General features: G+C 48.6%; 107 protein-coding genes and 5 tRNA genes (2 of these 112 cut by a window edge). 54 read left to right on the forward strand and 58 right to left on the reverse strand.

Going from position 1 to position 115,343, the window contains the following annotated elements; genetic code table 11:
- The 4 genes from IM638_02515 to nhaD all read right to left on the reverse strand — a co-directional run.
- Positions 1 to 166, reverse strand: the start of a protein-coding gene (locus IM638_02515; protein ID MCA6361884.1) for a HAMP domain-containing histidine kinase. The gene continues 1,232 nt to the left of window position 1, outside the view; 166 of the gene's 1,398 nt are visible here — the first part of the coding sequence; it begins with the start codon at positions 164 to 166; the stop codon falls past the left edge of the window.
- A complete protein-coding gene (locus tag IM638_02520) occupies positions 163 to 855 on the reverse strand; it encodes a response regulator transcription factor (protein ID MCA6361885.1) in 693 nt (230 codons plus the stop codon). Before IM638_02520 ends, IM638_02515 begins: the two co-directional genes overlap by 4 nt.
- Positions 856 to 947: 92 nt before the next feature.
- Positions 948 to 1,613, reverse strand: a complete 666-nt coding sequence (locus tag IM638_02525) for a DNA alkylation repair protein (GenBank protein MCA6361886.1) — start codon at positions 1,611 to 1,613, stop codon at positions 948 to 950.
- 11 nt (positions 1,614 to 1,624) lie between these two features.
- Positions 1,625 to 2,902 carry a sodium:proton antiporter NhaD gene (gene nhaD, locus IM638_02530; GenBank protein ID MCA6361887.1) on the reverse strand — a complete coding sequence of 426 codons (1,278 nt, stop codon included), beginning with the start codon at positions 2,900 to 2,902 and terminating at the stop codon, positions 1,625 to 1,627.
- A 93-nt stretch (positions 2,903 to 2,995) separates the two neighbouring features.
- Between nhaD and IM638_02535 the strand changes: the two genes are divergently transcribed.
- The 7 genes from IM638_02535 (at position 2,996) to IM638_02565 (ending at position 11,248) form a co-directional block, all read left to right on the forward strand.
- Entirely contained in the window at positions 2,996 to 4,480 is a 1,485-nt protein-coding gene (locus tag IM638_02535; GenBank protein ID MCA6361888.1) for an amino acid permease, read from the forward strand.
- Positions 4,481 to 4,544: 64 nt separating this feature from the next.
- A complete protein-coding gene (locus IM638_02540) occupies positions 4,545 to 6,014 on the forward strand; it encodes an amino acid permease (GenBank protein ID MCA6361889.1) in 1,470 nt (489 codons plus the stop codon).
- Between the two features lie 75 nt (positions 6,015 to 6,089).
- Entirely contained in the window at positions 6,090 to 7,016 is a 927-nt protein-coding gene (locus IM638_02545) for a ComEA family DNA-binding protein (GenBank protein ID MCA6361890.1), read from the forward strand.
- Positions 7,017 to 7,019: 3 nt separating this feature from the next.
- On the forward strand, positions 7,020 to 7,541 hold the full coding sequence (locus IM638_02550) for an adenine phosphoribosyltransferase (protein ID MCA6361891.1): 522 nt from the start codon (positions 7,020 to 7,022) through the stop codon (positions 7,539 to 7,541).
- 110 nt (positions 7,542 to 7,651) lie between these two features.
- Positions 7,652 to 8,791 (forward strand): acyl-CoA dehydrogenase family protein, encoded by a 1,140-nt coding sequence (locus tag IM638_02555; protein MCA6361892.1) that lies wholly within the window; start codon positions 7,652 to 7,654, stop codon positions 8,789 to 8,791.
- An 18-nt stretch (positions 8,792 to 8,809) separates the two neighbouring features.
- Entirely contained in the window at positions 8,810 to 10,405 is a 1,596-nt protein-coding gene (locus IM638_02560) for a S8 family peptidase (GenBank protein ID MCA6361893.1), read from the forward strand.
- A gap of 78 nt (positions 10,406 to 10,483) precedes the next feature.
- Positions 10,484 to 11,248, forward strand: a complete 765-nt coding sequence (locus tag IM638_02565; protein ID MCA6361894.1) for a class I SAM-dependent methyltransferase — start codon at positions 10,484 to 10,486, stop codon at positions 11,246 to 11,248.
- A 4-nt stretch (positions 11,249 to 11,252) separates the two neighbouring features.
- On the opposite strand, the gene IM638_02570 is transcribed toward IM638_02565, so the two are convergent.
- The 4 genes from IM638_02570 to IM638_02585 are packed head-to-tail and all read right to left on the reverse strand — an operon-like array spanning position 11,253 to position 14,702.
- Complete coding sequence (locus IM638_02570) at positions 11,253 to 11,960, reverse strand: nucleotidyltransferase family protein (GenBank protein MCA6361895.1); 708 nt, start codon at positions 11,958 to 11,960, stop codon at positions 11,253 to 11,255.
- Positions 11,957 to 12,544: a D-sedoheptulose 7-phosphate isomerase gene (locus IM638_02575; GenBank protein ID MCA6361896.1), complete on the reverse strand. Its 588-nt coding sequence runs from the start codon at positions 12,542 to 12,544 to the stop codon at positions 11,957 to 11,959. Before IM638_02575 ends, IM638_02570 begins: the two co-directional genes overlap by 4 nt.
- Complete coding sequence (locus tag IM638_02580) at positions 12,532 to 13,560, reverse strand: dehydrogenase (GenBank protein MCA6361897.1); 1,029 nt, start codon at positions 13,558 to 13,560, stop codon at positions 12,532 to 12,534. Before IM638_02580 ends, IM638_02575 begins: the two co-directional genes overlap by 13 nt.
- Positions 13,557 to 14,702, reverse strand: coding sequence for a glycosyltransferase (locus tag IM638_02585; protein MCA6361898.1), 1,146 nt, complete (start codon positions 14,700 to 14,702; stop codon positions 13,557 to 13,559). The genes IM638_02580 and IM638_02585 overlap by 4 nt, the downstream gene beginning before the upstream one ends.
- Before the next feature lie 158 nt (positions 14,703 to 14,860).
- Between IM638_02585 and IM638_02590 the strand changes: the two genes are divergently transcribed.
- The 21 genes from IM638_02590 to IM638_02690 all read left to right on the forward strand — a co-directional run bounded on the left by IM638_02590 (position 14,861) and on the right by IM638_02690 (position 33,408).
- Entirely contained in the window at positions 14,861 to 15,055 is a 195-nt protein-coding gene (locus IM638_02590) for a 30S ribosomal protein S21 (GenBank protein MCA6361899.1), read from the forward strand.
- A 125-nt stretch (positions 15,056 to 15,180) separates the two neighbouring features.
- Positions 15,181 to 16,086 (forward strand): tyrosine-type recombinase/integrase, encoded by a 906-nt coding sequence (locus IM638_02595; GenBank protein MCA6361900.1) that lies wholly within the window; start codon positions 15,181 to 15,183, stop codon positions 16,084 to 16,086.
- A gap of 28 nt (positions 16,087 to 16,114) precedes the next feature.
- Positions 16,115 to 16,414, forward strand: a complete 300-nt coding sequence (gene raiA / locus IM638_02600) for a ribosome-associated translation inhibitor RaiA (protein ID MCA6361901.1) — start codon at positions 16,115 to 16,117, stop codon at positions 16,412 to 16,414.
- Positions 16,415 to 16,693: 279 nt separating this feature from the next.
- Positions 16,694 to 16,766 (forward strand) — tRNA-Thr (locus tag IM638_02605).
- 36 nt (positions 16,767 to 16,802) lie between these two features.
- Positions 16,803 to 16,884, forward strand: a tRNA-Tyr gene (locus IM638_02610).
- 50 nt (positions 16,885 to 16,934) lie between these two features.
- A tRNA-Gly gene (locus IM638_02615) sits at positions 16,935 to 17,010 on the forward strand.
- 24 nt (positions 17,011 to 17,034) lie between these two features.
- Positions 17,035 to 17,106 (forward strand) — tRNA-Thr (locus tag IM638_02620).
- A 137-nt stretch (positions 17,107 to 17,243) separates the two neighbouring features.
- Positions 17,244 to 18,431 carry an elongation factor Tu gene (gene tuf / locus IM638_02625; protein ID MCA6361902.1) on the forward strand — a complete coding sequence of 396 codons (1,188 nt, stop codon included), beginning with the start codon at positions 17,244 to 17,246 and terminating at the stop codon, positions 18,429 to 18,431.
- 100 nt (positions 18,432 to 18,531) lie between these two features.
- Positions 18,532 to 18,602: transfer RNA gene (locus IM638_02630), tRNA-Trp, on the forward strand.
- Positions 18,603 to 18,615: 13 nt separating this feature from the next.
- Positions 18,616 to 18,807: a preprotein translocase subunit SecE gene (gene secE, locus IM638_02635; GenBank protein MCA6361903.1), complete on the forward strand. Its 192-nt coding sequence runs from the start codon at positions 18,616 to 18,618 to the stop codon at positions 18,805 to 18,807.
- Positions 18,808 to 18,854: 47 nt separating this feature from the next.
- Entirely contained in the window at positions 18,855 to 19,421 is a 567-nt protein-coding gene (gene nusG / locus IM638_02640) for a transcription termination/antitermination factor NusG (protein ID MCA6361904.1), read from the forward strand.
- A 65-nt stretch (positions 19,422 to 19,486) separates the two neighbouring features.
- Positions 19,487 to 19,930 (forward strand): 50S ribosomal protein L11, encoded by a 444-nt coding sequence (rplK, locus tag IM638_02645; GenBank protein ID MCA6361905.1) that lies wholly within the window; start codon positions 19,487 to 19,489, stop codon positions 19,928 to 19,930.
- Positions 19,931 to 19,992: 62 nt separating this feature from the next.
- A complete protein-coding gene (locus IM638_02650; protein MCA6361906.1) occupies positions 19,993 to 20,685 on the forward strand; it encodes a 50S ribosomal protein L1 in 693 nt (230 codons plus the stop codon).
- A 34-nt stretch (positions 20,686 to 20,719) separates the two neighbouring features.
- A complete protein-coding gene (locus IM638_02655; GenBank protein ID MCA6361907.1) occupies positions 20,720 to 21,244 on the forward strand; it encodes a 50S ribosomal protein L10 in 525 nt (174 codons plus the stop codon).
- Positions 21,245 to 21,328: 84 nt separating this feature from the next.
- Entirely contained in the window at positions 21,329 to 21,703 is a 375-nt protein-coding gene (gene rplL / locus IM638_02660; protein MCA6361908.1) for a 50S ribosomal protein L7/L12, read from the forward strand.
- 122 nt (positions 21,704 to 21,825) lie between these two features.
- Positions 21,826 to 25,641 carry a DNA-directed RNA polymerase subunit beta gene (gene rpoB, locus IM638_02665; GenBank protein ID MCA6361909.1) on the forward strand — a complete coding sequence of 1,272 codons (3,816 nt, stop codon included), beginning with the start codon at positions 21,826 to 21,828 and terminating at the stop codon, positions 25,639 to 25,641.
- A 35-nt stretch (positions 25,642 to 25,676) separates the two neighbouring features.
- Complete coding sequence (rpoC, locus tag IM638_02670; protein MCA6361910.1) at positions 25,677 to 29,981, forward strand: DNA-directed RNA polymerase subunit beta'; 4,305 nt, start codon at positions 25,677 to 25,679, stop codon at positions 29,979 to 29,981.
- 124 nt (positions 29,982 to 30,105) lie between these two features.
- Positions 30,106 to 30,426: a DUF3467 domain-containing protein gene (locus IM638_02675; GenBank protein ID MCA6361911.1), complete on the forward strand. Its 321-nt coding sequence runs from the start codon at positions 30,106 to 30,108 to the stop codon at positions 30,424 to 30,426.
- Positions 30,427 to 30,669: 243 nt separating this feature from the next.
- Complete coding sequence (locus IM638_02680; protein MCA6361912.1) at positions 30,670 to 31,221, forward strand: hypothetical protein; 552 nt, start codon at positions 30,670 to 30,672, stop codon at positions 31,219 to 31,221.
- Positions 31,222 to 31,370: 149 nt separating this feature from the next.
- The gene (locus IM638_02685; protein MCA6361913.1) at positions 31,371 to 31,757 is read left to right on the forward strand and encodes a hypothetical protein; all 387 of its coding nucleotides are present in this window, start codon (positions 31,371 to 31,373) and stop codon (positions 31,755 to 31,757) included.
- Between the two features lie 544 nt (positions 31,758 to 32,301).
- Positions 32,302 to 33,408, forward strand: coding sequence for a DNA alkylation repair protein (locus tag IM638_02690; GenBank protein MCA6361914.1), 1,107 nt, complete (start codon positions 32,302 to 32,304; stop codon positions 33,406 to 33,408).
- 78 nt (positions 33,409 to 33,486) lie between these two features.
- Here IM638_02690 and IM638_02695 read toward each other — a convergent pair whose 3' ends face one another.
- The 16 genes from IM638_02695 to IM638_02770 all read right to left on the reverse strand — a co-directional run bounded on the left by IM638_02695 (position 33,487) and on the right by IM638_02770 (position 52,059).
- Positions 33,487 to 35,811 carry an alkaline phosphatase D family protein gene (locus IM638_02695; protein MCA6361915.1) on the reverse strand — a complete coding sequence of 775 codons (2,325 nt, stop codon included), beginning with the start codon at positions 35,809 to 35,811 and terminating at the stop codon, positions 33,487 to 33,489.
- A 126-nt stretch (positions 35,812 to 35,937) separates the two neighbouring features.
- Positions 35,938 to 37,257 (reverse strand): argininosuccinate lyase, encoded by a 1,320-nt coding sequence (gene argH, locus IM638_02700; GenBank protein ID MCA6361916.1) that lies wholly within the window; start codon positions 37,255 to 37,257, stop codon positions 35,938 to 35,940.
- Positions 37,211 to 38,320, reverse strand: coding sequence for a M20 family metallo-hydrolase (locus tag IM638_02705; GenBank protein MCA6361917.1), 1,110 nt, complete (start codon positions 38,318 to 38,320; stop codon positions 37,211 to 37,213). The genes argH and IM638_02705 overlap by 47 nt, the downstream gene beginning before the upstream one ends.
- On the reverse strand, positions 38,317 to 39,108 hold the full coding sequence (locus IM638_02710) for an acetylglutamate kinase (GenBank protein ID MCA6361918.1): 792 nt from the start codon (positions 39,106 to 39,108) through the stop codon (positions 38,317 to 38,319). Before IM638_02710 ends, IM638_02705 begins: the two co-directional genes overlap by 4 nt.
- On the reverse strand, positions 39,105 to 40,100 hold the full coding sequence (locus tag IM638_02715; GenBank protein MCA6361919.1) for an acetylornithine carbamoyltransferase: 996 nt from the start codon (positions 40,098 to 40,100) through the stop codon (positions 39,105 to 39,107). The genes IM638_02710 and IM638_02715 overlap by 4 nt, the downstream gene beginning before the upstream one ends.
- Positions 40,100 to 41,254, reverse strand: coding sequence for an aminotransferase class III-fold pyridoxal phosphate-dependent enzyme (locus IM638_02720; protein MCA6361920.1), 1,155 nt, complete (start codon positions 41,252 to 41,254; stop codon positions 40,100 to 40,102). The genes IM638_02715 and IM638_02720 overlap by 1 nt, the downstream gene beginning before the upstream one ends.
- Before the next feature lies 1 nt (position 41,255).
- Positions 41,256 to 42,224 (reverse strand): N-acetyl-gamma-glutamyl-phosphate reductase, encoded by a 969-nt coding sequence (locus tag IM638_02725; protein MCA6361921.1) that lies wholly within the window; start codon positions 42,222 to 42,224, stop codon positions 41,256 to 41,258.
- Positions 42,221 to 43,429 (reverse strand): argininosuccinate synthase, encoded by a 1,209-nt coding sequence (locus tag IM638_02730; protein ID MCA6361922.1) that lies wholly within the window; start codon positions 43,427 to 43,429, stop codon positions 42,221 to 42,223. The genes IM638_02725 and IM638_02730 overlap by 4 nt, the downstream gene beginning before the upstream one ends.
- On the reverse strand, positions 43,413 to 44,111 hold the full coding sequence (locus IM638_02735) for a GNAT family N-acetyltransferase (GenBank protein MCA6361923.1): 699 nt from the start codon (positions 44,109 to 44,111) through the stop codon (positions 43,413 to 43,415). Before IM638_02735 ends, IM638_02730 begins: the two co-directional genes overlap by 17 nt.
- Before the next feature lie 390 nt (positions 44,112 to 44,501).
- Entirely contained in the window at positions 44,502 to 46,769 is a 2,268-nt protein-coding gene (locus IM638_02740; GenBank protein MCA6361924.1) for a patatin-like phospholipase family protein, read from the reverse strand.
- 87 nt (positions 46,770 to 46,856) lie between these two features.
- Positions 46,857 to 47,651, reverse strand: a complete 795-nt coding sequence (locus tag IM638_02745) for an ABC transporter substrate-binding protein (protein MCA6361925.1) — start codon at positions 47,649 to 47,651, stop codon at positions 46,857 to 46,859.
- 3 nt (positions 47,652 to 47,654) lie between these two features.
- The gene (locus IM638_02750) at positions 47,655 to 49,034 is read right to left on the reverse strand and encodes a pyridoxal-phosphate dependent enzyme (GenBank protein ID MCA6361926.1); all 1,380 of its coding nucleotides are present in this window, start codon (positions 49,032 to 49,034) and stop codon (positions 47,655 to 47,657) included.
- Positions 49,035 to 49,106: 72 nt separating this feature from the next.
- A complete protein-coding gene (locus tag IM638_02755; GenBank protein ID MCA6361927.1) occupies positions 49,107 to 50,045 on the reverse strand; it encodes a HipA domain-containing protein in 939 nt (312 codons plus the stop codon).
- A complete protein-coding gene (locus IM638_02760) occupies positions 50,038 to 50,370 on the reverse strand; it encodes a HipA N-terminal domain-containing protein (protein MCA6361928.1) in 333 nt (110 codons plus the stop codon). Before IM638_02760 ends, IM638_02755 begins: the two co-directional genes overlap by 8 nt.
- Before the next feature lies 1 nt (position 50,371).
- Positions 50,372 to 50,584 (reverse strand): helix-turn-helix transcriptional regulator, encoded by a 213-nt coding sequence (locus IM638_02765; protein ID MCA6361929.1) that lies wholly within the window; start codon positions 50,582 to 50,584, stop codon positions 50,372 to 50,374.
- A 227-nt stretch (positions 50,585 to 50,811) separates the two neighbouring features.
- Entirely contained in the window at positions 50,812 to 52,059 is a 1,248-nt protein-coding gene (locus IM638_02770; protein MCA6361930.1) for an ABC transporter permease, read from the reverse strand.
- Positions 52,060 to 52,137: 78 nt separating this feature from the next.
- On the opposite strand from IM638_02770, the gene IM638_02775 reads away from it, so the two are divergent.
- The 3 genes from IM638_02775 to IM638_02785 all read left to right on the forward strand — a co-directional run bounded on the left by IM638_02775 (position 52,138) and on the right by IM638_02785 (position 57,092).
- Positions 52,138 to 53,349, forward strand: a complete 1,212-nt coding sequence (locus tag IM638_02775; GenBank protein ID MCA6361931.1) for a DUF1343 domain-containing protein — start codon at positions 52,138 to 52,140, stop codon at positions 53,347 to 53,349.
- 85 nt (positions 53,350 to 53,434) lie between these two features.
- Positions 53,435 to 55,405, forward strand: a complete 1,971-nt coding sequence (locus IM638_02780) for a choice-of-anchor J domain-containing protein (protein ID MCA6361932.1) — start codon at positions 53,435 to 53,437, stop codon at positions 55,403 to 55,405.
- Positions 55,406 to 55,526: 121 nt separating this feature from the next.
- Complete coding sequence (locus IM638_02785) at positions 55,527 to 57,092, forward strand: T9SS type A sorting domain-containing protein (GenBank protein ID MCA6361933.1); 1,566 nt, start codon at positions 55,527 to 55,529, stop codon at positions 57,090 to 57,092.
- Between the two features lie 72 nt (positions 57,093 to 57,164).
- On the opposite strand, the gene IM638_02790 is transcribed toward IM638_02785, so the two are convergent.
- The 7 genes from IM638_02790 to IM638_02820 all read right to left on the reverse strand — a co-directional run bounded on the left by IM638_02790 (position 57,165) and on the right by IM638_02820 (position 61,935).
- Positions 57,165 to 57,551: a hypothetical protein gene (locus tag IM638_02790; GenBank protein ID MCA6361934.1), complete on the reverse strand. Its 387-nt coding sequence runs from the start codon at positions 57,549 to 57,551 to the stop codon at positions 57,165 to 57,167.
- 82 nt (positions 57,552 to 57,633) lie between these two features.
- A complete protein-coding gene (locus tag IM638_02795; GenBank protein MCA6361935.1) occupies positions 57,634 to 58,833 on the reverse strand; it encodes a pyridoxal phosphate-dependent aminotransferase in 1,200 nt (399 codons plus the stop codon).
- An 84-nt stretch (positions 58,834 to 58,917) separates the two neighbouring features.
- Complete coding sequence (locus IM638_02800) at positions 58,918 to 59,313, reverse strand: DUF1573 domain-containing protein (protein ID MCA6361936.1); 396 nt, start codon at positions 59,311 to 59,313, stop codon at positions 58,918 to 58,920.
- A 280-nt stretch (positions 59,314 to 59,593) separates the two neighbouring features.
- Entirely contained in the window at positions 59,594 to 60,235 is a 642-nt protein-coding gene (locus IM638_02805; protein MCA6361937.1) for a DUF1573 domain-containing protein, read from the reverse strand.
- A gap of 135 nt (positions 60,236 to 60,370) precedes the next feature.
- Positions 60,371 to 60,766, reverse strand: a complete 396-nt coding sequence (locus IM638_02810; GenBank protein ID MCA6361938.1) for a DUF1573 domain-containing protein — start codon at positions 60,764 to 60,766, stop codon at positions 60,371 to 60,373.
- Between the two features lie 31 nt (positions 60,767 to 60,797).
- Entirely contained in the window at positions 60,798 to 61,400 is a 603-nt protein-coding gene (locus IM638_02815) for a DUF1573 domain-containing protein (protein ID MCA6361939.1), read from the reverse strand.
- Positions 61,401 to 61,434: 34 nt separating this feature from the next.
- A complete protein-coding gene (locus tag IM638_02820) occupies positions 61,435 to 61,935 on the reverse strand; it encodes a DUF1573 domain-containing protein (protein MCA6361940.1) in 501 nt (166 codons plus the stop codon).
- A 143-nt stretch (positions 61,936 to 62,078) separates the two neighbouring features.
- Here IM638_02820 and IM638_02825 point away from each other — a divergent pair, with 143 nt between their 5' ends.
- Together IM638_02825 and IM638_02830 are read left to right on the forward strand one after the other, a co-directional pair.
- Complete coding sequence (locus tag IM638_02825) at positions 62,079 to 64,700, forward strand: valine--tRNA ligase (protein MCA6361941.1); 2,622 nt, start codon at positions 62,079 to 62,081, stop codon at positions 64,698 to 64,700.
- 52 nt (positions 64,701 to 64,752) lie between these two features.
- On the forward strand, positions 64,753 to 66,474 hold the full coding sequence (locus tag IM638_02830) for a M1 family metallopeptidase (GenBank protein ID MCA6361942.1): 1,722 nt from the start codon (positions 64,753 to 64,755) through the stop codon (positions 66,472 to 66,474).
- A 4-nt stretch (positions 66,475 to 66,478) separates the two neighbouring features.
- On the opposite strand, the gene IM638_02835 is transcribed toward IM638_02830, so the two are convergent.
- A complete protein-coding gene (locus IM638_02835) occupies positions 66,479 to 67,237 on the reverse strand; it encodes a YdcF family protein (protein ID MCA6361943.1) in 759 nt (252 codons plus the stop codon).
- Between the two features lie 3 nt (positions 67,238 to 67,240).
- The gene (locus IM638_02840; GenBank protein ID MCA6361944.1) at positions 67,241 to 68,338 is read right to left on the reverse strand and encodes a T9SS type A sorting domain-containing protein; all 1,098 of its coding nucleotides are present in this window, start codon (positions 68,336 to 68,338) and stop codon (positions 67,241 to 67,243) included.
- Positions 68,339 to 68,386: 48 nt separating this feature from the next.
- On the opposite strand from IM638_02840, the gene IM638_02845 reads away from it, so the two are divergent.
- A complete protein-coding gene (locus tag IM638_02845) occupies positions 68,387 to 69,418 on the forward strand; it encodes an aminopeptidase (protein MCA6361945.1) in 1,032 nt (343 codons plus the stop codon).
- Between the two features lies 1 nt (position 69,419).
- On the opposite strand, the gene IM638_02850 is transcribed toward IM638_02845, so the two are convergent.
- Positions 69,420 to 70,025: a hypothetical protein gene (locus IM638_02850; protein MCA6361946.1), complete on the reverse strand. Its 606-nt coding sequence runs from the start codon at positions 70,023 to 70,025 to the stop codon at positions 69,420 to 69,422.
- A gap of 21 nt (positions 70,026 to 70,046) precedes the next feature.
- Here IM638_02850 and IM638_02855 point away from each other — a divergent pair, with 21 nt between their 5' ends.
- From IM638_02855 to IM638_02870, 4 genes are all read left to right on the forward strand, one after another.
- Positions 70,047 to 70,385 carry a hypothetical protein gene (locus IM638_02855; protein ID MCA6361947.1) on the forward strand — a complete coding sequence of 113 codons (339 nt, stop codon included), beginning with the start codon at positions 70,047 to 70,049 and terminating at the stop codon, positions 70,383 to 70,385.
- Positions 70,386 to 70,424: 39 nt separating this feature from the next.
- A complete protein-coding gene (locus IM638_02860) occupies positions 70,425 to 70,637 on the forward strand; it encodes a DUF2798 domain-containing protein (GenBank protein MCA6361948.1) in 213 nt (70 codons plus the stop codon).
- Positions 70,638 to 70,641: 4 nt separating this feature from the next.
- Complete coding sequence (locus IM638_02865; GenBank protein MCA6361949.1) at positions 70,642 to 71,091, forward strand: hypothetical protein; 450 nt, start codon at positions 70,642 to 70,644, stop codon at positions 71,089 to 71,091.
- Positions 71,092 to 71,207: 116 nt separating this feature from the next.
- Complete coding sequence (locus IM638_02870) at positions 71,208 to 71,834, forward strand: hypothetical protein (protein MCA6361950.1); 627 nt, start codon at positions 71,208 to 71,210, stop codon at positions 71,832 to 71,834.
- 80 nt (positions 71,835 to 71,914) lie between these two features.
- On the opposite strand, the gene IM638_02875 is transcribed toward IM638_02870, so the two are convergent.
- The 3 genes from IM638_02875 to IM638_02885 form a co-directional block, all read right to left on the reverse strand.
- Positions 71,915 to 72,550 (reverse strand): hypothetical protein, encoded by a 636-nt coding sequence (locus IM638_02875; protein MCA6361951.1) that lies wholly within the window; start codon positions 72,548 to 72,550, stop codon positions 71,915 to 71,917.
- A gap of 357 nt (positions 72,551 to 72,907) precedes the next feature.
- Positions 72,908 to 73,984 carry a hypothetical protein gene (locus IM638_02880; GenBank protein ID MCA6361952.1) on the reverse strand — a complete coding sequence of 359 codons (1,077 nt, stop codon included), beginning with the start codon at positions 73,982 to 73,984 and terminating at the stop codon, positions 72,908 to 72,910.
- A gap of 76 nt (positions 73,985 to 74,060) precedes the next feature.
- Positions 74,061 to 75,302, reverse strand: a complete 1,242-nt coding sequence (locus tag IM638_02885; protein MCA6361953.1) for a tetratricopeptide repeat protein — start codon at positions 75,300 to 75,302, stop codon at positions 74,061 to 74,063.
- A gap of 79 nt (positions 75,303 to 75,381) precedes the next feature.
- On the opposite strand from IM638_02885, the gene IM638_02890 reads away from it, so the two are divergent.
- The gene (locus tag IM638_02890; GenBank protein MCA6361954.1) at positions 75,382 to 76,392 is read left to right on the forward strand and encodes an SRPBCC family protein; all 1,011 of its coding nucleotides are present in this window, start codon (positions 75,382 to 75,384) and stop codon (positions 76,390 to 76,392) included.
- Positions 76,393 to 76,458: 66 nt separating this feature from the next.
- Positions 76,459 to 76,836 carry a hypothetical protein gene (locus tag IM638_02895; protein ID MCA6361955.1) on the forward strand — a complete coding sequence of 126 codons (378 nt, stop codon included), beginning with the start codon at positions 76,459 to 76,461 and terminating at the stop codon, positions 76,834 to 76,836.
- Positions 76,837 to 77,287: 451 nt separating this feature from the next.
- Here IM638_02895 and IM638_02900 read toward each other — a convergent pair whose 3' ends face one another.
- On the reverse strand, positions 77,288 to 78,055 hold the full coding sequence (locus tag IM638_02900) for a 1-acyl-sn-glycerol-3-phosphate acyltransferase (protein MCA6361956.1): 768 nt from the start codon (positions 78,053 to 78,055) through the stop codon (positions 77,288 to 77,290).
- An 81-nt stretch (positions 78,056 to 78,136) separates the two neighbouring features.
- Between IM638_02900 and IM638_02905 the strand changes: the two genes are divergently transcribed.
- Genes IM638_02905 through IM638_02920 form a run of 4 tightly spaced genes read left to right on the forward strand, consistent with a single transcriptional unit; the run spans position 78,137 to position 85,334 of the window.
- Positions 78,137 to 78,829: a hypothetical protein gene (locus IM638_02905; GenBank protein MCA6361957.1), complete on the forward strand. Its 693-nt coding sequence runs from the start codon at positions 78,137 to 78,139 to the stop codon at positions 78,827 to 78,829.
- A complete protein-coding gene (locus IM638_02910; protein MCA6361958.1) occupies positions 78,826 to 81,360 on the forward strand; it encodes a hypothetical protein in 2,535 nt (844 codons plus the stop codon). Before IM638_02905 ends, IM638_02910 begins: the two co-directional genes overlap by 4 nt.
- A gap of 32 nt (positions 81,361 to 81,392) precedes the next feature.
- Positions 81,393 to 83,816, forward strand: a complete 2,424-nt coding sequence (locus IM638_02915) for a hypothetical protein (GenBank protein ID MCA6361959.1) — start codon at positions 81,393 to 81,395, stop codon at positions 83,814 to 83,816.
- A 3-nt stretch (positions 83,817 to 83,819) separates the two neighbouring features.
- Complete coding sequence (locus IM638_02920) at positions 83,820 to 85,334, forward strand: DUF4836 family protein (protein ID MCA6361960.1); 1,515 nt, start codon at positions 83,820 to 83,822, stop codon at positions 85,332 to 85,334.
- Between the two features lie 16 nt (positions 85,335 to 85,350).
- Here IM638_02920 and IM638_02925 read toward each other — a convergent pair whose 3' ends face one another.
- On the reverse strand, positions 85,351 to 85,788 hold the full coding sequence (locus IM638_02925; protein MCA6361961.1) for a MarR family transcriptional regulator: 438 nt from the start codon (positions 85,786 to 85,788) through the stop codon (positions 85,351 to 85,353).
- A 95-nt stretch (positions 85,789 to 85,883) separates the two neighbouring features.
- On the opposite strand from IM638_02925, the gene IM638_02930 reads away from it, so the two are divergent.
- The gene (locus IM638_02930; protein ID MCA6361962.1) at positions 85,884 to 86,075 is read left to right on the forward strand and encodes a hypothetical protein; all 192 of its coding nucleotides are present in this window, start codon (positions 85,884 to 85,886) and stop codon (positions 86,073 to 86,075) included.
- Between the two features lie 181 nt (positions 86,076 to 86,256).
- On the opposite strand, the gene IM638_02935 is transcribed toward IM638_02930, so the two are convergent.
- The 9 genes from IM638_02935 to IM638_02975 form a co-directional block, all read right to left on the reverse strand.
- A complete protein-coding gene (locus IM638_02935) occupies positions 86,257 to 86,859 on the reverse strand; it encodes a hypothetical protein (GenBank protein MCA6361963.1) in 603 nt (200 codons plus the stop codon).
- A 98-nt stretch (positions 86,860 to 86,957) separates the two neighbouring features.
- Positions 86,958 to 87,473 (reverse strand): nuclear transport factor 2 family protein, encoded by a 516-nt coding sequence (locus IM638_02940; GenBank protein MCA6361964.1) that lies wholly within the window; start codon positions 87,471 to 87,473, stop codon positions 86,958 to 86,960.
- Between the two features lie 68 nt (positions 87,474 to 87,541).
- Positions 87,542 to 88,180 (reverse strand): phospholipase, encoded by a 639-nt coding sequence (locus IM638_02945; GenBank protein ID MCA6361965.1) that lies wholly within the window; start codon positions 88,178 to 88,180, stop codon positions 87,542 to 87,544.
- Complete coding sequence (locus tag IM638_02950; GenBank protein MCA6361966.1) at positions 88,177 to 89,379, reverse strand: beta-lactamase family protein; 1,203 nt, start codon at positions 89,377 to 89,379, stop codon at positions 88,177 to 88,179. The genes IM638_02945 and IM638_02950 overlap by 4 nt, the downstream gene beginning before the upstream one ends.
- Positions 89,380 to 89,517: 138 nt before the next feature.
- Entirely contained in the window at positions 89,518 to 90,381 is an 864-nt protein-coding gene (locus tag IM638_02955) for a hypothetical protein (GenBank protein ID MCA6361967.1), read from the reverse strand.
- A gap of 77 nt (positions 90,382 to 90,458) precedes the next feature.
- On the reverse strand, positions 90,459 to 91,517 hold the full coding sequence (dinB, locus tag IM638_02960) for a DNA polymerase IV (GenBank protein MCA6361968.1): 1,059 nt from the start codon (positions 91,515 to 91,517) through the stop codon (positions 90,459 to 90,461).
- Between the two features lie 130 nt (positions 91,518 to 91,647).
- Positions 91,648 to 92,133, reverse strand: a complete 486-nt coding sequence (locus tag IM638_02965; GenBank protein ID MCA6361969.1) for a hypothetical protein — start codon at positions 92,131 to 92,133, stop codon at positions 91,648 to 91,650.
- Complete coding sequence (locus IM638_02970; GenBank protein MCA6361970.1) at positions 92,133 to 93,356, reverse strand: M56 family metallopeptidase; 1,224 nt, start codon at positions 93,354 to 93,356, stop codon at positions 92,133 to 92,135. The genes IM638_02965 and IM638_02970 overlap by 1 nt, the downstream gene beginning before the upstream one ends.
- Positions 93,357 to 93,359: 3 nt before the next feature.
- Entirely contained in the window at positions 93,360 to 93,725 is a 366-nt protein-coding gene (locus IM638_02975) for a BlaI/MecI/CopY family transcriptional regulator (GenBank protein ID MCA6361971.1), read from the reverse strand.
- Positions 93,726 to 93,927: 202 nt separating this feature from the next.
- Between IM638_02975 and IM638_02980 the strand changes: the two genes are divergently transcribed.
- On the forward strand, positions 93,928 to 95,112 hold the full coding sequence (locus IM638_02980; GenBank protein ID MCA6361972.1) for a hypothetical protein: 1,185 nt from the start codon (positions 93,928 to 93,930) through the stop codon (positions 95,110 to 95,112).
- An 83-nt stretch (positions 95,113 to 95,195) separates the two neighbouring features.
- Here the strand turns inward: IM638_02980 and IM638_02985 are convergent, their stop codons facing one another.
- Entirely contained in the window at positions 95,196 to 96,185 is a 990-nt protein-coding gene (locus IM638_02985) for a hypothetical protein (GenBank protein MCA6361973.1), read from the reverse strand.
- Between the two features lie 115 nt (positions 96,186 to 96,300).
- Between IM638_02985 and IM638_02990 the strand changes: the two genes are divergently transcribed.
- Both IM638_02990 and IM638_02995 read left to right on the forward strand, forming a co-directional pair.
- On the forward strand, positions 96,301 to 96,870 hold the full coding sequence (locus IM638_02990) for a sigma-70 family RNA polymerase sigma factor (GenBank protein MCA6361974.1): 570 nt from the start codon (positions 96,301 to 96,303) through the stop codon (positions 96,868 to 96,870).
- Positions 96,871 to 96,882: 12 nt separating this feature from the next.
- Positions 96,883 to 97,275 carry a hypothetical protein gene (locus IM638_02995; protein MCA6361975.1) on the forward strand — a complete coding sequence of 131 codons (393 nt, stop codon included), beginning with the start codon at positions 96,883 to 96,885 and terminating at the stop codon, positions 97,273 to 97,275.
- Between the two features lie 371 nt (positions 97,276 to 97,646).
- On the opposite strand, the gene IM638_03000 is transcribed toward IM638_02995, so the two are convergent.
- The 4 genes from IM638_03000 to IM638_03015 form a co-directional block, all read right to left on the reverse strand.
- Positions 97,647 to 99,146, reverse strand: a complete 1,500-nt coding sequence (locus IM638_03000; protein ID MCA6361976.1) for a DUF2330 domain-containing protein — start codon at positions 99,144 to 99,146, stop codon at positions 97,647 to 97,649.
- A 221-nt stretch (positions 99,147 to 99,367) separates the two neighbouring features.
- Positions 99,368 to 100,867, reverse strand: a complete 1,500-nt coding sequence (locus tag IM638_03005; protein MCA6361977.1) for a DUF2330 domain-containing protein — start codon at positions 100,865 to 100,867, stop codon at positions 99,368 to 99,370.
- Between the two features lie 24 nt (positions 100,868 to 100,891).
- Positions 100,892 to 102,379 carry a DUF2330 domain-containing protein gene (locus IM638_03010; protein ID MCA6361978.1) on the reverse strand — a complete coding sequence of 496 codons (1,488 nt, stop codon included), beginning with the start codon at positions 102,377 to 102,379 and terminating at the stop codon, positions 100,892 to 100,894.
- 38 nt (positions 102,380 to 102,417) lie between these two features.
- Entirely contained in the window at positions 102,418 to 103,278 is an 861-nt protein-coding gene (locus IM638_03015; protein MCA6361979.1) for an RnfABCDGE type electron transport complex subunit D, read from the reverse strand.
- A 350-nt stretch (positions 103,279 to 103,628) separates the two neighbouring features.
- On the opposite strand from IM638_03015, the gene IM638_03020 reads away from it, so the two are divergent.
- From IM638_03020 to IM638_03030, 3 genes are read left to right on the forward strand one after another with little or no spacing between them, the layout of a single operon-like run.
- A complete protein-coding gene (locus tag IM638_03020) occupies positions 103,629 to 105,308 on the forward strand; it encodes an aryl-sulfate sulfotransferase (protein ID MCA6361980.1) in 1,680 nt (559 codons plus the stop codon).
- A 9-nt stretch (positions 105,309 to 105,317) separates the two neighbouring features.
- A complete protein-coding gene (locus IM638_03025) occupies positions 105,318 to 106,331 on the forward strand; it encodes a T9SS type A sorting domain-containing protein (GenBank protein MCA6361981.1) in 1,014 nt (337 codons plus the stop codon).
- 13 nt (positions 106,332 to 106,344) lie between these two features.
- Positions 106,345 to 108,618, forward strand: coding sequence for a CotH kinase family protein (locus IM638_03030; GenBank protein ID MCA6361982.1), 2,274 nt, complete (start codon positions 106,345 to 106,347; stop codon positions 108,616 to 108,618).
- A 225-nt stretch (positions 108,619 to 108,843) separates the two neighbouring features.
- Here IM638_03030 and IM638_03035 read toward each other — a convergent pair whose 3' ends face one another.
- Entirely contained in the window at positions 108,844 to 109,311 is a 468-nt protein-coding gene (locus tag IM638_03035) for a T9SS type A sorting domain-containing protein (protein ID MCA6361983.1), read from the reverse strand.
- 111 nt (positions 109,312 to 109,422) lie between these two features.
- On the opposite strand from IM638_03035, the gene IM638_03040 reads away from it, so the two are divergent.
- Together IM638_03040 and IM638_03045 are read left to right on the forward strand one after the other, a co-directional pair.
- Entirely contained in the window at positions 109,423 to 111,318 is a 1,896-nt protein-coding gene (locus IM638_03040) for a T9SS type A sorting domain-containing protein (GenBank protein MCA6361984.1), read from the forward strand.
- Between the two features lie 3 nt (positions 111,319 to 111,321).
- A complete protein-coding gene (locus IM638_03045; protein MCA6361985.1) occupies positions 111,322 to 112,503 on the forward strand; it encodes a YcaQ family DNA glycosylase in 1,182 nt (393 codons plus the stop codon).
- 81 nt (positions 112,504 to 112,584) lie between these two features.
- Here IM638_03045 and IM638_03050 read toward each other — a convergent pair whose 3' ends face one another.
- The gene (locus IM638_03050; GenBank protein ID MCA6361986.1) at positions 112,585 to 113,298 is read right to left on the reverse strand and encodes a hypothetical protein; all 714 of its coding nucleotides are present in this window, start codon (positions 113,296 to 113,298) and stop codon (positions 112,585 to 112,587) included.
- Between the two features lie 34 nt (positions 113,299 to 113,332).
- Positions 113,333 to 113,887, reverse strand: a complete 555-nt coding sequence (locus IM638_03055; GenBank protein ID MCA6361987.1) for a hypothetical protein — start codon at positions 113,885 to 113,887, stop codon at positions 113,333 to 113,335.
- Between the two features lie 113 nt (positions 113,888 to 114,000).
- Between IM638_03055 and IM638_03060 the strand changes: the two genes are divergently transcribed.
- On the forward strand, positions 114,001 to 114,420 hold the full coding sequence (locus IM638_03060) for an energy transducer TonB (protein MCA6361988.1): 420 nt from the start codon (positions 114,001 to 114,003) through the stop codon (positions 114,418 to 114,420).
- 7 nt (positions 114,421 to 114,427) lie between these two features.
- On the opposite strand, the gene IM638_03065 is transcribed toward IM638_03060, so the two are convergent.
- Both IM638_03065 and IM638_03070 read right to left on the reverse strand, forming a co-directional pair.
- Positions 114,428 to 114,904 carry a transposase gene (locus IM638_03065; GenBank protein MCA6361989.1) on the reverse strand — a complete coding sequence of 159 codons (477 nt, stop codon included), beginning with the start codon at positions 114,902 to 114,904 and terminating at the stop codon, positions 114,428 to 114,430.
- 273 nt (positions 114,905 to 115,177) lie between these two features.
- Positions 115,178 to 115,343: the end of a methylmalonyl-CoA mutase family protein gene (locus tag IM638_03070; GenBank protein MCA6361990.1), read on the reverse strand. Its footprint extends 3,209 nt past the window's final position; only the last 166 of its 3,375 coding nucleotides appear in the window; its start codon lies off the right edge, out of view; the stop codon is at positions 115,178 to 115,180.

A 115,343-nucleotide genomic window follows, 5' to 3' on the forward strand; every position in this document is an offset into this window, starting at 1 on the left:
CCGTAAAAAATAAACTAATTGTGTGCTGTGCTTCATTATACAGCCGCTCATCAAACTCCTGCTGGCGGTGGTAGGATGAAAAGCCATAAACAATAAGCGAAATGGCAATGGTAATTGCCGAAACAATGGTGGTAAACCGTAAGGTAAGCCTGGCCCTTATGGTCATGCCGCTTCGGCTACTTTAATCACATACCCCATACCAATAATGGTATGAATCAGTTTTGTGTCGAAATTTTTGTCGATTTTTTTGCGCAGGAAATTGATATATACATCAATTACATTCGTACCGGTATCGAATCGGATATCCCATACTTTCTCGGCAATTTCAGCGCGGCTAAGTACACGGCCGGCATTGCGGATAAGTAATTCGAGCAAGGCAAACTCACGCGCAGTAAGCTGTATGTGGCGACCGCTGCGGGTAACTGTTTTTGCGTGCAAATCCATTACCAGATCGCCAATGGCAAGCTGATTTTCTTCGTTTGCGCTGATGTTGCGTTTCATCAGCACTTTGGTGCGCGCCAGTAATTCTCTGAACTCAAAAGGTTTGGGCAAATAATCATCGGCACCTGCTTCAAATCCGGTAAGTTTATCATCAAGCGTGCCCAGTGCGGTAAGCATAAGCACAGGAACACTTGAGTTTTGCTGGCGCAAAATTTTACACAATTCCAAACCATTCAGGCGCGGCAGTTGCAGATCGAGAATAATTAGGTCGTAGTTATTAGCGAGCGCAAGCGATTTTCCAACCATACCATCGGCAGCATGATCCACCTGAAAACTTTCTTCGCGTAAGCCACGGGTAATAAAATCAGCCACTTTTGGCTCATCTTCTACAACAAGAACTCGGGAGTTGGGCATGGACAAATGATTTTAAGCGGTTTGTTTATGTTAGTTGCTGATTTATGCTTTTAATCCTTAAACATACCAGTATAAGGTTTGTTCAGTCCGCATTAAAAATGTTTGAGTGCTTCGCGCAAGCTGAGTGCCGGCAGAGGGGTGTTTTTTACAAATTTCTGGACGTTTCCAGGCTTAATTCGGGCGTATTGTCTTAGCGACCAGCCAATTGCCTTTTTAATAAAAAATTCATCAACCCCTGCCATTTCCCGGCAAAGTGAAAAAAGCAATTCTTCATCAGTTTGCTGCTTATAGGTCATCTGAAACAACAGTGCCGAGCGCATAAGCCAGATATTGCTGCTGTTACGCCATTTTTTTATTGTATGGTTGCGCAGATCGGGGTAGCGGATAAAGTGGGGGCCGCAAAGGTGCGGGCTGATATAATCCACACTATCCCACCAGGAGTTGTTGAGAATGAGTTCTTCATACAGGGTGAGCCGTTCGGGCGGCGCTTTTTTGGCCAGTTTTCCGCAAAGCTCCATGGCAAAGTAATGCAGTTCGCGTTCGGGCAACTGCCATATTGCACGCACGGTATCTTCGGGGCGTTCGGGCAGGCCATGCTGTTTAATGAACGTGTTGCCCAGTACCCGTCGTGGTGTGGCTTTAATGCCAAAAAATACAAAGTTGTTTTTCATGTAGGCAGCCATGGCCACTGCCTCGGCCGGGTTGCCTTGTGCGGCAAAAAAGCGGCGCAGCGCCTGTGCGTATGCTGCAGGTGTCATATCGGTCAAATTTATGCGTGTATCAGCGCAGCCATGCTCATATACACCAGCGCCCCGGCAAAATAGCCCATAAGCGCCGGAAACGAAATGCGGCGCACGTACCAGAAAAACTCAATGCGTTCGATACCCATAATAGCCACCCCGGCTGCCGAACCAATCACCAGAATGCTTCCGCCCGTGCCGGCGCAGTAGGCGAGGAATTCCCAAAAATAATGATCAGTCGGAAAGCTGTTCAGGCTGTACATGCCCTGAGCCGCAGCCACCAGTGGCACATTGTCCACCACGGCCGAACTCAGGCCAATGGCCAGCGTAATTAAATCTATATTTCCAATGGCCTGATCCATGCCCTGTGCCAGTGCCGTAAGCAGCCCCGCACTTTGCAACGCACCAATAGCCAGCAGTATGCCCAGAAAGAACAGCACACTCGGCGTATCCACCCGCTGTAACGCGCGCGCCACTGAAAGCGAAGCCTTTTCCTCATCATTTTTCCGCTTATGAATAATTTCCGTCACTACCCATAACATGCCTACACCCAACAAAATACCCATAAACGGCGGCAGATGAGTGACCGATTTAAACACCGGCACAAACAGCAAAACGCCTACGCCCGTGGCAAACACCGTAAGCTGCTCGCCACGTGTAGAGGGCGCGCACCGCACCTGCTCCTGCGGCAATTCGGGCCGGGCAATGCTGCCTTTTACCTTGCGCAGCATGAGCAGCATGGGCACCAGCAGGCATACCAGCGAGGGCACAATCAGCTTAAGAATAATATTCACGCTGGTAATCTGCCCGCCCACCCAAAGCATGGTGGTGGTTACATCGCCAATTGGCGACCACACCCCGCCCGCATTGGCCGCAATAATTACCAGCCCGGCAAAATAGCGCCGGTCCTCGGCATCGGCCACCAGCTTACGCAGCAGCGAAATCATTACAATAGCCGTAGTCAGGTTGTCGAGCACTGCAGAAAGGAAAAAGGCCGTAATCCCCACAACCATAAACAGCTTTTTTTTGCTGGTGGTGGTAATTCGGCTGGTAATTACTTCAAACCCGTCGTGCGCATCAATCAGCTCCACAATGGTCATGGCGCCAAGCAGGAAAAATAAAATTCCCGAGAGTTCGCCCATCTGATGCAGCAGTTCTTCATTAATCAGGTGCGCCTCACCCATAAGCACCAGCACAGTCCAGCAAACCACCCCCGTAATCAGCGCCGAGGCCGATTTGTTGAGCTTAAGCGGATGCTCAAGTACAATGGCGGCATAGCCCAGCATAAAAAGAATTGTTAGCAACATAGCCTGTAAAATTACATTGTTAGCCGAATTTCGGGCAGTTCTTCTATATTTGGCAATTCAACTGTTTTACAAAAAGCACTACATACTACTATTATGAGTCTATTTCGTAAGAAATCCCTTGATTCGCTGCTGGCTCAGGCCGCCGATTCGGAAAAGGGGCTGAAACGCACACTGGGTGCCGGAAGCCTTGTTGCACTGGGTATCGGAGCCATTATTGGAGCCGGCCTTTTTGTGCGTACTGCTGCTGCCGCCGGCGAAGCCTCCGGTTCAGCCGTTACCATTTCGTTTATCATTGCGGCCATTGGTTGTGCATTTGCCGGCCTCTGTTATGCCGAGTTTGCTTCCATGATTCCCATTGCAGGAAGCGCATACACCTATGCTTACGCCACCATGGGCGAGCTTGTGGCATGGATTATTGGCTGGGCGCTTGTACTTGAATATGCACTTGGCGCAGCTACAGTTTCTATCGCATGGAGTGAATACTTAAATAATTTGCTTGGAGGGGCAATACCATATGAATGGTGCCATAGTCCATTTGAAGTAGCTGCCGATGGTACCCGTGGCTTTATCAACCTGCCCGCTCTTGGCATTCTGCTTGCCCTCACCATGCTTCTTATCCGCGGCACACAGGCTTCGGCCTGGGTAAATGCAGTTATTGTATTCATTAAGGTTGCCATTGTACTTGTATTCATTGCCATTGGCTGGCAGTTTATCAATCCCGCTAACCATACTCCGTACATGATTCCCGAAGGCACACCCGATGTGCTTAACGGAGCGGGTAAAGTTGTAGTTAGTTACAAAGGTGTGTTTGAGCATGGCTGGGGCGGTGTGCTTGGCGGTGCGGCTATTGTGTTCTTTGCCTTTATTGGTTTTGATGCGGTTTCAACCGCTGCACAGGAAGCCAAAAACCCCAAGCGCGATATGCCCATTGGTATTCTCGGCTCACTGCTGGTGTGCACCATTCTTTATATCCTTTTCGGACACGTATTAACCGGTGTGGCACCGTGGAGCGATTTTGCAAATCCCGAACTTGGTAAAGAAGCATCAGTAGCCTATACCATCAAAACCTATATGAAAGGTTACGAGTGGCTCGAAACTTCGGTAACCATTGCTATTCTGGCTGGTTTCTCTTCTGTAATTCTCGTAATGCTTATGGGGCAGAGCCGAGTGTTTTTCTCAATGGCTAACGATGGCCTGTTGCCCAAAGTATTCTCTGCGCTTCACCCCAAACACAAAACGCCGTACAAATCAAACTGGATTCTGTTTGTATTTGTTGGCCTTTTTGCCGCATTTATTCCCGGCAGCGTAGCGGGCGATTTAACAAGTATAGGTACGCTGTTTGCGTTTGTGCTGGTGTGCGTAGGGGTTATTCTCATGCGCCGCAGCGAGCCCAATGCCGTGCGTCCGTTTAAAACACCGCTTGTGCCGCTTGTGCCAATTCTGGGCATTCTGGTGTGCAGTGCCATGATTTTCTCGCTCGATCATGTAACCCAGTTCAGCGCGCTTGGCTGGATGGCTATTGGATTGGTGATTTACTTCAGCTACGGCAGTGTAAACAGCAAACTCAAGTCGAAGTAAAACGTATATCTCCGCAAAAGCCGTTTCTGAATTCAGAAACGGCTTTTGTGTTAAACTCCCGTTGATGAGCGAAAACTCCAAACTCCACCGCGTACTTGGCCTTACCGATGCCACCCTGCTGGTTGCCGGTTCCATGATTGGTTCGGGCATTTTTCTGGTAAGTGCCGATATGGCCCGCGATCTGGGTGCTTCGGGCTGGCTGCTGCTGGCCTGGCTGGTAACCGGCGTTATTACAATGGCCGCCGCCCTCAGCTATGGCGAGCTGGCCGGCATGATGCCCGAAGCCGGCGGCCAGTATGTATATATTCGCCGCGCTTTCGGGCGGCTTACGGCGTTTTTATACGGGTGGACGGTTTTCTCGGTAATCCAGACCGGCGTAATTGCCGCCGTGGCCATGGCTTTTGCCAACTATGCTTCGGAGCTGGTGCCGGTGTTCAGTCAGAAAAATGTGCTGTTCAGTGCGGGCAGTTTCAGCATTACGGCACGGCATGTGGTGGCTGTGCTGCTTATTGTGTTTCTCACCTTCGTTAATTCGCGCGGGGTCGAAGGCGGTTCGCTGGTGCAGCGGGTGTTTACCTCGGCCAAATTGCTGGCGTTGTTTGCGCTTATTGTGCTGGGCATAGGTATCGGCATTGGCAGCGGCACGCTCGAAGCCAATTTCACCGATATGTGGAGCGCCGCACAAACCACGCAGGATGTAGATTCAAAAGTGTGGAACACCACGGTGCTTGGCGGCCTCTCGCTGCTGGCGGTGTTTGGTACTACCATGATCAATTCACTCTTTTCGAGTGATGCGTGGAACAACGTCACCTTCATTGCCGGCGAAATAAAAGAGCCGCAGCGCAATATTCCGCGCAGCCTCATGCTGGGCACCGCCATTGTTACCGTGCTTTATATTCTGGCCAATGTGGCCTACCTCTGTCTGCTTCCGCTTAAAGGCAGCCCCGAAGGGGCCGATGCCGTGGCGCGGGGCATGCAGTTTGCCACCGAAGGCCGCGTAGGCACAGCTGCCGCCACCGTCATTTTTGGCAATGTGGCCACCACAATAATGGCTGTGCTTATTATGATTTCTACTTTCGGCTGCAACAACGGCATCATTCTGGCCGGGGCACGCCTGTTTTATGCCATGGGGCAAGACAAACTTTTCTTTGCCCGCGCCGCCACGCTCAACAGCAAAGGTGTACCGGCCTTTGCGCTGTGGATTCAGTGCATCTGGGCTTCGGGGCTTTGCTTCTCGGGCAGCTACAGCGATTTGCTCACTTACGCCACCTTTGCCTCGCTGCTTTTTTACATGGTAACCATTGCCGGCATTTTCGTATTGCGCCGCCGCGAACCCGATGCACCGCGCCCATACCGCGCCCTCGGGTATCCGTGGCTGCCTGCGTTTTACATCATTGCTGCAGCCGCCATTTGTATTGATCTGCTCATTTTTCAGCCGCGCAATACGGTGGGCGGACTTATTATTGTAGCCATTGGCGTGCCGTTGTATTTTATTGCCAGCCGGGGTGGAAAAAATACCGGGCACCATCAATAAAAATTACCATTCGTATCAACGAATTTCGATACGCAATTTGCAGGTGAAACAGCACAAACCGGCATCTTTACCCCGATGCCGCGCCAGCCTCATCCGCTTTTCCGTTTTACACGCAACGAACAGCGTGCCCTTGTGGTGCTGGGTGTGGCAGTTATTGTGCTGTGCGGCGTTCATTTCTGGATGGGTGCCACGCAAACACTGCCAGAGCGCAATTACGATACGTTCAACAAACTGCTGGCGGCTGTTCACACTGAGGCTGCAACCGATTCGCAGTCTGTGTTGCCCGAAATTCAGCTCGAACAGGTGCATGAACTGGCCAGCGAACATTCCATCTATTCGCGCCGTGAGAAGTTTTACTTCAATCCCAACCAGTTGCCCGAATACAAATGGATTGAGCTTGGTCTTAGTCCGGCTCAGGCCCGTTCGGTAAAAAAATTCGAGGCTTCGGGCGGGAAGTTCGTGTACCGGCAGGATGTGAAAAAACTGTTTGTCGTTTCGGCCGAATTATACACCGAACTCGAGCCGTTTATTGTATTGCCCGATGAGCCTGCCGGGGACAAGCAATTCCACCTTCCGGTGGCCGCGCATCAAACAAAGCCATTGCCGCCGGTAGTCGAGCTTAATGCTGCAGATACCTCGGCACTGATGAAGCTCGAAGGAATAGGCCCGGTGTTTGCCCGGCGCATTGTGGCCTACCGGCAACGGCTGGGAGGCTTTCACTCGCCCGATCAGTTGCTCGAAGTGTTTGGCTTTGATCAGGAACGGCTGGAACTGCTCGATGGCAAAGTGAAAACAGACAGTTCCTATATCCGCAAAGTAAACATAAACACGGCCTCTGCGGCCGAGCTGCGGCGGCATCCTTATTTCACGCCCGCGCTGGCGGTTGCACTGGTTAATTACCGCAATACACACGGCCCGTTTCGCACCCTGCCCGATGTGATGCGCTGCCAGTTGTTCGGCCCCGATTTATACCGTAAACTTGCGCCGTATCTTACTCTTTAACTCGTGGATCAGATCAGAAACGCCATACGCGACATTCCCGATTTCCCCAAGCCGGGCATCCTTTTCAAAGACATTACCCCGCTGCTCCATAAACCCGAACTGGGGCCCGTAATCGTAAACGGCTTCATCGAACGCCTTGGCAACCACCGCCCCGATGCCGTGCTGGGTATCGAAAGCCGTGGATTTTTGTTTGGCTATGCCTTGGCGCAGGCCCTTAAAGTGCCCTTTGTGCCGGTGCGTAAATCGGGCAAGCTGCCCGCCAAAACCATTGGCATTGAGTATGCCCTCGAATACGGCACCGCCCGCATCGAAATGCACGCCGACGCGCTGCAGCCGGGTATGAATGTGCTCGTACACGACGATTTGCTGGCTACCGGGGGCACCGCTGCTGCTGCCGCTGCGCTTGCCACACAGCTTGGAGCGCACATCAGCGGTTTTGCGTTTGTGGTTGAACTGGAGTTTTTAAATGGCCGCGCCCCGCTTTTGCCCTTCAGCAACTCCATTCACAGTCTGGTTACGTATTAAAATCAGCCTAAATTACAGGCAGACTGATTTTTGATGATAAACGGTAGCTGCACATCGCTTCCGCTGTTGTATTTTTGCGCTCCCGTTTAATTCAGCCATTTAAACCCGCTATGGAATATACGCAGAATGAAAATCAGGCAATGATTGCCGATGTCATCCGCAAGTTTGGTGAAGAACACATCCGCCCGCACTTTATGGAGTGGGACGAATCGCAGGAGTTCCCCATTCACATTATGAAACAACTGGGCGAACTCGGTTTGCTTGGTGTGCTTGTGCCTGAAGAATATGGCGGAGCCGGTTTCGGCTATTTTGAATATGTAACTGCCATTACCGAACTCGGCAAAATCTGCGGTTCCATCGGTCTTTCCATGGCGGCACACAATTCACTTTGTACAGGCCACATTCTGCAATTCGGTAACGAAGCGCAGAAGAAAAAATGGCTGCCCAAATTAGCCACAGGTGAGTGGATTGGCTCCTGGGGCCTTACCGAACCCAACACCGGCTCTGATGCCATGCGCATGAAATGCACCGCCGTGCAGGATGGCGACTACTGGGTAATTAACGGTACCAAGTGCTGGATCACACACGGCATTTCGTCGGATGTAATTGTAGTGCTCGTGCGCACCGGCGAACTGCTCGACTCCAAAGGCATTACAGCTTTTGTGGTAGAACGCGGCACACCCGGTTTCAGTGCAGGCAAAAAAGAAAACAAACTCGGTATGCGCGCCAGCGAAACAGCCGAAGTGATTTTCGATAATTGCCGTGTACACAAAGACAATATTCTGGGCGAAGTAGGGCAGGGCTTTGTGCAGGCCATGAAAGTGCTCGACGGTGGCCGTATTTCCATTGCCGCGCTTTCGCTGGGCATTGCCAAAGGTGCCTACGAAGCCTCGCTCAAATACGCACAGGAACGCCAGCAGTTTGGTCAGCCAATTGCCCACTTTCAGGCCATCGGCTTCAAACTGGCCGATATGGCTACCGAAATTGAAGCCGCCGAACTGCTCACCTTCCAGGCCGCCGACCTCAAAAACCGTGGCGAGAAGATGACCAAAGAAAGCGCCTTTGCAAAATATTACGCCTCCGAAGTATGCGTAAAAGTGTCGAACGAAGCCGTACAGGTTTTTGGCGGATATGGCTACACAAAGGATTTTCCGGTAGAAAAATATTACCGCGATTCTAAACTCTGTACCATTGGCGAAGGCACCTCCGAAATTCAGAAGCTGGTAATTGCCCGCGAAATTTTAAAATAACTGCTTATCTGATCCTCAATGAACAAACTCTTTTTAGGCATTGCCGTTTTTACAGCGTCGCTCCTCGGCGCACAAAACGCCAAAGCTCCCGAAAACTGGTTTAACCTTTCTTTTGCACAGGATGGTGTGCGTGGTGTAAAAACCGAACAAACCTATGCCGACCTTGTAAAAGGCCGCAAAGGCGATACGGTAATTGTGGCCGTACTCGATGGCGGTGTGGATTATAAACACGAAGACCTTGCCCCCGTAATGTGGGTAAACCGCAAGGAAATTGCCGGAAATGGCATTGATGACGATAAAAACGGCTACGTGGATGATATCCACGGCTGGAATTTTCTGGGCAATAAAGACGGCCGTAACGTACAGTACGATCAACTCGAGCGTACGCGCCAGCTTAAACCGCTCATGAAGCGGTTTAAAAACAAAACAGCCGCCGATATTTCAGCTACAGAACAGGCCGATTATCAGCGTTACATCAAGATGAAGGCCGATCATGACAAGGAACTTGCGGAGATGAGCAAATATCTTGAGCAACTTCGTCCGGTAAAAAAACTCATGGATGGCATGGTAGCCGACATTAAAGTGCAGCGTGGTGTAGATACAGTAATGTATGAAGACTTTGCCGCCTATAAGCCGTCAGAGAAATATGAAAAATTCCATAGCCGCATCAAACTCCTCATTATTAAAGATCAGGAGTCATGGGGAAATTTTCAAACTGAAATTGCCGAAGGATATGCACAGCTTTATGCCCGTGTAAATTATCACCTTGATCTGGATTATGATTCACGTTCAATTGTGGGTGATAATTACGAGGATCCTTCCGAACAGTTTTACGGAAACAACGATGTGAAAGGCCCCGATGCTTCGCACGGCACACACGTAGCCGGTATTATTGCCGGTGTGCGCGATAACAACATAGGCATTAAAGGTGTGGCGCAGTTTGTGAAAATTATGGGTGTGCGTTGCGTGCCCGATGGTGATGAGCGCGATAAGGATGTGGCCAACGCCATCCGCTATGCAGTTGATAACGGTGCGCAAATCATAAATATGAGCTTCGGTAAATCCTATGGCAGCAATAAGAGTGTGGTTGATGATGCGGTGCGATATGCACAGAGCAAAGGCGTGCTGCTCATTCATGCTGCCGGCAACGACAGCAAAGACAACGATGCTACCGATAATTTTCCCAACAACGATTTCCTTGGCGGCGGCAGTGCTGATAACTGGATTGAAGTAGGCGCCCTTTCGTGGAAAAGCGGAAAAGCCTCGGTTGCTCCTTTCAGCAACTATGGCAAAATGCAGGTTGATGTGTTTGCCCCCGGTGTGGATATCAACTCCTGCAAAGTAAACGGTGGCTATATTCCCCAAAGCGGAACCAGCATGGCCGCTCCCGTTTGTGCCGGTGTGGCCGCCGTACTCAAGTCGTATTTCCCCAAACTCACCGCAGCTCAGTTAAAACAAATTATCGAAAACTCAACCGATAAGTCGCTTGCCAAAAAGAAAGTGGTAAAGCCGGGCAGCAAGAAGAAGAAGATTAAATTCAGCAAACTCAGCCTTACCGGCGGAGTGGTTGACTTGTATGCCGCGTTTCAAATGGCCGAGCAGATGAGCAAGTAACCGCTTGATTTTTAATCGTAAATTTGCAGCCCGGACAATTTTGTCCGGGCTGTTTACCTTTAAGAAAGGCATTGCCCGATGTTTCATTTTCTGCTTCGCGTTATTCCGCGTCCCATTCTCATACAGTTCAGTCTGCTGTTTAGTAAAATAGCGCCTTATCTCTATAAAGGCACCCGCTATACCGATCCGATCAGCGGCAAATCATACCGCAAGTTTTTGCCCTACGGCTATTCGGGCCATGCCAAACGCAAAAATGTACTTTGCCCCGGCAGCCTTTCGCTCGAACGCCACCGCCTGCTCTGGCTCTGGCTTAAAAACCGTACCGACTTTTTTACCCGCAACACATCCATGCTGCACGTTGCACCCGAACAGTGTTTCTACAAACTGTTCCGCAAAATGGATAACCTGAAATACACCACCGCTGATCTCAACTCGCCCATTGCCGATGTACACATGGATTTGCACAATCCGCCCTTCGGCGATAATGAGTTTGATGTGATTTTCTGCAACCATGTACTTGAGCATGTGGACGATGCTAATGTGTGCATGCGCCAGCTCTACCGCATCATGAAACCGGGCGGCTGGGGCGTGTTTCAGGTGCCGCTTGATACCAACCGCGAAAAAACCTACGAAGACAAATCAATCACCGACCCGCGTGAACGCGAAAAGCATTTCTGGCAAAAAGACCATGTACGCCTTTTCGGACTCGATTACAAAGACCGCTTAGCCGCAGCCGGTTTCCGCGTGGTAGTTGATGATTACGTAAATCAACTCACGCCTGAAGAGGTCGATCGCTATCGCTTACCGGCCGGCGAAATGATTTACGTGTGCTACAAAGACTAAGCAACTAATCGCTTACGCCCAGTTCAAGCTGCGCGCGGGCATAGTCTTCGGGAATCCCGATATCAATAAAATAACCATCGCTAACGAAGCCATGCAAATGCGCTTCAGGTGCCTGTCTGGCAAAAAAATCGTATTCAATGCTGAATGCTGAATCGGCCGGTGTGGCGGCAAGATAGTACGCGCGGTTTAGTACATACACGCCGCCGTTTATCAAAGCAGGGCCGGTTATTTCTGCCGATTTTTCGCGGAAAGCCGTCACGCGGCGGCCCTCAAGCGAAATGGTTCCGTAACGCGAACCATCTTCAACCGGCCGCAAAGCCAGCGAGGCCATCGCTCCCGATTCATTGTGCGCTTTAAAGTATTCCTCAAGCGGCACGGCAAAAAAAGAATCGCCGTTAAGCACCAGCACATTTTCAGTGTGGCAATGCTCCAGTGCCAGACGTATTCCGCCGCCGGTGCCCAGTGGCGTTTTTTCTTCACAGTAGGCTATTTCCATGCCGCAATATTCGTGGCCAAAATGTGTGCGCACTTTCTCGGCCATGTAGCCGGTAGAAAGTACCACACGCTTAATTCCGGCGGCGGCAATATATTCCAGAAGATAATGCAGAAACGGGCTGCCGTTTACCGGGGCCATGGGCTTGGGCACATCGCTTACCACTGCTTTGAGCCGGGTACCAAAGCCGCCGGCAAGTATTACAGCTTCGGTAATCATGCTTTGGGGAAAAGCTGCTGTTCCACAATTTCGCATAGCGTGTGGCCAAGCAGCATGTGGCATTCCTGAATACGCGGCGTATCAGTAGAAGGAATATTAATGAGGTAATCGCTAAGCGGTTTCATTTTACCGCCGGTTTCGCCGGTGAAGCCTACGGTGGTTACGCCCATTTCGCGGGCCTTTTCAAAGGCTTTCACCACATTACCCGAATTGCCGCTGGTAGAAAGGCCGATCAGTATATCGCCCTTGCGGCACATGGCCTGCACAAGACGGCTGTACACCTGATCGTAGCTGTAATCATTAGCCACGGCTGTCATGTACGATGTATTTACATGCAGCGCATCCGAGTTAAGGGGGGCACGATCATAATAAAAACGACCCGAAAGTTCGGCGGCAAGATGCTGTGCATCGGCTGCGCTGCCGCCATTGCCGCACCACATCACTTTATTGCCGTTGCGGTAGGCTTCGGCAGCCAGTTCGGCTACGCGGGTTACTGTTTGCAAAATGGCTTCATTGGTAAGAAGCGATTGTTTGAGTTGCACCGAAGCCGTGATACGGCTTTGCAAAAGATTCAGCAGGTCCATGTGGTTAATCCGTGTTCTGTAAATGTAAACGATTTGGCTTGCCCGCCGAATTTTTCAAGCGTTTGCTGCACATTCAGCTTGCTGGTGCCCGGGCAGTAAAAAAACATAAAGCCTCCGCCTCCGGCACCCGAAATTTTTCCTCCGCTGGCGCCTGCATGCAACGCAGCTTCATAAATATCATCCAGCATGGAATTGGAAATGGATGCGGCCATTTTTTTCTTGTTCAGCCAGCCCATATTAAGCACATCGCCAATTTTGTCCACTTCTCCCCGCAGCAAACATTCTTTCATTTGTACCGCCTGCTCTTTCAGCCGGTGCATGGCCTCTACAGCTTCGGTATTATTCTTCTTCACATTCTCCACCTGATGGGTAATGATCTGTGCCGAGTCGCGGTTGGTGGCGGTGAAGTAGAGAAGAAGATTCATTTCCAGCTCCGCCAGCACATCCTGTTTTACAGTAAGCGGGTTTACAATTACTTTGTCGTTTGCAAGGAATTCCAGAAAGTTTACTCCGCCAAAGGTTGCCGCATATTGGTCTTGCTTGCCTCCGGCCATCTTCATCTCTATACGCTCAATTTCAAAGGCCATGTGCGCAATGTCGTATTGCCCGAGAGGAAGATTGAGCCATTCTTTAAACGCACCGATAATCGCTACCACCAGTGTTGACGAAGTGCCAAGTCCGGAGCCTTGCGGCGCTTCAATCCAGGTGGTGAGTTTAAACGAGAGCGGCTTGCCTCCATTGAATTGGCGTACAATGCGGTTGTACACGCCTACCTGTAATTCGTAACTGCGGTCGTCGAAAGGAAGTTCGGCAGTGGCTTCGTACCTGCGCGTACGTTCAGGCGAACCCGATACAAGTTCGATCTGGCCGTTGTCGAGCGGCTCAAGCACAGCAAAGGCGTAACTGCTTATTGTGGCATTCAGAATGGCTCCGCCATGCAAATCAGAATAAGGCGAAACGTCGGTGCCGCCACCGGCTAACCCGAGTCTGAGCGGAGCTTTACTTTTAATCATCATACGCGTGGCGCAATTTTTTTATAAAGATCAGCAACAACATCGCACATAACTTCCCAGCTGTACTTTTTCTTTTCGGCTATAGTAGCTGCTGTAAATGCCGCTTCACGTGAATTCTGGTAATAATCCACAATGCTGTCGGCTACAGCCTTTACCTCAGGAGCCACCACATAGCCCGACTGGCCGTGGGTAATAATTTCACCAAGTCCGCCCACATTGGTTACCAGCGAGGGCTTGTCGAACTGCAGCGCTATTTTGGTTACGCCGCTTTGTGTGGCTGTGTGGTAGGTTTGAGCAACCATGTCGCAGGCGCTGAAATACCAGCGCACATCATCGTCGGCAATAAAATGCGTGTGCATTACCAGCCTGTCGGCCAGCCCGTGCCTGTCAATGATGGCCTGATAAGGCGCCTGATCTTCGTAGTATTCGCCAGCCACAATAAGTTTTACACCCAATGCCTTCACGCGCTCATCGGCCATGGCTTCAAGCAACAGGTCAAGGCCCTTGTATTTGCGGATCAGCCCGAAAAACAGCAGGTAGCGCCCGTTTGCATCAAGTTTCAGTTTTTCACGGGCCGCAGGTTTAGGTTCGGGTTCGCCGAATGATGTGTAAAGCGGATGCTCAGTAAATACTTTATTCGGCGAGTCGGTAAACTGCCGCAAATCGTTCAGCACCGATTTCGACATGGTCAGGTAGCCGTGGCAGGCACGGAGAAAATAGCGGGCAAAAGCCGTATCTCCCGGCCGTTTTTCGTGTGGAATGGCATTGTCAACCAATGCAATTACACGCGTATGCCCGTTTTTGCGGGCAATACGTGCAATACTGCCAAGTGCCGGGCCCATAAACGGCAGCCAGAAACGGATAATCAGCAAATCAGGCTTTTCGCGTTTGATGCGGCGGCCCACACGGAGCCAGTTAAACGGGTTAACCGAATTAATCCATGTGTCAATGCGCACACCGGCAGGTGCAATACCCGTTTCATTGTATTGGGTGGTGCCGGGAAATAAAAACGAAGGATATTGCAGCGAAAATGAAACAATCCGCGAATCATGCCCGGCTTGTTGCAAAGCCCGGCAAAGTAGTTCGTTAAAGGTGGCCAGCCCCCCGCGCAGCGGAAATGCAGGACCAATGATGAATATTTTCAAAGGCTTTTGCTGATCTGAAGCCGTAAAGATAAGCCGCAGCAACAAGTTGCGGCAAAGATTTTTAAGGTTTTCACAGCCTAAATGTGAAAAATACTTGCTCAAATAAAAATCACTCCATACATTTGCACCCCTAATAAAACAAAACCAATCAGTTCAAAATGATTATCGTTGCTGTAAAAGAAGGCGAATCGCTCGAAAAAGCACTCAAAAAGTTCAAGAAGAAATTCGAGAAAACCGGCGTAGTTCGTGCCCTGCGCGATCGCCAGAAATTCACCAAGCCTTCTGTTCGCAAACGCGAAACCAAACTCAAAGCGATTTATCGCCAGCAAATGCACCAGAACCTCGAAGCGTAAGCTTCAGGCTGGCCGCATCGCTTTTTTGAGGCCTTACATATTGGAAATACACACTCTCCGGGCAACTTTTTTAAGTTGATCTCGTTCAAGAGTGTGTATTTCTTTTTCTCGTGAGCGAAGACAGCATCTCCCGTTTTATCGACTATCTCGCATTTGAAAAGCGATTCTCCCCGCATACGCAAACCGCTTATCGGGCTGATCTTATTCAATTACGTGATTATCTGGTTGTTACTTACGATAACATCCTTCCCGAAGAAGCCAATTACCAGCTCATCCGTTCATGGATTGTTGAGCTGATGAATCAGGGCATATCTGCCCGCTCCGTAAACCGGAAAATTACCACCCTGCGCACATTTTACCGCTTTCTCATGCGCGAAGGCCGGGTAAAAGTAAATCCCATGCTCAAAATTCAGGGCCCAAAAACAGCCCGCCGCCTGCCCGAGTATGTGGAAGAAAAACAAATGCAGCAACTGCTCGACGGACGCGCATTTAATCCCGGCGAAGGAGAAGATACCTACGATGCCGAACTGGCCCGGCTTATAGTGGAACTTTTGTACGGCACCGGCATCCGCCTGGCCGAACTCATCGGTTTGCGGCAGGATGATTTTAATTTCTCCCGCAATACCATTAAAGTACTCGGCAAACGAAACAAGGAACGCATTGTGCCTGTGCCCGTTGCCCTTGCCGAACTTGCGAAAGGCTTCGTTGCCCTCAAAACCACACGCCATATTCAACCCGACCCCGACGATGGTATAGTGTATCTGCTCCAGCAAAATACCGGAAAAAAACTTCCCCGGAAGTTTGTGTACACGCTTGTGAGACGTTACCTTAGCTTAGTCACTACTATTGATAAAAGAAGTCCACACGTGCTGCGTCACACTTTTGCCACCCACATGCTCAATAATGGCGCTGATCTCAACGCCATCAAAGAGCTTCTGGGCCACGCAAACCTCTCTGCCACCCAGGTGTACACGCACAACACGGTTGAAAAGTTGAAAAACATCTATCAGCAGGCACATCCCCGTGCCTGATTAACACACTAAAAAGGAGGAACTTGTTATGGACATTCAAATTCAATCCATACACTTCGACGCCGATCGAAAACTCATCAGCTTTATTGAAGAAAAAGTAGGAAAACTCACCCATTTCTACGACGGCATCATCCGCAGCGAAATCTTCCTGCGCCTCGATAAATCCGACAGCTCAACGAATAAAGTAGCCGAAATTAAACTCAACGTACCCGGTACTGATCTCTACGTAAAGCGCCAGTGCCGCACCTTCGAAGAAGCTATCGATACCGGAATCGAAGCAATAAGCCGTCAGGTGAAAAAACATAAGGAAAAATTGAGGGGAAAGTAAATTTCCCCGGCAGAGAGGTTGCCCGGCTCACAGTTTATCTGTAGCCGGGTTTTTTTATTGATAATCAAGGAGGTGCGAAAACCGGTTGGTTTAAGGGCTTCAAATGCAGCGAGAGATAAATGATGTAAAGTGCGGCGATACAGAAAAAAAACATGCGTGAATTTGTTGCGTGATAAAAGTTTTATACATTTGCAGTCCTTTTTGGGGGGCAAAGCATAAAAACTCCCTGCGTTCTTTGAGTAAAACAGTGCATAATTGTCCGTTACACGAAGCATTCCAGCCGGTGTAGCTCAGCTGGTAGAGCAGCTGATTTGTAATCAGCAGGTCGGGGGTTCGAGTCCCTTCGCCGGCTCATTTTTGTTTTTGTGCCGGACAAGGCAAAAATATTGGGGAGATACTCAAGCGGCCAACGAGGGCAGACTGTAAATCTGCTGACCTAGTCTTCACAGGTTCGAATCCTGTTCTCCCCACAGGCAAAACAACTGGGTTTTGCAGCCGGTTAAGCAGCAAACCAGTATAAGCGGAAGTAGCTCATTTGGTAGAGCATCAGCCTTCCAAGCTGAGGGTGGCCGGTTCGAGCCCGGTCTTCCGCTCCAAAAGTGCCGGAGCACTGTTTATTAGCCTATGTAGCTCAGTGGTAGAGCACTTCCTTGGTAAGGAAGAGGTCGGGGGTTCAATTCCCCCCATCGGCTCAGCTTTTAAAAGGCTGTTCGCATTGCGGGCAGCCTTCAAATGCAATCGGTCCGCTTCGTGGTCAACACCCTGCGGTTTTGATAAAATTTTTTGACAACAACACAAACAGTAAATCACCTAACACAAACCAATAGCAATGGCAAAAGAGAAATTTGACCGTTCCAAGCCGCACGTAAACGTAGGCACCATCGGTCACGTTGACCACGGCAAAACCACCCTCACCGCTGCAATCACTTCAGTGCTTGCTTCAAAAGGTCTGGCTGAGGTGCGTGACTTCTCGTCAATTGACAACGCTCCTGAGGAAAAAGAACGTGGTATCACCATCAACACCTCGCACGTAGAGTATCAGACAGCTAACCGTCACTACGCTCACGTTGACTGCCCGGGTCACGCTGACTATGTGAAGAACATGGTTACCGGTGCTGCCCAGATGGACGGTGCTATTCTCGTTGTTGCTGCTACAGACGGCCCCATGCCCCAGACCCGTGAGCACATCCTGCTCGCCCGTCAGGTTGGTGTTCCCCAGCTTGTGGTGTTCATGAACAAAGTAGATATGGTTGACGACCTCGAACTTCTCGACCTCGTTGAGATGGAGATCCGTGAACTCCTTTCTTTCTACAAGTTCGATGGCGACAACACCCCCATCATCCGTGGTTCTGCCCTCGGCGGCCTGAACAACGAGCCGAAATGGGTTGAGAAGATCATGGAACTCATGGACGCAGTTGATTCTTACATCCCGACACCTGCTCGCGATAAAGATAAGCCGTTCCTGATGCCCGTGGAAGACGTATTCACCATCACCGGTCGTGGTACTGTTGCCACAGGCCGTATCGAAACCGGCGTTGTAAACGTAGGTGACGAACTCGTGATCCTCGGCATGGGTACTGAGAGCTTCAAAACCACCTGTACCGGTGTGGAAATGTTCCGCAAGCTGCTCGATCGCGGCGAAGCTGGTGACAACGTAGGTATCCTCCTCCGTGGTATCGACAAGAAAGATATCCGTCGTGGTATGGTTATCGCGAAGCCCGGTTCTATCACCCCGCACACCGAGTTCAAAGCTGAGGTGTACGTACTGAAGAAAGAAGAAGGCGGCCGTCATACCCCCTTCCACAACAAATACCGTCCCCAGTTCTACTTCCGTACCACAGACGTTACCGGCGAAATCACCCTGCCGGAAGGTCGTGAGATGGTAATGCCTGGCGATAACGTAACCATCAGCGTTAACCTGATCGTTCCCATCGCTATGGACAAAGGTCTCCGTTTCGCTATCCGCGAAGGTGGCCGTACCGTAGGTGCTGGTCAGGTAATCGAAATCGTGAAGTAATCTTCACGGTCCAGAACCGATCAAAAACAGCGAAAGGTGCCCCGTTTTTTCGTGGCACCTTTCGCTGCCAAATAAAACCCGTCTGCTACGGCAGACAAACACGGGCATAGTTCAATGGTAGAATAGCGGTCTCCAAAACCGTTGATGGGAGTTCGAATCTCTCTGCCCGTGCAACAATAGCGCTATGAACAAACTCAGAGCATACTTCGACGAAGTGTACCAGGAAATGGTTCACAAAGTGAGCTGGCCTACTTGGAGCGAACTGCAGGAAAGCGCAATTATTGTAATGATTGCTTCGGTAATCTTTTCAATAGTTGTGGCTCTCATGGATTTAGCATTCCGTGGTGGCATGTCGTTCCTCTACAAATTCATCTGATCAGAATCTGATAAGCCTGATCATCTCAATTTTTTATCAGCCGAACGATGACTGAAGTAAGCAATACCAACGATACGCAAGCCAAGAAATGGTACGTACTGCGCGTGGTAAACGGGCAGGAAAAGAAAATCAAGCAGTATGTGGAGTCGGAAGTAACCCGCCTCGGCCTGCAGGATTTCGTGTCGCAGGTACTTATTCCGATGGAAAAGGTAATCCAGATCCGCAATGGCAAAAAAGTAGCCAAAGAGCGGAATATTTTCCCCGGGTATGTAATGCTTGAAGGTATCCTGGTGGGCGAAATCCCCCACGTACTTAAAAATATTACCGGTGTCATCGGTTTTCTGGGTTCAAAAACAGGCGACCCTGTCCCCCTGCGCGATCACGAAGTGAAGCGCATGCTGGGCAAGGTTGATGAACTCACCGGAGCCGAGGAAACCATGCTCAATACGTATGTAGTGGGCGAAACCGTGAAAGTGATCGATGGTCCTTTCAACACGTTCAGCGGTGTTATCGAAGAAATCAACGAAGAGAAGAAAAAACTCAAGGTGATGGTAAAAATCTTCGGTCGCAAAACCCCGCTCGAACTCAGTTACATGCAGGTGGAAAAAGAATAACCTGCTTTAGATCCGCTGTTACGCGCTTCCAACATAACAGAAAAACAACGCATTAAAACTGCAAAATGGCGAAAGAAGTAAGTGCTCTGATTAAGCTTCAGATTAAGGGTGGCGCAGCCAACCCTTCACCGCCCATTGGTCCCGCTCTCGGTGCCAAAGGTGTGAACATCATGGAGTTTTGCAAGCAGTTCAACGCCCGGACGCAGGATCGCCCCGGCAAAGTGCTGCCGGTTATCATTACGGTTTACTCAGACAAATCGTTTGAGTTCATTATCAAACAACCGCCGGTAGCCGTTCAGCTTAAAGATGCCGCAAAGATCCAGTCTGGTTCAGCAGAATCGAACCGTAAAAAAGTAGGTTCGGTTTCATGGGATCAGGTGCGTCAGATTGCTGAGTCTAAAATGCCCGACCTGAATTGTTTCACCATTGAGTCAGCAATGAGCATGGTGGCCGGTACAGCTCGAAGCATGGGTCTCACAGTCGCCGGCGAGAGCCCGCTGAAGAAGTAATTTTAACCTGACGGAGTTTCGGGAAAGGCCTGAAACGTTTGCACGTCAAAATTTCAATCCGAATGGCCCGTATAGCTAAAAAACGGAAGGCAGCCCTGGCCAAGTATGATATGACTAAAGCATATTATATGACAGAAGCTGTTAAAGTGGTGAAAGACATCACTACTACCAAATTCGACGCATCAGTTGATATCAGCGTTCGTCTTGGCGTAGATCCGCGCAAAGCCAATCAAATGGTGCGTGGCATGGTTACACTGCCGCACGGTACCGGTAAAACGGTTCGTGTGCTTGTACTTTGCACACCCGATAAAGAAGCAGAGGCACAAGCTGCCGGTGCTGATTTTGTTGGTGCTGACGACTACATTGCCAAGATCAAAGAAGGTTGGACTGATGTGGACGTAATCATCACCACACCCAGCATGATGGGTAAAGTGGGTGCTTTGGGTAAAATCCTCGGTCCCCGCGGACTGATGCCGAACCCGAAAACCGGAACGGTGACAATGGAAGTAGGAAAAGCGGTAAAAGACGCAAAAGGTGGTAAAATTGATTTCAAAGTTGACAAAGCAGGTATTGTACATGCTTCAGTTGGCAAAGTATCATTTACTGCCGAAATGCTTGCTGAAAACGCGAATGAGCTTCTCTCTACAATCCTGAAGTTGAAGCCGTCATCTGCAAAAGGTGCTTATGTGCGCAGCATATACCTTTCGAGCACGATGAGCCCCAGCGTTCAGGTAGAAACCAAAACGCTTGCTTAATGCTCGGTTTGATCCGGCTTAATACTCAACAAGTATGACAAAACAAGAAAAAACACAGATTATCGAAAACCTGGCAGCGAAACTTGCCGACAGCAAGCATTTCTACCTGGCCGATACTTCTGAGCTCCCGTCTGAAAAGACGAGTGCTTTGCGGAGAATGTGTTTTAACCAGAACATTGAACTCATCGTTGTAAAGAATACCCTCCTGCGCAAGGCGCTTGAGCGTACCAACGATGGTGAGTACAGCCCGATGTACGATGCCCTCAAAGGCCCCGTATCCATCATGTTCTCGGAGTCGAATTCAGCTCCTGCGAAACTCATTAAAGAGTTCCGTAAAGACGGCAAAAAGCCTCTGCTGAAAGCGGCTTACGTAGAACAGAGCGTGTACCTCGGCGACGAGTCGCTTGATGCACTGGCCTCTATCAAATCGCGCGATGAACTTATCGCCGACGTGGTGGCTATGCTTCAGTCTCCTGCCCAAAACGTTATCTCTGCACTGCAGAGTGCGGGCGGCACACTCTCGGGTCTGGTAAAAACCCTTTCGGAACGTCCGGAGTAATTCCCGGCCGACTACAATTGAGAATCCGTTCTCGCAAACAAACAACACAATTCAACAAAGTCTAATTATCCAAAAACAATAAAAATGGCAGACGTAAAAGCCCTTGCTGATCAGCTCGTAAACCTCACCGTGAAAGAAGTGAAAGAACTTGCTGACATTCTTGAAAACGAATACGGTATTAAGCCCGCTGCTGCTGCAGTTGTTGCAGCTCCGGCCGGTGGTGCAGGTGCTCCTGCTGCCGCTGAGAAAACCGCTTTCGACGTAGTTCTCAAGAACGGTGGTGCTAACAAACTTCAGGTAGTGAAAGTAGTGAAAGACGCTACCGGTCTCGGCCTGAAAGAAGCTAAAGATCTCGTTGACGGTGCTCCCAAAGCAGTAAAAGAGGGCATCAGCAAAGAGGACGCAGAAGCGCTCAAGAAAGCACTTGTTGACGCAGGTGCTGAAGTGGAGGTGAAGTAATTCATCCCGGGCTTCAGCCTGCAATACGGGTTTAAGACCTGCGGCGTTTTCGCTTAGAAAACGCCCAGGTCTTTCCTCGTTTCAAGTTGCTTTAGCGTTTTTGTTCACTTAAAATATTATACATGGCCTTGGAAACCAGCAAAAAACAGCAACGCATCAACTTTGCCAAAAGCAAAGCACAGGTGGATTACCCGGATTTCCTTGAAATCCAGCTCAAGTCGTTTCAAGACTTCTTCCAGCTTGAAACAACCAGCGAAAACCGTCAGGACGAAGGACTCTTTAAAGTGTTCAGCGAGAACTTTCCGATTTCGGATGCCCGCAACAACTTCGTGCTTGAATTTCTTGATTATTTCGTAGATCCTCCGCGCTACTCCATCGACGAGTGTATTGAGCGCGGACTTACCTACAGTGTTCCGCTCAAAGCGAAACTCAAACTCTATTGCACCGATCCCGAACACGAAGATTTCGAAACCATCGTGCAGGACGTGTACCTGGGAACCATCCCGTACATGACCCCGCGCGCTACTTTCGTGATCAACGGTGCCGAACGTGTTATCGTTTCGCAGCTGCACCGCTCACCGGGCGTGTTTTTCGGCCAGAGCCGTCACGCAAACGGTACCAAGCTGTACAGCGCACGCGTAATTCCGTTCAAAGGTTCGTGGATTGAATTTGCCACGGACATCAACAACGTGATGTATGCGTACATCGACCGTAAGAAAAAGCTTCCGGTTACTACGCTGCTCCGTGCTATCGGTTACGAAACCGATAAACACATTCTCGAACTCTTCGACCTTGCCGACGAGGTGAAGGTGAGCAAAGCCGCCCTCAAAGCGGTGCTCGGCCGTAAACTGGCTGCGCGTGTGCTCAAAACCTGGGTTGAAGACTTTGTAGATGAAGATACCGGCGAAGTTGTGTCTATCGAGCGTAACGAGGTGATCATTGACCGCGAAACCGTTCTCGAAGCACAGCACATCGACCAGATTGTGGAAGCCAACGTGAAGTCGGTAATTCTGCACAAAGAAGACGGTGCAAATCTCGATTACACCATCATCTACAACACCCTTCAGAAAGATACATCCAACTCGGAGAAAGAAGCTGTGGAGCATATCTACCGCCAGCTTCGTAATGCCGAGCCGCCCGATGAAGAAACCGCCCGTGGTATCATCGACAAGCTCTTCTTCTCCGACAAACGTTACGACCTCGGCGAAGTGGGCCGCTACCGCCTCAACAAGAAGCTCAAGCAAACCACCTCGAACGAGACCCGCGTTCTCACCAAAGACGATATCATCCAGATCATCAAGTATTTGATTGAACTGATCAATTCCAAGGCCGATATTGATGATATCGATCACCTGTCGAACCGCCGCGTTCGTACGGTTGGTGAACAGCTTTACGCACAATTCGGTGTTGGTCTGGCCCGTATGGCCCGCACCATCCGTGAGCGCATGAACGTGCGCGACAACGAGGTGTTTACACCTACCGACCTGATTAACGCGAAAACACTTTCGTCGGTAATCAACTCGTTCTTCGGAACTAACCAGCTTTCGCAGTTCATGGACCAGACCAATCCGCTGGCCGAGATTACGCACAAGCGTCGTCTCTCGGCACTCGGGCCGGGTGGTCTCAGCCGCGAACGTGCCGGTTTCGAGGTGCGCGACGTACACTATACACACTACGGCCGCCTCTGCACCATCGAAACACCGGAAGGTCCGAACATTGGTCTTATTTCTTCGCTTTGCGTGTACGCTAAGATTAATAAGCTCGGCTTCATCGAAACACCTTACCACACAGTAACAGAAGGTAAGGCGGATATCGACAAGCCGGTTATTTATCTCTCGGCCGAAGAAGAAGACGCCAAAATGATCGCTCAGGCCAACATGACCCTCGACGAGAAAGGCAACTTCAAAGAAACACGCGTGCGTGCCCGCCTTGAAGGTGACTTCCCGGTGATCGAGCCTGAGAAGCTTTCGCTCATGGACGTAGCGCCGAACCAGATTGCTTCAATCGCGGCTTCGCTCATTCCGTTCCTTGAGCACGACGACGCCAACCGTGCGCTCATGGGTTCAAACATGCAGCGCCAGGCTGTTCCGCTGCTTCGTCCCGAAGCACCCATTGTGGGCACCGGTCTCGAAGGCCTCATTGCCCGCGATTCGCGTGTGCTTGCGGCTGCCGAAGGCGAAGGCGTGGTAGAGTTTGTGGATGCCAACGAAATCCACATCCGTTACAACCGCACCGACAACCAGCGTCTGGTTAGCTTCGACGACGATCTGAAAGTTTACAAACTCACCAAGTTCCGCAAAACCAACCAGAGCACCTGCATCAACATCAAACCGATGGTGCGTAAAGGTGATAAGGTGAAGCCCGGCCAGATTCTCTGCGAAGGCTACGCCACCAAGGATGCTGAACTTGCCCTCGGCCGTAACCTGAAAGTTGCTTTCATGCCCTGGAAAGGTTACAACTTCGAGGATGCTATCGTAATTAACGAACGCGTAGTACGCGACGACATCTTTACCTCGATTCACATCGACGAGTATGTGATGGAAGTGCGCGATACCAAACGCGGCCTTGAAGAACTTACGGCTGATATTCCGAACGTATCGGAAGAAGCGACCAAAGACCTCGACGAAACCGGCCTTATCCGCATTGGTGCCGAGGTAAAAGAAGGCGATATCCTTATCGGTAAAATCACCCCCAAAGGTGAAACCGATCCTTCGCCGGAAGAAAAGCTTCTCCGTGCCATCTTCGGTGATAAAGCAGGCGACGTGAAAGACGCTTCACTGAAAGTTCCGCCGTCAATCCGCGGTGTGGTAATCGACAAGAAGCTCTTCTCGCGTGCGATTAAAGACAAGAAGGCCAAAGCCGATGAGAAAACCCTGGTTGAGAAAATCGACAAGGAGCAGCTCATGGAAGAGGCCGGTCTGAAAGCCGTTCTCGTAGAGAAACTGAGTGCAATTCTGAATGGAAAAACTTCTGCCGGTGTGTTCAACAACCTCAAGGAAGAAGTGATTTCGAAAGGCACCAAGTTTACCCAGAAAGTGCTTGAGAAAGTTGATTTCCTGAATGTGGAGCCCACCAAGTGGACCGCAGAGAAGGAAACCAACGATCTGGTGCGTGCCGTACTGCACAACTACGGAATTCGTTTCAACGAAATCAGTGGTGAGTACAAGCGCCGCAAGTTTGCACTGCAGGTGGGCGACGAACTCCCGGCAGGCATTGTTCAGCTGGCCAAAGTATATATTGCCAAGAAGCGTAAGCTGAAAGTAGGTGATAAGATGGCCGGCCGTCACGGTAACAAGGGTATTGTAGCCCGTATTGTTCGTGACGAAGACATGCCGTTCCTCGAAGACGGAACACCGGTTGACATTGTACTCAACCCGCTGGGCGTACCTTCGCGTATGAACCTGGGTCAGATTTATGAAACCGTTCTTGGCTGGGCCGGACAGAAGCTGGGTCTGAAATTCTCGACTCCGATCTTCGACGGTGCAAGCATTGACGAGATCAATAAGTACACCGACGAGGCAGGCGTACCGCGCTACGGCCGTACCTTCCTGCACGATGGTGGAACCGGCGAGCGTTTTGACCAGCCGGCCACAGTGGGCATTATTTACATGCTCAAACTTGGTCACATGGTTGACGACAAGATGCACGCCCGTTCAATCGGACCGTACTCGCTCATTACCCAGCAGCCGTTGGGTGGTAAAGCGCAGTTTGGCGGACAGCGTTTCGGTGAGATGGAGGTGTGGGCACTCGAAGCATTCGGTGCAGCCAACATTCTGCAGGAAATCCTGACCATCAAATCAGACGACGTGGCCGGCCGTGCCAAAGCCTACGAAGCAATCGTGAAAGGCGAAAACATGCCGCCGGCAGGCATCCCCGAATCGTTCAACGTACTGTTGCACGAACTTCGCGGCCTTGCACTCAACGTTAGCCTCGATTAAAGGAACTTCTGATTCACGAACGAAAAACAAGCGATATGTCATTTCGCAAAGAAGTCAAAGTAAAGAGCAACTTCTCGCACATCACCATCAGTCTCGCCTCTCCCGAGTCGATTCTGGAGCGTTCGAGCGGAGAAGTGCTCAAGCCCGAAACCATCAACTACCGCACCTACAAGCCCGAACGCGACGGCCTGTTCTGCGAGCGTATTTTCGGGCCGGTGAAAGACTGGGAATGCCACTGCGGTAAATACAAACGTATCCGCTATAAAGGCATTACCTGCGACCGTTGCGGTGTGGAAGTGACCGAGAAAAAAGTGCGCCGCGAGCGCATGGGTCACATCAACCTTACCGTGCCGGTAGCGCATATCTGGTACTTCCGCTCACTGCCGAACAAAATCGGCTACCTGCTCGGACTGCCCACCAAGAAGCTCGATATGATTATCTATTACGAGCGTTATGTGGTGATTCAGCCCGGGGTAAAAGGGAAAGACGGAATCCAGTACATGGACTTCCTCACCGAAGAACAGTACCTCGAAATTCTCGAAACCCTGCCCAAAGAGAATCAGTATCTCGACGATACCGATCCCAACAAATTTGTGGCTAAAATGGGTGCCGAAGCCCTCTACGATCTGCTCCGCGGTATCAACCTCGATGAGCTTTCGTATGAACTCCGTCACAAAGCAAACACCGAAACCTCGCAGCAGCGTAAGAACGAAGCGCTCAAGCGCCTGCAGGTGGTAGAAGCTTTCCGTCAGGCCAACAAAGTGGTTGAAAACAACCCCGGCTGGATGATCATTAAAGTAGTTCCGGTGATTCCGCCCGAACTCCGTCCGCTCGTTCCGCTGGATGGTGGCCGTTTTGCTACGTCTGACCTTAACGACCTCTACCGTCGTGTAATCATTCGTAACAACCGTCTCAAGCGACTGATTGAGATCAAGGCTCCTGATGTAATTCTCCGTAACGAGAAACGTATGCTTCAGGAAGCGGTTGACTCACTCTTCGACAACAGCCGTAAATCGAACGCGGTGAAAACCGAATCGAACCGCGCACTGAAGTCACTGTCCGACTCACTGAAAGGTAAGCAGGGCCGTTTCCGTCAGAACCTGCTCGGTAAGCGTGTTGACTATTCAGCACGTTCGGTAATTGTGGTTGGTCCTGAGTTGAAACTTCACGAGTGCGGTTTGCCGAAAGAAATGGCGGCCGAGCTCTTCAAGCCGTTTATCATCCGCAAACTCATTGAGCGCGGAATCGTGAAAACGGTGAAGTCGGCCAAGAAAATTGTGGACCGCAAAGACGCCGTGGTTTGGGATATTCTCGAAAACGTACTGAAAGGCCACCCGGTGCTGCTTAACCGCGCCCCGACGCTGCACCGTCTCGGTATTCAGTCGTTCCAGCCCAAACTTATTGAAGGAAAAGCTATCCAGCTGCACCCGCTCGTATGTACGGCTTTCAACGCCGACTTCGACGGTGACCAGATGGCTGTGCACGTGCCCCTGGGCAATGCCGCCATCCTCGAAGCGCAGGTGCTTATGCTTGCTTCGCACAACATCCTGAACCCTGCAAACGGTGCGCCTATCGCGGTTCCCTCGCAGGACATGGTACTTGGTCTGTACTACATGACCAAGGGCATGAAGACGGATGATAAGATCACGGTTAAAGGTCAGGGTCTGCGTTTCTACAATGCCGAAGAAGCAATTATCGCATACAACGAAGGCCGCGTTCACCTGAACGCCCACGTATATGTGAAGATTGACAACTACCGCGAAAAAGACGGAGACGGTACACTTTCAACCAAAGTGATCGAAACCACGCTTGGCCGTATCCTGTTCAACCAGGTGGTGCCGCGCGAAGTTGGTTATATCAACGAACTGCTCACCAAGAAATCGCTTCGCGACATTATCGGTTACGTATTGAAAGAAACCGGTATGGCTGCCACCTCGAAGTTCCTCGATGATATCAAGGAACTCGGATTTAAAGCAGCTTTCCGTGGTGGCCTTTCGTTCAACCTCGGCGATATTATTATCCCCGAAGAAAAGGAAACGCTTATTGCCAAAGCCCACGAAGAAGTGGAAGAAGTGATGAACAACTACAACATGGGTTTCATCACCAACAACGAGCGTTACAACCAGATCATCGACATCTGGACACACACCAACTCGAAAGTAACCAAGCGCGTACTCGATCAGCTTTCATCAGACCGTCAGGGATTCAACCCGGTTTACATGATGCTCGATTCAGGTGCCCGTGGTTCGAAAGAGCAGATCAAACAGCTCGGCGGTATGCGTGGTCTTATGGCCAAGCCGTCGAAAGCAGGTTCTGCCGGCGGCGAGATTATCGAAAACCCGGTACTCTCGAACTTTAAAGAAGGTCTGTCCATTCTTGAGTACTTCATCTCTACCCACGGTGCGCGTAAAGGTCTTGCCGATACCGCGCTGAAAACGGCTGACGCTGGTTACCTTACCCGTCGTCTGGTTGACGTAGCTCAGGACGTAATCATTACCGAAACCGACTGCGGCACACTTCGCGGGCTGGTGGCTACACCGCTCAAGAAGAACGAGGAAATCGTGGAATCACTCTACGACCGTATCCTTGGCCGTACCGCTGTACATGATGTATATGATCCGCAAAGCGGCGAACTCATCATTGCTGCCGGCGAACAGATTACCGAAGAGTTTGCCACACGTATCGACAACTCGGCCATTGAGTCGGTGGAGATCCGTTCGGTACTTACCTGCGAATCGAAGCTGGGTGTGTGTGCGAAGTGTTACGGACGTAACCTTGCCACCGGCCGCATGGTTCAGATGGGTGAAGCTGTAGGTGTAATCGCCGCGCAGTCTATCGGTGAGCCTGGTACACAGCTTACACTCCGTACCTTCCACGTAGGTGGTGTGGCCGGAGGTGCTGCTACCGCATCGAAACTCGAAGCCAAGTACGACGGTGTAATCGAAATCGACGAACTCCGCACCGTACGCCGCAAAACGGCCGAAGGCGACAGCGTTGACGTAGTAATCGGCCGTTCGGCTGAGATGCGTATCGTGGACGTGAATACCAACATTGTGCTTACCACCGGCAACATTCCGTACGGCGCCCAGCTGTATGTGAAAAACGGTGAAACGCTCAAGAAAGGTCAGCTCATTTGCGACTGGGATCCGTACAACGCCGTAATTGTATCTGACTTTGCGGGTACACTTCAGTTCGAGCACATTGAAGAAGGTGTAACCTTCCGCGAAGAGTCTGACGAACAGACAGGCTTCCGCGAGAAAGTAATCATCGAATCCAAAGACAAGACCAAGAACCCGTCTATCCGCATCATGAGCGGCGACGATATTCTGAAGACTTACAACATCCCGGTATCATCGCACATTGTGGTTGACGATGAGGCCAAAGTGGAAGCCGGCCAGATTCTGGTTAAGATTCCGCGCGCTGTAGGTAAATCAGGCGATATCACGGGTGGTCTGCCCCGCGTTACCGAATTGTTCGAAGCCCGTAACCCGTCGAACCCGGCGGTTGTATCGGAAATCGACGGTGTGGTATCGTTTGGCAAGATCAAGCGCGGTAACCGCGAGGTGCTTGTAGAATCGCGCACCGGCGAGCGTAAAACCTACCTCGTTCCGCTGTCGAAACACATCCTTGTACAGGAAAACGACTTTATCCGTGCAGGTGAAGCCCTTTCCGATGGTGCGATCAGCCCTGGCGATATCCTCGCCATCAAAGGCCCCACATCGGTACAGGAATATCTTGTAAACGAAGTACAGGAAGTATATCGCTTGCAGGGTGTAAAAATCAACGATAAGCACTTTGAGGTGATTGTTCGCCAGATGATGCGTAAAGTAGATATCGACGAGCCGGGTGATACCATGTTCCTCGAAACCCAGATTGTAAACAAAGCCGACTTCATGGAAGAGAACGATCGTCTCTACGGCAAGAAGGTAGTTGTTGATCCGGGCGATTCGCAGACCATGAAAGCCGGTCAGATCATCTCTGCACGCAAACTCCGCGACGAGAACTCCATGCTGAAGCGTAAAGACCTGAAACTGGTGGAAGCCCGCGATGCCGTGGCCGCTACCTCCAGCCAGATCCTGCAGGGTATTACCCGCGCCTCACTGCAAACCAACAGCTGGGTATCAGCCGCATCGTTCCAGGAAACAACCAAAGTACTGAACGAAGCCGCCGTAAACGGCAAGCAGGACACCCTGCTCGGTCTGAAGGAAAACGTGATCGTAGGTCACCTCATTCCTGCCGGTACCGGTTTGCGCAGCTACGAGAAACTCGTGGTTGGATCGAAAGACGAGTACGAAAAGCTTATGGCTGCCAAGAAAGAAGCCATCGGTTCAGAAATGTAACCGCAGAGCTTTCTCAAATTATCCGAAGCCCGTACAGCAGATGTACGGGCTTCGGTTTTAAATTACTGTGTTATTGCAGGTGCAGTCAATGCCGCGTACCTTTATCACAGCAAAAACAAAACACATGAACGAGCCCGAAAACAACCAGCAACTCAATATCGAACTCACCGAAGACGTAGCCGAAGGCATTTACTCCAACCTCGCCGTAATTACACACTCCAATTCCGAGTTTGTAATCGACTTCATTACCGTAATGCCCGGTGTGCCCAAAGCCCGCGTAAAATCGCGCATCATCCTCACACCGCAGCACGCCAAGCGACTGATGAAAGCGTTGAAGGAAAATGTAACGCGTTTTGAGGCGCTCAACGGCGCTATTGTGGATGCTGATTTTCCCGGCGCCAATGCATTCCCGATGAATTTCGGCGGGCCCAAGGGGCAGGCGTAAGGTGTGCCGGATGTGGTGTAAACTGAAATAGTAATATGCGTTTTTCCGCACTTCAGATTTTGCCGGTTGATTTGCTGGAGCCGTATAAGGATGGTTTCGATGGATCGGTGCAAAATTCGTGTGTTGGGGTTGGAATATGATTTGTTAAATTATTCATCGGCTTTGCTTTTTTGCGGATGATTGGGGATTCTGTTGCCGGATAAGTTTAAGTAATGGTAAGCTATAGAATAACCGAATTATACTATGATCACACGAATACAAATTAGGGAGTCGATCATTAAGAAAGAACTAGTACTTGATTGGTGGGGTAAATTAAATCATTTTTCTCCGGCGATATTTATATTAATAATTGGATTGATTTTTCTGTTTTTTGTATTAAAAGAATTAATAATAAATGGTTCTGTTAAGGAGATTGTTTTCAGAATTGTGATTGGTTGCTTTTGGATTGCTGTTAGTGTTTATATCTATTGTCTTCAAAAAAGACGATTGAAGTTAATAGAAGTGGATGTTGATTTGAGTATGGAAGAAAAGGATATGATAATTCAAAATGTAGCACAAGAGTTAGAGTGGTTGCCGGTTTTGATCGACAATAATGTAATTATTTGCAAAACATATCCCGGAGTATTATCCGGAAGTTGGGGAGAACAAATCACAATTTTATTCGAAGGGAACAAGATTTTCATAAATAGTATTTGCGATCCTGACAAACAAATGTCTTTGACTTCAAGAGGTCGAAACAGAAAGAATGTAAATCGACTGCTCGAAGAGTTACAAAAGGTATCGGACAATAAGTAGGAAGGTGGGATTAATAATTCAAACTGTGAACGCTACTCTTCCCTCCAACACATTTGTAATTAAATCAAGCTGCAAATTATCTTTACTGCTGGAAGTGCTATTCAAACGTGAACACAAGAAATAATCGACCCACAAAACAAGTAAATCATATGGACATCCTTGATAATGAAGAGCTACCAAGTATGAAAGGGGTTTTGGTTACCATTGGTACTATTATCATTGTGTTTGCAATTTTGAATTATTTTGATCAAAATAAGAAAGGCTATAAATTCACATCAGCCTACGTATATGATATTAGGTCTGGGCCTAGAATGAATAAAACAGTTTACTATACATTTATTGTTAACGGTTCTAGAATTGAAGCAGACATGATAGTTACAGGATCATACTCTAAAAATATCATCAATAATTCTGCCCCCATCTTAGTAGCGTATAGTCCTAATAACTTAAATGACAATTACCTATTAGTTGATCAGAATATGTATCATAAATTTGATTTGTCTCCACCTGATTCTGTAAAATGGATTTTTAAATAAGTTTATTTGAGGTAATGTTGGTTACGCTGTTGTGTTTAATCTGTGTGCCTTTCAGGCAGCCCAATCCACAAGACCTGCGGTAAAATCTGGTCATATTCAAAAAAGTACTTGGCTTAAACAAAATGCTAAAATTAGATTCAATCTATTGATTTTCAACAAATAATCCGGATGTTTAATTCACTCAAAACGGGATTATCCAGCCAGTCATGGTCGAAAGAAATTCCGACCAATTTCTTTTTATGTTTTAATCAGTAAGCGAAAATTTCTACACATTGTTCAACTATCATATCAACAGATAAGTTTCTTACTTCCATGTAAAATCTTCTTTAAATCAATCAACCACTTTACCAACTTTGCGAGGATGGTGTGCCCCAAACAGTATTAAATGAAACTGTTGTCAAAGCAAAATCAGATAATCAGTTTATTGTGTTTTATTGTAAATGAGCGAAAGATGCGATAAACGGACATGTGTACAAATGTGTCCCGAAAATGGTATTTTTTTACATATTTATGACGGGAAGATTTCAATACCTAACATTACATTATGAGCACATTACTCAAAGACCTTTATTCGCCCGCATTCTACCAGAGTTTCTCGAATATAGCCGGGCAATTCCTACCCGATTTTGACCGCAAGAAATTTACCAAAGCCATTTTTACCAAAGACTGGGAGCAGAAAGAACTGAAAAATCGTATGAAGCACAGCTCGGGTGTGCTGCATGAGTTTATGCCATCGGATTTTACAAAGGCCGCATCTGTACTTACGAAAATCGCCAAAGCAATAATTCAGGACAAAAGTATTGAACGCAGTTTTGCGTACATGTTTCTGCCCGATTACATTGAGCAATACGGCATAAACCATATTGACGCATCCATAAAAACAATGGAAGCAGTGACCGCACTTGCCAGTTGTGAATTTGCAGTGCGGCCTTTTCTCGCTGAATATGGCGATGAAATGTTTGCGCAGATGCTGGCGTGGAGCACACACAAAAATCATCATGTACGGCGATTGGCCAGCGAAGGCGCACGTCCGCGTTTGCCCTGGGGAATGGCTGTGCCCGGGCTCAAAGCCAATCCGCATCCGGTATTACCTATTCTCGAAAATCTGAAGACTGATTCATCTGAGTACGTGCGACGGAGTGTGGCCAATAATTTAAATGATATTGCCAAAGACCATCCGCAAATTGTGCTCTCCATTGCGAAAAAATGGAAAGGACTTGGAGCTGATACCGATGCCATTATTAAACACGGATGCCGCACCCTGCTTAAACAGGGCAATGCAGAGATACTAAAGCATTTTAAACTTGCGGATGATCCTGCACTCACCATATCAGACTTCAAAATACTAACGCCTGAAGTGAAAACCGGCGAATACCTTGATTTTACTTTTACCGTAAGCAATTCAAGCCGTAAAACGCAAACCATCCGATTGGAATACACGCTTTACTATTTAATGAAGAACGGACAATTTTCGAAAAAGGTTTTTAAGATTAGTGAGAAGTTGTATGCGGCCGGCAACTCAACCCATGTGCTGAAGAAGCATAGTTTCAGGGTAATTACTACACGGCAGTATTACACAGGATTGCATAAATTGGGTGTGATATTGAACGGGAAGGAGAAGGTGACGGGCGAGTTTATGTTGAGTGAATAGTCCCCGGATTGTTATTGCGTAAATAAAAAACGATGCGCGAAACTACATTCGCACATCGTTTGATTTATCTATTGATAATTACTGAGTGATAATGAGTTTTTCCTTCAATTCATTTCCATTTACCACGAGGTGTAATACATACTCGCCTGCTGGTAATGTTGAAATATCAAGAGTGAAAGTGCTGCTGCCTTGCGCCAGTTCCTTTTCGCCCTGAAGCACGGTGCGCATGCGCATGTCGTAAACCAAGTAGCGCGAAGTGGTGGCCTGTGCAAGTTCGTTTAGCGTAACATTTATTTCCTGTTTTGCCGGATTGGGGAAGATGTTGAGCTTCATGTTTCCGGTGAAATAAATTTTCTCTTCGCTGATTATTTCGTTTTGCTGATTGCGCACACGGTAAGTATTCCAGCCTGTGGCCGGGGCATTGTCTTTCCAGCCGCCTTTGTCGGAGCTTACTTCGGCAACAGTTACATAGGGCTGATCATTGGTGCTGCGCTCGATGAGAAGCATATCAGTGCCGGTGGCATTCCACGACATAAGCACGGCGTTTTCGGGCTGCAGGGTGCGTACCGAGAAATCGGAAGGCATACGCGGTGCCGGGGGCAGAACGAGTGTGCGGTTAAATGTATAGGTGGCAAGTACGGTTTCGCCGGAGTTGTTGGATGGTACACGGTAACCGGTAAATGTAATTGTGATGGAAGAGCCGCCGTTGTCGGTTACTTCCACAAGGCCGTATTGTCCGGTGGTTGAGCTGGGGTTGGGGAATGTGCCGCCTTCGCTGTATGTGCCGCCTTTGGTTGAACCGCTGTTGTTTATTGCGGCTGCCTGAAATACAGGATAATCATTAGGGTTGTTGTTCCCGGTCGAGAAATCGTGATTGGTGCCATTGTCGATAGCCAGCATGTGTGCATCGCCGCTGAGAATAAACATGTTTCTGATGTTGTTGTCGCGGAAGAAATTTGAAAGTTCTGCGCGTTCGGCTGTGAAACCGCCCCAGTTGTCGGTTTGATTACCGCCAAATGACACTCCGGTTACCCAGGCAATAATGAGGTTGTTGTTGCGCGCATAGAGACATTCGTTTTTGAACCAATTTTTTTGTGTAGTGCCCATCATGCTGGTTGAACCACGTTCTGAGCGAAGATCGCTGAGAATAAAATGTACACGGCCAATCGTAAACGACTGATAGATGGGTACGTCGCCAGATCCGGCAGCCAGCGAATAATGCGGCACATATTCCTGATAGGATAAACGCGCATTGGTGCGTCCAACTGATCCTGATCCGCTGTTATTTCCGCAGTAATCATGGTCGTCCCATACGTGAGCTAAAGGTGTTGATTTGAAAAAACTTGCAGAAGGAGCTTGCGAAAGCATATTCTGCTCGTAAGGCAGTCGATGTATATTGATATTTGTTGCAGAATTTGGATTGGCATAATGAATATCACCCGTTGAAACGTGAAACAACGGTGTTTTACTTTGCATACGTGTATAAGCCGGATGATTAGAATTTACGGCGCACGAACCAACAGTGAATTTGTACGAAAAAGCTCCTGAGGCCGGTGTGGTGAACTGACCTATATCGTCTGAAGAATTATCGGTAATGTTGTTCGACTGAACTGCATAGTAGTATGTTGTATTAGGTGTAAGCCCGGTTACAGTCATCTTTGCCATGAGGTTGTTTGTACTTGAAGCTGTGGCGGCGGGTGAGAGGACTGGATTCGACAAAGTTGAAGATGTGCTGACTACTAAGCGGCAAGTAGTTGAAGCACTAGTCATCTTAGCGACTACTACAGCTGATGAAGGCTGAACAGCACCGCTCCAGAGATACACCACCTCATTTGCAGAAGAACTGCTGTTACCTATGAGTCCGAGATCGAAACTGATGTCGGAACTGGTTGCATTGCGCTGATGAATTTCAACAGCTATTGTATTTGTACCTGTAACAAACTGGGTTGATGATAAATTGACAGTGGTGAAATTTGCACCGTCATCGCTGGCAGTTGTTGATGCCCAGGTGTTGAATGCAATTGTGCCTGTTGGCATATTGTTTCGATATACTTCAGTTCCGTTTACATAAACCACTACACCATCATCGCGTTTTACTTGCATGGTGTATCCGGTAAAAAGTGCCGCATTGGTAATGGAGAATGTTTTGCGGAAATAAGTAGTAGGAAAACGATTATTTGTAGGGCCGCCGTTAACTACGGTTGTTTCACCTCCATCGCCATACCCGAGTTCGGCATTGCCGCTTAACCAAGCTGCATCGCTAAAAGAGGTTGTGCGCCAGATTGTGCCTTGGTTGCTGCCATCGTCTTTGTACTTCCATGAAGAACCTGTTGAAATGAGTGTGGTTTGTGCAAAAGCAAACGAACTGATCAACAGTGCACCGAAAATAGTTTTTACTCGCATCTTTTTTTGATGCAAGAATATATGTTGTGTGTTAATTGTTTATGATTGAAGATTTGTCATTATGTTTAGTTTTACATAGAAAAGTAAACCCGGTTATTTTTTCAAATACTTATTTTTATTCGATGGTTAAATTTCGTTAAACCATTTCATCCGTTTCTCCAATATATTTTCTATTAGTTCTAAGCTTAAGTTGTCTTTGCTGCCGGTAAGCGTATGAGCCGGCAATTCGGGCAATTCGAATGTGCCGTTTTGCACCGCCATGCCGATTTCCTTATATGCATCGCGGAAAGGTACACCTTGTTGCGTAAGTGCATACAACGCATCCACTGTATAAACCGCTTTATACTTTTCATCGTTGAGTAAATGCTGTTTTACTTCGATGTGCGTAAACATGAGCGAGAGCATGCTGATGCATTGATTGATGGTGTCGAAAGCCGGGAATAGCAGTTGCTTTGTGAGCTGAAAATCGCGGTGATAGCCGGAGGGCATGCCGCAGGTGAGCAGTGCAAGTTGTTGCGGCACGGCCTGTAGTGCATTGCAGCGTGCGCGCACGAGTTCGAAGACATCCGGATTTTTCTTGTGCGGCATGAGGCTGCTGCCGGTAGTAAGTTCATCGGGAAAGCGGATGAAGCCGTAGTTGGTGCTCATAAACAGGCAGCAGTCGGCACTGAGGCGGCTGAGCGTGATGCCAACGGCGGCCAGTGCATCGGCGGCGGCGCGTTCGGTTTTACCGCGTGTGAGCTGTGCATTGATTACGTTTACATGCAAACCATCAAAGCCCAGCAGCTCTGCCGTGCGTTCGCGGTTTATCGGGAATGCCGAGCCATAGCCTGCACCTGCACCCAGCGGCGAAAGGCTGGCAAGTTCAAACGCGGCATTCAACGCAATAAGATCCTCGCTCAATGCTTCGGCCCAAGCGGCAAACCACAAGCCAAACGACGAAGGCATGGCCGCCTGAAAATGGGTATAGCCGGGCATACCCGCCTGTGCATGCGTGTGTGCAAGCTGCAAAAGCTGTGTGGCAAATGCGGCAATCTGCTCCGCCGTTTCGCCGAGCGCATGCCGCGTATAAAGGCAAATGCCGGTCATTACCTGATCGTTGCGCGAGCGTGCTGTGTGCAGTTTCTTGCCGGCTTCGCCATATTTCTCTGTAAGCCACATTTCCACAAACGAGTGGATGTCTTCGGCCCAATGCGGTAACGCAAAATCTGTTTGCTGAACAAGCGTGGCAAGTTCATGCAATCCTTTTTGTAAGGTATCAAACTCAACGCTATCAATCAGCCCGCATTCGTGCAGCATGGTGCAATGGGCCAGGGAGCCTTGTATATCAAACGGAGCCAGCCGTGCATCAATTGCGCGGTCGTCGCCTGCGGTGAAAGCTACAACAGCAGGATGCGCATCAGTAGTTTTCTGCCAGAGGCGTTGTGCGGTTTGGTTGGTGTGCATGTGCAAAAAGATTTTCGAGTAGTTGAATGTAGAAACGGATGCCGTTGTGCAATTCATCCACGCCAATGTATTCATTGGCCGTGTGCGAACGCGCCGAGTCGCCGGGGCCGCATTTGAGCGCAGGAAAAGGCATGAGTGCCTTGTCTGAAAGTGTGGGCGAGCCATAGCATTTACTGCCCAGTGTTATTCCGGCTTTCACCAGCGGATGCTCTGGTGAAATGAACGAGGAGCGAAGCCGCATTGAACGCGGATTGATTGTACTGCGTAACTCGCGCGAAAGGATGGCGATAATTTCTTCGTGTGTGTAATTTTCGGTTACACGTACATCAAGTGTAAATGTGCAGCTGCCGGGAACCACATTGTGCTGCGTACCTGCATGAATAATGGATGGTGTAATTTTTAAACTGCCCAGCCAGGGCGATTCTTTTTCAAATTGCAGATTGCGCAGGCGCAGCAAATCGTCAACGGCAATATCAATTGCATTTATCCCTTCGTTACGTGCGGCATGTCCGCTCACCCCTTTTGCCACACAGTCGAGTACAAGAAGCCCTTTTTCAGCTATAGCCAGTTGAAGTTGCGTGGGTTCGCCCACAATGGCACAATCAATTTCACCAAGTTGCGGAAGAATTGCAGTAAGTCCGTTCTCGCCCGAAATTTCTTCTTCGGCTGTTGCGGCAAGAATAAGATTGTAGGGTAAATTTTCGTGGGTATAATAATGGCAAAACGCTGCAGTTAGCGCACACAAGGAAGCCCCTGCATCGTTGCTGCCAAGACCATAAATTTTTCCGTTTTCTGTGGTAGCTTCAAATGGGTTAAACTGCCATCCGGCTGCAGGTTGTACAGTATCGAGGTGTGAGTTAAGCAGTAAAGCAGGGAGCGATGAATCAAATTCTTTCGGGTATGCAATTACATTGTTGTTTATACGAAAGGATGAAATTTTTGCGCGTAAGAGAAACGCTTGAAAAAAGTCGGCAGCGTCCTTTTCGCCTCTGCTGAATGAAGGAATGCTGATTAATCCGCAGAGCAATTCTTCCGCATCGCAATTTAATTTTTCAAGATTCATTTTTCTGAAACAATTTCAGTTGCCATTCTTTTTCCCGAAAGAATTTCACCCGATGAAACCGCATAACCTATATATACTTTTGATACACCTTCGGAAGCAGCATAAAATGCGGCTTTTAGCTTAGGCAGAATTCCAGAATGCAATTTCTTTTCTGCCTGCATTTCCTTTGCCAGCGAAGGCGAAAGTACAGGAACCAGAGTTGCATCATTTTCAGAATCTACGAGCACACCGGGTTTGGTAAATCCAAACAACAGTGTAGTTTCATGGTGTTTGCTTAACGCAGCTGCAATACATGCAGCCACTGTATCGGCATTGGTGTTGAGCAGTTGTGCATTCCCGTTGTGCGTAATAGCTGATACTACAGGTACAAGTTGCTGTTGTAATAAATTCATCAGTAATTTTACATTCACACCTTCCCATACCGCATCGCCCACAAAACCAAAATCAAGCGGATTCGGGTTCCGTTTTTCGGTGAGCAGCAAATTTCCGTCGGCTCCGCAAAGGCTTATTGCATTACAGTTTTTCGACTGAAGTTTTGTTGCAAGTGATTTGCCAATCCAGCCTGCATACATCATTACGGCTACACGCAGCGAGCCTTCGTCCGTAACACGCCGCCCGTCGATCATTGTAGTTTCGATGCCTATTTTTCCGGCAAGTGTGGTAGCGGCTTTTCCTCCGCCATGCACAAGAATTTTCATGCCATCAAGTGCCGCAAACTGATCGAGAAATGATTCGCAGCGTGTTTCATCTTCGGCAATTTCGCCGCCAATTTTTATTACATAAATCATACTTCAGATTCAGCTACAATTGCGTGTGATAAATTATTGACTGACGGTGTTTGCTGCAATAGTGAATAAAGCACAGCCTGCGCAGCAGGTACACGGTTTGCCGCTTGTGAGGTAATAAGCGATTGCGGACTTTCGATGAGCGAAGCAGGCAATTCTACATCACGCCGAACGGGAAGGCAGTGCATGAGATACGCATTGTTTGTGCGTTTTAGCTTGGCATCATTCAGCATCCAGTGTGCTTGCCCGGTGAGTGGCTGGCCGTAGTTTTTCCACGACGACCAGTTTTTTACATACACAAACTCTGCGCCTTCCAGTGCTTCTTCCTGCGAGTGTGTAAGCGTAGCCCCCGAAGTAAATTCAGGATTCAGTTCCATACCTTCGGGGCAGGCAATGTGTAAATCATATTCAGCCGCCAGCATCCATTCGGCAAACGAATTGGCCACAGCCTGAGGCAGTGCACGTATGTGCGGTGCCCAGGTGAGCACCACTTTGGGCTTTGCTGTTTTTTTATGCGTGTGTATCGTAAGCCAGTCAGAAAGGCTCTGCAGCGGATGCCGTGTAGCCGATTCGAGACTGATTACCGGAATACCGGCATGCCGCATAAACTGAAGCAGAATATGCTCACTGTCGTCAAGTTTTTTGTCACTGAGTGAAGGGAAGCAACGCACAGCCAGTATGTCGCAATACTGTCCGAGCACGGGTGCCGCATCGCGTATGTGCTCCACAGTGGAGCCGTTCATGATCACATCGTCGTTAAACTCCAGTGCCCAGCCTTCGCTGTTTGCATTTATTATCAGTGTATGCATGCCCAGCAGCTGGGCGGCTTTTTGTGTGCTTAACCTTGTGCGCAGACTTGGATTCATAAATACAAGTCCAACCGTTTTGCCTGCTCCCGCAGTAGCGTGAAGCAGCGGATGTGTGGCAAACTGCACGGCAAGATCAAGCAGCGCATCGTGGTTGTGTACATCCTGCACACAGGTAAAGTTTCTCATTAGCTGATTACTGGTGTTGATTGTTTAACTGAAGAAAGAGTGGCGCTGAGTGCTTTTACAAAATACGCAAGCTGTTTGCGGCTTACATTGAGCGGCGGCAGTAAACGGATTGTGTTTTTACATGCCGCCGAGCCGGTGAAAATCTGATACTCTTCAAGCAACACTGTGCGTGCCTTTGCACAAGGAAAATCAAGTTCAATGCCCAGCATCAGTCCGCGTCCGCGAATGCTTTTTATGCCTTGAATATCCTGCAACTGTTCAATCAGCCATTCTCCTTCTGAATTTGCATGTGCAATAAGGTTTTCATTTTGTAATACATCAAGCACAGCCATAGCAGCTACACAGGCCAGATAATTTCCGCCGAATGTAGTGCCCAACATACCGTGTTTGGCTTCAATTTCGGGCGCAATCAATACCGCACCAACCGGGAAACCATTGCCTAGTCCCTTTGCCATTGTCACCAGATCAGGACGAATGCCGCTTTGCTGAAAGGCAAAGAATGTTCCGCTGCGTCCTGCACCCGATTGAACTTCATCAAGAATAAGAAGTGCACCGTGTTTGCTGCAACAATCCCGCAGGTGTTGTAAAAAATCATCTGCCGGCACATGAATGCCGCTTACCCCCTGAATGCCTTCAATAATTACTGCACACACGGTATCATCAATTGCAGCTGTTGCCGCATCAAAATCATTCAGCGGCAGAAAGTTCACTTCATGATTGCTGTTTAACGGCGCTACAATTTTTGCATCATGTGTAGCTGCCACTGCGGCTGATGTTCGTCCGTGGAAAGCGCCCTGAAAGGCAATTATTTTTTTACGTCCGTTTACAAACGATGCAAGCTTCAGTGCGTTTTCATTGGCCTCGGCTCCTGAGTTGCAGAGAAAGAGGTTGAATTCATTCAGGCCGCTTACTTCTCCGAGACGTGCAGCCAGCTTTTCCTGCAAGGGGTTTTGCACGGCATTGGAGTAAAATCCAATTTTTTGCAACTGTGCACTAAGCTCCGCTACATAGTGCGGATGCGAATGCCCAATTGAAATTACGGCATGACCACCGTAAAGATCGAGATACTTCTTTCCGTTTGAAGCTGTGATTTCTGCACCCAGTGCATGCGCTGGCGTTACGGGCAAAAGCGGATATACGTCGAAAAGTTTCATGTTAGTATGCACTTGGTTTTAATTGAAGTCCGCTGTATTCGGGTAATCCGAAAAGCAGATTCATGTTTTGAACGGCTTGTCCTGATGCGCCTTTCAATAAATTGTCGATGACTGATGTAATGAGTATGCGGTTGTTTTTTACGCTTACATGGACTGCGCAGTAATTCGTATTTACAACCAGTTTCACGTCGGCCGGGAGGGCGATGTGTTTTGTGAAGTAATGTGTACGGTAGTAATTGCTGAACAACTCTTCTGCTTCAGTGATGCTGAGCGAAGTTTGTGTGTGTATTGAAGCCCATATGCCGCGTGTGAAATTTCCACGCTGCGGGATGAAATGAATTTCGCTGTTGAAGCCGGGCTGTACTTGTGCAAGTGAGCGGATAATTTCGGCTTCGTGCTGGTGCTCGAGCTCTTTGTAAGCGGAATGATTGGCGCTTCGCCAGGTGAAATGCACACCTGCCGCAAGCTGTTGTCCGGCTCCGGTTGATCCGGTTACTGCACTTATTTCTATCGGTGCATGCAACTGATCTGCGCCAGCCAGCGGCAGCAGTGCAAGCTGAATGGCTGTGGCAAAGCAGCCGGGGTTTGCAATGCGCATGGCGGCAGCAATCAGGTTGCGGTTTAGTTCCGGGAGTCCGTACACAAAACCGTTGCTGCCGTTGCGGAAATCGGCACTGAGGTCGATTATTCGTGTGTGTGATGCAATGTGTACACTGTTCATCCATTGCTGCGCTTTGCCATGTGGCAGGCAAAGAAACAGTACATCGCTTTCTACCTTTTCGGTTTGTGAAAAGTGCAGCGTGGATGCCCAGAATAAATCGTTGTGTACTTCGCTCACGGCTTTGCCGGCATGTGTGCTGCTGAGTGCAGTAATTTCACTCACTTCCGGATGCAGCAGCAGCAGGCGTATGAGTTCGCCACCAGTATAGCCGGAGGCTCCTGCAATAGTTACTGAAATTTTTCTGTTCATTGCACGGCCTCCTTATCGGTATGCAGTTTCATCCATGTTTTTACTGCATTGCCGTAAATGCGAGTGAATCCTTTTACATCATCGCCTGTCCAGCCATTGTTCATTTCGCCGTAACTGCTGCCTTGGGCCTGCATCAGATCTGCATTTGACTTTATCCCGTCTATCGTAAACCGATAGGGATGAAGTGTAATGAATACTTCGCCCGATACATGCTGCTGCGTACTCTCGAAAAATGCTTCGATGTTGCGCATGGCGGGCTCGAAATATTGCCCTTCGTGCAGCCATGTGCCATACCAGTGCGCCTGTTGCTCTTTAAGCATCAGCTGCCATTTTGTGAGCACATGTTTTTCGAGTGCGTGATGCGCTTTGATAATGAGCAGTGGTGCAGCTGCTTCAAATCCTACACGCCCTTTTATGCCAATAATGGTGTCGCCCGTGTGTATATCGCGGCCAATACCAAACGGAGCAGCAAGCGTGTGCAGTGTGGCTATTGCCTCAGCCGGCGGAAGCGATTGACCATTAATACTGCACAGTTCACCGGCACAAAAGCCAAGTGTAATTTTTTCAGGCAGTGTTTTGCTGCACGGCACAGGCCAGGCTTCTTCGGGTAAACTTTCGTGTGAAGTAAGCGTTTCGCGTCCGCCAACCGATGTACCCCAAAGCCCTTTGTTGATGGAGTATGCAGCTTTGGTAAAATCGAAATGAATACCCTTTTCGCTGAGCCAGTTTATTTCCTCCTCGCGCGAAAGTTTGAGGTCGCGTATGGGTGTAATGATTTTTGCATCAGGCAACAGCAGGTCGAAGATCAGATCAAAACGCACCTGATCGTTTCCTGCGCCGGTGCTTCCGTGCGCAATGGTGCTGAAGTTGTTTTGCTGCGCATATTCTGCCAGCAAAAAAGCCTGAGTCATACGCTCGGCGCTAACGGAAAGCGGATAGGTTCCGTTCTTCAGCACATTTCCATATACAAGGTGGCGAATTACTTTGTGGTAATAGGCCTGTATGCCGTTTATCCATGCAAAGCTGTTTACGCCAAGCAGGTGTGCGCGTTCTTCAATTTTCGCTTTTTCTTCAGCCGTAAATCCGCCGGTATCAATTGTTACGGCATGTACGTTCAGCCCTTTTTCATGTTTAAGCCAGGCTGCGCAAAAACTGGTGTCGAGTCCGCCGCTGAAAGCGAGCAGAACATTATCGTGCATATTCATGAAAATTGTTTTTCTGCGATGAAGCTTCGGTTTTACTTTGGCCGCGAAGCAGGATGTGTTGTTTAAACCGCATCCAGCGTTCGTAGAGTTTGCGTTGTTTTTTGAAGCGTGTAGCCGGACTTTCGGGAGGCGGTTGTTTTGCTTGCGATGGATCAAACAGCATGGCGGTGCATAAGCAGTTTTTTCTGTTTTTGCTTTGCAGTATTTCGTGGTTTACGCAGCTTCGGCAGCCTTTCCAGAACTCTTCATCGTCGGTAAGCTCGCTGTAGGTTACCGGTTCGTAGCCGAGTTCTGAATTTATTTTCATCACAGCGAGGCCCGTAGTGAGACCGAAAATTTTGGCGTCGGGATACTTTTTGCGCGATAGCTCAAATACCGCCTGCTTGATGCGTGTGGCTAGTCCGCCACGGCGGTGTGCGGGTACAACAATGAGTCCTGAATTGGCCACAAATTTTCCGTGGCTCCAGGTTTCAATGTAGCAAAAGCCGGCCCAGTTGCCATGTTGGTCGATGGCAATAATGGCTTTGCCTTCGAGCATTTTTCCCGCTATGTAATCGGGCGAGCGGCGTGCAATGCCTGTGCCTCTGGCTTTTGCCGAAGCTTCCATTTCGTCGCAGATGGCGGCAGCAAAATGTATATGGCTGCCGTCGGCTACGAGCACGGTGCAGTGATTCGTTTCCATCGGTTGCGGATAAAAGAATACGCAGTCCTGCTGTTGCCACAGGACAAAAAGTTGAATGCTGCCCGGTTTCAGGCAGTCAGCAACAGCGAGTAAAGTAAAAGGGGACTAAGCCGCGTGTATCGACTCAGATACGGTGGAAGTAGCATCGCCTGATGGCTGCGCTAACAACTGGTGCCAGATAAACAAAACTCACGCTACCCGCGGCGGGCGAGCGATGCAGCAACGACTGCAGAATTGTTTTGAAGGAAATTTTCATCGCAGCCTTTAAGGTGTGATGTGGGACAAGTTGTGAATTAGAAGGCGCAAATATTGAATTGTTTTCAGGATATATCCAAATGATTTCTCAAAAAAATAGAGAATAATTTTAGGAATCCAGCAATGGCGGCACTTTTAGTCGAGTGCTTTCCGGTTGAAAATAATGTAGCCGAAGTGGAAGAGGAGGCTGAATGGCTGCGGCTGGTTGTTGCTGTAATGATTAATACTGAAACTAACCGGTCCGAGCGGCGAATGCCAGACAAGAGCAGCCATTGCAATGTAATTAAAGTCATCTATGCTTATCGGAGCAGCATACGCGGCTGTATTGTCGGCTTGCTGAATGATGGCCTGATAAGGCATAAAGGCATAACCTTCGAGACGAATGTCGAGCGTTTTGCGCAACAGGAAAATACTTTTCAGACCAACAGCTGCGAACTGGTGTGCTCTGAACTGCGGAAGAAAATACGTGCGGCTTTCAGGTGTTGGCTGAAATTCAGGCGCACTAAGCATGGTTGCCGTATAATTGCTGAAGAACGGCTGTGAGGAGTACACCGCCTCGCCCATGAAGCCCAGTCGCCAGCGCCCGCGCTCTTTGAAATATGTATCGTATGTAACTCTGAACTGAATCCAGTTGTGAACGGTGCGGAAAGGTGTAGGAATTACAGCAGTGGTGCCCGGTATGTACAATTCCTCTCCCTGTATGAAGCGAGCGCGAAATGCAAAATAAGTTCCTTGAGAAGCATATTGCTTGCGGTTTAACGTATTGCGCTCATAAAAGATACGGGTAGAACCTACGGTAAAGTCGGTGCGGTCAACCGTATCAGCCGATGTAAAATCATCTGTTTGGTAATACAGATCGCGGTTAAACGACAGGCTTACGCCAATAACAAAGCGCCCTTTGTTGCGTACCGGAATACCAGCGTTTATTTCGCTCATCCGGTCGAGGTGGATAAGGTAAGCAGGCTTAGTATCTTCGAAAAATGCCGGGCTGCTTCGGAAGTAATCAAGACGGTTCCAGGTAAAACCTGGTTCGAGATAAATAAGCAACCGCGAGGGGAAATCAATACGTGCGGCAATGCGTGCCGAGCTGTAGAGTTTTCCGAAATATACATTGCCATACAAACTGGTTGACGGGTTGCCGAGAAAATTGTATTGCAAGCCGATGAAGCCCATATTAATCGGGCGATTGGAGAAGTTGCCGCCAAACTGTGTAAATAACTTGCGCTCCTTTTTTATCGTCAGACTTAAATCATAGTAGCCGCTGTTTTTATTGTAGGTAGCTTTCGGGAAAAGCTGCATTATTTTATCGTCGGCTGCAAGGCGCATGTAACCGGGCTTCAGCGCATCTATTGAAATGTATTCGCCCGGACGGCGGAGCAAACGGTTGATGTAAATACGCTGATTTTTTTTAAGGCCCGCCCCTTGAATTTCAATCCTGTCGAAAACAATGTTTGGTTTTTTGGCTTTGAAAATGGCGCGACGACGAGCAAGATCATTACTGTTACTTCGCCTATTTATCTGGATTTTTATTTCACTCATGCGGCGTTTCGTGGCCACATAACCGCTGTCAATTACCCGCTGCGCATCATCAAATTCAAAGAGTCCGATCCAGTCTGCATCAGGTTCTACCACAACGCCGTTTTCGCATTTCGGATCAAAATCGGTGCGGCTGGTGAGCATGGCGCGTATCTGCGAAACCAGATTATCTTCATCCGGATTCGGAAATGCTGTGGCCACATTGCTTCCCACAATAAAATCGGGGAAGAAATCAGTGTACATCACATTACTCGGGAAATTGTTGTACAGCCCGCCGTCGAAAAGCAGTTTGCCGTTTACGCGAATTGGTTTGAGATAAAAAGGATACGACATGGAGGCGCGTACTGATTCTCCAAGATCACCGTTGCGGAATACAACCGATTGTTTCGAGGCAATATCAGAAGCCACGCAGCGGAACGGAATAAACAAACTGTCGAAGTTGCCTCCTGATGCAGCCGTAGCGCCCGCTGTCATTTGCATCAGCCCGAAATCAATTTGTACCGGCGAAATTACGTTTGTAGGTAAACTGGTGGAAAGCGTAGTGTCCACAGAAAGTTTGAACGTAATCCACGAGGCATTATCGTCTTTGCGTTTGAAGTAAAAAATATCGTCGGCTTTAATTGTGCCCGTGGCCCAGTTGCGGAAATCTTCGGTTAAAATCAGTGCTTCAATTTCTGCCGGCGAATAACCAATCGAGTAGAGGCAACCCACCAGTGCACCCATTGAAGTGCCGCAGATATAATCAATCGGAATACTGTCTTCTTCAAGCGCCTTGAGTACCCCGATATGCGCCAGCCCCGATGCGCCTCCGCCACTCAGTACCACTCCCACTTTCTCGTTTTGCGCAGCAAGAAACTGCTGGCACATCAATGCTAACAAAACAAAACAAATACGCAACTGGCTGAACATAGGGTTAAAGATAATGAATGTTGGGCGGCTAATTTTAAGCTGATGTTAAGGCCGGATAAGTTCCCTGAAATAAGCAGGCGCCAGCCGCAGCCGAGAACCATACCACGAAAAAAGTTCTCCGTCAACAAGTTTTATTTCGGCGTGCGGGCAAATTGCGTGTAATTCGGCAATGTGCGCTTCTTTAAACGGGTAAGGCTCAGACGAAAGCAAGAGCACTTCAGGATTTGCGGCTTGCAGCATTTCGGCAGTTACTTCGGGGTACCGCGAATGACTGTTGGCAAATACATTTTTCAGGCTGCAATAGTTCAGCATTTCATCAATAAACGTGTGTTGTCCGGCTACCATCCACGGATTTCGCCAAATAAAATAAGCCACGCGCCGGGTGTTGGGGTGATTATTTTCCAGCATTGAAAATCCGTTCCGAATTTCGAGTCTTAATTCCTCCGCCTGCGTGGTTCGCTGCGTAATTTGCCCGATTGAGCTAATCATGCGCAATGCATCAGCGAGTCCGTAAATGTCACTCATCCACACCGGATAAAGCTGCATGAGCTGTTCCATCTGCACTTTATCATTTTCCTCTTTGTTGCCGATAATCAGATCGGGTTTCAAGGCGGCAATTTTTTTAAAGTCGTACTGCTTGGTGCCGCCCACACGAGGCTTGTTTCTGAACCAGTGTTCGGGATGAATGCAGAATTTTGTAATGCCCGCAACTTCTTCATCCAATCCGAGGTGTGCGAGCAGTTCGGTTTGAGAGGGTACGAGTGAAATGATACGACGGGGGCGCTGCATCAGTGTGATGCTGCGCCCCATCATATCGGTTATTGTAGCCGGAAATTCCATGGCTTACACCATTGCACGCATAATGTCGTGGCGGGTGATAATGTAGGTATTGTCGGTTTTAAAATCGCGCACAAGTACAGCGGGATTCTCGGCGGTAATCATGCCAGAGAGCGATTCAACCGGGGTGGAGCTGTCCACAAACGGAAACGCAGGCTGCATGAGTTGGTCGAGTGTAAGCTGCTTGGCTTCGGGGCCTTGCATGAGTTTATTTACCACGATTTGCTCGCTGAGTGAGCCCACGATGCGGCCGCCGTCGGTTACCGGAATCTGCGAGTAGTCGTTGGCGCTCATAATTTTTGCCGCCGTTTCAAGCGTATCACTTACTGAAAGCGTTTGCAGCGGCGCCGATTTTACTGCGGCCACAAGGTCGTTTGCCGTCATGCCGGTGCGGTCAAGATATCCTTTCTCGCGCATCCAGTCGTCGTTAAACATTTTACCCAGGTAGCGTGTGCCATGATCGTGGAAAATAACCACTACCACATCACCCTCTTTAAAATTGTGTGCAAGCTGCAAAAGTCCGGCCATAGCCGAACCGGCAGAGTTACCTGCAAAAATGCCTTCCTCGCGCGAAATACGGCGGGTCATCACTGCCGCATCTTTATCGGTTACTTTTTCGAACTGATCAATCAGATCAAAGTTTACATTTTGCGGCAGAAAATCTTCACCAATGCCTTCGGTTACATACGGGTAAATTTCATTTTTATCGAAAATGCCCGTTTCCTTGTATTTCTTAAACACGGATCCGTAGGTATCAATGCCCCAGATTTTGATGTCCGGATTTTTTTCTTTCAGGTATTTTGCCGTGCCGCAAATGGTGCCGCCGGTGCCCACGCCTACTACAAGGTGCGTGATTTTACCTTCGGTTTGTTCCCAGAGTTCGGGGCCGGTACTTTCGTAGTGCGCCTGTGCATTTGAGGGATTGTCGTACTGGTTGGGTTTCCAGGAGTTTGGTACTTCGCGTTCGAGGCGCGATGACACGGAGTAGTAAGAGCGCGGATCTTCAGGGTCAACGTTTGTGGGGCATACAATTACTTCGGCACCAAAGGCTTTCAGCGCATCTACTTTTTCTTTCGATTGTTTATCGGTAGTGGTGAAAATACATTTGTAGCCTTTAATAATGGCTGCAATAGCCAGGCCCATGCCGGTGTTGCCCGAAGTGCCTTCGATAATGGTTCCGCCGGGTTTCAGGCGGCCGTCGCGTTCGGCATCTTCAATCATTTTCAAAGCCATACGGTCTTTGATGGAGTTGCCGGGGTTGAATGTTTCAACTTTGGCATACACTTTAGCCGCAGTGGCGTTTTTGGTAATGTTGTTGATGCGTACCAGAGGTGTTTTACCTATGGTTTGAAGAATGTTTTCGAAAACAAGTTTTTCGGGTGTCACAGTTTGGCAGGTTTTGGAACGGGGCAAAGGTAAGGTTTTAGCCCCGGTGTTTAAGTTGTTTTCCTGCTCTTTTCATAATCCTAATCTGGCCATCCGAGTTTCAATTAATTCGGCAAACTGTTGTTGCATGGGGGGGCTTAGGAAACTCCGGCTTATACATTCCAGCCATGCGTTTTTTGCACGGCTCATTTTTTCGAATATGTTTTCCTGTTGTTTGATGTTTAGTTGTGCGTTGTGGAATGCCGCTTCAAAGTCGCTTCGTTTTAGTTTTGTTTTCCGCGCATTTAGTGTGAGCGCCGTTTCTTCCTTATCATCAGGATTCACAAGCGTGGTGGCCACAAGATCGTATGCGGGCGACAGCACAAATTCTCCTCCTTTGCGTTGCAGCAGCGAAAAATTTTTCAGGTGCATATCGGCATTGCCTGTGAGAAAGCTAAACAACACAATCTCATAGAAATTCACAATGTCAAGTCCGGGCTGAGCCGAGTATTTATTTATTGCTTTTGCAATCTGTTCGTAAGAGCCTCTGTATTTATGCTCGGTTAAACGTTCGGTGAGCTGGCACATGTCTTCCATGTGTACCGTTTCTTTTTTGCTTCTGTCCACACGTTTTGTAATGTAACTGAGTTCACCCGATTGCAGGCGAATCAAACAATGCGGTACGGTAATTATTCCTGCAATTTCGGCAAGGTGCATGGTTACATCTTCCACCTCGGGCAGTTGCGGATAATATTGCGCAGGTGGTTTCAGAATATAATTCCCCCACAAACCCACCAATGTGAGTTTTCGCACGCCTGTTTCGCTTTTGCCGATATTGAGCGATAGTTTGGGCTGCACACCGGTTACGGTAATCTGGCTTTTGATAATTTCTTCGGCTAATTGCTGCATATCCTCTGCCGAGTATTCAAGCTGCGGCGGAATTTCTGTGCCGAACATTTTCTTGCTGCACCGCGCATGAAAATCGGTTTCGCCATTTTCTAACAACTGATAACAATACAAACATTTACGCATTGCCTGCAGTTGTTAATGGGTGAACGGAAACTGCACCAATACAATCCTTGCAGCAGGCCAGCAACAAGCCCATTCTGTCGCGCGGATTGAGTTTCCAGTTTTTTTCGGCAATATCCAGTAACCATCCTTCAGGAATCAGTCCATCGAAAAAAGGGAAAAGTATATTGCTGTTAAATGCTGCTTTTTGAAGCGGAAGTGTTTTGCTTATTGGCACAGCCGAATCGGAGAGGAGGTAGTTTTGGTCGTACACAAACAGGTATCCGTTCTCATCTTCGGTGAGAATTCCTGCGCGCTTATCGCCAAATTTTATTTCGGCCTGCCTCATGCTAATCTTCGTTTCCGGTATTGTCTGCTTTTACTGCACCTAATTTCAAACCAAACAAACTGAGCACCTGATTGATCTTGTCTAATCTCAGCGTTTCTTTGCCCTGCTCCAGATCGCGGATAAAACGCAGCCCTACACCGGCTTTTTTCGCCAGTGCTTCCTGTGTGAGTTTTGCAGCCTTTCGGTGCTGTTTCGTGAGCGCTCCTAAATTCATGTTATACCTGATCGGGTATAAAAATAGTAAAAATTATTCGTATTATACCTGATCGGGTGTAATATTTTCTATAATCCCTTAAACTATACCTGAAAGGGTATAATTTAGTTAAATTCCGTTCTAATTATACCTGAACAGGTATAGTTTTATACGTGCGGGATCATGAAACTGCGTCGCATGATTTATTACCACAAACAGGTAAACGTATGCGAAACGGAAGTATAAAATCAGCTGAAACGAATGGCTTTTACCGGCGAAATACGGCTTACTACCAGCGCCGGAAGCAGCAGCGCCACCTGGCACAGTACAAAAGTAGCGGCGTTCACGGCCAGCACCTGCCACCATTCAATATATATGGGTACAGCACTGAGGTAGTAGGAGGCTTCGTCGAGTTTGGCAATGCCGAATTGCTTTTGAAGCAGGCAGAGTCCGAGCCCGAGCACATTGCCAATGAGTATGCCCCAGCCAATGAGCCGCGAAGCGTGCATCAGAAACACGCGCATAATCTGTTTGTCGGCCGCACCCATGGCTTTTAATATTCCAATCATTTGTGTGCGGTCGAGAATAAGAATGAGCAGCGCGGAGATCATGTTAATCATGCTCACAAACAGCATGAGGGCAATAATGATAAGTGCATTTACATCAAGCACATCCAGCCACGAAAAAATCTGGGGCGTGAGTTCGCGGATACTCTCGGCATATAAATTTACATCTATTTCTGTGCGTACCTGTTCGGCGGTGGCTTCAAGCTGGTTGAAATCATTTACAAGTACTTCAAAGCCGGCTACTGCATTTCGGCTCCAGTTGTTGAGTTTTTGTACCTGACGAATGTCGCAAAGGATAAAGCGATCATCGAATCCGTCGGTTAATCCGGTTTCGTAAATGCCTGCCACAGTAAACGCGCGTTGGCGTGTGGCATTCTCGCGCAGGAAATACATTCGGAATTTGTCGCCTGTATTCAGTTTCAGCTTGTTGGCAATTACGCGCGAAATGAGCACTTCTGTAGATGTCGAATCAGCCTGTGCAGGCAGCGAAAGCAGGCGGCCTTCACGCAGGTTCTGGCTAAAAAAGCTCCAGTCGAAATCGCGGTCAATGCCTTTCAGTACCACGCCCGAAAGCTGATCACCTGCTTTAACAAGCCCTGCCTTGGTGGCATACACCTGAATATGGCGTATGTTAGGCTGCTGCTTCAGGGCTTCCACGCTGGGCTGAAAACGGTTCAGCGAGTCGGCCTCCAGCGATTCATTGCTGTCGTAGCCGGTAATCTGAATGTGTGAGCCAAAGCCGATTACCTTTTTTCGGATTTCGCCCTGAAAGCCATTCATCACCGCCAGCGCCAGAAGCATTACCGCCAGTCCTACAGCAATACCGCCTACCGCTACGCGCACAATAGGCCGCGAAATGCGGCCTGAGGCAGCAGCCTGAGAGGTCATGCGTTTGGAAATAAGCCGTTCAAAAAGCCAGCGTTCTGCCATACGCGGGTAAAAATACGGTTTATCGGTGCAGAACGACGTGGGCAGGTTGCACGATTCTTGCTACTTTTCGCCATGCAAATGCGTGTACCTTTTTCGCTTTTCCTGATAATGCTCTTTATTCCTGCTGTTTATCAGGCCCAGATTACCATATTAAGTAAGCTCAACGTCGAAAAAACAGATGCCGATATACGTAACGGCGCCGAACGTGTGGAAGTATGGAAACCGCTGCTTGAAGGCAAGTCTGTAGCCATTGTAGCCAATCATACTGCACTCATCGGGCAAACCCATTTGCTTGATACCATGCTTCGCAGCGGTATTCGTGTAAAAAAAATCTTTGCACCTGAACACGGTTTCCGGGGCATGGCGGCCAACGGCGAAAAAGTAGCCTCCACTAAAGATGCCAAAACCGGACTGCCCGTTATTTCGCTCTACGGCGAGCATAAAAAGCCTACTGCCAAAGACCTCAAAGGCATTGATATTGTGGTGTTTGATATTCAGGATGTAGGGGTGCGCTTTTACACGTACATTTCTACGCTCACGTATGTAATGGAAGCCTGCGCGGAGCAAAAGAAGAAACTGCTTGTGCTCGACAGGCCCAATCCGAACGGGTATTATGTGGACGGGCCGGTGCTTCAGCCCGAGTATAAATCGTTTGTGGGCTTGCATCCGGTGCCGGTTGTGCATGGTATGACTGTGGCCGAGTATGCCCGCATGGTGAACGGAGAAGGCTGGCTGGCCGGGGGCGTGAAGTGCGACCTGAGCTGGGTGAGTTGTGAAGGATATTCGCATACCGACTGGTATCAGCTGCCCGTGGCTCCTTCGCCCAACTTGCCCAATATGACTGCCGTGTACCTTTATCCTTCACTCTGTTTTTTCGAAGGAACGGTAATGAGTGTGGGGCGGGGAACTGATTTCCCGTTTCAGGTAATCGGGCATCCCGATCTGAAGCAGGCGCCGTTTACGTTTACCCCTTCACCCCGCACGGGCGCACCCAATCCGCTTTACAACGGCCAGCTCTGTCACGGCCATGATCTGCGCGATTTTGCAATGATGTATGTGCGTGATTACCATAAACTCTATTTATTCTGGCTTATGGGAGCTTACAAAGACATGCCAGACAAGGAAAACTTCTTCAATCCGTTTTTTGAAAAACTGGCCGGCACACCAACATTTCGGCAGCAAATTAGTGCAGGAATGAGTGAAATGGACATCCGTAAAATTTGGGAGCCTGATCTGGTGAAGTATAAATCGGTCAGGAAAAAATACCTGCTTTACAAGGATTTTGAATGAGCCGGAACTAAGGGCTGGTATTGCCTGAGTTTAAAAACACTAAATTTGCGCCAGCAAACATTAGCCTAACCAAAATTACCTTAGAATGAAAAGAACCCTTACCCTACTGGGTTGTCTTGCGGCAACCCTGTCACTGAATGCGCAAATTATTTTTCAGGAAGATTTTGATGGTATTGGCGGACCCACAGCGGGTGGTGCCGGTACCTATACTTTTCCTGCCGGATGGTTGTTGCGGAATGTAGATAACCTTGCTCCTGATGCGCAGGTAAGCTATGTAAACGATGCCTGGGAACGCCGCGAAGATTTTGCCAATAACGTGGCTGATTCAGCAGCATTCAGCACATCATGGACAAGCCCTGTAGGCATAGCCAACGACTGGATGTGGACACCGCTGATCGGGCCGCTTCCTGCAAACTGTATCCTTAAATGGAACGCAATTACCTATGACCCGCTTTATCCCGACGGATATGAAGTGCGTATTATGACTGCCGCACAGGGACCTCCCACGGGCAGCAATGGTGTAATCGGTAATCAGATTACAAATTCAACCAGCATTTTCAGCATTGCAGCCGAAAACACCACCTGGACAGCCCGTCAGGTAAGTCTTGCGGCTTATGCAGGACAGTCGGTGTACATTGCAATCCGCAACAACAGCAACAATATGTTCGTGTTGCTTATTGATGATGTAACTGTAGAAGTACAGGTAAATCATGATGCAGAAGTAACCGTGGTGGATACGGTATCGGCTTACACGCAGGTGCCGCTTTCGCAGGTTACAGCGATGCCTCTGGTGGCCAATATCCGCAACAATGGTTTGCAGGCTGTAACCAATGTGCGCCTCAAAGTTGATGTGCTCAACAGCAGCAACACTGTAGTTTATACTACAACAAGTGCACCTCAGGCCTCGCTTGCTGCCGGTGGTGTGGCTACCTTCAACGCCGGGTCATTTACTCCTTCGGCCAACGAAGACTATGTGTTCCGTTTCAATTCACTCATTAACGAAGCCGACCAGATTGCAGGTAACGATACCGACTTCTGGGCATTCAGTGTGTTTGTAAACGATTCGGTATATGCGCGTGATAATAGTACTGTAATCGGCGGACTTGGTATTGGTGCCGGAAACGGCGGTTATCTGGGGCAGAGCTTTACTGTAAATACTACAACAGTACTTACTTCGGTTACGTCATATGTAACAGCCGGTTACACGGGTCGCCCGTATGCACAGGTAATCTGGAGCACATTGCCCAACGGTACACCCAACACGATTATTGGCGGCACCGATACCATTACCTATCCCGACGACAGTGCCCGTGTTTACACAATTGACATGGCCGCCGATCTGGTGCTTAATCCGGGCACCTATGTGGTTACAGCCATTGAGTTCAGCGGCGACAGTACGGTTCAGCTTGGTCAGACTGCAGATATATTTACCAACCGCACAGTTTGGGTAAACTGGCCCACCACACCGCTTGGTGGCTGGGGTAATGTAGAAGCATTCGGCAGTCAGTTTGCACGTACACTTGTGCTGCGTCCCAACTTCGGCCCCAACTGCATTATCAGTCCGCCTGCCGCATCTGCAAACAACAATACGCTTGCATCATGTGGCGGCTGCAACGATGGTGAAGCTACTGCTTCGGTAAGCGGTGGCGCTGCTCCGTTTACCTACCTGTGGAGCAACGGCGATACCGGCATGGTAGCCGACAGCCTGCTGCCCGGCACTTACACTGTAACCATTACCGATGCCAACGGCTGTTCAGACACCGCTTCGGTTCTTGTAAACTTTACCACGGGTATCACCGAAGCTGCTGTAAATGGTATTCAAGTATATCCGAACCCCAGCAATGGCGAGTTTGCACTCGTGTATAATTTTGCCGGTGCAACGGATGCAACCATCACCATTACCAACGTGCTTGGCGAAACCGTATTCAGTGCACAGGAGCAGGGAATGCTGAAAGGCAGCTATCCTGTTTCGCTCAAAGGTTATGCGGCCGGCGCTTATCTGGTGCGTGTGGTAACAGCCACAGGCGTTCAGGTTGTTCCGGTTCAGGTGCAGTAAGCGACTTTATCCTATTTTTCACGGCGCGGCTGCAGTTTACTGCAGCCGCGCCGTTGTTTAAACCTTTGCCCCGCTGCGTCGTTTAACAAATTCAACCAGAAAGTTGTAATTTGCCTGGCACATGAAAAAAACGCTTCTCCTCCTTGCGCTTCTTACGTCGGTATTCACCTATGCGCAGGCCCCCACCTGGGCAAATGATGTGGCGCCCATCTTCTACAACAACTGCACGCGCTGTCACAACCCAAGTGGCATTGCCCCGTTTTCGCTCATGAGCTATGCCGATGCGATGCAGGTTACGCAAAGCATCCGCGCTTCGGTGCAAAGCCGCAATATGCCGCCCTGGCCGCCCGATCCGGCTTATCAGCGTTTCACGCACGAACGCCTGCTTACCACGCAGGAAATACAAACCATTGTAAACTGGGTCGATAGCGGCTCGGTGTCTGGCAATCTTTCACAGGCGCCCACGCCTCCGGTTTATACCGGCATTTCGCAAATGCCCAATCCCGATATGGTTTCGCAAATGCCACTCTACACCGTAAACGCCTCGGCCGATTTGTACCGCTGCTTTGTAATGCCCTCGGGGCTTACAAACGATGAGTTTGTGACAAAAGTGGAAGTACTGCCCGGCAACCGGAGTATTGTGCATCACGCACTTATTTATCAGGATGTAGCCAATACCTGTGTCAATCTCGATAATGCCGATCCCGGCCCGGGATACACCAGTTTTGGCGGTGTAGGCTCGTTTACGGCTACGCTTGTGTTTGGCTGGGTGCCCGGACAGGAAATGTATGAACTGCCGCCCAACATGGGCATTCGCCTGCTGGCCAATACCAATATCATTATGCAGATTCATTACCCTGCCGGCACATTCAACCAGCTCGACAGTACACAGGTACGATTTACTTTCGCAAACGGTACAGTGCGCGATGTGACACTCAACCCGGTGCTCAACTACTGGTCCACACTAACCAACGGTCCGATTAACATTCCTGCAAACGCCACACGCACCTATCATGCACAATATGCCGTAAATGGCGATGTAACTTTGCTTACCGTGGCTCCGCACATGCACCTGATTGGCCGCACCGTAAAATCATACGCCATTGACCCCAACGGCGATACCATTCCGTTTATCGACATTCCCGACTGGAATTTTCACTGGCAGGGCTTTTACAATTTCAGGCAACTGATTCGTGTTCCTGCCGGCAGCGTAGTGCATGCCGATGCGTTTTACGACAACACCAGCAATAATCCGTGGAACCCCAGCTCGCCGCCACAGCAGGTAACTGCCGGTGAAGCCACAAACGACGAAATGCTGGTAGTGTATTTTGCCTACATGCCCTATCAGCCGGGCGATGAAAATATTATTGTCGATTCAGCGGTGCTGGCAGGTACTGATCCGCCTCCGGCTATTGCTACGGTAGTACAATCGCCGCAGTTGTATGCGCCTTATCCGGTGCCTGCAAACGGCCCGGTAAACTTTTCGTTCTTCATCCCGCAGGCAGGGCGTACCACGCTCGAAATTGTGGATGCACTGGGAAGAACCGTTGCTGTGGTAAAACAAGGTGAACTTGCTGCCGGACATCATCAGGTTAATTATGATTTAACGGCACTTGCTTCGGGGAACTATTTTGTGAGGTTGCAGCAAGGAGAGGCTGTCAGAACAAAGCCACTTATAAAGAATTAATCAGATTTTTTCAGTTAATAAAGAAGGCGAATCAGAATGATTCGCCTTCTTTATGTGAATTGTTTTAATTGTTTATTGTGATGATTTTCTAAATTCAATCAAAGAAATTCCGGCCACAATAAAAAACTCCCCCACAAAATAAAGCATTCCCCAACCCGTAATTCCCGGTTGAAAAAACAGCATCCACACATTCACCACAATTACATACAACAAATTAGCTGACGCAATTATTCGCATCAATAAACGCCAGGATGCAGGGAAGCGCAGATAACACACAAACGAATACACGGCATACAATGCAGGTGCAATGGCAAGCAGATAAAGTGTTTGTGCGGGTACGCCAAAAAATGTTTCGAATTGTGCAAGCACAACACCGGTAAGTAAGGCTGTGACAAGTGCGCCAAGGCTGTCGGCAAGAAATAGTTTTTGGGGATTGATTTTATGCAGGATTGTTTGCATTGGAGACATATGAGTAGATTTCAGATGTGTTTACAGACTGCATAGTTGCAAAAAAAAGGCCGCCTAATGGCAGCCTTTCGGGTTAGTTTGTTCGTCCGGGATACACTTTTAATGCGGCATCCAGGCATTCCATCGCATTCTTTAAATCGTCTAAATTTAGTACGTATGCAAGGCGTACTTCATTCGTACCTGCGCCCGGTGTGGAGTAGAATCCGGTGGCGGGTGCCAGCATTACCGTCTGGCCGTTGTGGTTGAATGATTCGAGCAGCCACTGACAGAATTTATCGGCATTGTCAATGGGCAGGCGGGCAATGCAGTAGAATGCGCCGCTGGGATTGGGACAAAACACGCCTTCCATTTTGTTCAACGCTTCGATGAGGAAGTTGCGGCGGGCGGTGTAGTCGGCCTTTACTTCATCGAAGTAAGATTGCGGTGTGTCGAGTGCCGCTTCGGCGCCAATCTGTCCGAATGTGGGCGGGCTAAGGCGTGCCTGAGCAAATTTCAGTGCGCCGGCCATTACGTCTTTATTCTTCGAAATCAATGCACCGATGCGTGCGCCGCAGGCACTGTAACGTTTTGAAATGGAGTCGAGCAATACAATGTTGTTATCGGCTCCGCTGAGGTGCATTACCGATACGTATTGTTTACCGTCGTAGCAGAACTCGCGGTAAACCTCGTCGCTGAGCAGGAAAAGATCGTGTTTGAGCACAAGTTCCTTGAGGGCTTCGAGTTCTTCGCGGGTGTAAAGGTATCCGGTAGGATTGCCCGGATTGCAAATCATGATGCCCTTGGTTTTGGGCGTTACTAATTTTTCGAATTCGGAAATGGGCGGAAGCGCAAAGCCGTTTTCAATGCTTGAGCGTATAGGCTTCACCACCACATCGGCCGCGCAGGAAAAGCCGTTGTAGTTGGCGTAAAACGGTTCGGGAATAATTATTTCATCACCTTCATTGAAGCAGGTCATCATGGCAATTTCAATCGCTTCTGAGCCGCCGGTGGTAATCATAATATCTTCCATTTGCACCGGCATATTGAACGACTGGTAATAGCCGGCCAGTTTGCGGCGGTAGCTTTCGATACCGGCCGAATGCGAATACTCGATTACCTCAATGTTTGAATTGCGAATGGCGTTGAGCATCACCTCGGGTGTCTTAATGTCGGGCTGGCCGATGTTGAGGTGATAGACTTTACGGCCTTCGCGTTTGGCCTGCTCGGCATAAGGAACCAGCTTGCGAATGGGTGAAGGCGGCATGTGATCGGCCTTCGCAGAAATTTTCGGCATAATGAATTTGCGCTTTTTTTGACGAAATGCCCGGTGCTTTCCGGGCGTCGCCAAAGTTCGGCAAAATTTTGTGCCCGCCGCCTTTTACTTTTTGTTTTTTGGCTTTAATACCACCGCTTTAAACGTGAGTCCAACCGGACTGTTTACTGCGTTTGAGGTAATTACCACGGCGCGTTCCTGCCTGTCAATGGCACTTTTTGTGTCGAATGTAACCACTACACTGTCGCTGGCATTGGGCAACACCGGCTTTTTAGGGAAATCTACAGTTGTGCATTCGCACTGCACATCGGCTTTGGTAATAATCAGCGGCGCATTGCCGGTATTGGTAAATACAAACGCATGCTTTACAATTTCGCCCTGACGAAGAAAGCCGAAATTGTATTTGGTTTCCTTAAAACTCATTTGCGGGCCGTTGGCCGGTTTGGGTTTGAAGGAAAGCAATAAAAGCAGAATCGGAAAAGCAAGAAGTCGGATACGCATGACTCAAATTTACAGTATTCTTTTGCAACAATCCGGCCAGAATCAATCATTCGCAGCTTACCAATGAATCACTTCAATTATTCCTGAACGATTCCGTTTGTGTAAACCTTTACTGCGCCGCACGATGTTCTGACGCTAATTGAGCTCGAATTTTCTTGCCCGATATTGCGTTAAAACAAGCAACCGGCAGAATTATAAGCAAAGATCTGATTATGTGGTATAATGAAACAAGGGCGTTGTTCATTACAAACAACGCCCTTTCGTGGGGATGTAAAAACCGTTATTGCTTGGGTGTGGCAGTTGTTGTTTGAGTTGCTTTAACCACTTTCTTTTTGGTAGAAGGAGCCGGTGCTGCTTTTGTGCTTGCCGCAGCTTTGCCCGAAGGTTTAGCTGTGGTTGATGACGGCTTGGAGGCTGTAGCGGGCGCGGGTTTTGCTGTGCCGGTGGTAGTTGCCGGTGTGGTTTGTGCCGGTGCGGGTTTCACATCGGCATTTTGTTTAGGGGCCGCTTCCGCGCCGGTTGTGGCGGGGACTTTTACTTCACCTTTGAGGTGCAGAATTACATCGCCGTCGCGGTTGTTTGATACGATGGTGATGGGTTTTGACTGAATGCCGGATTTGCCGGCGCTGTTGAAGGTAACGGTAATGGTGCCCTGTTTGCCGGGAGCAATGGGGGTTTTGGGATATTGCGGATCGGTGCAGCCGCAGGTTACTTTTACTTCGGTAATAATAAGTGGCTGTTTACCGGTGTTGGTAAACACAAATTCACGGGTTACTTTATCACCTTGTGTAATGGTGCCGAATTCAATTGTTTCCTGACGGAATTCCATTACAGGAGCGTTGGGGTCGAGGCTGGCGCTTGACTGTGCTTTAACGGAAGCAGCGCCAACAAGAAGAAGTGCGAGGGTGAAAATGCGTTTCATGTGAAGTTGTGTTTAGTTGCTTTTGTGTTTTCGCAAGGATCAGGCCAGAAATTGTTAATCGTACAATTTTACCACAAAAAAACGGGCCGCAACAACCCATGTGCGACCCGTTTCCTGAATTTGAGATGTGCCGGTTTACGGCAGTACATTACCTTTTATCTTCACTTCAAAAGGAGTGAGGGCGGCGTTTGTTTGCACCATTATCTTTTTGTCAAACATGCCCACCCGTGTGGATGTGTCATATTTCACTTTAAAAGAGGCCTTTCCGCCGGGCTGAACAGGTTCTTTACTCCAGCTTTCAGGCAATATGGTGGTACAGCCGCACTGTCCTTTAATGCTTTCAATCACAAGCGGTGCGGTGCCGGTGTTGGTGAACTTAAATTCACAAACGGCTTCGCTGTCTTTACGAATGTTGCCCATATCAATTACCTCTTTTTCAAAGGAAATGGCGGGTGCATTTTCCAGTTTGGGCGCACCGGCGCTGATAGCCAGACCGGCAGCGGCAAAAAGGAGGAGAAGTGCTTTTTTCATGTGATCGTTAAGATCAAGAGGTGTGCCAGAGTTAGAAACCACCGCCGGTGTTTACGGGAGCGCCGTTAGCCGGTGTTGTGCCCGGAGCCGGGAACGGTGTTTCGGCCGGAGGAGCTTCAACCACGCCTTTGATTTTCAGAATGGCGGGAGCATCTTTACCCTGGAACATTACAGTAACCTGCTTTTCGAACGGGCCAACGCGCTGGGTGTCGTAACGTACCTTAATGGTTACTGATTTTCCGGGCATAATGGGTTCCTTGCTGTATTCAGGTACAGTGCAGCCGCATGAACCCGTGGCGCTGGTGATTACCAGAGGCTCTTTGCTGGTGTTGGTAAGGGTAAAAGTACAGTAAGGATCAGCCCCTTTTTTGATGGTGCCGTAATCGTGAATGGTTTTGTCGAATTTGTAGCCCTGATCGGTAGTTTGTGCCGGAGCAGATGCGGTGGCTGCCGGTGCCGGTTTGGCAGTAGTAGCGGCCGGAGCCGGCTTAGCGGTGGTAGCTTTTGCCGGAGCGGGTTTGGAGGCGGTGGCAGTAGCCGGTTTTTTGTCGGCAGCTGGTTTGGCGGCGGGAGCCTGTGCACTGGCTACGCCAAAGGCTGCAGCTACAAGTGCAATGGTGAAAATGTGTTTCATGACTTGGATTTCAGAAATGATTGTGGTTTATACGTTAAAGTTTGGGAGTTGCTTTGGGAGCCGGAGCAGCAGCCGGTGCTTTGGGTGTGGCGGTGGGAGCGGGAACCGGTGTGGCCGGCTGAGCCTGTGCTCCACCTTCAACCATACCTTTCATGTGCAGCACAATAATTTTGTCGCTGTCGTAGGTAATGGTTACTGTTTTGTCCTGCTGATTGAGTTTGCTGGCGGAGTTGAAGGTTACTTTGATTACACCTGTTCCACCCGGTTTAATGGGTTCTTTCGGATATTCGGGCACTGTGCAGCCGCATGAGCCCTGTGCATTATTGATAATGAGGGGTTCTTTGCCCGTGTTGCGGAAGCGGAACTCGTGGGTAACAACTTCGCCCTGCTTGATGGTGCCGAAATTAAACTCCAGATTATCGAAAGTCATTACCGGAGCGGTAGGACGATCCATAGTTGGAGTGGAAGGAGCCTGAGCCAGAGCGGGGGTGGCAACTCCAAATGCAAGAAGGGCGAGTAAGAAAAGCTTTTTCATTTTGTGACTGGTCAGCTAGTGTGGTTTTCGATTCAGATTTACAGCCTAAAACAGCATAAACCGTGCCAGAAATAGGCCGAAACAGGCGTAAAATTGATTAGTTTTGTGCTCTTTTAAAGTGCTATTTAACGAAGGTAATTACAATGCAGGAAATTCCCAAAACTTACGAGCCGCAACTGGCAGAAGAGAAATGGTATAAATGGTGGATGGATAACGGCTTTTTCCGTTCTGTCCCCGATCATCGCGAGCCTTACACCATCGTCATTCCCCCGCCCAACGTTACCGGGGTGCTGCACATGGGGCACATGCTCAATAATACCATTCAGGATGTGCTGGTCCGTCGGGCGCGTATGCAGGGGAAAAATGCCTGCTGGGTGCCCGGTACCGACCATGCCTCCATTGCCACCGAAGCCAAAGTAGTAAAGCTCCTGGCCGAACAGGGCATCAAAAAGCAGGATCTTACCCGCGATGAATTCCTCAAGCATGCCTTTGCCTGGAAAGAAAAATATGGCGGCATCATTCTCGAGCAGTTAAAAAAGCTGGGCGCATCGTGCGACTGGGAACGCACCCGTTTTACGATGGAAGACGACCTGAGCGAGGCCGTTCTTGAAGTATTCGTTCGTCTTTACGAAAAAGGCCTGGTGTATCGCGGGCACCGCATGGTGAACTGGGATCCGGCGGCGCTTACGGCGGTTTCGGACGAGGAAGTAATTATGAAGGAAACCAACTCGCGGCTTTTCTACCTCAGCTATCAGGTAGAAGGCAGCGAAGAACGCATAACCATTGCCACCACCCGCCCCGAAACCATTCTGGGCGATACAGCAGTAGCCGTTCACCCCGAAGATCCGCGCTATGCCCACCTCAAAGGGAAACGCGTACTGGTTCCGCTTATTAACCGCGCGGTGCCGGTTATTTTTGATGAATATGTGGACCGCGAGTTCGGAACAGGTGCGCTCAAGGTTACGCCTGCGCACGATCGCAACGACTACGAACTTGGCAAAAAGCACAAGCTCGAAACGCTTGATATTCTCAATGCAAACGGCACGCTTAGCCCTGCAGCCCAGCTTTACGTGGGGCAGGATCGCTTTGCGGTGCGCAGGCAAATTGCAAAAGACCTTGAAGCGGCCGGCCATCTGGTTAAAACCGATGATATCCGCAACAGCGTAGGGCACTCCGAGCGCACAGATGCAGTAATCGAGCCACGCCTCTCGCAGCAGTGGTTTGTGGATATGAAAGGCCTTGCCGGTCCGGCGCTGGAAAATGTGGTGAACGGAAACATCCGCCTCATCCCCGACAAATTCATCAATACCTACAAGTATTGGATGGAGAATGTACAGGACTGGTGCATTTCGCGGCAGCTCTGGTGGGGACAGCGCATTCCTGCGTGGTATCTGCCCAACGGGCAGCACGTGGTGGCCATGAATGCTGAAAAAGCATTGGAGAAAGCCAAAGCAATTGATGCAAACCTCACCGCGGCCGACCTCAAGCAGGACGAAGACGTGGTAGATACCTGGTTCTCGTCGTGGCTGTGGCCGATTTCGGTATTCGACGGATTTAAGGATCCGAACAATGCGGATATCAACTATTACTATCCGACCAACGACCTCGTAACCGCGCCCGAAATCCTGTTTTTCTGGGTGGCGCGTATGATTATGGCCGGTTACGAGTTCCGGGGCGATCTGCCTTTCCGCAATGTGTACCTTACCGGTATTGTACGCGACAAGCAGGGCCGCAAAATGTCGAAGTCGTTGGGCAATTCGCCCGATCCGCTTGACCTTATTGAAAAATATGGTGCCGATGGTGTGCGTGTAGGCATGCTGCTGAGTTCGCCGGCGGGCAATGATTTGCCTTTCGATGAGTCGCTTTGCGAGCAGGGCCGCAACTTTGCCAATAAAATCTGGAATGCCTTCCGCCTCATCAAAGGCTGGACGGTTGATGCGTCGGCTGCACAGCCGGTGGCGGCCGCTGCGGCGGTTGAGTGGTTTGGCGCACGTATGCAGCAGCAGCTTGCCGAGATTAACGAGCATTACGCCAAATTCCGTTTGTCGGATGCGCTGATGAGTACCTACAAATTGGTGTGGGACGACTTCTGCGCGTGGTATCTCGAAGCGGTGAAGCCCGAATTTGTGGACGGACAGCCCAAGCCGGTTGATGCGAAAACGTACAACGCATCGCTCGATTATCTTGGGCAGCTTATGAAAATGCTGCATCCGTTTATGCCTTTCCTCACCGAGGAGCTTTACCACCTTATGGGTGAGCGCGGTGAGAAAGACGGCATCATTGTAGCCGAGTGGCCGAAGGAGGCCGCATTTGATATAAAAGCCATTGAGCGTTTTGCACAGGCATCGGAAGCCGTGTCGCAGGTGCGCAATATCCGCAACCAGAAAGGTCTTTCGCCAAAAGAAAAACTGCAGTTGCAGATTAAAGGCGCGGCCGATGCGCAGTACGATGCGGTAATTGAAAAGCTGGCCAACGTGAGCATTTCATTTACCGATGCCAAGCCCGAAGGTGCCGTAAGCTTTCTTATAAAAGCTACCGAGTACTTTGTACCGCTGGCCGGAAGCGTTGACCCCGAGGCCGAGAAAAAACGCCTTACCGAAGAGCTTACCTACAACAAGGGCTTTCTCAAATCGGTGCAGGCCAAGCTGGCCAACGAGCGTTTTGTGGCCAATGCAAAGCCCGAAGTGGTAGAAGTAGAGCGCCGCAAAGAAGCCGATGCAATGGCCAAAATAAAAGCCATTGAAGAGCAGCTAACCCAACTCTAATCATTCACATAAAATCCCGGAACACTTTGTGGCCGGGATTTTTTATACTGCGATGAAACAGGTTCAATTTCTTTTTCTTGCCCTGAGTGTGGCACTGCTGGCCGGATGCAGCGTGTTTGGCGTGCACTTCAATATTCACAACCCCAAACGCGCAGGTAAATTCCCCGAAAAAACACCCGCCCGCGCTCTGTTCGGCGAATCCACACCGGTCAGAAACAGTTACGATGTAACGCACTATGACCTTACCGTTGATTTTGGTACGGATCCGCTGAAGGAAAAATCAATTTCCGGCACGGTCATCATCACCGCAAAAACAGTTGCGGCTACCGATTCATTTCAGCTCGACCTGAAAGAAAACATGCGGCTCATTTCGGCCGAAATGCGTATGGATAAACAAGCAGAGTGGTCAACTGTACGCTTTTCGTGGAAGTACAATACCGTGTTTGTGAAGGCCGATCGCGTGCTGGATGCCGGAAAAACACTGCAGATCCGTCTCAACTACAGCGGCACGCCCGACGAAGCAAAACGTCCGCCGTGGCGTGGCGGCTTTGTACGCAAGCGCGACGAGCAGAAACGTCCGTGGATGGGTGTGGCCTGCCAGAGCGAAGGCGCCGGAATCTGGTGGCCCTGCAAAGATGCCATGAACGATGAGCCCGACTCGATGAACATTCACCTCATTATCCCGAAAGGATTAACCGGTGTAAGCAACGGCCGTTTTACAGATACTGCATCGGTAAATGCCACACAAACGCAGTGGAACTGGAAGCTGAGTTGCCCCGTCAATGTATATAACGTGACGTTTTACATCGGTAAATTTAAACTCCTTCACGATACCTACACAAGTGCGGTAACCGGAAAAGTACTCGAACTCAATCATTATGTATTGGATTATAATTATGAAAAGGCAAAAGTGCATTTCACGCAGGTGAAAGAGCATATTGCGTTTTACGAAAAACGTTTTGGTGCTTATCCGTGGTATGAAGACGGGTTTAAACTCGTGGAATCACCTTACGCCGGCATGGAGCATCAGAGTGCAATTGCTTATGGAAACGGATATAAGAATCAGTTCGGATATTCATTCGATTATATTATACTTCACGAAACGGCACACGAATGGTGGGGCAACAGTGTAACTGCCGCCGATCTTGCCGATGGCTGGTTGCACGAAGGTTTTGCCACCTATTCCGAAGCCTTGTTTGTAGAGCATAAATTCGGTAAAGAGCGGTATCAGAGTTACCTGCTCAATCAGCGTATGTTTATTATTAACCGTCGCCCGGTGGTGGGAGAAAAAGGTATCCGCTACTTCAATTACAAAGACAGTGATATTTATATGAAAGGTGCGTGGATTTTACACACACTCCGAAGCAGTATTAACAACGACAGTGTATTTTTTGATATCATCAAAACATTTGCCACCCGTTACTACCGTTCTGAAATTTCATCGCAGCAGTTTATTGATCTGGTGAACGAAAAAACGAAAAAAGACTACACACCGTTCTTTGATCAGTACCTCAACAACCGTTTTGTGCCTGAACTAGAATATTATCAGGACAGCGAATACATTTATTACCGCTGGAAGAAAACCAATCCCGGGTTTAACCTCTCTCTGCGTGCGAAAGGGCTGATTAAGGGTGATGTACTTACACCTGCTTCAAATGAAATTAATTGTACACCTATTGACTTCAGAACGTTTGAGGTGCAATGGAAAAAGTATCTCGTGAAGCCGGTAGAGAATAAGAAGCTGAAAGGCCAGTTCGAAAAGCAGACTAAATAGGCTCTCAGATATAGCCCGAAATTTTGTAGCTGATGCAGCCAAACCATTCGTGCAGCAACTGGTTCCAGCCTTGCATTACTTCGGCTTCGGGCAGCAGCAGGTAGTCGGGTTCGAAACGCATTGGCCCGCCGGAATAGCGGTCGGCCGAGTAGGGTGTAACCTTTATTCCTTCATGCGCAAAGCAGGCCACTGAGCGGCGCATGTGAAAGCCTGAGGTGATGAGCAGATAACGCCCGTTTCCACTGCCCAGCAAGGGTTTGGTGAATGCGGCGTTTTCGTGTGTATTGCGCGATTTGTTTTCAAACACAATGGCTGAGTCGTTGAGTTTTGCTTTTACTAACCAGCTTTGCACCCAGTTTGCCTCGAGCTTGTCAGGATGTTTCAGACTGCCTGAGCCGCCGGTGAAAATGAGTTTGGGCGCCACGCCTTTGCGCAAAAGCTGCAAGCCCTGAAAAAGCCTGTCGCCGCCGCGGGTAAACTGCACACGGTCAAGCTGCTCATCCCACGCGCTGGTGCCGCCAAGTACAATAATGGCATCGTATTGCTGCGCCGCAGGTTCGGGTGTGGCCGGAATTTCCCAGGCGCGCATTACAGTATCGAGCACAAAACGGTTGCTGAACAAATAAAGCACCAGCACCCCGGCAAACAAAGCCCTGCGGCGAATATGCGCTTTCTTGGTTAGCAGACTCCACACCAGCAGCAGCATGGCCCAGGTAAACGGAAGCAGCAGAAACGAAAGTATTTTGGAGAGGACGAAAAACATAGTTTACTGTGTGCGTATGATGAGCTGACTTCCCGTTTGGCCTGCTGCGGTGATAATGCGCAACTGATATGTGCCGGGCTGAAGTGCGGATGTATTGATGTATGTAGTTGAAGTGAATGAAAAACCACTTTGCACTAACTGATTTTGAAGTGTGTAAAGCTGCCACGTGTAATTTGCTTCGCCACATTGCAGCATAAGTTCGTCGGCAGCCGGATTGGGACAGAGCGTAAACGTTGTTTCCTGCGGCTGCAAAGCAGAAACAGAAAGTGCCGCAGGAATATCAATCGTGTAAAGCTTTCCACCAAAATTAAGCAGCACTTCATCGGTAAGCCAAAGCAAACTGTCGGTGGCAAACACCACGGCTTCTTTCTGTGTGTAAGGTGTCATGGTGAAACGCGTTACATTGCCCTGAAAGAAATTATCGCCGGTGAAATTGCGGAAGAGGTAAATGTTGAATTCGGAGAAAAGCACCATTTCTGTGCCTGCGGGACTGATGTCGGCCGAGGTGATCCACTGCTGCGTATTGAAGCTGTCAACCGGCATGAGGCTGTACACACCAGCCGTATCGGGCATTTTGTACATGCGGCAGTAGGTGGAAGTACCGCGGTTTTTTGAAAACACATAAAGCGAGCCGTTGAAATGAAACATGGCCTCGCAGTCGAAATTTTGTCCGGCGGCAGGCGGCGGAAAGGCGGTCTGATCGGCGAAGCTGAATTCGATAAGCTGCGGTGTAATGCTGTCGGTTGTGATACTTTGGGGCGGGGGAATTTTGTAGATGCGCAGATCCTGCCGGTTGTTGGCGTTGTTGCCAAAATCGCCGAGGTAAAAATTGCCGGTATTGTCCTGCGCGAGGTCTTCGCAGTCGTAGGGCGAAACGCCGCGCAGGTGCAGGCTGCGGCGGATGGTGGCTGTAGTGTCTATCTGATACAGCGTGCCGGGATCGCCGCTGTCGTTGTGCGACCAGAGGCTGGTGTCGCTCACAAATTCAAGGCCTGATGATTCGCTGAGTGTATCGGGCAGCAGGGCGCGGAGTTGCGGCACTACCGGAATCTGCGCCTGAAGCACAAGCGGAAAAAGAGCAAGAAACAGCAGCAGGCGCATACGCGAAATTAAGCGAAAAGCGCAGCCAAAAAACAGCATCTTTGCAGTATGCGCATCCGCAAATTTTTTCTCGTGCTGGCCGATCTTCTGTTTGCGCCGCTGTTTGTGTTTGCGCTGTTCAACGTATCGCTGCTGGTGTATGGCGTGAAGATGGGCAACGGGCAGCTGACGATTATCCGCGAAGCGCGTCCGATTACTGAAGTGCTGGCCGATGCGGCTGTGCCGGATTCGGTGAAAAGTAAACTGCGGCTGATACAGGAAATACGCGCCTTTGCGTTTGACAAGCTGGGGCTCACGCGCAACGACAATTACAGTACGTTTTACGACCAGCAGGGCAAGCCGGTAATTTATGTGGTAACGGCTTGCGAGAAATTCAGTTTGAAGCCGCACCGCTGGAGTTATTCGCTGCTGGGTAAAATGCCTTACCGCGGTTTTTTCGAGAAGCCGCCAGCCGAAACGGAAATTGCACGTTTGCAGGCAGCCGGCTACGATGCCGATCTGGGCGGCGCGGCAGGCTGGTCCACATTAGGCTGGTTTAACGATCCGGTGCTTTCGCAAATGCTGCGCTACTCAGAAGGCGAGCTGGCCGAACTCATTATTCACGAGCTTACGCATGGCACTATTTTCGTGACAAATGATGTGGAGTATAACGAGAACTTAGCCAGCTTTGTAGGCTGCAAAGGTGCCATCGCTTTTCTTGCGCAGCGTTACGGCATTAACTCGCCGCAACTTGAAGCTTACAAGCAAAGCCTCATTGACCAGCGCCGCCGCGAAAAATTTCTGATCACCGCCGCGCAGCAGCTTGACAGTTTGTACAACACTTTTCCGGCGGTGCCCGACACTGTAAAATGCCTTGCCCTGCGCAATGAAGCTTACAACCGAATCTGCGCCAAAGCCGAAGCACAAGGCGATACAATTTACGCCAGGCGCCTGCGCAAACGCTTTGAAAAAAGTGGTAACACCGTAGTGATGCACGCCCTGCGTTACGGCGAGAAGCAGGATGATTTTGAAACGGAGTACAGCCGCTTTACCAATGTGGCGATGTATATACAGTGGCTGAAAGAGAAATTCGGGAAGTAGTTTACTTCGCCAAACGCAACACCGGCGAGCCATCCAGTCCAATCTTCACATCGGGCGATTCGATGGTGGTTTTTACGGCCATGCCTTCGCTGTTGCCAATGCGGAACGAGATCGTTTCGAGGTTGCCGGGTGTGGTATATACAAATTCATCGGCCGGATACATGTTGCCGTTTTCGTCCTCATCCATTTCGGCACCCATAAAAAAGCAGGGGCGCAAATGGGCTTCGCCGCGGAAAGTGGTTTGCTTACCCGATTCTTCGCGGCAGGTGAGGTTGAAATTTACCGATGAAAAAGTATTTCGCTTAATGATGAGCTGAATGGCGTACTGTTCGGTTTTGCCGGTAAAACGTTCGTTCTGGCGCGAAACCCCGGTGGGCAGAAAAGCGGTATCGTTGCCGTCGATGATAAACAAACTGTCGATAAGCGTAACCGTTTTTGCACAGCCGCTGTTTGCAAGCTCGTTGAGGAAAAACAGCGAATATTTTTCGGGGTGCTGCACCACTACCTTTGTGGGGGCATTTTCGGTATAATACGCAACCGAAAACGGAGCCGCTGTCAAAAGCAACGCCACGGCAGACAGTACGGTAATAATTTTTGTAATTTTCATATCCGGTTTAAACTGCATAATATGTACGAACACAAACGCCAACCGCTTGCCCCGCGACAGATTTACTATCAACGAATATACCGAAATCTGGCGTGGAGCTGTTTTTTTCTGATTATTTGTCTTGGCATAGGCATTGTGGGTTATCATTTTACCTGTAACCTGCCGTGGATTGATGCGCTGCACAATGCATCCATGATATTATCGGGTATGGGGCCGGTGGCTGAAATTACCGGCAACGGCGGAAAAGTGTTTTCGTCGCTGTATGCAATTTTCAGCGGTGTGGCATTTATTACCAATATTGGTGTGCTGCTTGCGCCGGCTATTCACCGGTTCTTTCACCGGCTGCATGTGGAAGAGTAGGTGTGTACACCACAGGCTTTACTTTACCTTTGTATTGGTATGAAACCCGGAATTCCCGAATTGAAATTTGCAACGCTAATGAGTTTTTTCACCACACTGGTGGTTACGCTGGTGCTGGTGAGTGTAAATTTCGGCTGGCGTGAGGGCTTTTTACTGGTGTGGCTGCGTTCGTGGCTTATAGCGTTTGTGCTGGTGGGTATTTCTATTCTTTATCTGGCGCCGGTGTTGCGTAAATGGCTGGCCAAAAAATAAACGCATGAAAACACTCCTTTGCCTGTTTCTTTTCATCGTATTCAATTCGTGTACGCAAACCAATTCAAATACGGTTTCGGAATCTTCTGCCATGCGCCCCGATAAATTGAAAATAAGCTGGGGTGGAGATGTGTTATTTGCAGAGAACGATACATTGTATCTGATGGGTTATATAAACGAAACCGACACCATTAAATCAATCCGGAAAATGAAAATAGGTCCCGCGCTTTTCGATTCACTTGTGGCTGCCTGTCGTCAGCAAATTTTCCATCCTTATACCGGCGATTTAACGCGAAGCACTTGTTTTGCAGGCACCACAATTCGGATATCTCTTCAGTCGGGTGCCGCAATGCAAAGTGTGGAATATTTTTACCTCACCGATCAGGAGCAGCTTCCGCCTTCGTTGAAAGCGATTCGTAACAAGATGCAGGCACTTAAAAAATCCATGCGCTGACCTGAATTTTTGGGCTTTTTGTGTGCATGAAACGTAGTGAATTACATAAATATTCAGGGAGTTCGCTTTAATGCGATCTTCACCTTATACCTGCCACATTCGCTTAATTTTACTTCATGCAATTCAAGCCATTTCTTCTTGCCAGCCTGCTTGCAGCCTTTACATACACTGGTTGCGGCTTTGTGCTGAACAAAGCAATGGGACTGAAAAAAATGAAGCCGCTTTCCGAAATCCGCATTCAGCAGGCCGCTGCTGCATTTGGAATTTCGGCTTCAGAAACGTATGTGCTTGATACATCGTGGCGCACAAAATTTTCGGAAGGCTTAAGCCGAAACGGCGAGCCGGTAAAAAACGAACAGCATAAAAACCACCTGCAACCGCTGCAGGCAAGCTACTACAACAGTGCAGGCCAGCTGGTGTCGTTTCAGATCAATTGCTATGCGGGTGGTTTTCCTAATCTGAACTGGACGCGCGACAGTATTTTCGACTCTTTTCCGCCACGCCTGCAAGCGCCTGTGGATACGCTGCTCACCTGCGCCGAACACCTGAGCTATATAAAGCCGTTACCCGGCAGCAAGCCTCCCCAAACGGGTTCCGGGCACACGGTTGTTATACACTGGACACGTTTCATGGGCCGCCAGACGGCTCTTTTTCTCGAAACCGTGCGTGAAAATTTGCGCAGGAAGGCCCCCGCAGAAACAATGGTGATCTATGTGAATTGCGATAATTTGTATGTAGAATAATCAGTTGCAGAAATACAAACACAAAATACGCTCACCCCCATTTACCTGAGTAATGAAAACGATAATTAAATGATTGTAACTTACTTTTCAAGCAAAAGCATACCTTCTAATTCCCCGTTTTTGACACTTAAAAGCGCATTCAGCACAGGCGCGTTATTATAAGAATCATCTTTCCAGGTATATTGATGCAGATAGACAAACGTATTCACCGATTCCTCGTCTGCATGTTTTGAAATTATCATCATGCAAGTACGGCGTGCAATAGAAACCCATATTTCATCAGTATTCAGAATCCGATGCGCTTTTTGCAGATGTGCTTTACTCAAAATCATTTCACTCGAAAATGTATTTCCTGAAGCAGTTAGGATTTTATCCGGTCCTAAATCCATTTCATCAAACGCATAGTCGAGTTCTTCCAAGTTGATACAGGCTTCCTCAAATGCTTCCTCTACAGTGCGGCCGTTGAGATTTTGTGGCGTAAGAAATACAAAATTATCTGGCGCATCAAAGCCCAGCGCAATAACAAGTCCTTTGTTGTATGCCGTGCCTGTAAATGGTTTGTGAATTGCACCCGCCTTAATTCCTACCCAGTCGTCGGGTTTAAGTATCGGATATAGTCTATTAGACTGCCCGGAAGCAACCTGCTCAATATCTCGCTGCACGTTTTTATCAGCCCCGGGCGTGCTGACACCGAAAAATCGTTTGAAAAATGTCATCGTATTGTGTTGGTCTTGAGATTATTTTAAATTAACCTTTGGATTTGTGAAATTCCATTTTGCACCATACTCTGTTTGTTATTTTATTCGGATCATCTCCGATATATACTACAAAAAAACGTCTTGTCTGTTAATAAGTAATCGCGTGAAAAATTTAAATAATTAAACAGGCTCTTACTTAATTACAGTAGAACTCATTTCAAAATTATCATGCTGGCTTTTTCACTGTGTCTGGTTTCATATCCTTTTTTTGCCTATCCCAACAATTCTGTTGGCAAAACAAAGCGCTGCGAAATGATATTCGTCATATCAAAAAATACTTGGAAAAATCTCGAAAACCAATTTTTGAGATGAGTTCTAAAAATATTCTCTGTCTATTTCAACCCAATCTGGTGTTATTTTTTTTGAATTAAGTATGAGTGAATGATTTTGAATCTGTGCCGTGTCGTGATCGGGTAACTCGGAAAAAAACATTGCCTTTTCCGTCTCATAATATTTCGCATTATTCATAAAAAGACCATTGCATGTGCCGAGCGACTCAGCACTAAGCCAATTTATTCCATAGGTTACTTTCAGGTAAAACAATCCATGCGGAATATTTGATAGTATAAATGTTTGGCCAGCTTTTATATATATAAATCTAACACAAACGTCAGTTTCTAAATCAATCAATTTCAATGCTACATTATCAGTTCCTTTTACAGTAACACGAAGGTGGTTTACACTTTTACCCTGCAAGCCTTTAATACCGTAGCATGCGGGGAAGTCACCGGTTTTGGGCTCAATTAAGCTTTGACCGGATGAACGCAGGGCATAATCATAACTATTAATCGTACTGTCAAAATTCCTGCGCTCAGCTAATTTAAGTATGGAATCATTGATTTTAATGGGATTAGCTTTACGATAATTATTTTGTGCCTCTATTACTTTATTGAAGCTGTCAATCCGACTCATTAGCGGCGAAATATCATTATTCACTACTCTTTGCCTAGCAAGTGATAAAACAGTGGGTACTAAAATTGAGAGCGCAAGTAGTCCGAATACTACTCTTACAAATACAGTGCTTCTGCTCATCCACCTCCAAATGGTTAACTTTTTCTCTAGGCCAAGTATCGCTTCTACTAAATACTCATCATTGCCAGCCAGTTTGATGAGTGGAGGTATGAAAGGACGTATATCCTTGTTATCCAGCACTTCCAGGCAAAGTAACAGATCTTCAATTATAAGCGCATTTATTCGTTTATTACCTGAGGCAAGGAGTAAATTTAGAATTGGTACTGATAGAATTACGCTCAGTGAATTTAAAACATAATCTGAGTGAATGACTCCCGGGGCTGAATTAATCCTTTCTTTTAATTCACGGCATTTTGATAATAGTATTTCTGGAGTTAATTCTACAGCCCTCATGCTTTGGTTTTCAAATTCAATGCTCATTTTTAGGCTTTTTTATTCATACAATAAGTCACGACACTACTATTTATCTGATGGTCTGATAATTTCTGAACAGCGTTTACATACACCCCAGTTTCGATTTATCCTTAGCCGCATCGGGGTGGCCCATTTGCTCGGCTTTGGTAATATCGGCGCAGCAGGCTTTCTGGTTTTGCAGGCGTGCGTAACATTGCGCGCGCAGGTAATAGTCGCCCGCTTCGGCTTTAATGGCAATAGCTTCGGTGAGTTTGTCAACCGCCAGCTGCCATTTTTCGTTGGCAAAATGCAGGCGGGCAATGCCGCGCAGCGCATGGGTGTTTTTAGCATCTATGCGCAGCACGGCGTTGTAATCGGTGAGCGCAATGTTGTATTTCGTTTTGCCCTGTTTGGCATTGGCATCGGCGCGGGCCAGCAGGGCAGGAATATCGTCGCGTTTGGCGGTAATGAGGCGCGAAAAATCTTTTACGGCGGCGGGATAGTTGGCCAGCTGCACATAGCAATTGCCCCGGCTTCGCACAATTTCAAGGTCTTTCGTTTTCATTACATCAATCAGCTGCGTGTAATCTTTCACCGCTTCAGCCGGTTTGTTTTGCGCCATGTTTGCTTCGGCACGCAGGCGATAGACTTCTTCGCCTGCTAGTTTGTTGGTGATGGCCTGTGTAAATGCACTAACTGCTGAGGCATGATTTTTTTGTGCCGCATAAATTTTGCCTTGTTCAAAATGTGCATCGCCGCGGGCGGGATTCAGTTTTATACAGGTGGTATAATCGGCCAGTGCTTCGTTGTATTTCTTGATATCGCGGTACACGCTGGCGCGTGCAAAAAACAAGTTGGCATCTTTTGCGTCGTAGCTTATGGCTTTGTTCAAATCAGCCAGTGCCAGATCGGTTTTGCCGGTGCGTGCATACAGCAATCCGCGCGAGGCGTAGGAGTCGGGAAAATCAGGATTGAGCTTTATGGCCTGCGTATAATCGGCAATGGCCTCGTTGTCTTTGCCAAGCTGCTGCTGAAGTTTGGCGCGGTAATAGAAACCGGGTGCGTATTTCGGATTAAGCGAAACGGTTTTATTAAAATCGGCCATCGCCAGATCGGTTTTGCCCAACGCCTGCTGGCAGCGCCCGCGTTCGCAGTACGATTCGAAAAAAGTAGCATCCTTTTTCAGCGCCAGATCAAACTCGGCAATAGCTTCAACATATTTATTCTGCTTGAGCAGTGCCTGCCCTTTTTCGTGATAAATATAAGCCGGCTGCGCAGCCAGCAATCCCGAAACAAAACACAGCAAAAACGCTGCAATACGGTTGAGCGAACTAATTTTTTTCATTGGCATAAAGATAACTTGCCGGTTGAAATGTGAACAGGCAAATTGGTTTACATTTACGGTTATCCAAAAACCGCACCACATGAAAATCCTCAAACGTATCCTTCTTGTGCTGGTCATACTTATAGCTGTAGTGGCTATAGTTGGCCTGTTTTTGCCTTCCGGCGCACACATCAGTCGCTCACTCACCATCAAAGCTGCCCCTGAAAACGTATTCAGTCTGGTAAACAACCTCAAAAGCTGGAACCGCTGGTCGGTGTGGCATCAGATGGATCCGAACATGAAAATTACATGGGGCGGGCCCGACGAAGGCAATGGCTCGTGGTATGCATGGGAAAGCGAACACAGTCAGGTAGGAACCGGAAAAATTACCATCACCCAGTCGGTGCCGTTTGATTCTATTGTGACCCGCATGGAGTTTATGGGCAGCGACGATCCGGCGTGGGGGCGTTATGAATTCAAAGCAGTGGAAGGCGGCGTAAGTGTTACGATGCGCATGGATGCCGAGTTTGGGTACAATATCATAGCCCGTTATTTCGGGCTGCTGATGAAAAGTGAGATTGAGAAAAACTTCGATGCCGGCCTCGAAAGTCTTCGTAAAATAAGCGAAGAGGGCATAGCCAAAGCGGCCAAAGGCGAGTATCTGATTACCGAGTCGTGGCAAAACGAGCAAACTTACCTCAGTATCCGCGACACTGTAAGTATGGCCACCATTGCCGAAAAATTCGGTGCCAATTACGGCCGTATCGGCGAACTGATGGGCAAGCAGGGCCTCAAAATGGCTGGCCCCGTTTTCTCCATCCTGCACAAAGGCGGCGAGGTGATGGAGCTGGAATGGGGCATCCCCGTGCCGCCCGAAGCAAAAGGTGAAGGCGAAATAAAGCGTATGACACTCAACGCCGGCAAAATCATAAAAGCCGACTATTACGGCCCTTACGAAGGCAGCGATCCCGCTTTTAAAGCCGTACAGCAATATGCAGCCGATAAAAAGTTAAGTGCCAGCGGGCTTTGCCGCGAGGTCTATATTACTGATCCCACAAAGGATCCCAATCCGGCACACTGGCTTACTTACGTGGTTTTAGACGTAAAATAATGGTCTGATTGTTGCTGATTCGGGCTGATTTTGTACTTTTAATCAATCACTTCAATACTTAAACTCATGAAACGAATCTTTGCCTTGCTTCCGGTTTTCCTTTTGCTGGTAATTTCGGCCAATGCCCAACGTCCGCAAACCACCGAAACACAGACCCCGCAGGAACGCGCGCACAGTTCGGCCCTGCGTATGAAAAAGGTGCTCGAGCTGAGCGATGCACAAACCACGCAGGTAGAAGCTGTTATTCTGAGCCGCATCGAAGCCATTGACCGCATCAATGCGGATGCATCTCTTACACCCGATGCAAAAGAAACTGCTATTCAGAAAGTTCGCACTGATAAAGATGCCGAACTGCAGAAAATACTCACCCCGCAGCAGTACACACGCTATCAGGAAATGAAAGCCGAGCGTGAGCAACGTAAAAATGCCTCGGGAGGTAAATAAGCCTCCGCAGCCACATTATCCGCAGCCGCACACGAAAGTGTTGCGGCTGTTTCTTTTTCAGGCACATACTGGCAAACATTGCCAAAGGCAACTAAAATGACATTGTGTAAAGTTTCAGTTGCCGAAGGCAACCAATCACGCTGTGGGAAGTTTTAGTTGCCGAAGGCAACCAATCACGTTGTGGGAAGATTTAGTTGCCGAAGGCAACCAATCACGTTGTGGGAAGTTTCAGTTGCCGAAGGCAACCAATCAGGCTGTGTAAAGTTTTAGTTGCCGAAGGCAACCAATCACGCTGTCAGGCTGTGGAAAGTTTTAGTTGCCGAAGGCAACAAACTTTCCACCACATTTGTGCAAGTCTCCAGACTTGCCGGTAAAAAGCATCTGTACCTGCCGCAAGGTATTATGAAAAATCTGTTTACCAGCCCCCGGAATTTCTCCCAAAACTACACCACTACTTGGTTTCCGAGCCTTCGGTAGCCGCATTGCGCGGCCAGTGGTAGCGCGGACTTTGCTCAATGGCATCCATCATATCGTGCAAGATATGCTCAGCATCCTGCGAAAGATCAAGCTGCATAGCAGGTTTAAAACGTATGCGCAGTGTTACGCCTTTTTTCTTCAGCCTCAATCCCTTCTTATCAAACGCCCGCCTGAAACCATCAATTACAATAGGCACCACAACCGGCTCATACTTTTTCACAAGATGTGTAACACCGCGTCGGCCCTGCGCATATACTTTGGTAGTGCCCTGCGGGAAATTAATCACCCAGCCATCTTCCAGCGCCTTTCCAATGTTCGAAATATCATCCATACGCACCTGCCGCTTCACATCGGCACTGCCCTGCCGCCACGTGCGCTGCACCGGTATGGCACCCACATAGGCAAACAGGCGCGGCAGCCAGCCCTTGCGCATGGTTTCTTCGGCCGCCACAAAATAGGTGTTGGTACGCGGCCGAAACAGATACACAGGCCGTTCAATGCTGTTTTTGCGCCCGTTTTTGTGTGCGCAAAACACATGCAGCATCGCAATCACATCGGCAAAATAGGTCTGGTGGTTAGAGATAAACAGCACTTTTTGCTGTGGAAGCCCTTGCAAATGCTCGGTGCCTTCAATAATCAGCTTATTGTAGCGTGTATATCTGAACCAGGTAATCCAGCCGATCACACACACTAAGGTGCGTTTCAGGAAGACTAAGTGACCAAACGGATCGCGTGTAAACATAAGGAGTTTAGCATCGGGCTGTGTGCGAATTTCGTATTTTTACGCACGCCGTTTACATTTCGGTAATAATCCCTGTTAACAATGTGCGTTTCAGCCGTTAATTATTTGCATAAATCGCTTTTCCTGCTGCTTTTGCTGCTGGTTTTGTTGTTTTCGGGCTGTTTTGAAATTACCGAAGAAGTTAATCTGAATGCAAACGGAAGCGGAAGTTTTACCTATACCGTAAACATGAGCCGCAGCAAAGTTAGTTTAGACGGCATCATGAAACGCGACAGCAGCGACGGTTATCGTGTGCCCAAACGCGCCGAAATTGAACGCGATCTCACCAAAGCACAAACCGTACTCGCACAACAGCCCGGTATCAGCAAAGTCACGATAACCCGCGACTGGGTAAACTACATTTACATACTGCGCTGCAATTTCAACACCATCGAACAGCTCGACCTTGCGCTCGAAAATCTTTCAGCTTCCTTTTCGCGCAATAAAAAAGGCATCCCCGAAGCGCGCGATAATTTCAACTATACCGGTAATTCCTTCGCACGCAGCAGTCATTACGATGCCGCCAAAACCGCCCCCCGGCTGGGCGTTACCGACCGCAACATTTTGCGTCAGGCAAACTACACCTGCATATTCCGTTTTGCAAAACCGGTAGCAAAATGCAGCAATGCCGCGGCACAAATTTCGAAAGACGGACGCGCAGTTATGCTTCGCCAAAACATGCTCGACCTTGCCGAAGGACGAAAAACACTTGCCAACACCATCACCCTGAAATGAAATACTTACTCAGCGCAGTTCTTCTGCTTGCAGGCTTGCAGCTTGCCGCCCAGCAGGCCGCATCGGTAATTCCGGCGCAGGCCATATTTGTTACACAATTCAGCCCCGGCCCCGTAGCTGCCGATCCGCAGCTGCAACAGCAGCTCCACGAACAAATGTTCGGCAGCAATGCTCCTTTTGCCCGCATCAACCGCTACGTAGAAGGCACAAACTCGCTCGAAGGCCCGCAGCGCGATTCGCTTTTTGCCTTCCTCAAATACGTGGCCGTAAACCCGGTAAACGCCGGCATCAGCGCCACACAGCCCATGTGCAATTATTACGACAAGCGAGATACCCTGGAGCTGAATGCCTATGTGTTTGTGCTCGACAACAGCACACGTTTTCTCGACTGGTCGGCGGCACATCTTTTTCCCCGTACAAAAAATGTGCAGCGCATTTCGCGCAACGGATACACCTATATCATACACGAGCACCTGGCCGTAGTTTGTAACGATAAATTTGGCTGGCTCATTTTGCCCGATTATTACCACGAAAGTTCGCTGCTTACGTATGATTATGATGGATATGACAATATTGTGGCTGTAGAGGAATATTCAGACTATGAAGCAAAACAACGTGCCATTGCCGATTCCATACGAATGGCTGATTCAGTAATGGCAATTACAGCCAAACAGGCCGCAATGGAAGAATACCGCGAAGAATCCAAACGTGATTCGGCCTACAACGCCGCCGCCGAAGCCTTCAACGAAAAGCTTTACGGACGTAACTACAAGATGTACGATTCTATTGCCAACACGGTAATGAAAGACCGCGAACAGCGTCGTAAAAAAAAGCAGGAAATCGAAACATCACTCGAATATGACATAGAAGTAAAAATTGATCAGCTGCGCGAACAGTACATTGACAAGCATACGCCCGATGATTTGAAAATAAAGAAAGAAACAGGAAATAACACGCGCGGCGAAAGCCATTATTTACTGCGCGATACAGAAATGCCACCTCAAGAAGTTGTAATGGGTGAAGTAATGGATGTAGCTGCACCCGATGAACCTGTGCCTGCAATGGAAGAACCTGGTTTCAGGAATGGAAGCGGTCAGGGAGCAGCCGGCAATGGAGATAAAGAAACCGGACAGGACGTAGTAGTTTCGCAGGAAGAGGTTGCAAACAATTTCGAAGCCGAACTGCAGCGGGCGTATGAAATGACGGATGCACTTTATTATTCAGGTGAATACCGCAACACGGAACGCGATTCGCTGGTAAACCGCAATTTGCTGGTTTATCTCGATGAAGTAATGAAACTCAGTCCTTCGCAAACAATAAGCAGCGAGCCGCATTTTGCCGCACTCGAAAAAGAAAAGTATGATGCCGTGTATTATGTAAGCTACAGTCGTGCCATTGAACAGGAATGGATGCGTGAAGCCAAACGAAACAGCTATTACGATTACTACGATGCCCTGGAAGAAAATTCGTCGATTTCGCGGGCTGCACGCAAAAAGCGTAAAATGGAAGTGGTTGATTCGCTTTTTAAAGCGAGTGTGTGGTATGGTGCAGGACTTACGGGTGGTGTGCGTTTTAACGGAGCCAACCTCAATGTAACACAGCAGTTTTTCTTCAACCAGAGTGTGACCGAATTAACCAAAGGCCTGTTCAGAGGCAAGGTGGATAAACGTTTGCTGCGCTATGTAAAAACTAATCCGTATTCAGTAATTGCAGTTTCGGCAAATCCCGAATCGGTTATTCGCCTCAGTTCACGCGCTTACCGCGAGTACATTCAGCTCATGGTGTATTCCATGTCGTTCGGCCGTTCAGACTTTGCGCTGGCTAATCTCACCTCGCTTTACCGCGTGTTTCTCGATGAGGATGTGATGTATAATTTATTCAGCGGCGAAGCGGTGTTTGCGGTGACTGATATTGTGGCGCGTACACGCACGTATTCATCGTATGAGTATGATGACAATTTCCAGTACCGTATGGTGGAAAAAACGGATACGCAGCTTATGCCTGAATTTGTGTTTGCTGCTGAAATCGGGCGCAAGGAAAAATTGCAGGAAATCATCAATATTGGTGTGCGTGCCAATGTAATTGTGCCGTTCAAAAACTATTATGTGTTTAGTCAGGTGCCGCGCGAGTTTGGTTTTATTTACCTCGCGTTCCGGCACGGCACACTGGTGGTCACCAACGACAGTATTCTGGCGAACGATTTTATTGGTCGTGGCTATTCGCGCAGCAAAGCACTTAACCGTAACGAGCGCCGTGAACTTCGTAAAAGTCCGGTAGCGGGCTGGTGGGATGCTGAGCGCACACGCCTCACCCTGCAGCAGCGCGGCGAGTATCAGGAACGTCGCGGCCGCCGCAGCGAACGTATTTCAAAAATCACCAACCGTGTAATGTTTCGCGGCCGTCGTGGTCCCGGCGGTTCCAACCAGATTGAGTTCAACGCCGTGTTTACCGACGATGGCCTGCCCGATTATGGTTACATCCGTGTGCTGCGCATTTTGCGGTTGATGCAGAATTTAGATCGTTCGTTTTAACCCAAATATTAACTAATAACCTCACATGTAAAATGTTCGCCGGAATTCGAGGCATTTTCAAATCAGTTTATTTTGCTCTTCTGAGTATTCCGTTAACTCTTGCCGCACAAGATGCCGAACTGCATATTCCGGCAACCGCTCTTTCTGTTTTACGCATAAATCCGGGACCTGTTTCTGCAGATGTGTCGTTGCAGCAGAATATGATTCTTCAGATAAACGATATACTTGGCACGAGCAGCAATACAAGAACACCATTCGGATCGCTCAGTAATCAACAAACTGAAAATGTCTCCACATTCATTCAGTTAATTGCTGTTGATCCGGCATCGGCCGGATTGAGTAGTAGTCAACCTATGTATATAATTAATGATATTAATGATACACTCTATTACACCGCATATATTTATTCTCTTTCAGATCAACAAACATTTGTCAACGCCTGTAAAGCAATATTATTTACCGATTTTTTTCCACTTAACACATACCAGAATTCTAGCTTTACCGCATTCAGCAGCGGACGAATAATTGTGGCCTGCACGGATAAAACAGCATGGATTTTATTTCCCGACTATACATACAGGTACACTATGAAACAAGCCTATCCATACACTGGATATTACTCATGGAGAGGTGTTTCACCATTACAATACGCAAAACATCTTGCTGATTCATTGATGCTGGCAGATTCTTTAATGAGGGCAGAATCGTGGCTTGTAAATCGTATTGATTCAGCTTATTCTGCTGCTGAAAAAGGCTTCCAGAAAATGCTTAATGACAATAACTTCAAAATTAATGATTCGATATATAATGCCGTAATTAAGAACCGAGAGAAAAAACGAAAGAAGGAAGAAATACTCAGCTCTTCACCAGAAGAAGATAAGGAAGCAATTACCAATGTCCTTCGAAAAAAATATTTTGCTTCGCATATTCCCCAAGAACTGCTTGATAAAGACACATTGAGAAGTCGTAATAATTTTGAATATCAATTTGGTGATACATATTTCTCAGAACCTGATTCAGCGTCTTTGGCAGCTTTAGAAAATAATCCGGACTTTAATAATTCAGAATGGACAGCTTACCCGCCCTTAAGCGCACTCCGCTTATCAACCGAATTGCAATACACAACCCTAACCGATACGTTTGTAATTCGCAACATGCTGACCTGCATTGAAAAGCTGGTATCACTTAATCCGCAAAACTCAATCAATAAAGAAGTAAATTTTAGTGCTGTTTCACGTTCAAATTCTGATGCTTGTTATATTTACAATATTCACAGACTGATGAAGAACAAATGGCAGAAGCAGGTAACATATAATATTTTTGATGATGTACCTTATAGTGTGTCTGCCCCGAATGGCATCAGTAATGACACCTTAACTTTATTATTAAATAGATCCACCCAAATAGCCGATTCCTTGTTCAGTGCCACTTTATGGAAATCAAGCGGCATGTGCGGCACCGTAAATTTTGAGCAGAACAAGTTTGTGATTGATCATCAGCTTTTCTTTAATTCAGAAGTGACGTCGGCATACAAAGGTATGTTCGGTGGAAAGGTTGGTAATGACCTGCTGGATTTTGTAAAAGCATCGCCACTATCTGTTGTGAGTGTTTCGTTTGACCCTCAAAAATTAGTTGATTTCGGAGCCCGTAGTATTGATGAATACATTGCGCTAATTAACATTTCAATTCACGGCCAGAAAGCACCAAACAACTATTACTACAACTTTTACCGTACAGTATTTACAATCTGGCGCATGTTAATTACTAAAGATCAGTTGCGGGAAATGTTTGATGGTGAAATGATTTTTGCTTTAACCGATCTTGTAGTTCGCAATTATAGCTATGAAACTTTAGAATTCGATGCAAACGGAAACTTCCCCGCGTTGGTAATGAAAACGGATTCACGGGTAGTGCCTGAGTTTATTCTTGCTGCAAAAATTAATAATACCGAGCGGGTAAACGAAATGCTTAATACTGCAAGAATATCAGGGATTATCACACCAGTTCAAGGTGGTTATAAATTAAACCTAAACACATCTCAATTGCGGCTTGGCCAAGCCTATGTTTTTCTTTCGGGTAACAAACTGGTGTTGACCAATGACAGTGTGCTGACATACACCTACAGTAAAAAGGGTTATCCAAAGAATTTATCGCTGAGCAAAGCAGATAGAAAAACACTTCGCAAAAGTCCGGTAGCAGGCTGGACAGATGCTGAGCGCACAAAACTTGAAGCGAATCAGCGAAATGGGAATACCAATTCTGATAATGGCGGAATGTCTCCTTTGACCAAAGGACGGCTGGGGAGACTGGTATTCTATGGAAAACGCGGGAAGAATGGCATGCCTGTTTTACATATAAGCGGATATACAACTGGCGAAACTATTTCTGACAACGGGTTTATGACATTTTACCGCGCCATACAGATTATACGTATCATTTATCCCAAAGGCCTTTAGCCTATGCACTACCTCCGCTACACACTTCTCTCGCTCATTTTTCTTGGCGCTGCGGGTGCGCTGGCGGGCTATTTCTTTTTCCGCCGCACCGTACCTGTACAGGCGCGTTTCATACCGCACGATGCGGTGCTGGTGCTTACAGCTGATGTGCGTGAGCTTGCGCTGAATGCCAAAGGCGGCAAACCACTACTGCCCGAACGCGGCGGCGATGCGGTAAACAAACAGCTTGCCGCGCTCAGCCATGTGCTTGAAGAACATGGCGGTGGCGGCATTGCCCAAACGGCTGATGTGCAGCTTTTCCTCTTTCGCCGCAACGAAAGTGCCTGGGCGGGTGCCGCACTCGAACTACACGACAGTGCAGCTTTTGGGAACATGTTGCGCAGCAACGATCTGAAACGCGAAATCATGCTCAGCCCGGCAGGCAGCAACCTGTTTGCGCTCGACTCATCGGGCATGGTGCTGGGCTGGAACGGCGATGCGGCACTTCTGCTGTACCCGGTTGGCAATCATGAAACAGCTGCAACGGTAAAAATGCTGGCTCAGTTGCTTGCGCTTGACGAAGGCAAATCTATTGCATCAAATAAAGCATTTTGCAATGCCGTGCTTCAGGAATTCGACCTCAGTCTCTGGATTAATCCGGCCGAAGCCATTTCGTTTACGCAGTCGGCTCCGCTGGCCGCTTTGTTCGGCACAATCGCGCAGCTTCATCTTGCTGCTGATTTCAGCGATGGAGAATTGAGCGTAAAACGCTACATCACAGAAAACAATTACGTGAATGCCGGAAAATCTCAGCCTTGTCCGCCAGGCGAAACAAGCGCATACTGGTATTTCAGTACAAGTGCGCTGTACAAACATCCGGCAGCCGACTTGTTTTTTGACGATAACGAACTGAACAAGGAGCTGGCCGCACAACTCACAGGCCAGTGCGCGGTGTTTTTACACGATACAGCTGGCTACACAACCAGCTACACCGAAACGGTAATGGACGAAAACTTCAACACCGTGCAGCGCGAAGTGAGCCGCCACGCCACGGAGTTTGGCCACACCTGCGTGTACAACCTGAAAAAAGGCGCTGATATAAACGCCCTGTTTGCGCGTGCGGCACAATCCGACAGCAATATTGTACAGCAACACAAAGCCCTGCGTATTGCTACCGGAAACCTAGCCCGGACGGCTTTTTTGCAAGACGGATTTTTGATTGTAAGCACCACGCTAAGCGGGCCCTATTCAGCAAAAAAGATAAACGCCGAACAGCGGTTTGCTGCCGAAATAAACACAACGCAAATACTCCGTTTGCTTCCGGCCGTGCATGCCGACTGGCCGCCGCAATGGCTGAGTGTTGCGGCATTGTTCGGAAAACACATTCAACACGCTACGCTGTCCAAGCCGGTTTTCAAAAGCACCAACAACTACAGCGATGAATTTACAATTCACTTCGCTGCAAATGACATCAACGCCATGCTGCAACTCCGCGATTTATTGCGGGAGGCAGCATGGCTGATGCAACAAAAAAACTGATTGTTGGTGTTGTTTCTTATCCGGCGAGAAGAGCGAGATTATCGCTGAATTTCTCGGGTTTTGAAAGGTTGCTGAAGAAATTGCGGTCGGTGTCATTAACCAGCTGACGGGCTTTTGCGACTACTTTTTCGCCTGAAGGTGTAAGTGCAATGTGAAATGCACGCGCATCAGCACGGTTGGCCTTGCGGCTTACCCATTTCTTTTGTTCAAGCACACGAAGCACTTTCGATGTCATCATAACATCTGTGCCGGCCACTCGTGCAAGTTTTACCTGCGTGGCAGCTTCGCCTTCGGTTTTGAACTGTTCAAGCGTTTCGAGCAGCAAATACTGCACATGAGTGAGGTCGAGCGGGTCAAGTGCAGTTTTAATTGTACGCTGCCAGCTGTTGCTAACCTGCCAGAGCAGGTAACCTGTTCTACGGTTACGGTTTTGGGTCTGTTTTTTCTTTGACATTACAGGGGTGGGCTTTGTTGTTCACACCAAATATAGGCCGTGTACGATAAGATTGTATCAAAAGTTGCTGTTTGAGTTGTAGAATAACCGCTTAAATGCCGCTGTTTGTCTGGTATTCCGGCTTTTTTGGAGCCGGTTCTCAATTAGTAGCTACAATTAATATATGTAAGATTATTTCACCTGAAATTGCCTTATCGAAGAAAAAAACACAATCATCGGCAAAAAAAACAATTCTAAAGAATAATGAGGTTTGTGTTGAATTAAGTGCAGGTACTATTTATTTATGAAATAAACTGATATTATGATTTTGAGCAGGAATTATTTAAAATTATTGTTTTAGCACATTAAAAAATCGTGGCACAAAGTGTCCTGACGGTGTAAATTGTTATGCACGCAGATAATATACACGCCATATAAAAAATCAGGATGAAGAATACATCCTGATTAGTTTACAACTTATTTACATATCTAGTACTCTTCCGAATACCCGATGGTTAATCCGACCCGTACTCCCCATTGCTCAATCCGGTTTTCGGGATTATAAATTAGCGTGGTGGCTACTGTGGGAGAAAGAAAAAAGTTCCAGTCGTCGCGCGGAACGACTTTTAGCCTGTATTGAATTGTACCCGATAATTTCCCCAGCTCATCATACGGATTTCGCCTGTACCAGTAGTCCATACCTAACGGATTGAGCGAGAAATGATGGCGGAACCGGCCTTCGCTATTGGCATATACGCCCATTCCTTCAGGTAAAATGGCGAGTAGCAGCCCGGTTACATTCCAGAATCTTCGGTTTGTGCCGCCAAACCGGCTTAGCAACCATACACCGGCAACCGTGCCGGCAGGTGCGTGAGCATAAATGCCGCCGTTGGTTCTGGGGCCGATACCCAGCTGCCAGTTAACCGTAAAAATGTCGCCAACAGGCAGATAAAGATTGAACCCGTAGCTTTGCTGAAGCCGGTTGCCGAAAAACGATTGTTCGGCATGGAAGCCACCTTCAATGCCGCCTTGTGCACGCACAAAGCCGGTAAACAGGCAAACGAACAGGGCAGAGGTAAGGAGTTTTTTCATGGTAGGGAAAGATAAATTATTGGTAAGAACTGCACAAATCGGGCCATGTGAGGGTGTAGAGGCAACAAAAAAAGAGCGGATCGGCTGGCCTGTATGGCTTATTTATGATCGTAGCTGATCACCCGTGTTACTTTCCAGGCATTCCCTGTTTTCTTCCAGATCATAATGTTTTTGAATATGCCGCAATCTTCTTTCCCGGCTTCGGTATGGCAAAACTCATGGCGGCAAACTTCTATTGCGCCATAATCGGGAACAGGATATACTTCCATTGTTCCGGCAACCAATTTCCTGCGCAAACCGGTGTCTTTGTTCCGCTCAAACAACAACTGAAAGCCGCTGGCCGTACCCGCAAAATCGGCTAAGCCGCCTTTGTCGTGATAAAACTCTAAACTGTCGGAAAAAAACGCCATGAGTCCGGCACTGTCATGTGCATTAAATGCGGCAAACATGAGACTGTCCTGTGTATATATTTCATCAAATAATGCGGAGGACGCAGGCACGTAAGCGCCGGTTTCTGTTTTCGCCGTGTCTGTCGGGAGCGCCTTGTTTTCATCAGATTTGCAGCCGGTGAGCGCAACAAGAAGAATTATACATGCGGAGAATATTTTTTGCATACACAAATTTAGTTTGCATGTAATGTACAGCTTCTTTCACACCTGTGGCTTACTGCGCTGGCAGCGTGTTAAAACATCCGGGCAAGCAATGCAAGAGCCTGCGGATCTATTTCATGTTCGCCCTGAAAGTGCAGATGCCGGAATGTGACCTGCTGGCTGCGAAGTTCGGTGAGTTGTATTTCGTTTTCTTCGGGCGAGATAAAACGGTCGTTGGAAGCGGTAAGCAGGGTGAGCCGGGTTTGCGGCGGTAGTGTAACCGGTTTCATATCGGGCGGGAAAAAGCCGCACCAGAGAATAAGCTCATCGGCCTTGGTGCGGCCACTATTCAGCCATCGGCACACCGTAGCAGCGCCTTGTGAAAAGCCGAGCACCACAATGCGTACATCCGCGTTAAGCGGTGCCAGCACTTCTGCTGCAACGGCATCGAGCGCGGCAATGTAGTCTTCAATATCGCGTAGCCGGTCTTCGCTGGTCATCCACGAAGCAGCGATGTCGCCTCCGCCTCCTTTCCGGTAGAAGCGGTGAAGACCTTCGGGAGCAACCAGCAGACGGCCGTGTTGGTTAAGTGGGGCAAACGATTGAAGGAATTGGGAGGCGAGTTGTGCATAGCCGTGGCATACAAACCACACTTCACGTACCTCGTGGCTGCTTTGTCCGAGCGTAAAGTAGCGTGCGGTTTTAGCAACCTTTATTTCGTGTTTCCTCATTTTTTCGGAGTCGTATCACCTCCCTCTGTGCCCTCGTCGGTTTGCCAGGGCAGGTAATGGGCGCCAAGCATGGCCAGTACCGGATCAACACGGTAAATGCTTTTGTTTACTTTGTTGCAGAGGATAATTACCGTTACATCATCACTTATTCCGCGATAGAAGGCAGTGGTGTAGCCATGCCACCAGCCATTATGAAATACGGCACGTGCACCATCGTCGAAAGTGCGGATGCGCCAGCCAAAGCCGTAATTCCACGTTTCCTTGCCTTTTAGTTCAGGACTGGCGCCGGTGAATGCGAGTTGCAGCGTTTCCTTTGTGAGTATTTTATGCTGCTTCAGTGCGCGGTCCCAGATAAACAAATCTTCCGGAGTGGAAATTACGCCCTTATCGCCGGTCACATTGTCGAAATAATTATCCTCCCAGTGTTCCCACTTTCTGAAATAGGCCAGTGCCCGGTTGTTAAGCCGCGATGTGTCCGTATTGACCCATGTGTTTTTCATGCCCAGCGGTTTGAAAAAACGGGTGTGCATAAAGCCGGCAAACGACTGTCCTGAAATTTTTTCCACCACCATAGCCAGCAACACATAGCCGGTATTGTTGTAGTCGAATTTTTCGTTTGGCCGGTGATCGGGCGATGGTTTGAGTTTGCGCATCAGTGCCAGCATGCTGTCGTTATTGAAATAAGCCGGCACACGTTTCTGTTCGCGATAGTAATCGTCGCAGAAATAGGTATAGGTAGGTAAGCCGCTGCGGTGTGTGAGCAGGTGGCGAATGGTGATGCCGCTAAATATGCTGTCGGGGAACCAGCGTTGCAGCGGATCGTCGTAATTCAGTTTTTTTTCCTGCTGCAACAGCATAATGGCAGCAGCGGTAAACTGTTTGGATACGGAAGCAAGTTGTATGCCCGACGAAAGTGTGAGCGAATCGTGCCGCGATACATTGGCCCATCCATAGGCTTTGTGAAAGAGCACCACGCCACGCTGCGCAATAAGCACTGAGCCGCTGAAATTGTTTGTAGCGGCCAGTTTTGCAAAATGCGTATCAAGCTGATAGGCCTTACGGTCGGCATCAATGAGTTTGCGCAAAATGGGCGTACTGTCAATAGCCACCGTGTCTTTTGTGGCCTTCTGTGCCTCGTTAGAACTGCACGACGAAAGCAAAAGCCACAGGGCTGAACTGCAGCAGAGGAGGGATTTCATTGGCTCAAAATTGCGGAAAATGAATGTGTGCTCTGCCATTGCCGCTTCCAAGTAATGAACAAATCCGGTGTTGATTACCACAAAAAAAAACAGCCGGTTCATAGCGAACCGGCTGTTTTTACGGGGATGTGAAATGAGTTATTCCACAACAATGACTGCATATTTTGATACGCTCCAGAATTTCTCGGCATCGGTAATTACCAGTTTGTTCACCTTGCCATCGTTGCCTTCAAACTTGTACGATGAGCTGGGGTGGGTGCTCGAGAGCTTGGCTTTCTTCATGTCGCCGCCAAGGCTGATTTCTTTAACCTGAGTAATATCAACTTTCTGGAAATAAGTAAGATCCATGGTTTCGCTGAGCTTTTGCGACTTGCCAATACCAATGAAACCGCCTTCTTTGGTGAGCACACCTTTTTTGATGAGTTCTTTGCTGGTTCCGTAGGCGTAGTAAGCTGTGTTAAGCTGCTCGGTTTTAGCGGCCGACTGCTGCTGCGATTCCTGGTAGTTCATGGTAAGGTTGCTCAGCTCAAGGTTAAGCGATTCGAGCTGTGCTTTGAGGGAGGTGATTTCCTGTTCGCGTGTGGCAAGCGAGGCTTCAAGGTTATCAATGGTTTTCTGCATTTCGGCCACTTTCAGATCACTCTGTTTGAGGCTTTTCTTGGCAGAGGCCAAACGCTGTTTGTTTTTCACCATCAGCTCATAAATAGCGGCAATATCGTTCTTGATTTGCTCTTCGCGGTTGGCTACATCGCCGTTGGCGGTTGAATTGGTGATGATTTTTTCTTTCTGCTTGATTTCATCGAGATTAGCCTGAATATCGTTGAAAGCACGGAAGAATGAATCGAGTGCTGCCTGCTTGGACTCCACCGTGGCGCTGAGTTCGCCATTTACGTTGGTGAGGCTGTCTTTTACAGGATCAGTCTCAGGTTTTTGTTCGCCTGAGCACGATTGGGCAAACCAGGCCAGCGGGGTAAGCAGTAAAATAATGAGCAGCTTTTTCATGCGCGTTTTTTTGTTGGTTGATGCAAAAGTAACGAAAACTCAGTTGTCTGATTGTGTTTTTTATTCGCCAAAAAATGTCAAAATAATTTCAGCTGTTTTTCAGGGCCAATATCGCTGAAACCCGCTACACCAAGGCCAATCAGCCGCACACGTTTTTTCCCGGCTTCGGTAAGTTGCAGTAATTCGAAGGCCGTTTGCAGCAATTCATCTTTATCCGGCGGAGCCAAAAGAGTTTTGCTCCGGGTAACCTGCTTAAAGTCGTGATATTTTACTTTTACCGTTACTGTTCTTCCGGCCAGTTCATACCGTTCGAGACGGCCCATAAGTTTATCAGCCAGACTGGTAAGCTCCTGCTTTAGCAGTTCCAGATCGAGAATATCTTCCGTAAACGTATCTTCCACACTTACCGATTTGGTTTCGCGGTCGGGCTCTACCGGCCTGTTGTCGATACCGCGTACAATCCGGTAGTAAAAGCGTCCGGTTTTGCCGAAACGTTTTACCAGCTCATCCTCGCTGAGTTGCTTGAGATCGGCGCCGGTATGCAGGCCCATGCTTTTCATTTTGGCGGCGGTTACCTTACCCACACCAAAGAAATCGGCCACGGGCAGCTGCTCCATAAAAGCCTCAATACGTGAGGGCCCGATAAACGTAAGCCCGTCGGGCTTTTGCATGCCCGAAGCCACTTTGGCCACAAACTTGTTTACCGATACACCCGCCGAAGCGGTAAGATGCGTCTGCCGTTTAATTTCGGCCTTTATTGACTTTGCAATTTCAATGGCCGAGCCAATGCCCTGCTTGTCGGCCGTCACATCTAAGTAAGCCTCATCAAGCGAAAGCGGCTCCACCAGATCAGTATGCGAATGAAAAATGGCCCTGATCTGTTGCGATACTTCCTTGTACACCGGAAAGCGTGGCGGAACAAAAATGCCCTGCGGACAAAGCCTGTAAGCCTCGCTGCCCGGCATGGCCGAGCGCACGCCAAACTTGCGCGCCTCGTAGCTGGCCGTGAGCACCACGCTGCGCCCGTGCGGCCAGCCCACTATTACCGGCTGCCCCTGCAGCTCCGGCGCATCACGCTGCTCCACCGACGCGTAAAACGCATCCATGTCGATATGTATGATTTTGCGGTCGGGCATTGGTGATTACAAAAATACATCCACTGCTTATCCGTTTTACAAAATGGCAGATGCTGATTTGCAGAACAAACAAGGCCGTGTCAACTAATTGACACAGCCCTGTCTGAACTGAATTTCAAACACTAATTATCTACTTCCTGCCATACACCACCGGACTGCATTGTGCAAAAGGTACCGGCGAGTGCACAGCAATTTTCTCCTGCTGCAAAAACAGCGTAACTAAGCGTTCAAATTCGGTGAGCCGCTCACCTGCAACCTGATTTTGTGGTTCAATGCCTTTGTTTGAAAACGAATAAATGAAATACTCCGCTTTGCCATTGGCATCAAAATACACCCGGTTGAAGCATCGCTGCTCCTGCTTAAATTCAAAACCATTCGCAGTAAGAAATGCAGCCAGCTTTTGAATAAACGCAGTATAAGCTGCACTAAATTTCTGCTGCGCATTTTCGGTTTTGAAAACAGCTAATGCAGTATCGGTATGCACTGCACTTACGTAATTGCTGTCCAGCCAGGATACACGAATATTTTCGCGGCTAATTTGTGCAAACGACATGACCTTTTGTGCGTCAAGTGCTTCGTACATCAGCAAAGCGGAGAGGAGAAACAGGAAGCGCATCAGAGTTTGAATTTTATGGGCAGCACCAGTTTGCTTGCTACAGCTTTGCCGTTTTCATTTGCGGGTGTCCAAACCGGCATCGCGCGGATCACACGAACGGCTTCTGCATCAAGCAATTCGTGAATGCCTTTTTTAACATTCACCTCAGTTATTTCGCCGGTTTCGGTAATGGTGAATTCTGTAAAAACGGTGCCTTGCAACTTTTGTGCTTTCGCTTCGGCGGGATATACAATTGATTTGGCAAGATAATCCATCAAGGCCTTTTCTCCGCCGGGAAATTGAGCCATTACCACGTCATCTGTTTCGGGAACGGCAGGCGGATCGGGAGGTTCAGGCGGTGCCGGTGCAGCAGCAGGTTCAGGCGGTGCCGGTGGTGCCGGAGGCGCAGGCGGATCAGTAATAAACGAATTGAAAAGCAGCATGGCACCTGCAAGTGGCAGCACCAGCAAATAAACCGGGCGCATGGTGTGGCGCGTAGGCATTTGGCGAAGCATGAGTAACCTCCTTTTTAGAAACGATGAATGAAACATGGAATGAACTAATGCAGAAGGGTTCACGCCCATAGCACGGGCCAGCAACACTTCTGAGTAATGCACGCGGTTGCCGCCGCAGGCCTTCTCGTCGGCAATAAACTCGTGCTGTATGCGCAACTGCCGCAGTGCCAACCGGTACAAGGGGTTGAACCACCACACACATTGCAACAATTCGTAAAACAATACATCAAGCGTATGCCATTGCTGCACATGTACACGCTCGTGTGCCAGCACGGCAGGCTTTGAAACGGCATCTATATTTACACCCACATACACACGCCCCAGAAACGAAAATGCTTCGCCCGCGTGTGTGCCCGATAAAGCAAACGCCCCGTCGGCACCGGGCCCTCGGCTGTGACGTATAATGGCAAACAGCCTGTAAAGCCTTGCCAGCAGCAGCAGCACACACACCAGCACACCTGTGGCGTAAAGCATCAGCACCCAATTCAATGAACCGCTTTCGCTTTGCTGTGCAAGAGTTGCGGCTCCGGTGGTAAACGTATCAAGCACCGCAACCGGCAGCACCGCAGTGTGCGTTTTCCAGTGCAGAAACGGAAACAACACACTGAAAACGGCTATGCCAAGCAGGTAAATGCGGTTGAACTGAAAAAACGTATATCGCTTCAGCAGTAAGGCGTACAGCACAAACAGCAGCGAAAAAGCCAGTGTGGATTTGAGCAGATACAGCATGACTTAGCGTTTTTTGTGTTTGGGCTTTTCATTCAGCAATTCATCCAGATCAGAAAGTTTCAGGTCTTTTTCCTTCACAAAAAACGATACCAGATTTTTGAATGATCCGCCGAAATAACCTTCCACTACATTATTCATTGTATGTCTTAAATATTCTTCGCGCGAAATGAGCGGATAGTACTGGTGCGTTTTTCCATATGCATTATGTGCTGCAAACCCTTTTGTTTCAAGTATGCGTACCACTGTGGATACTGTATTGTAGGCCGGCCTGGGTTCGGGAAGCAGCGCCAGAATATCTTTTACAAAGCCTTGCTCGATTTCCCAAAGCACCTGCATAATCTGTTCTTCGGCCGGGGTGAGTGTTTTCATACTGCCAGATTTACTGAATTATTTTCTGCAACAATTATATAACTAAAAGATTAGTTACACAACTATATTTATAGTAATTGGCTATTTTTGTCTGGTAAACGGTTCCTGAATGCATGATAAATGGCTGCCGGATTGTATCCGGTGTGTATTACTGCCAGATCATTATTGTGTTTCAGCTGACATCTGATAAAATCCTGAATCCATGAAACGAAGCAGTTTTTTACTTGCAATTCTTATTCAGCCGTTCCTGTTTTTTTCTGATACGCACAAGTCGGAAACCTATAAATTCAGTGCAGATATTGAAGCCGTACTTGAAGCCGATACGATGCCGTGGAAGTATCAAACCGGCGCAGTGATGTATTCTTTTGCCGGCGATTACCGGAATGCACTTCGGGTGTGGGATAAAGGAATGCATGCACGTAACTATATTCCAACTGCTGCAGACAGTGCACTATTATCCGGCAGTGTATGTAAGGATGCGCGGGAGTATATTATTAATCGCTCAAAAACTGAGCAGGTGATCATTATTAATGAAGCCCACCACAATGCAAGGCATCGCACCTTTACACGCGGTTTACTGGAAGGCTTGTATAAAAACGGTTACCGCTATCTCGGACTGGAAGCCATTTTTGATACGGCCATCAACGTGCGCAACTTTGCCACTTCCGAAACCGGTTATTATACCAATGAACCGGAGTTTGGTAATTTAATTTATGAAGCACGTCGTTTGGGCTTTACGCTTTTCAGCTACGAGGCTTCGGAAGGCAAAAACGGGAAAGCGCGCGAAATTGAACAGGCACAACACATACATGCTTTTATGAAGCAGCACACAAAAGGCAAATACCTTATTCATTGCGGCTACGATCATGTATTTGAAAATGAGGTGCGCAACTGGGAAAAAGCAATGGCTGGCAGGTTGAAGGAATATTCAGCCATTGATCCGCTTACGATTGATCAGGTGAAGTTTTCGGAAAAGAGTGAGCCAGCTCATACACATTATTTTGTGCGTTCAATAGAGGCAGTGCGACCGTTTGTACTGCTGGATAAAGACAATAAGGTGTTTAACGGAATCAGTGAACCGAAACAAACAGACATTACCGTTATTCATCCGCTTACGGTTTACTACAACCAACGGCCGCACTGGTTTACCGACGAAAAGGAAAGTTATGTGCTGCCCGAGAAAAAACGAATTAAATATACTTACCCGGTACTGATTCTGGCCTACCGTAAAAAGGAATACGAACAAAAAGGAATTCCGGCAGATCTTATTGAATTAAGTAACAACTCGACCCACCCCCGGCTGTACCTTAAAAAGGGCAAATACACACTGGTGGTAAAAAACAGGGATTACCAGATTGTGGATCGCTTTGACGTGAACGTCAAGTAGATGTCAGGCTCTAATTATTTTAAAAGTATTTCCTGTCATATTCCCGGTAGTCCCTGTCAAATCAAACTGCCGGTTTGGTTATTTTACTGCAAGCCGAACAGCAGCATAATTTTCCGCATTACTTCCTGCGGGCCAATGATGACAATAGGTAATGCAAATGCCATAATCCATACGGCACATACGGCAAGTTGCCCGGCGATGGAAAGGTTATAATCAACAGGTTCCTGCAGCAGGCTGCGCAGTCCGAGTTCCTCGCTGCGGCGTTGATCGTCCGGGATTTCGGCCCAGGTGTATTGGTCGATGTAGCCGAAAGACGTATCGTAAAGCGGCAAATACCTGCGCAGCCGCATAAATTCCTGATCGGTAAGCTCGTTGTAATTCTGCTGGAAGTCAACTCCGTTGGCCAGCATTTTGCGGCGTGCGGGCAGTGCTTTCCATTCCGACATGGCCATGCGTATGGCCATAAAACCGAGTAATCCCCAGAAGATGCTGCCGGTGCTGATTACCAGAATTACCGAAAGCACGACCACCGAGGCATGCATAATAATTGCGTAGATACCATCCTGCCTGCCCATGAGCATATTCATTACCCGCCCGCCATCAAGCGGCTGAAAAGGCAGCAGATTAAGTGCGTTGATGAATATGGCGATGAAAATGAGGTACTCGCCATATTGCGGAATTTCAAGGGGCAGTAAAAGCAGCACCGAGGCCAGCACCAATCCGGGCACCGGACCGGCCAGCGAAACGATTACTTCCTGCGACTGAATGCTGCGGCTTCGTTTACCGCTTACAAAGGCGCCGAGGAGCGGAATAAAGACCATACGCAGGCCTTTGAAACCGAAAAACCACATGGCCAGCAGGTGCCCCAGCTCATGCACAAGAAAAATGCCGGTAATGCCGCTGGCCAGCTGCCAGCTGCGCGAAAGATAGTAGAGCAGCAGCCAGGATAGCACCACACTGCCCGCAAACCAGAGCAAACGCCGTGAAAGCGGCTGAATGCGCTCCTCGCCAAAAAACATCGGCTTGAGCGGTTGCGGCGGCGGTTCGGGCGCAAGGGAGGTCTGTTCTTCCATATTATGCAAAGATACAACGCCATTTACTCGAAAAAATGCATCTTGCATACAATAATGCAGCCAGCCGCACCGACTATTCGTGTGTATGAAGAACGCGCTGCCTTTAAACACGGCTATGGCTGCTGAACAAAACCGGCTTCTGGAAGAGACGCTGCGCAGGGAACGCCGCCGACTGCTCGACTTCATCCGCAAGCGTATTCCTGACGACGAGGACCCTGAAGACATTGTACAGGATGTGTTCACCGAGTTGGCTGAGAACATGCGCATGGAGCGGGTGATTGAGCGCGTTTCGGGCTGGATTTATCAGGTAGCCCGAAACAAAATAGCCGATTTATTCCGCCGCCGCCGCAGTACTTCGCTCGAAGGCCTGTATTCGTCAACCGGCGATGACGGCGAAGAACGGCTGGGCCTGAACGACCTGCTGCCTGACGAGGCCGACGGGCCCGAAGCGGCTGTAACCCGGCGCGTACTCATGAACGAGCTGATTCTGGCACTCGACGAACTGCCCGAAGAACAGCGATGGGTGTTTTGGGAAAACGAAGTGGAAGGACGCACCTTCCGCGAACTCTCCGAGGCCTCGGGCGTTTCGCTAAACACCCTGCTCTCCCGCAAAAGGTATGCTGTACTCTTCCTGCGCGAAAGACTGAAAAACCTGTACGCTGATTTACTGAACGACAACACATAAAAATACAACACCATGAAATGGTTTTTTAAAATTCTGGGAGGTATAATCCTGTTTGGTGCACTCGCCTTTTTACTGGGCTGGGTAGTAATGTGGCTCTGGAACTGGCTTGTGCCCGAACTTTTTGCCGGACCCGTAATTACCTACTGGCAGGCCTGGGGCCTGCTCATCCTCTCCAAACTTCTGTTTGGCAGCTGGGCTAAAGGCGGTGGCGGACATCACCACCACGGTCCCGGTGGCTGGAAAGGCAAACAGGGAGGATACTGGAAAAAACGCTGGGAACGCAAACTGGCTGGCATGACACCCGAGCAACGCGAAGTATATATTAAACGTATGCGCGAGCGTTGCGGATGGAGTTGGGATTACGAAGAGCAGCCTGCTGCCGGTGATAACCCTCCGCAAAACTAATTCGATTACTAAAAAAGCCGCCCGTTCACAGGCGGCTTTTTTAGTTTTTGCCCGTATTCATTTGAACTAAATAGCCATTCAACCAGAGTAAATATTCAGATTGTCCGAATATTGATCGAGATGCACCAGTGGTGTAAATGTGTTTTTGATTTGTTTGCTGAACGCTCATCTTTGAAACCAATATCCCCCTTGTCAAATTTTGTACACCGCATTCACTTCAGCGAATAGTACAGCTGTTCTGTTCCAGTGAGGTTTATTGCCGTGTTACGAAATATGCAGGTTCACTGCAGCGGTTTGTGACTGAACTGTATGCAGCAGCGGCACCACGTGGTTGTGGTGCCGCTGATATTTTTAAGGAATTGTAATCACAATCAGGTGGTGGCCGGAACGGGATTTAAACGCTGGCGGCTGAGTGAGAAAATGACCAGAAGCAATGTACCTGCACTGAGCAGCCACACGGCAAGTGGTTGTTGCGGCGTATTGTTTCCTCCGCCTCCAAACACCGGCATCATTCCGCCCCGCTTGGGTTCATCGTCTTTATTGCGTTTGAGATACATGTTGTATTCCGCAGGATAATCACGATGTCCGTCGATGCTGCGGCCAGAGAGCCACTGATAGGTGTAAAGCTCATTCCAGCGGCGCTGCCCCAGCTCGCGTATGTATTGCTGGCCCGCACTGCAATCGAAACTGCCGCCGGCAGGATTGGTGAGTACGTAGCGTGCCTGATAGTTTTGCTTGTTGGGCGTTTCCTGAAACATGAGATCCTGCGGAAATGTAGAACGATTATACGTTACGTGCATGCGCGTGAAATACACAAATCCGCTGGCGCCGCCCCAGCCGTTTGATACCAGCCAGTTTACACCAGCTTCGGCCAGTTCGTTAAACATAGGCGGAGGCCCCACACAGGGATCACATTTCATGCCGCCGTTCAGCGTAACGTCCCAGGCATATTCCAGAAACACTACATTTTTACCTTCGCGCTTCCAGGTTTTTGAATACGTATCGCGGTAAAAATCGCTGAACTCATCGCGCACAAACAAAGGCACTTTCTGTCCTGTAGGCATGGGCACCGTGCGGTAATTGGTGGTTTCGATGCGTCCTTTGCGCGAAAACGCATACACCAGCATGTCCTGATCGCCGTTGGCATTGGCCATACCCAGACGAATAGGCAACATGAATTTTGGTGAATTGAATTTAATCTGAATCGGGCTCAGGGGCAATGAACCATCTACATTTTCACTGCCACCCTGTTTGCGGAATTCCTCCACATTTACCTTCACCACAAAAAACTTCATGTTGCTTTTGATATACGGATCAAGCACCTCTTTTGCACCGGCCGGAATTTTATAACCATTGTCATTCAGCCATCGCTCAAGCCCGCCCGATTCCTGTGCCGAAAGGATGAGAATATCATACTCACCTACCGTATATTTTGCCTCAATTTTTACCTGGTAATTTGCATCGTTCAGCACTATATCGGCAGCGCCTGACTTTTCTGATTCAGCAGCCATGGGCACAGCTGCATACCGGTCACGGTAGTAATACGTCTGGCAGGGATCTTCGTCGTAATACTCCACCAGACGCGGTGCAGAGTACGCATCAAGCTGATCGAAGATCATGCGGTTTACCACTTTGATGTCGTTCTTTTGCAACACAACCGGCACGGGCACTACCATCGCAAAATCATTTACCGGTCCGTTAAAATCGCTCGACATGGTGATGGTAGAAAGTTCGCCATCGCGCACAATAATTACCTGCGATGTTTTATTGGAAAGTTTAACATCGGCTTTTGCTACGTAAAAGCCGCAAAAGGCATTTGCATCTCCGGCAAGGAGGAATAATGCTGCGGCTGCTGTGAGTAACTGTTTCATGTGAAAAAGTATTGGGATGATTAAATCAGAACTACAGCTATGAGATGCAACAGAAAGAATCATTTCACACGCAGACAAAAAATTTCGGAATTCAGTTTATTTCAATAGAAAAAGCGGTTTCGCTGTAATGTGCAGATTTGGAGGCAAACCGGCTCAAAAGCGAAACCGCCACATTGCTTTCTCTTTAGTTAGAACCCATCAGGAGAAAGCAATAACGGGGGTTAGGAAACTACGGGGAGGCGTGTGCGGCTGAGTGCAAAGAATACAGCAGAGAGTGTAAGCAACGAGAGCACGAATACGGGTAAACGATTTCCGGGGCCATTGCCAGAATTGCCGCCGAAGGGGATGAGTTCGTTTTGTTTTTCTTTTTCGTGGCGTGCTTTTTCTTCGGGGGTGAAAGGGCGCATTTGTGCGTCGTACTGATTGAGATATGCCAGATCGCCGGGCGCTCTTTCGCCGGTGAGTTGCTGGTAATTGGTAAGTTCTTCGAGCCGGCGTTCGCGGAGTTTACGCAGGTAATGCTGTCCTTCGTAACAATCAAAACCCGAATAGCGCGGCGGAATATGCCTTACATAACGCGCCTGAAAGTTTTCGCGGTTGGGCGTTTCCTGAAACATGAGATCCTGCGGATAATGCGCCCGGTCATACGTTACATGCAAACGCGTAATGTAAACCTGTCCGGTGTTTGGCCCCGATACTGTAGCCCATGAAGCTCCGGCATCGTGCAAATCGTTTACATAAAGCGGCGTGCCCACACAGGGATCGCACGGCACCGGATTTTGTGGCGTTACATCCCACGCATATTCCAGAAACACCGCATTGCGGTTGTTTGCATTAAGCGACTGCTGATAAACTTTGTGGTAAAATTCGGTAAACTTATCGGCCACAAACACGGGCACATTCAGGTTGGTGGGAATGCTAACCGTGCGGTAATTTGTAGTTTCTATGCGTCCTTTTGGCGAAAGCAGATACACAATCATATCCTGCGCATCGGTGGCATTAGCCATACCCAAACGAATAGGCAGCATAAATTTGGGCGAATCAAATTCAATTTGAATGGGACGAAGCGGAAACACTCCATTGCTTACATACGGGTTGCGGCGGCGTACTTCATCCATGTTTGCCTTTACCACAAAAAATTTCATGTTGGAGGCGATGTACGGATCAAGTACTTCTTCGGCCTTATCGGGAATTTTATAGCCGTTTTGCAGCAGCCACTTTTTCAATCCGCCCGACTCAGTGGCCGAGAGAATGACCACTTCGTATTCGTCCACATTATACTGTGCTTCAACTTTTACGCCTGCCACCTCATCAAAGAGCATTACGGTAGAGGTTCCTGAAACAGTAGTGGTAAAGTTGTACGCAAACCAATTTACAGAGTCGGCCAATTGTCGCGGGCAAAGTTCGGGATCGTAATACTCGGCCATGCGCGGCGCGGTATAGTCGTTGAACTTTTCAAAAATGCTGCGCTCTTTTACACGAATCTGATTGCGTTTAAGCACTACGGGCACGGGCACCACCATAGCGAAGTCTTTCACATCGCCCTGAAAATCGCTCGACATAGTGACCACATTATTGTTGCCGTTTCGCGATACAATGACCTGCGAGGCTTTATTGAGCAGTGAGGCATCTGTTTTAGCTACGTAAAAGCCGCAGAAAGCCTGAACCGGTTGCTGCATCAGCAGCAGCGCGGCGAGCACGGCCGGTAAAAGTTTTTTCATGGGGTGAAGTGTTGGGATGTGCTATTAAGCCACAGTAAGCCGGCGGCGGCTGAGTGCGAAGAAAATGGCTGTGAGTGTGCACAGCGAAAGCAGGAATACCGGAAGCTGTTTACCGCCGCCTGTGCTGCCGCCATCCTCATTTCCGAAAGCAGGAATGAAATTTTCTTTTTTCGGTTTGCCGCTTTCGTCTTTCAGGGGGCGCATTTGTGCATCAAACTCACTGAGATAGGTCGTGTATTCGGAAGCACGCTCGCCGGTGAGGGTTTGATAGTTTGCCAGTTCTTCGAGACGGCGTTCGCGCAGGCGGCGCAGGTAGCGCTGGCCTTCGTCGCAACTGAACTCGCGGTAATAGGGCGGATTGCGGCGTACATAGCGCACCTGGTAGTTTTCACGATTCGGTGTTTCCTGAAACATGAGATCCTGCGGATAGTGTGCACGGTCGTAAGTTACATGCAGGCGTGTAAAGTAAACTTTGCCGTTTGCATCGCCCACACTGGCCCATTTTACGCCGGCCTGCTGCAAATCGGCCAGATAAAGCGGTGTGCCCACGCAGGGATCGCATTTAACCGGGTTTTGCGGGCTCACATCCCAGGCATATTCCAGAAACACCGCATTGCGGCCTTCTTCGTTGAGGCGTTTGTTGTAAATCTTGCTGTAGAATTCAGAAAAACGACTGGCTACAAACACCGGCACATCGGTATTGGTGGGCATGTTTACGGTGCGGTAGTTGGTGGTTTCGATACGGCCTGTACGCGAAAGTGCATACACAATCATATCCTGTGCTTCGGTTGCATTGGCCATGCCGAGACGAATAGGCAACATGAATTTGGGCGAGTTGAAACTGATCTGAATGGGGCGCAGCGGATACACACCGTTGGTCACATACGGATTGCGTTTCTTCAACTCATCCATATTTACTTTCACCACAAAAAACTTCATGTTGCTGAGCACGTAGGGCTGCAATACTTCTTCGGCCTTGCCGGGAATTTTATAGCCATTCTCATCAAGCCACTGCTTCAGCGCGCCCGATTCTTTGGCCGAAAGCACCACAATGTCATACTCATCAATGGTATATTCTGCTTCTACTTTTACCATAGAAGACTTCTTGTATTTTAAAGTTGGCGAGCGACTGACCGAAGTAAGCTGTACAGATTCAAGACGAGAATATTCTGCCACATCATCATACGGACGCGGACATACTTCAGGATCAAAATACTCGGCCATGCGTGGTGCCGAATAGTCGCGGAAGCGGTCGAAGATGTTGCGTTCGAGAATTTTTATTTCGTCGCGTTTAAGCACTACGGGCACGGGCACCACCATGGCAAAGTCTTTTACATCACCCTGAAAATCGCTCGACATGGTAATGGCCGAACGGTCGCCATCGCGTACAATAATTACCTGTGAGGCTTTGTTGGTAAGTGTGGCATCAGCCTTGGCTACATAAAACCCGCAGAAAGCGTGGAGCTGTGCAGCCAGCGCCGATGCAGCAAAAAGGAGAATATACTTTTTCATTTTGCAAGCGTGTAAGTGAGTGAAAAATGTAACAGCAACTATCGCTGCCATTTGAAATTTTGTCCGGGCATGAAGCGATTGAACAGCGGCACCAGCGGCGAAAGGCTGATGAGCGCCCAAAGCGGAGCAGTATGAATAAATGCTTTTGTGCTCAGCCACCAAGCCAGCACAGCCACCAGTGCCGCCCAGATGATGCGGGCCTTGCGCGAAAGCGGGGTAGCCATAGGATCAGTAATCATAAAAAACGAGAAGAGCAGGAGAGAGCCCGTGTTGAGCTGATGAAAAAAGAAATCGTGCGGCCAGCCGAGATAAAGCACATTGCGCACATAATTGAGGCCGAGGAATACGATAAGGAATGTAAACGCCGTATCAAGACGCTTTACTTTAAGCAACACCACCAAACCGAGGCAGCCCACAAGCATGAGCAGCAATGCACTGCTGCCCCACTGCCCCGGCGATACCCACGCATCGCCCGTAATGAGCAGCGCCATAAGAATGCCAAAGTTGGCCGGATTGAATACGTGCCGCCCCTGGATGCGGATGATAAATTTGCTTGAAATAGCAATTACAGCCGCCAGCACAAACGTCCAGATACTGTTGGCCTGCATCATCAAACAAATACTCATGGATGAAATGAGTGCGCTCTTTAAACCCGTCCAGTCTTTTGTGGTAAACTGTATAAACAAAGCCTGCACGGCAAGACAGGTAAGAATAATGATATTGAGCCGCAGCAACGAAATTTCCCAGCCCAGCGCAAACATGCCAAAGAGCAGAAAGGTAAGCTGAAATAAAACCTGATAATGACGGGCATCGCTGCTGAACCATGCGGCAATTTCGCGAAGCAACGGTGGTGTTAACGATGTGAGGCGGCTTCTGAGCGGAAGGAGAAGTGTGGACATGCAGATAATTTTTTGGGTTCTGCAGTAAGGATGCCGCGCCACGAATAATTCCATACAAATTCTCCAGTGTCAATTTCAAATTATTCATTTTCAATAATTTACAATACAACCTCCCTCATCTGCTTACATCCGGTAAGCATTTCCCATTATGGTCATATTTTTTTAACATGGCCCGAAGGATTACCCGGCCGGAAACGTCCAACACAGGAACAAACCAAACCCAACCAATCCTAATCAACTCACAAACTGATCGTTACATTTTACTGTTGTGCTGCAATAATCGCCCCCGGGCCTAATTCATCAGCGCATGGATAATGAATTAAGCGATCTAGTAAATAAAACGCTATCTGATGAAGCAGGTTTTGCGCTCACTTATTGCAACCATAATGCTAACTGTGCCTGTTGCCATTTCGGCACAGCAGTTTCCGGGTTATACACTTTACAGCACCAGCAACAGTACTACTGCACGGCTCATAGATACAGCCGGAGCGGTGTATCACACATGGACCGGACTAAGCGGTCAAACCGGCTATTCGTCGTATTTGCTGCCTGACGGGGTGTTGCTGCGTACGGTGAAAGTAACCAACAGCACCTTTACCGGCGGCGGCATGCATGGCCGTGTACAAAAGGTTGACTGGAACGGCACGCTGCTCTGGGACTACACCTACTCATCATCTACCTACTGCGCGCACCACGATGTGTGTGCACTACCCAACGGCAACGTACTGATTATTGCCTACGAACTCAAAAACAGCGCGGCAGTTACACAAGCCGGCTGCTCACAGGCCATTACCATGTGGCCCGATAAGCTGATTGAAGTGCAGCCAACAGGCGCCACCACCGGAACCATTGTGTGGGAATGGAACCTCTGGGATCATCTCTGCCAGAGCGTGGATGCAAACAAAGACAACTACGTTACTTCTACCGCTGCGCATCCCGAACTCTGGGACATCAACGCAAACATTACAAAAGAAATCTGGCACATGAACGGGGTGGATTACAACCCCATGCTTGATCAGATTGTGCTGAGCGCGCACAATACCGATGAATACTATGTAATTGACCACAGCACCACCACCGCCGAAGCAGCTTCGCACAGCGGCGGCCGTAGTGGCCGTGGCGGCGATTTCCTCTACCGCTGGGGCAACCCGTCGAATTATGGCCAAACCGGCACCACCAACTTCAACGTGTTGCATGATGCACACTGGATTCCCGAAGGCTGCCCCAACGCAGGCCAGCTTGTGGCGCTCAACAACAAAGGCATTTCGCAATCGCAATCGTGTGTGGATATGACGCAGCCTCCGCTTTCGGGCTTTAATTATACATACACAGCCAACACAGCCTGGGCGCCCGCCACTTACACGCAGCGGCTTACCTGCACGGGCGGTACCACCAACATGGGCAACTCCAATCAGCTGCCCAACGGCAACCACCTTGTGTGCCTTGCACTTTCCGGTACCATTTACGAAACCGATGCTGCCGGCAACACACTCTGGTCGTTTACCGCATCGGGCTCTGTGCCGCAGGCACACCGCTACGCTACCTGCTATGTGAACGCAGCTGCGCCAGCCACACCGGTAATCACCACAAACGGCAACACACTTACATCTGACCCGGCCACCACCTATCAGTGGTATTTAAACGGTACACAAATTGCCGGAGCAACTTCGCAAAGCTATACGGCCACTGTGTCTGGCACCTATCAGGTGCGCACTACCGATGCAAACGGCTGCAGCTATGCCTACTCAGCGTTGCTCGATCTTTCGGTGCCCACCGGCATTGCGGCATTGCCTGCCAGTGATGATTTTGGCATTTTTCCCAACCCGGCAGGTAATGTGCTTTACCTCATTGGTACATTTACAGGAAATGATTTCGGAATTCAGCTTGTGAATATGGCCGGACAAACCGTGCTCACCGAAAGCAACACGCGCGAACTCAATCTCAGCAACCTGCCCGAAGGCATGTACATTGTGCAGGTACGCACCGAATCAAACGCCATCATTACCCGCCGTTTAATCATTGCCCGATAATTTAGTGCTATGAAAAAAACAGTTTTTGTTTTTGTACTTCTCCTCGCTGCCGTTTGTGCCGATGCGAAAAAAGTAAAATTCTCAGTCGATATGTCGTCGTGGCAATTAACCGCAAACGGCGTTCATATTACCGGCGATTTTCAGGACGAAGCCGGTTTGGGCAGCGACTGGGATCCGGCTACGGCAGCCATGACACAGGATGCCGCTGATACAAATATCTATACGCTTGTAGTTGATCTTCCGGCGTTCCGAGCGTATGAATACAAGTTTGTAAACGGCATTTTCGGCTACGAGCAGGAGTTTGTACCGCTGCAGTCGCGTGTGAATTATAACTTCATTGACAGCCGCTGGATTTATCTGGATTCGCTGGACAATGATACGCTGGATATTGGTGCCATACGTTTCAGCGGTAATGCGCCTGCGGGTAAGCAGCTTGTGCGTTTTTACGTGGATATGCAAAACGAAACTTCGGTAAGTACCGCCGGTGTACACCTGGCAGGCTGGTTTCAGAACTGGAGCGCATCAGCCACGCGCATGTATTCGTTTGACGGGAATGTGTATGAATACTTAACTTATGTGGACAGCAACAATACCACGGCGGTGTATGAATACAAATTTCTGAACGGTAACACCCCGCCGGATTACGAAAGCCTGCAAAGCTGGTGTGCTTCGGCAAATAATTACCGCTACATTTCGGTAAACAGCGACACGATGCTGAATACGGTTTGTTTCAGCAGCTGCGGGGCGTGTACAACGGTGGGCATGAATGAAGTTGCAGCTGCGAAAGTGAATGTATATCCCAATCCGGCACACGATATACTGAATATGAATATGCCCGAAGGTGTAAATGTGTGTACCGTGCAATTGACAGATGCTGCGGGGCGAATGGTGTATGAATTGCAAAATGCAACCGCTGCACAAATGCAGCTCAACGTGCAGCAATTTGATGCCGGGTTATATGTGCTGCGTATAGCCGATGCGGCAACGGCTCAGGTATGGCAGCAACGTGTAATTATTAATTGATTCGCCACGCATAATGCAACCTTTACTTCGGATTAAGCTGCTGCTTTTGCTTTCGCTTGCAGGATGGAACACATCATACGCACAAGGCAGTTTTTATGCGCGAGATACCATTCAGGTAATCGACATTACGTTTGCGCAAAGCAACTGGGACTATATGCTTGACACGGCCAAAACGGGCAGCGACGGGTATATTCTTGCTGTGCAATGCGTGATAAACGGTGTGGTGTTTGACAGCGTGGGCGTGAAATTTAAAGGCAACAGCAGCTACGATTCAAGCCGTACAAAAAATCCGTTGCACATTGAACTTGATTACATTCACGGCAATGCCGACTATCAGGGTTTTGATAATATAAAACTCGGCAACGGATTTTCCGATCCTTCGGCGGTGCGTGAGGTGCTTGCGTTTGATATACTTGGTAATTATATGGATGCCCCGCGCTCAAATTTTGCGCGGGTAACCATAAATGGCAATTATTACGGCCTGTTCAGTAATACCGAGTCAATTGATAAGGATTTTCTGAGCACACACTTTTATTCGCAAAACAATTCATTCTTTAAGTGCAATCCGGTGAATGTGCTGAGCGGACAGGTGCCTAATTTGCTTTATCTCGGTCAGGACAGTGCAAACTATTACAGCCGTTACGAGATCAAATCGGCTTATGCCTGGAAAGAACTGATTGCGCTTTGTGATACGCTTGCCAATTCGCCCGCAAGTATTGATACGGTAATTGATGTGGACCGTGCGCTGTGGATGCTGGCGTTTAACAACGCGCTGGTTAATCTTGACAGTTATACGGGTGCGTTTGCACAAAACTATTATCTCTACCGCGATGACAACAGGCAGTTTGTGCCTGTTATCTGGGATCTGAACATGTGTTTTGGCGGATTTACCAATACGGGCACAGGTATATTAAATGTAAGTGCCATGCAGCAAATGACCCCGCTGTTGCATGCTACATACGGCGCCCGCCCGCTCATTGTAAAGCTGCTGGCCGATTCGACCTGCAACCGCATGTACATTGCACACATGCGAACAATTATGAGTGAGTTTGTGGCTAACGGTAGTTACCTGACGCTTGGGCAAAACCTGCAAACGCTTATCGACAGTTCGATACAGGCTGAAACGGCGCCGCTGTATCCTTACGCGGGTTTTCAGCAAAATCTTAATTCAACGGTATCGGGCATTGTGGGTATTTCCACACTTATGAGTGCGCGCGATACTTACCTCAACGGTACAGTGCAGTTTACTGCGGTGCAGCCGGTGGTAAGTGCAGTAACCGCGTCACCTGCAGCGCCGTTGCTTAACGGTACGGTTTACGTAACGGCTTCCATTACCAATGCCGCCCAGGTGTGGCTTGGTTTCCGCGATCAGGTGTACCGCCGCTTTTACCGTGTGCCGATGTACGATGATGGCCTGCATCAGGACGGTGCCGCAGGTGATAATGTGTATGGCGCATCATTTACGGCAAGTTCGGCGCTGATGCAGTATTACATTTATGCGCAAAATACCAATGCCGGCATATTTTCGCCGCAGCGTGCCGAGCATGAGTTTTACAGCATAATAGTTGCCACCACCACGCCGCAGGCCGGCGAAGTAGTAATAAACGAATTTGTGGCCAGCAATGCCGCCGGTGCTGTAAACGAAGCCGGTAACCACGAAGACTGGATTGAGCTTTACAACCGCACCGCCACACCGTTCAGCCTGAGCGGACTGTATTTGAGCGACGATGCCGGCAATGTATTCAAAAGCCCGCTGCCCGATGTTATAATTCCGCCCTACAGCTACCTTATTGTATGGGCCGATGGTAATGCGTCAACAGCACAATATGCGCATTGTAATTTCAAACTCTCGGCTGCCGGCGAAATGATTTATCTGAGTAATGCAAACGGCAATGTGCTTGACAGTGTAATCTTTGGTGCGCAAACAGCTGATGTGTCGTTTGGCCGTTGCCCGAATGGTTCAGGTGCTTTTCAGTCGTTTAATCCGCCCACATTCAATGCACTTAATACATGCCCGGCCGGCGTACAGGAAAATGCAGCCACAACAGTCAGTACCATTGCCTATCCCAACCCGGCAAACAATCAGGTAACGCTGTTCACCAACCACGCAAACGCGGTAAAAGCCGAGCTTACCGATGCTGCCGGGCGACTGATTGCACAAAGCATATTCTACAACGACAAAGCCGAAATGACCACCGCCGAATTGCCGCAGGGCATGTATTTCTTCCGCATTGCGAATGAAGAAGGAACATATATTGACAGCGGGAAAATTCTGATTATGCACTAGGGAATTGATTTGTTTGGTTTTTTGATGCACCAGACAGTATTAATTAGCCCCGGCTGCAGCGGCACCCCGCAGGAGCCCCTTTTTTAGGGGGCGACGAGGAGTATAGCGGAAGACGGGACAGGTGTGCATGAAAAGCACTTCAGCGTTTGCTCCTTTCCATCTTCATCATTCAATAAAAAAACTCAAGCCGGAAAAGCCTGAGTTTAGTATTGGGGTTACGAACGTTTACTGTTCGTACTTAATTACTTTTTTTACCCGGTATCCTTCACCCGTAAATAAGATGAGATAATACAATCCGGCAGGAAAAGACCTGAAGTCGATCTGAAACTGAATCTGATCGTTTACGGTAAGTGTATTTGTATAATGTATTTTCCCGAAACGGTCGAGTATCTGCACATATACAATATCTGGTAAACGCACCATTGCATTTACGGTAATGTAGTCGATGGGGGGATTGGGCGTAAAATCAAAATCCACATCATCGCAAATGGTGTTGCTTGTCCAGGAAATAAGTCCGGCATTTCGGGCAAAGCAGTCGTTGCGGTAAGTATAACCGTCGCATCCGCACACGGGCTCCCAGCGCGGATCGCAGGCGCCGCCAAACACAATGCGCGATGTATCAATACATGACTGGGCTGCTGCGGTGCCGGCCAGTGCGAAGACCAGATACAGTATTGCGAGGTAACTTTTCATTGAAGTAAAGTTAGCCATTCGTTTTGAATGAAGAAAACGAGCAGAGCAGGGTGGGAAATATGCGTATCTTTAATGGTGCGAAAATTATTGCCCCTTATCGCGTTGGTTTGTATGCTGAATCAGCTTTCGGCACAAACAGTTATTCAGGTAAATCCGTCTCAGTCGCCCGTGCAGTCTGTAGCCGATTTCAGGCCGGGCATTTTTTTTGTACCCAAAACGCAGGATGGTTTCAATGCATATTTTAACTCGAATACCCGTTTTAACGGTGTGCGGTTAAACATTATTGAAAGTGCGCTGAACAACAGCAGCAACCTTTCGCAATGCCTTGCTATTCTTGAGCAGTTCAGAACAGATGTGCTGGCGGTGAGTCAGCGCAGCCAGCAGCTGGTGCTGATTTTTGAAAAAATGCCTGCGTGGCTCAGCAGTTCAAACAACAGTGCGCCTGCGCAAACGCCGGGCTGGTCGGTGCTTAACACAAAGCCGCCGGCGAGCTGGACTGCCTGGCAAACGGTGGTGGACAGCATTGTAAGCAAGATAAACAATGCTTGGGGGCTTGATCCGTATTATGAAGTGTGGAACGAGCCCGACATTGGTTCGTGGACAGGCACGGAAGCTGAATATATGAAACTGTTCCGCACTACGCGTGCGGGCATTAAAGCGGCTGACGCCAGTGCAAAAGCAGGAGGCCCGGCTGTGAATTACTGGGCAAACGGACTTTCGCGCACGTTCATTCCCGAAAAAATACATGCTGATACGTTTGCCCGGCATTCGCTTATTGCACATCTGCTCGACAGCTTGGCCATTACGGCCGAGTTGCCTGATTTTCTTTCGTGGCACAACTTTACACCGGCCGAAGCCGATTTACTTCAGGCGGCCACAACCGTAAATTCATTTCTGAACAGTCGTCAGCTTCCTGCGCTCCCGCTTATTCTCAGTGAATGGAATGCGCCATCGGCCCTGCGCGATGTGCCGGCGGGTTTTGCCTTTGTGCAGCGGATAAATCAGAGTGCAGTACTTGATACGTATTATGCATTCGACTGCATTGCCGCCTGGCAGGATTTTTCGCCATCGCCGGTAGAGTTTCATCAGGATTACGGACTGATAAGTTACGGCGCGCTTGAAAAACCGGTTTGGAAAATGCTGCAGGTAGTGGAGAAGCATCAGCATTTGCCGTGGCATACGGCCACACAATTTAACTCCACATTCAATCTTACCAATTATTATTCGGTAAGCGGCGATACGTTGCGGCTGATGCTTACCAATCAGAATTTCCCCGGTATTCTTGCCGCATTTCAGGAGCTTGTGTACAGCGGCTGCACATCGGTAGCGCAACTCAATGCCGATGGTTACCTGAATATTCAAACGGGTGATGTGTCGCGGCTTGATTCGGCATTAAGGAATTTAATTACGGTAAGCGGTACACTTCCTTCAGATGCTTGCATATTAGCTGCGCAAAGTGTGTATGCGCAGCAGGATTCGTTGTGGCGGCAGGCGCTTGCTGTTCAGCTTCAGGTGCTCTATTTGCAGGGCAACACGGCGGGCAAAATGTATCGTATCGACTCGACACACAACAATATCATTTATCGTTATGATTCATTGCGCAGTGCCGGATACTCACAAGCAAATGCAATTACATACCTTCTTCCGCAGCAACAACTGCAGGGCGAAAACATTACGCTGACCAATGGTCAGTTTCAGTTTGCAATGCAACCCAACTCATTTATTATGATTGAAATTCCGGGTGTAATAACCGGACAAAATTCACCGGAATTTCTGAAAGCCGAAGTATTTCCCAATCCGGCCGGTGAGCAGGTGCATGTGCAATGCGAAACGCCGGTTGTATCATGGACACTCTGCAACATTCAAGGTCAACTGATAAACAGTCAAAGCAAAATAAACACAACCGCATTTTCAATTCCTGTAAATGAACTTGGCAACGGTGTGTATATATTGCATATTGAAACCCTGACCGGCCGCGTACAGCAACGCATTACGGTTAAGCATTAACGTATGCGCCACACATTGCCCGTTTTTTCTGCCGGAGATGTAAAACGGTATGCGCTGCATGCACAGGGCCTGCTGCAAAAAGGCGGATTCGGTAAAGGCCGTGAGGGTACACTTAATACACTTGAGCATTTAGGGTATGTGCAGCTTGATACGCTTGCTGTGGTTGCACGGGCGCATCATCATACACTCTACACACGCACGGCAGGCTACGATGAAACGCATCTTGCCGGATTACTGGCTGATAAAAAGGTATTTGAATACTGGAGCCATGCCGCGTCGTATCTGCCAATGCGCGATTACCGGTTTTCGCTGGTACGGAAGCAGCTTTACCGCAACGGGCAGCAGCACTGGTTTGTGAGTCATAAAAAGTTGTTGAAGTATGTGCTTGACCGCATTACAGCTGAAGGGCCGTTGCAGGCGCGGCATTTTGAAACCGACCGCAAGCGCGGGAGCTGGTTTGACTGGAAGCCCGCAAAAGTGGCGCTTGAGCAATTGTTTATGGATGGCACGCTGATGGTGAGTGCGCGGCAGGGTTTTCAGAAAGTGTATGATCTGGCCGGACGCGTATTGCCTGAAGGCATGAATACGAGTGTGCCTGATGCGCGCGAGTATGCTGCATATTTGATTGAAAGCACGTTGCGGGCACATGGATTTGCCACGGCAGGGCAAATGACTTATCTGCGCAGAAATGCATTGGTTGCAGTTAAAGACGAACTTCAGCAGCAAACAGAAGCAAAACAGCTTATCTCGTTTCATTTGCACGGGAGCAAAGAGGTGTACTATGCGCGGCCGGATTTGTTTGAACAAAAAAATAAACCGGCAAAGCACATTCATTTGCTTTCGCCGTTTGATAATTTGCTGATTCAGCGCAGCCGCACCAAACTTGTGTTTGGCTACGACTATCAGGTTGAATGTTATGTGCCCGAAGCAAAACGGAAATTTGGTTATTTCTGTTTACCGATATTATGGAACGGAGATTTCATTGGCCGTCTCGATCCGAAAGCGGACAAGAAAGCCGGTGTATTTTACATTCGCTCACTGCACATTGAATTTCCGCCAAAGCAAACCGAAGCATTTTTCAACGACCTGAAACACAAGCTGCGCGAATTTGCCGCATTCAACGGCTGTCATGAAGTAGTGTGCGAAAAAGCTGTGCCGTTAAAATGGCGAAAGCAGCTGAAGTGAATGTATCTGCCAGGCATGCGTTTTCAGCCACCGATATAGCCCACGACATTTTTTTTGATCGGGCAGAAGGTATTGAATTGCTCAGTATGCATCCACACGCAAGGCCAGCAAACCGCCCCACCAGCCCGGTCTGCGCGAAAGCTCAGTGGGCGACACGGCTACCTGTGATGTAATGCCTGCTGTGAGAAACAGTCCGATTTTCCGATTTGAGAAAATGCGGTAGCTTGAATTAAAACTTGCCGTATAAAACGAAGAGCCAACGAAGCTTTGTTTATACGCATCGGGCATTCCGTTTAAGTAATTACCCGAAAGCAACGCGCTAAACACAATTCCTGCATCGGCATGAAACACAAACCGCTGGTGGTGAAATAACCATGTGCGGATGAGTAGCGGAAACTGTACAAAACGTTCAGAAATTTCGCCTCGCCAGTTCATCTGTACGGTACGGGGAATTTGAGCAATCGGGCTTTCGCTCACCAATGAATCGGCTTCAATGGCGGTGTTTAGTTCCATAAATCCGACACCGGCGGTAATGCAAAAACGTTTCCAGCGTATGAATGTGGGAAATACCATTACCGAGCCTCCGCGGCAACGTGCAGGTTGTTCGCTTGCGTTGTAATAGGTTTGCCTGAAATACGGCGTGATATAATGTTGCGGAACGAAAGCGCGCCCGGCATTGAATGAATTACCGGCAAAAGCCAATGCCTGAAACCGGTATGTTTCGTTGTTGCTTTGGGCAATGATGGCCGGGGAGAGCAACATCGCGGCAAACAAAAGAAGTGTCGGCGCTTTCATGGCCGGGGTTATTGGTTAATAAATTAAAGGTAATTTATTTCTTCCAGCTGTAGCAGTTTTTCGCGGCTGTCCACTGCCCGTTTGCAAAGCGAAATACATAAGCGCCGCCATTACCACAATACACGCCGCACTGAAAGTTTACGCAAATTACGGCCACTGTTCCGTCTTTCGAAAACACAGGTTGCGAGAGTTCGTAAAAACCAACCGGATATTTTTTGAAGTAGTTCGTCCAGGCTTTTGTAGCTTTCTTGGGTGAAAGACCGGCAGCGGGCGCGTGGCCGGGCGGAAGAATTTTAGCCTCGTTGCCCAAACTGTCTTTCTGCCACATGCCGGCACGGTTTTTCTTTAACTGCTGGTGCATGTAGGCAATATCGGCTGCGTTCAGGTAGCTTTCGTTTTTTAAGCCTTCAATCAGCAGCGAATCACCTTCGTAATCATCATGAAGAAAAGGCACCATGCGCGGGCTGATGTAGCTTTTTTCGGTGGCGCCGGCGTTTTGTATGGCTGCGTTGTAGAGGGCGGTATTGTTGGAAACAGGCGGCATTAAAGCCAGAAGAAAAAGTGCAACGAAGGCGAAATGGTATTTCATACGGGTCTGTAATACGGGTTTGTGTTGGAGTGTGAAGTTAACAGCAATTTGAGAATGTTGGATAAAATAGCGAACTTCAATACTGAATGCGCTTTACTTCGTTTTTCATCACTATGGTCTGGCTTTGGTGCAGCCTGCTTTATGCAGGTTCGGCATCAGCACAGGTGCTTACATCAGCACCTGATGATTCGATGTTCTTCTGTGGTGGTGGTTATCCGTTTCCCGAATTTCCGGGTGGACAGGATAGTTTATTCGCTTATTTGTCGCGCGCAATTCATTATCCCAAAATAGCCGACACTACAATTTCGGGTACCGTGATTATTGAATTTACACTTGACACAACAGGAAATGTTATTGATGCGAAGGTCTTTCGCTCATTGCATCCGGCTTTTGATTCAGTGGCCTTGCAGGCAATCAGGCAAATGCCGCGCTGGGATGTGCCCGCAGGTGTACTTGGTGGGAACAATCGCAAAAGGAAAGAGTTGCTGACGATGAGGCAGCCAATTCATTTCTCCAGGAAGAAAAAAGAATAACAATTAATCAGGCTGTGTTCAATAGAATTGAACTATAAGGCCAGTTTTGAGGATTATTAGTGAATTGGTGATGAGCCGGATTATTCAGAATATACGCTTTCGTACGTTGTAAATGTTGCTCATCAAGAATTCTCACTCTTCTGAATCGCCCGGAAAACATGGAACCTCGTCGTTTGAACCGTTTGTTCATCGACTGGGTATAGCAATTCAGAAAATCAGCAAAGCATTTAATAACCCGTTCCTCAATCTCGGTGTGGGATAATGTATGTAACAACTCCGGTTTTACATAAATCAGCAAATGAAAATGGTTTGGCATCAGGCACCATTCCTTTAACTCACAGTAACCGTCAATGTGACAGAGTAGTTTATCGAGAAAATAGCGGTAGTTATCTTTTTCCCTGAACAGGTTTTCATGTCCCACAGCATGATGGAAAACATGGTAATATTCACCAGCCACGAATGGCGCTTTATAATGGATGTTCATTAATAAATAATAAAACGGTTAAAAATCTAACAACTATTCTTCTCTACCTATCGGCTATTTATCAAAATGGGCTGCGAAAATATTTCCGGCAAGTATCAGATCCCAGCGTCTGTTAATAACTTTTGCTCGTTTGGGGGCTCAAAATCCCCTACACCCCAGCTCTAAACTCCACCTAAACCCCACCTAAACCCCGCCTAAACCCCGCCTAAACTCTACCTAAACTCTACCTAAACTCTACGAGGTCTATAAGACCTCGTAGAGTTTAGCAACAAATTACATATTTCTTCTGTACTGCCCCCCCACCTCAAACAGCGCAGCAGTAATCTGACCAAGCGAGCAATACTTCACCGCCTCCATCAATTCCGCAAACACGTTGCCGTTTTGCACCGCCGTGTGCTGCAGTTTTTCAATTGCAGTTTTCGAGCGTTGCTCGTTGGCT

This window comes from Bacteroidota bacterium, from assembly GCA_020402865.1.
GTDB lineage: Bacteria > Bacteroidota > Bacteroidia > Palsa-965 > Palsa-965.

What these genes read in the sequence shown, in the direction of transcription:
- IM638_02520 (MCA6361885.1), bottom strand. Translation starts at nt 855, where the DNA reads ATGCCCAACTCCCGAGTTCTTGTTGTAGAAGATGAGCCAAAAGTGGCT.
- IM638_02525 (MCA6361886.1), bottom strand. Translation starts at nt 1,613, where the DNA reads ATGACACCTGCAGCATACGCACAGGCGCTGCGCCGCTTTTTTGCCGCA.
- nhaD (MCA6361887.1), bottom strand. Translation starts at nt 2,902, where the DNA reads ATGTTGCTAACAATTCTTTTTATGCTGGGCTATGCCGCCATTGTACTT.
- IM638_02535 (MCA6361888.1), top strand. Translation starts at nt 2,996, where the DNA reads ATGAGTCTATTTCGTAAGAAATCCCTTGATTCGCTGCTGGCTCAGGCC.
- IM638_02540 (MCA6361889.1), top strand. Translation starts at nt 4,545, where the DNA reads ATGAGCGAAAACTCCAAACTCCACCGCGTACTTGGCCTTACCGATGCC.
- IM638_02545 (MCA6361890.1), top strand. Translation starts at nt 6,090, where the DNA reads ATGCCGCGCCAGCCTCATCCGCTTTTCCGTTTTACACGCAACGAACAG.
- IM638_02555 (MCA6361892.1), top strand. Translation starts at nt 7,652, where the DNA reads ATGGAATATACGCAGAATGAAAATCAGGCAATGATTGCCGATGTCATC.
- IM638_02560 (MCA6361893.1), top strand. Translation starts at nt 8,810, where the DNA reads ATGAACAAACTCTTTTTAGGCATTGCCGTTTTTACAGCGTCGCTCCTC.
- IM638_02565 (MCA6361894.1), top strand. Translation starts at nt 10,484, where the DNA reads ATGTTTCATTTTCTGCTTCGCGTTATTCCGCGTCCCATTCTCATACAG.
- IM638_02570 (MCA6361895.1), bottom strand. Translation starts at nt 11,960, where the DNA reads ATGATTACCGAAGCTGTAATACTTGCCGGCGGCTTTGGTACCCGGCTC.
- IM638_02575 (MCA6361896.1), bottom strand. Translation starts at nt 12,544, where the DNA reads ATGGACCTGCTGAATCTTTTGCAAAGCCGTATCACGGCTTCGGTGCAA.
- IM638_02580 (MCA6361897.1), bottom strand. Translation starts at nt 13,560, where the DNA reads ATGATGATTAAAAGTAAAGCTCCGCTCAGACTCGGGTTAGCCGGTGGC.
- IM638_02590 (MCA6361899.1), top strand. Translation starts at nt 14,861, where the DNA reads ATGATTATCGTTGCTGTAAAAGAAGGCGAATCGCTCGAAAAAGCACTC.
- raiA (MCA6361901.1), top strand. Translation starts at nt 16,115, where the DNA reads ATGGACATTCAAATTCAATCCATACACTTCGACGCCGATCGAAAACTC.
- tuf (MCA6361902.1), top strand. Translation starts at nt 17,244, where the DNA reads ATGGCAAAAGAGAAATTTGACCGTTCCAAGCCGCACGTAAACGTAGGC.
- secE (MCA6361903.1), top strand. Translation starts at nt 18,616, where the DNA reads ATGAACAAACTCAGAGCATACTTCGACGAAGTGTACCAGGAAATGGTT.
- nusG (MCA6361904.1), top strand. Translation starts at nt 18,855, where the DNA reads ATGACTGAAGTAAGCAATACCAACGATACGCAAGCCAAGAAATGGTAC.
- rplK (MCA6361905.1), top strand. Translation starts at nt 19,487, where the DNA reads ATGGCGAAAGAAGTAAGTGCTCTGATTAAGCTTCAGATTAAGGGTGGC.
- IM638_02650 (MCA6361906.1), top strand. Translation starts at nt 19,993, where the DNA reads ATGGCCCGTATAGCTAAAAAACGGAAGGCAGCCCTGGCCAAGTATGAT.
- IM638_02655 (MCA6361907.1), top strand. Translation starts at nt 20,720, where the DNA reads ATGACAAAACAAGAAAAAACACAGATTATCGAAAACCTGGCAGCGAAA.
- rplL (MCA6361908.1), top strand. Translation starts at nt 21,329, where the DNA reads ATGGCAGACGTAAAAGCCCTTGCTGATCAGCTCGTAAACCTCACCGTG.
- rpoB (MCA6361909.1), top strand. Translation starts at nt 21,826, where the DNA reads ATGGCCTTGGAAACCAGCAAAAAACAGCAACGCATCAACTTTGCCAAA.
- rpoC (MCA6361910.1), top strand. Translation starts at nt 25,677, where the DNA reads ATGTCATTTCGCAAAGAAGTCAAAGTAAAGAGCAACTTCTCGCACATC.
- IM638_02675 (MCA6361911.1), top strand. Translation starts at nt 30,106, where the DNA reads ATGAACGAGCCCGAAAACAACCAGCAACTCAATATCGAACTCACCGAA.
- IM638_02680 (MCA6361912.1), top strand. Translation starts at nt 30,670, where the DNA reads ATGATCACACGAATACAAATTAGGGAGTCGATCATTAAGAAAGAACTA.
- IM638_02685 (MCA6361913.1), top strand. Translation starts at nt 31,371, where the DNA reads ATGGACATCCTTGATAATGAAGAGCTACCAAGTATGAAAGGGGTTTTG.
- IM638_02690 (MCA6361914.1), top strand. Translation starts at nt 32,302, where the DNA reads ATGAGCACATTACTCAAAGACCTTTATTCGCCCGCATTCTACCAGAGT.
- IM638_02695 (MCA6361915.1), bottom strand. Translation starts at nt 35,811, where the DNA reads ATGCGAGTAAAAACTATTTTCGGTGCACTGTTGATCAGTTCGTTTGCT.
- argH (MCA6361916.1), bottom strand. Translation starts at nt 37,257, where the DNA reads ATGCACACCAACCAAACCGCACAACGCCTCTGGCAGAAAACTACTGAT.
- IM638_02705 (MCA6361917.1), bottom strand. Translation starts at nt 38,320, where the DNA reads ATGAATCTTGAAAAATTAAATTGCGATGCGGAAGAATTGCTCTGCGGA.
- IM638_02710 (MCA6361918.1), bottom strand. Translation starts at nt 39,108, where the DNA reads ATGATTTATGTAATAAAAATTGGCGGCGAAATTGCCGAAGATGAAACA.
- IM638_02715 (MCA6361919.1), bottom strand. Translation starts at nt 40,100, where the DNA reads ATGAGAAACTTTACCTGTGTGCAGGATGTACACAACCACGATGCGCTG.
- IM638_02720 (MCA6361920.1), bottom strand. Translation starts at nt 41,254, where the DNA reads ATGAAACTTTTCGACGTATATCCGCTTTTGCCCGTAACGCCAGCGCAT.
- IM638_02725 (MCA6361921.1), bottom strand. Translation starts at nt 42,224, where the DNA reads ATGAACAGAAAAATTTCAGTAACTATTGCAGGAGCCTCCGGCTATACT.
- IM638_02730 (MCA6361922.1), bottom strand. Translation starts at nt 43,429, where the DNA reads ATGAATATGCACGATAATGTTCTGCTCGCTTTCAGCGGCGGACTCGAC.
- IM638_02735 (MCA6361923.1), bottom strand. Translation starts at nt 44,111, where the DNA reads ATGGAAACGAATCACTGCACCGTGCTCGTAGCCGACGGCAGCCATATA.
- IM638_02740 (MCA6361924.1), bottom strand. Translation starts at nt 46,769, where the DNA reads ATGTGCCAGCAGTTTCTTGCTGCGCAAAACGAGAAAGTGGGAGTGGTA.
- IM638_02745 (MCA6361925.1), bottom strand. Translation starts at nt 47,651, where the DNA reads ATGGAATTTCCGGCTACAATAACCGATATGATGGGGCGCAGCATCACA.
- IM638_02755 (MCA6361927.1), bottom strand. Translation starts at nt 50,045, where the DNA reads ATGCGTAAATGTTTGTATTGTTATCAGTTGTTAGAAAATGGCGAAACC.
- IM638_02760 (MCA6361928.1), bottom strand. Translation starts at nt 50,370, where the DNA reads ATGAGGCAGGCCGAAATAAAATTTGGCGATAAGCGCGCAGGAATTCTC.
- IM638_02765 (MCA6361929.1), bottom strand. Translation starts at nt 50,584, where the DNA reads ATGAATTTAGGAGCGCTCACGAAACAGCACCGAAAGGCTGCAAAACTC.
- IM638_02770 (MCA6361930.1), bottom strand. Translation starts at nt 52,059, where the DNA reads ATGGCAGAACGCTGGCTTTTTGAACGGCTTATTTCCAAACGCATGACC.
- IM638_02775 (MCA6361931.1), top strand. Translation starts at nt 52,138, where the DNA reads ATGCGTGTACCTTTTTCGCTTTTCCTGATAATGCTCTTTATTCCTGCT.
- IM638_02780 (MCA6361932.1), top strand. Translation starts at nt 53,435, where the DNA reads ATGAAAAGAACCCTTACCCTACTGGGTTGTCTTGCGGCAACCCTGTCA.
- IM638_02785 (MCA6361933.1), top strand. Translation starts at nt 55,527, where the DNA reads ATGAAAAAAACGCTTCTCCTCCTTGCGCTTCTTACGTCGGTATTCACC.
- IM638_02790 (MCA6361934.1), bottom strand. Translation starts at nt 57,551, where the DNA reads ATGCAAACAATCCTGCATAAAATCAATCCCCAAAAACTATTTCTTGCC.
- IM638_02795 (MCA6361935.1), bottom strand. Translation starts at nt 58,833, where the DNA reads ATGCCGAAAATTTCTGCGAAGGCCGATCACATGCCGCCTTCACCCATT.
- IM638_02800 (MCA6361936.1), bottom strand. Translation starts at nt 59,313, where the DNA reads ATGCGTATCCGACTTCTTGCTTTTCCGATTCTGCTTTTATTGCTTTCC.
- IM638_02805 (MCA6361937.1), bottom strand. Translation starts at nt 60,235, where the DNA reads ATGAAACGCATTTTCACCCTCGCACTTCTTCTTGTTGGCGCTGCTTCC.
- IM638_02810 (MCA6361938.1), bottom strand. Translation starts at nt 60,766, where the DNA reads ATGAAAAAAGCACTTCTCCTCCTTTTTGCCGCTGCCGGTCTGGCTATC.
- IM638_02815 (MCA6361939.1), bottom strand. Translation starts at nt 61,400, where the DNA reads ATGAAACACATTTTCACCATTGCACTTGTAGCTGCAGCCTTTGGCGTA.
- IM638_02820 (MCA6361940.1), bottom strand. Translation starts at nt 61,935, where the DNA reads ATGAAAAAGCTTTTCTTACTCGCCCTTCTTGCATTTGGAGTTGCCACC.
- IM638_02825 (MCA6361941.1), top strand. Translation starts at nt 62,079, where the DNA reads ATGCAGGAAATTCCCAAAACTTACGAGCCGCAACTGGCAGAAGAGAAA.
- IM638_02830 (MCA6361942.1), top strand. Translation starts at nt 64,753, where the DNA reads ATGAAACAGGTTCAATTTCTTTTTCTTGCCCTGAGTGTGGCACTGCTG.
- IM638_02835 (MCA6361943.1), bottom strand. Translation starts at nt 67,237, where the DNA reads ATGTTTTTCGTCCTCTCCAAAATACTTTCGTTTCTGCTGCTTCCGTTT.
- IM638_02840 (MCA6361944.1), bottom strand. Translation starts at nt 68,338, where the DNA reads ATGCGCCTGCTGCTGTTTCTTGCTCTTTTTCCGCTTGTGCTTCAGGCG.
- IM638_02845 (MCA6361945.1), top strand. Translation starts at nt 68,387, where the DNA reads ATGCGCATCCGCAAATTTTTTCTCGTGCTGGCCGATCTTCTGTTTGCG.
- IM638_02850 (MCA6361946.1), bottom strand. Translation starts at nt 70,025, where the DNA reads ATGAAAATTACAAAAATTATTACCGTACTGTCTGCCGTGGCGTTGCTT.
- IM638_02855 (MCA6361947.1), top strand. Translation starts at nt 70,047, where the DNA reads ATGTACGAACACAAACGCCAACCGCTTGCCCCGCGACAGATTTACTAT.
- IM638_02860 (MCA6361948.1), top strand. Translation starts at nt 70,425, where the DNA reads ATGAAACCCGGAATTCCCGAATTGAAATTTGCAACGCTAATGAGTTTT.
- IM638_02865 (MCA6361949.1), top strand. Translation starts at nt 70,642, where the DNA reads ATGAAAACACTCCTTTGCCTGTTTCTTTTCATCGTATTCAATTCGTGT.
- IM638_02870 (MCA6361950.1), top strand. Translation starts at nt 71,208, where the DNA reads ATGCAATTCAAGCCATTTCTTCTTGCCAGCCTGCTTGCAGCCTTTACA.
- IM638_02875 (MCA6361951.1), bottom strand. Translation starts at nt 72,550, where the DNA reads ATGACATTTTTCAAACGATTTTTCGGTGTCAGCACGCCCGGGGCTGAT.
- IM638_02880 (MCA6361952.1), bottom strand. Translation starts at nt 73,984, where the DNA reads ATGAGCATTGAATTTGAAAACCAAAGCATGAGGGCTGTAGAATTAACT.
- IM638_02885 (MCA6361953.1), bottom strand. Translation starts at nt 75,302, where the DNA reads ATGAAAAAAATTAGTTCGCTCAACCGTATTGCAGCGTTTTTGCTGTGT.
- IM638_02890 (MCA6361954.1), top strand. Translation starts at nt 75,382, where the DNA reads ATGAAAATCCTCAAACGTATCCTTCTTGTGCTGGTCATACTTATAGCT.
- IM638_02895 (MCA6361955.1), top strand. Translation starts at nt 76,459, where the DNA reads ATGAAACGAATCTTTGCCTTGCTTCCGGTTTTCCTTTTGCTGGTAATT.
- IM638_02900 (MCA6361956.1), bottom strand. Translation starts at nt 78,055, where the DNA reads ATGTTTACACGCGATCCGTTTGGTCACTTAGTCTTCCTGAAACGCACC.
- IM638_02905 (MCA6361957.1), top strand. Translation starts at nt 78,137, where the DNA reads ATGTGCGTTTCAGCCGTTAATTATTTGCATAAATCGCTTTTCCTGCTG.
- IM638_02910 (MCA6361958.1), top strand. Translation starts at nt 78,826, where the DNA reads ATGAAATACTTACTCAGCGCAGTTCTTCTGCTTGCAGGCTTGCAGCTT.
- IM638_02915 (MCA6361959.1), top strand. Translation starts at nt 81,393, where the DNA reads ATGTTCGCCGGAATTCGAGGCATTTTCAAATCAGTTTATTTTGCTCTT.
- IM638_02920 (MCA6361960.1), top strand. Translation starts at nt 83,820, where the DNA reads ATGCACTACCTCCGCTACACACTTCTCTCGCTCATTTTTCTTGGCGCT.
- IM638_02925 (MCA6361961.1), bottom strand. Translation starts at nt 85,788, where the DNA reads ATGTCAAAGAAAAAACAGACCCAAAACCGTAACCGTAGAACAGGTTAC.
- IM638_02930 (MCA6361962.1), top strand. Translation starts at nt 85,884, where the DNA reads ATGCCGCTGTTTGTCTGGTATTCCGGCTTTTTTGGAGCCGGTTCTCAA.
- IM638_02935 (MCA6361963.1), bottom strand. Translation starts at nt 86,859, where the DNA reads ATGAAAAAACTCCTTACCTCTGCCCTGTTCGTTTGCCTGTTTACCGGC.
- IM638_02940 (MCA6361964.1), bottom strand. Translation starts at nt 87,473, where the DNA reads ATGCAAAAAATATTCTCCGCATGTATAATTCTTCTTGTTGCGCTCACC.
- IM638_02945 (MCA6361965.1), bottom strand. Translation starts at nt 88,180, where the DNA reads ATGAGGAAACACGAAATAAAGGTTGCTAAAACCGCACGCTACTTTACG.
- IM638_02950 (MCA6361966.1), bottom strand. Translation starts at nt 89,379, where the DNA reads ATGAAATCCCTCCTCTGCTGCAGTTCAGCCCTGTGGCTTTTGCTTTCG.
- IM638_02955 (MCA6361967.1), bottom strand. Translation starts at nt 90,381, where the DNA reads ATGAAAAAGCTGCTCATTATTTTACTGCTTACCCCGCTGGCCTGGTTT.
- dinB (MCA6361968.1), bottom strand. Translation starts at nt 91,517, where the DNA reads ATGCCCGACCGCAAAATCATACATATCGACATGGATGCGTTTTACGCG.
- IM638_02965 (MCA6361969.1), bottom strand. Translation starts at nt 92,133, where the DNA reads ATGCGCTTCCTGTTTCTCCTCTCCGCTTTGCTGATGTACGAAGCACTT.
- IM638_02970 (MCA6361970.1), bottom strand. Translation starts at nt 93,356, where the DNA reads ATGCTGTATCTGCTCAAATCCACACTGGCTTTTTCGCTGCTGTTTGTG.
- IM638_02975 (MCA6361971.1), bottom strand. Translation starts at nt 93,725, where the DNA reads ATGAAAACACTCACCCCGGCCGAAGAACAGATTATGCAGGTGCTTTGG.
- IM638_02980 (MCA6361972.1), top strand. Translation starts at nt 93,928, where the DNA reads ATGAAACGAAGCAGTTTTTTACTTGCAATTCTTATTCAGCCGTTCCTG.
- IM638_02985 (MCA6361973.1), bottom strand. Translation starts at nt 96,185, where the DNA reads ATGGAAGAACAGACCTCCCTTGCGCCCGAACCGCCGCCGCAACCGCTC.
- IM638_02990 (MCA6361974.1), top strand. Translation starts at nt 96,301, where the DNA reads ATGGCTGCTGAACAAAACCGGCTTCTGGAAGAGACGCTGCGCAGGGAA.
- IM638_02995 (MCA6361975.1), top strand. Translation starts at nt 96,883, where the DNA reads ATGAAATGGTTTTTTAAAATTCTGGGAGGTATAATCCTGTTTGGTGCA.
- IM638_03000 (MCA6361976.1), bottom strand. Translation starts at nt 99,146, where the DNA reads ATGAAACAGTTACTCACAGCAGCCGCAGCATTATTCCTCCTTGCCGGA.
- IM638_03005 (MCA6361977.1), bottom strand. Translation starts at nt 100,867, where the DNA reads ATGAAAAAACTTTTACCGGCCGTGCTCGCCGCGCTGCTGCTGATGCAG.
- IM638_03010 (MCA6361978.1), bottom strand. Translation starts at nt 102,379, where the DNA reads ATGAAAAAGTATATTCTCCTTTTTGCTGCATCGGCGCTGGCTGCACAG.
- IM638_03015 (MCA6361979.1), bottom strand. Translation starts at nt 103,278, where the DNA reads ATGTCCACACTTCTCCTTCCGCTCAGAAGCCGCCTCACATCGTTAACA.
- IM638_03020 (MCA6361980.1), top strand. Translation starts at nt 103,629, where the DNA reads ATGAAGCAGGTTTTGCGCTCACTTATTGCAACCATAATGCTAACTGTG.
- IM638_03025 (MCA6361981.1), top strand. Translation starts at nt 105,318, where the DNA reads ATGAAAAAAACAGTTTTTGTTTTTGTACTTCTCCTCGCTGCCGTTTGT.
- IM638_03030 (MCA6361982.1), top strand. Translation starts at nt 106,345, where the DNA reads ATGCAACCTTTACTTCGGATTAAGCTGCTGCTTTTGCTTTCGCTTGCA.
- IM638_03035 (MCA6361983.1), bottom strand. Translation starts at nt 109,311, where the DNA reads ATGAAAAGTTACCTCGCAATACTGTATCTGGTCTTCGCACTGGCCGGC.
- IM638_03040 (MCA6361984.1), top strand. Translation starts at nt 109,423, where the DNA reads ATGCTGAATCAGCTTTCGGCACAAACAGTTATTCAGGTAAATCCGTCT.
- IM638_03045 (MCA6361985.1), top strand. Translation starts at nt 111,322, where the DNA reads ATGCGCCACACATTGCCCGTTTTTTCTGCCGGAGATGTAAAACGGTAT.
- IM638_03050 (MCA6361986.1), bottom strand. Translation starts at nt 113,298, where the DNA reads ATGAAAGCGCCGACACTTCTTTTGTTTGCCGCGATGTTGCTCTCCCCG.
- IM638_03055 (MCA6361987.1), bottom strand. Translation starts at nt 113,887, where the DNA reads ATGAAATACCATTTCGCCTTCGTTGCACTTTTTCTTCTGGCTTTAATG.
- IM638_03060 (MCA6361988.1), top strand. Translation starts at nt 114,001, where the DNA reads ATGGTCTGGCTTTGGTGCAGCCTGCTTTATGCAGGTTCGGCATCAGCA.
- IM638_03065 (MCA6361989.1), bottom strand. Translation starts at nt 114,904, where the DNA reads ATGAACATCCATTATAAAGCGCCATTCGTGGCTGGTGAATATTACCAT.